This is a genomic window from Pseudonocardia sulfidoxydans NBRC 16205 (assembly GCF_007989085.1).
GTDB lineage: Bacteria > Actinomycetota > Actinomycetes > Mycobacteriales > Pseudonocardiaceae > Pseudonocardia > Pseudonocardia sulfidoxydans.
In genome coordinates this window covers 56,499-137,752 of sequence record NZ_BJVJ01000007.1, presented here as the reverse complement: position 1 = coordinate 137,752, position 81,254 = coordinate 56,499, and the positions used below count along the sequence as shown (strand labels likewise).

General features: G+C 72.9%; 62 protein-coding genes and 2 pseudogenes (1 of these 64 only partly in view). 40 read left to right on the top strand and 24 right to left on the bottom strand.

Going from position 1 to position 81,254, the window contains the following annotated elements:
- Nucleotides 1-11 precede the first annotated feature (11 nt).
- Both PSU4_RS06240 and PSU4_RS06235 read left to right on the top strand, forming a co-directional pair.
- Complete coding sequence (locus PSU4_RS06240) at nucleotides 12-12,389, top strand: non-ribosomal peptide synthetase (RefSeq protein WP_222596181.1); 12,378 nt, start codon at nucleotides 12-14, stop codon at nucleotides 12,387-12,389.
- Nucleotides 12,390-12,411: 22 nt separating this feature from the next.
- Nucleotides 12,412-12,705: a phosphopantetheine-binding protein gene (locus PSU4_RS06235; protein WP_222596180.1), complete on the top strand. Its 294-nt coding sequence runs from the start codon at nucleotides 12,412-12,414 to the stop codon at nucleotides 12,703-12,705.
- On the opposite strand, the gene PSU4_RS06230 is transcribed toward PSU4_RS06235, so the two are convergent.
- A complete protein-coding gene (locus PSU4_RS06230; RefSeq protein WP_246114969.1) occupies nucleotides 12,666-13,535 on the bottom strand; it encodes a sugar phosphate isomerase/epimerase family protein in 870 nt (289 codons plus the stop codon). The two genes, PSU4_RS06235 and PSU4_RS06230, sit on opposite strands and share 40 nt — an antisense overlap.
- Nucleotides 13,536-13,731: 196 nt before the next feature.
- Between PSU4_RS06230 and PSU4_RS06225 the strand changes: the two are divergent.
- The 4 genes and pseudogenes from PSU4_RS06225 to PSU4_RS06210 form a co-directional block, all read left to right on the top strand.
- Nucleotides 13,732-14,001 (top strand): annotated as a pseudogene (locus PSU4_RS06225) (transposase); the annotation flags it as partial.
- A 120-nt stretch (nucleotides 14,002-14,121) separates the two neighbouring features.
- A complete protein-coding gene (locus tag PSU4_RS06220; RefSeq protein WP_246114968.1) occupies nucleotides 14,122-14,685 on the top strand; it encodes a MarR family winged helix-turn-helix transcriptional regulator in 564 nt (187 codons plus the stop codon).
- Nucleotides 14,686-14,783: 98 nt separating this feature from the next.
- Nucleotides 14,784-15,743 (top strand): MBL fold metallo-hydrolase, encoded by a 960-nt coding sequence (locus PSU4_RS06215; RefSeq protein ID WP_147103306.1) that lies wholly within the window; start codon nucleotides 14,784-14,786, stop codon nucleotides 15,741-15,743.
- A gap of 27 nt (nucleotides 15,744-15,770) precedes the next feature.
- Nucleotides 15,771-17,504, top strand: a complete 1,734-nt coding sequence (locus PSU4_RS06210) for an FAD-dependent monooxygenase (protein WP_147103304.1) — start codon at nucleotides 15,771-15,773, stop codon at nucleotides 17,502-17,504.
- Here PSU4_RS06210 and PSU4_RS06205 read toward each other — a convergent pair.
- The 3 genes and pseudogenes from PSU4_RS06205 to PSU4_RS06195 form a co-directional block, all read right to left on the bottom strand.
- Nucleotides 17,473-18,453: pseudogene (locus tag PSU4_RS06205) on the bottom strand (substrate-binding domain-containing protein); the annotation flags it as partial. The gene PSU4_RS06210 and the pseudogene PSU4_RS06205 overlap by 32 nt on opposite strands.
- A 75-nt stretch (nucleotides 18,454-18,528) precedes the next feature.
- Nucleotides 18,529-19,842 carry an amidohydrolase family protein gene (locus tag PSU4_RS06200; protein WP_147103303.1) on the bottom strand — a complete coding sequence of 438 codons (1,314 nt, stop codon included), beginning with the start codon at nucleotides 19,840-19,842 and terminating at the stop codon, nucleotides 18,529-18,531.
- Complete coding sequence (locus PSU4_RS06195) at nucleotides 19,830-20,969, bottom strand: CoA transferase (RefSeq protein ID WP_147103301.1); 1,140 nt, start codon at nucleotides 20,967-20,969, stop codon at nucleotides 19,830-19,832. Before PSU4_RS06195 ends, PSU4_RS06200 begins: the two co-directional genes overlap by 13 nt.
- Before the next feature lie 26 nt (nucleotides 20,970-20,995).
- On the opposite strand from PSU4_RS06195, the gene PSU4_RS06190 reads away from it, so the two are divergent.
- The 5 genes from PSU4_RS06190 to PSU4_RS06170 all read left to right on the top strand — a co-directional run bounded on the left by PSU4_RS06190 (nucleotide 20,996) and on the right by PSU4_RS06170 (nucleotide 27,502).
- A complete protein-coding gene (locus PSU4_RS06190) occupies nucleotides 20,996-22,057 on the top strand; it encodes an enoyl-CoA hydratase/isomerase family protein (protein WP_147103299.1) in 1,062 nt (353 codons plus the stop codon).
- Between the two features lie 205 nt (nucleotides 22,058-22,262).
- The gene (locus PSU4_RS06185; RefSeq protein ID WP_147103297.1) at nucleotides 22,263-23,342 is read left to right on the top strand and encodes an ABC transporter substrate-binding protein; all 1,080 of its coding nucleotides are present in this window, start codon (nucleotides 22,263-22,265) and stop codon (nucleotides 23,340-23,342) included.
- Between the two features lie 17 nt (nucleotides 23,343-23,359).
- Nucleotides 23,360-25,087 (top strand): ABC transporter permease, encoded by a 1,728-nt coding sequence (locus PSU4_RS06180; RefSeq protein ID WP_147103295.1) that lies wholly within the window; start codon nucleotides 23,360-23,362, stop codon nucleotides 25,085-25,087.
- Between the two features lie 88 nt (nucleotides 25,088-25,175).
- A complete protein-coding gene (locus tag PSU4_RS06175; RefSeq protein ID WP_147103293.1) occupies nucleotides 25,176-26,318 on the top strand; it encodes an ABC transporter ATP-binding protein in 1,143 nt (380 codons plus the stop codon).
- Between the two features lie 2 nt (nucleotides 26,319-26,320).
- Nucleotides 26,321-27,502 (top strand): CaiB/BaiF CoA transferase family protein, encoded by a 1,182-nt coding sequence (locus PSU4_RS06170; protein WP_186816770.1) that lies wholly within the window; start codon nucleotides 26,321-26,323, stop codon nucleotides 27,500-27,502.
- Between the two features lies 1 nt (nucleotide 27,503).
- Here the strand turns inward: PSU4_RS06170 and PSU4_RS06165 are convergent, their stop codons facing one another.
- Entirely contained in the window at nucleotides 27,504-28,721 is a 1,218-nt protein-coding gene (locus tag PSU4_RS06165; protein ID WP_147103290.1) for a CaiB/BaiF CoA transferase family protein, read from the bottom strand.
- A 99-nt stretch (nucleotides 28,722-28,820) separates the two neighbouring features.
- On the opposite strand from PSU4_RS06165, the gene PSU4_RS06160 reads away from it, so the two are divergent.
- From PSU4_RS06160 to PSU4_RS06120, 9 genes are all read left to right on the top strand, one after another.
- The gene (locus PSU4_RS06160; protein ID WP_147103288.1) at nucleotides 28,821-29,987 is read left to right on the top strand and encodes a thiolase C-terminal domain-containing protein; all 1,167 of its coding nucleotides are present in this window, start codon (nucleotides 28,821-28,823) and stop codon (nucleotides 29,985-29,987) included.
- A complete protein-coding gene (locus PSU4_RS06155; RefSeq protein WP_147103286.1) occupies nucleotides 29,984-30,376 on the top strand; it encodes a Zn-ribbon domain-containing OB-fold protein in 393 nt (130 codons plus the stop codon). The genes PSU4_RS06160 and PSU4_RS06155 overlap by 4 nt, the downstream gene beginning before the upstream one ends.
- Complete coding sequence (locus tag PSU4_RS06150; protein ID WP_246114967.1) at nucleotides 30,373-31,557, top strand: CaiB/BaiF CoA transferase family protein; 1,185 nt, start codon at nucleotides 30,373-30,375, stop codon at nucleotides 31,555-31,557. Before PSU4_RS06155 ends, PSU4_RS06150 begins: the two co-directional genes overlap by 4 nt.
- Nucleotides 31,554-32,315: a crotonase/enoyl-CoA hydratase family protein gene (locus PSU4_RS06145; protein ID WP_147103284.1), complete on the top strand. Its 762-nt coding sequence runs from the start codon at nucleotides 31,554-31,556 to the stop codon at nucleotides 32,313-32,315. The genes PSU4_RS06150 and PSU4_RS06145 overlap by 4 nt, the downstream gene beginning before the upstream one ends.
- Before the next feature lie 115 nt (nucleotides 32,316-32,430).
- Nucleotides 32,431-34,152 (top strand): class I adenylate-forming enzyme family protein, encoded by a 1,722-nt coding sequence (locus PSU4_RS06140; protein ID WP_147103282.1) that lies wholly within the window; start codon nucleotides 32,431-32,433, stop codon nucleotides 34,150-34,152.
- Complete coding sequence (locus PSU4_RS06135) at nucleotides 34,149-35,063, top strand: enoyl-CoA hydratase-related protein (RefSeq protein WP_147103280.1); 915 nt, start codon at nucleotides 34,149-34,151, stop codon at nucleotides 35,061-35,063. The genes PSU4_RS06140 and PSU4_RS06135 overlap by 4 nt, the downstream gene beginning before the upstream one ends.
- The gene (locus PSU4_RS06130; RefSeq protein WP_186816769.1) at nucleotides 35,063-36,241 is read left to right on the top strand and encodes an acyl-CoA dehydrogenase family protein; all 1,179 of its coding nucleotides are present in this window, start codon (nucleotides 35,063-35,065) and stop codon (nucleotides 36,239-36,241) included. The genes PSU4_RS06135 and PSU4_RS06130 overlap by 1 nt, the downstream gene beginning before the upstream one ends.
- Before the next feature lie 15 nt (nucleotides 36,242-36,256).
- Nucleotides 36,257-37,366: an acyl-CoA dehydrogenase family protein gene (locus PSU4_RS06125; protein ID WP_147103276.1), complete on the top strand. Its 1,110-nt coding sequence runs from the start codon at nucleotides 36,257-36,259 to the stop codon at nucleotides 37,364-37,366.
- 1 nt (nucleotide 37,367) lies between these two features.
- Nucleotides 37,368-38,279, top strand: a complete 912-nt coding sequence (locus tag PSU4_RS06120; protein WP_147103274.1) for a cyclase family protein — start codon at nucleotides 37,368-37,370, stop codon at nucleotides 38,277-38,279.
- On the opposite strand, the gene PSU4_RS06115 is transcribed toward PSU4_RS06120, so the two are convergent.
- Together PSU4_RS06115 and PSU4_RS06110 are read right to left on the bottom strand one after the other, a co-directional pair.
- A complete protein-coding gene (locus tag PSU4_RS06115; RefSeq protein ID WP_147103272.1) occupies nucleotides 38,272-38,571 on the bottom strand; it encodes a DUF6841 family protein in 300 nt (99 codons plus the stop codon). The two genes, PSU4_RS06120 and PSU4_RS06115, sit on opposite strands and share 8 nt — an antisense overlap.
- A 52-nt stretch (nucleotides 38,572-38,623) precedes the next feature.
- A complete protein-coding gene (locus PSU4_RS06110) occupies nucleotides 38,624-39,505 on the bottom strand; it encodes an NmrA family NAD(P)-binding protein (RefSeq protein WP_147103270.1) in 882 nt (293 codons plus the stop codon).
- 120 nt (nucleotides 39,506-39,625) lie between these two features.
- Between PSU4_RS06110 and PSU4_RS06105 the strand changes: the two genes are divergently transcribed.
- The gene (locus tag PSU4_RS06105) at nucleotides 39,626-40,198 is read left to right on the top strand and encodes a TetR/AcrR family transcriptional regulator (RefSeq protein ID WP_147103268.1); all 573 of its coding nucleotides are present in this window, start codon (nucleotides 39,626-39,628) and stop codon (nucleotides 40,196-40,198) included.
- Nucleotides 40,199-40,244: 46 nt separating this feature from the next.
- Here PSU4_RS06105 and PSU4_RS06100 read toward each other — a convergent pair whose 3' ends face one another.
- Both PSU4_RS06100 and PSU4_RS06095 read right to left on the bottom strand, forming a co-directional pair.
- Entirely contained in the window at nucleotides 40,245-41,534 is a 1,290-nt protein-coding gene (locus PSU4_RS06100; protein ID WP_147103266.1) for an LLM class flavin-dependent oxidoreductase, read from the bottom strand.
- A 9-nt stretch (nucleotides 41,535-41,543) separates the two neighbouring features.
- The gene (locus PSU4_RS06095; protein WP_147103264.1) at nucleotides 41,544-42,422 is read right to left on the bottom strand and encodes an SMP-30/gluconolactonase/LRE family protein; all 879 of its coding nucleotides are present in this window, start codon (nucleotides 42,420-42,422) and stop codon (nucleotides 41,544-41,546) included.
- A 253-nt stretch (nucleotides 42,423-42,675) separates the two neighbouring features.
- Between PSU4_RS06095 and PSU4_RS06090 the strand changes: the two genes are divergently transcribed.
- The 9 genes from PSU4_RS06090 to fabG all read left to right on the top strand — a co-directional run bounded on the left by PSU4_RS06090 (nucleotide 42,676) and on the right by fabG (nucleotide 52,449).
- On the top strand, nucleotides 42,676-43,827 hold the full coding sequence (locus PSU4_RS06090) for an LLM class flavin-dependent oxidoreductase (RefSeq protein ID WP_147103262.1): 1,152 nt from the start codon (nucleotides 42,676-42,678) through the stop codon (nucleotides 43,825-43,827).
- Between the two features lie 288 nt (nucleotides 43,828-44,115).
- Nucleotides 44,116-45,069, top strand: a complete 954-nt coding sequence (locus PSU4_RS06085; protein WP_147103260.1) for a carboxylesterase family protein — start codon at nucleotides 44,116-44,118, stop codon at nucleotides 45,067-45,069.
- Nucleotides 45,066-45,959 carry an alpha/beta fold hydrolase gene (locus PSU4_RS06080; RefSeq protein ID WP_246114966.1) on the top strand — a complete coding sequence of 298 codons (894 nt, stop codon included), beginning with the start codon at nucleotides 45,066-45,068 and terminating at the stop codon, nucleotides 45,957-45,959. Before PSU4_RS06085 ends, PSU4_RS06080 begins: the two co-directional genes overlap by 4 nt.
- Nucleotides 45,960-46,073: 114 nt before the next feature.
- On the top strand, nucleotides 46,074-47,885 hold the full coding sequence (locus PSU4_RS06075; RefSeq protein WP_147103258.1) for a flavin-containing monooxygenase: 1,812 nt from the start codon (nucleotides 46,074-46,076) through the stop codon (nucleotides 47,883-47,885).
- A gap of 7 nt (nucleotides 47,886-47,892) precedes the next feature.
- Entirely contained in the window at nucleotides 47,893-49,131 is a 1,239-nt protein-coding gene (locus PSU4_RS06070; protein WP_147103256.1) for an amidohydrolase family protein, read from the top strand.
- Nucleotides 49,128-49,532 (top strand): Zn-ribbon domain-containing OB-fold protein, encoded by a 405-nt coding sequence (locus PSU4_RS06065; RefSeq protein WP_147103254.1) that lies wholly within the window; start codon nucleotides 49,128-49,130, stop codon nucleotides 49,530-49,532. Before PSU4_RS06070 ends, PSU4_RS06065 begins: the two co-directional genes overlap by 4 nt.
- On the top strand, nucleotides 49,529-50,653 hold the full coding sequence (locus PSU4_RS06060; RefSeq protein ID WP_147103252.1) for a thiolase family protein: 1,125 nt from the start codon (nucleotides 49,529-49,531) through the stop codon (nucleotides 50,651-50,653). Before PSU4_RS06065 ends, PSU4_RS06060 begins: the two co-directional genes overlap by 4 nt.
- A gap of 31 nt (nucleotides 50,654-50,684) precedes the next feature.
- The gene (locus tag PSU4_RS06055) at nucleotides 50,685-51,665 is read left to right on the top strand and encodes an alpha/beta hydrolase (protein ID WP_147103250.1); all 981 of its coding nucleotides are present in this window, start codon (nucleotides 50,685-50,687) and stop codon (nucleotides 51,663-51,665) included.
- A 28-nt stretch (nucleotides 51,666-51,693) separates the two neighbouring features.
- Nucleotides 51,694-52,449 (top strand): 3-oxoacyl-ACP reductase FabG, encoded by a 756-nt coding sequence (gene fabG / locus PSU4_RS06050; protein WP_147103248.1) that lies wholly within the window; start codon nucleotides 51,694-51,696, stop codon nucleotides 52,447-52,449.
- A 39-nt stretch (nucleotides 52,450-52,488) separates the two neighbouring features.
- On the opposite strand, the gene PSU4_RS06045 is transcribed toward fabG, so the two are convergent.
- The 9 genes from PSU4_RS06045 to PSU4_RS06005 all read right to left on the bottom strand — a co-directional run bounded on the left by PSU4_RS06045 (nucleotide 52,489) and on the right by PSU4_RS06005 (nucleotide 62,142).
- Complete coding sequence (locus tag PSU4_RS06045; protein WP_147103246.1) at nucleotides 52,489-54,675, bottom strand: molybdopterin-containing oxidoreductase family protein; 2,187 nt, start codon at nucleotides 54,673-54,675, stop codon at nucleotides 52,489-52,491.
- Entirely contained in the window at nucleotides 54,672-56,033 is a 1,362-nt protein-coding gene (locus tag PSU4_RS06040) for a hypothetical protein (RefSeq protein ID WP_147103244.1), read from the bottom strand. Before PSU4_RS06040 ends, PSU4_RS06045 begins: the two co-directional genes overlap by 4 nt.
- A complete protein-coding gene (locus PSU4_RS06035; RefSeq protein ID WP_147103242.1) occupies nucleotides 56,030-56,947 on the bottom strand; it encodes an SDR family NAD(P)-dependent oxidoreductase in 918 nt (305 codons plus the stop codon). The genes PSU4_RS06040 and PSU4_RS06035 overlap by 4 nt, the downstream gene beginning before the upstream one ends.
- A 24-nt stretch (nucleotides 56,948-56,971) precedes the next feature.
- A complete protein-coding gene (locus PSU4_RS06030) occupies nucleotides 56,972-57,886 on the bottom strand; it encodes an LLM class F420-dependent oxidoreductase (protein ID WP_147103240.1) in 915 nt (304 codons plus the stop codon).
- 18 nt (nucleotides 57,887-57,904) lie between these two features.
- A complete protein-coding gene (locus PSU4_RS06025) occupies nucleotides 57,905-59,386 on the bottom strand; it encodes an MFS transporter (protein WP_147103238.1) in 1,482 nt (493 codons plus the stop codon).
- Between the two features lie 281 nt (nucleotides 59,387-59,667).
- The gene (locus PSU4_RS06020) at nucleotides 59,668-60,288 is read right to left on the bottom strand and encodes a TetR/AcrR family transcriptional regulator (protein ID WP_147103236.1); all 621 of its coding nucleotides are present in this window, start codon (nucleotides 60,286-60,288) and stop codon (nucleotides 59,668-59,670) included.
- Nucleotides 60,289-60,377: 89 nt separating this feature from the next.
- Complete coding sequence (locus tag PSU4_RS06015) at nucleotides 60,378-60,974, bottom strand: TetR/AcrR family transcriptional regulator (protein ID WP_147103233.1); 597 nt, start codon at nucleotides 60,972-60,974, stop codon at nucleotides 60,378-60,380.
- 57 nt (nucleotides 60,975-61,031) lie between these two features.
- Nucleotides 61,032-61,337 carry a hypothetical protein gene (locus PSU4_RS06010; RefSeq protein WP_147103231.1) on the bottom strand — a complete coding sequence of 102 codons (306 nt, stop codon included), beginning with the start codon at nucleotides 61,335-61,337 and terminating at the stop codon, nucleotides 61,032-61,034.
- A gap of 40 nt (nucleotides 61,338-61,377) precedes the next feature.
- Nucleotides 61,378-62,142, bottom strand: a complete 765-nt coding sequence (locus PSU4_RS06005) for a GntR family transcriptional regulator (RefSeq protein ID WP_246114965.1) — start codon at nucleotides 62,140-62,142, stop codon at nucleotides 61,378-61,380.
- Between the two features lie 145 nt (nucleotides 62,143-62,287).
- Here PSU4_RS06005 and PSU4_RS06000 point away from each other — a divergent pair, with 145 nt between their 5' ends.
- The 10 genes from PSU4_RS06000 to PSU4_RS05955 are packed head-to-tail and all read left to right on the top strand — an operon-like array spanning nucleotide 62,288 to nucleotide 75,626.
- Entirely contained in the window at nucleotides 62,288-63,790 is a 1,503-nt protein-coding gene (locus PSU4_RS06000) for a class I adenylate-forming enzyme family protein (RefSeq protein ID WP_147103229.1), read from the top strand.
- Between the two features lie 60 nt (nucleotides 63,791-63,850).
- Nucleotides 63,851-65,341 carry a flavin-containing monooxygenase gene (locus PSU4_RS05995; RefSeq protein WP_147103226.1) on the top strand — a complete coding sequence of 497 codons (1,491 nt, stop codon included), beginning with the start codon at nucleotides 63,851-63,853 and terminating at the stop codon, nucleotides 65,339-65,341.
- Nucleotides 65,338-67,806 (top strand): CaiB/BaiF CoA transferase family protein, encoded by a 2,469-nt coding sequence (locus PSU4_RS05990; RefSeq protein ID WP_222596177.1) that lies wholly within the window; start codon nucleotides 65,338-65,340, stop codon nucleotides 67,804-67,806. The genes PSU4_RS05995 and PSU4_RS05990 overlap by 4 nt, the downstream gene beginning before the upstream one ends.
- A complete protein-coding gene (locus PSU4_RS05985) occupies nucleotides 67,799-68,341 on the top strand; it encodes a hypothetical protein (protein ID WP_147103224.1) in 543 nt (180 codons plus the stop codon). The genes PSU4_RS05990 and PSU4_RS05985 overlap by 8 nt, the downstream gene beginning before the upstream one ends.
- 10 nt (nucleotides 68,342-68,351) lie before the next feature.
- The gene (locus tag PSU4_RS05980; RefSeq protein ID WP_147103222.1) at nucleotides 68,352-68,780 is read left to right on the top strand and encodes a pyridoxamine 5'-phosphate oxidase family protein; all 429 of its coding nucleotides are present in this window, start codon (nucleotides 68,352-68,354) and stop codon (nucleotides 68,778-68,780) included.
- A complete protein-coding gene (locus PSU4_RS05975; protein ID WP_147103220.1) occupies nucleotides 68,767-69,111 on the top strand; it encodes a hypothetical protein in 345 nt (114 codons plus the stop codon). Before PSU4_RS05980 ends, PSU4_RS05975 begins: the two co-directional genes overlap by 14 nt.
- Complete coding sequence (locus PSU4_RS05970) at nucleotides 69,111-71,207, top strand: hydantoinase/oxoprolinase family protein (protein WP_147103218.1); 2,097 nt, start codon at nucleotides 69,111-69,113, stop codon at nucleotides 71,205-71,207. Before PSU4_RS05975 ends, PSU4_RS05970 begins: the two co-directional genes overlap by 1 nt.
- Nucleotides 71,204-72,967, top strand: coding sequence for a hydantoinase B/oxoprolinase family protein (locus tag PSU4_RS05965; RefSeq protein ID WP_147103216.1), 1,764 nt, complete (start codon nucleotides 71,204-71,206; stop codon nucleotides 72,965-72,967). The genes PSU4_RS05970 and PSU4_RS05965 overlap by 4 nt, the downstream gene beginning before the upstream one ends.
- The gene (locus PSU4_RS05960; protein ID WP_147103214.1) at nucleotides 72,964-73,887 is read left to right on the top strand and encodes a hypothetical protein; all 924 of its coding nucleotides are present in this window, start codon (nucleotides 72,964-72,966) and stop codon (nucleotides 73,885-73,887) included. Before PSU4_RS05965 ends, PSU4_RS05960 begins: the two co-directional genes overlap by 4 nt.
- Nucleotides 73,884-75,626 (top strand): dihydroxy-acid dehydratase, encoded by a 1,743-nt coding sequence (locus PSU4_RS05955; RefSeq protein ID WP_147103212.1) that lies wholly within the window; start codon nucleotides 73,884-73,886, stop codon nucleotides 75,624-75,626. The genes PSU4_RS05960 and PSU4_RS05955 overlap by 4 nt, the downstream gene beginning before the upstream one ends.
- Here the strand turns inward: PSU4_RS05955 and PSU4_RS05950 are convergent.
- From PSU4_RS05950 to PSU4_RS05925, 6 genes are all read right to left on the bottom strand, one after another.
- Entirely contained in the window at nucleotides 75,590-76,645 is a 1,056-nt protein-coding gene (locus PSU4_RS05950; protein ID WP_147103210.1) for an MsnO8 family LLM class oxidoreductase, read from the bottom strand. The two genes, PSU4_RS05955 and PSU4_RS05950, sit on opposite strands and share 37 nt — an antisense overlap.
- The gene (locus tag PSU4_RS05945; protein WP_147103208.1) at nucleotides 76,642-77,157 is read right to left on the bottom strand and encodes a hypothetical protein; all 516 of its coding nucleotides are present in this window, start codon (nucleotides 77,155-77,157) and stop codon (nucleotides 76,642-76,644) included. Before PSU4_RS05945 ends, PSU4_RS05950 begins: the two co-directional genes overlap by 4 nt.
- Nucleotides 77,154-78,761 (bottom strand): ABC transporter substrate-binding protein, encoded by a 1,608-nt coding sequence (locus tag PSU4_RS05940; protein ID WP_147103207.1) that lies wholly within the window; start codon nucleotides 78,759-78,761, stop codon nucleotides 77,154-77,156. The genes PSU4_RS05945 and PSU4_RS05940 overlap by 4 nt, the downstream gene beginning before the upstream one ends.
- A gap of 379 nt (nucleotides 78,762-79,140) precedes the next feature.
- Complete coding sequence (locus PSU4_RS05935) at nucleotides 79,141-79,983, bottom strand: alpha/beta fold hydrolase (protein WP_147103205.1); 843 nt, start codon at nucleotides 79,981-79,983, stop codon at nucleotides 79,141-79,143.
- 179 nt (nucleotides 79,984-80,162) lie between these two features.
- Nucleotides 80,163-81,011, bottom strand: coding sequence for a mycofactocin-coupled SDR family oxidoreductase (locus PSU4_RS05930; protein ID WP_147103203.1), 849 nt, complete (start codon nucleotides 81,009-81,011; stop codon nucleotides 80,163-80,165).
- 34 nt (nucleotides 81,012-81,045) lie between these two features.
- A protein-coding gene (locus PSU4_RS05925; protein ID WP_147103202.1) for a flavin-containing monooxygenase crosses the window boundary here: on the bottom strand, nucleotides 81,046-81,254 show its final stretch. It continues 1,435 nt past the right edge of the window; 209 of the gene's 1,644 nt are visible here — the last part of the coding sequence; the start codon falls outside the window, past its right edge; its stop codon occupies nucleotides 81,046-81,048.

Genomic DNA, 81,254 nt, shown 5'->3' with positions numbered 1-81,254 from the left:
CCGCGGCGGAGGTGTTCACCTCGCGGACGGTGGCGGCGCTGGCCGCCCTGGTCGACGGGCGCGCGGAGGCCGAGGGGCTCGCGCCGGGCGGGGTGTCGGGCCCGGCAGCGGCGTCGGAGTCGGGCCTGTGGCCGATCGCCGCGGCCGCGGCGGCCGAGCCCGGGTTCGGGTCGTTCACCCAGTGGTTCGTGTTCACCACACCGTCCGATGTGGACGAGGACAGGCTGCGCCGCGTGCTGGGCCGGGTGGCGGCGCATCACCCGGCGCTGTCCGGGCGGCTCGTGGGCGACCGGTTCGTGGTGGCGGAGAGCGCCGTCGCGGCCGGGGACCGGCTGGCGGTCGACCACTCCGGTGCCGGGCTGGGGCGGGTCGACGAGCTCGCGGCGGAGCTCTCGGGATCGCTGGATCTCGAGGCGGGCGTGCTGTGGCGGGCGGTGTTCTTCCCGAGGGAGAGCCGGCTGCTGTGGGTGATCCATCACCTCGTGGTGGACGGGGTGTCGTGGCGCATCCTCGGCGACGACCTGGCGGACGCCTGGGCGATCGAGGCGGGGGGCGGCACGGAGTCGTTGCTGCCGGTGGGCACGGGTCTGCCGGCCTGGTCGGCGGCGCTGGCCTCGCGGGCCGGCGACGACGATCTCGCGGCGCAGGCCGGTTACTGGGCCGCTGCGGTGTCCGGCGAGGAGCCGCTGCTGGGCGCGCGGGCGCTGGACCCCGCACGCGACACCTACGCGACGTCGCGGCGGTTCGAGGTCACGGTGCCCGCGGACGTCACGCGGGCGGTGCTGTCGGCCGTTCCGGGGGCACTGTCGGCCGAGGTGAACGACGTCCTGCTGGGAGCGTTGGCCGTCGCGGTGGGGGCGTGGCGGGGTGGGGCGCACCGTCGCGTCGTCGTGGGTCTGGAGGGCCACGGCCGTGAGGAGACCCTGGTCCCGGGCAGCGACCTGTCGCGGACCGTCGGGTGGTTCACGTCGTGGTTCCCGGTCGGGCTCGACACGGAGGACGTCGATCCGGTCGGCGCGGTGGAAAACCCCGCGGTCGCGGCGGACGCGGTGGTGCGGATCAAGGAGCAGCTGCGGGCGGTGCCGTCCCGGGGGATCGGGTACGGGCTGCTGCGCCACCTGGGGCCGGGCCCTGTGACGTCGGGCCCTGTGACGTCGGGCCCTGAGACGTCGAGCGCTGTGGAGCCGGCAGGCCACCGGCCGCAGATCGGGTTCAACTACCTCGGCCAGTTCGGCGGTGCCGAGCGTGGTGACTGGGTCGCCGCCCCCGAGCACCCGGGGCTGCGGGCGCACCTGCCCGCCGAGATGCCGCTCCCCGCGGTGATCGACATCAACGCCGCGGTCGTCGGCACCGGTGACGCCACACTCGTCGCCACCTTCGAGATCGCCGCCTCCGTGATCACCGAGGACGAGGCCCGTCGGATCGCGGACCTGTGGCTGCAGACCCTGGCCGCCCTGCGGGACTTCGCCGACGGTGCGCCGATCGTGCGGCGCTCGCCGTCCGACCTGACCGCGACCGGGGTGACGCAGGCTGATGTCGAGGGCTGGGAGGCCCGCTACGGCGCGCTCGCCGACGTGCAGCCGCTGACCCCGCTGCAGCAGGGCATCGCGTTCGAGTCCCTCGTCGGCGGTTCCGGCGGCGTCGACGTCTACCTCACGCAGACCGTCCTGCACCTCGACGGCGCCCTCGACGTGGATCGCCTGCGGCACGCGTTCGGCGCGGTTCTCGCCCGGCATCCGCACCTCGGGGCGGCGATCACGGTCACGGAGGCGGGGGAGCACGTCGCCGTGGTCCCCGCCGTCGTCGAGGTGCCGCTGACGGCCGTCGACGTGTCGGGCGACCCCGATCCGGCCGCGGCCCGGCAGGCGGTGCTGGAAGATCCCGCGCACGCCGCGCCGTTCGACCTCGCCTCCGCCCCCCTGCTGCGCGTCACGACCGTCACGTCGGGGCCGCAGGAGCACACGCTCCTGCTCACGATGCACCACGTCCTCGCCGACGGCTGGTCGATGCCACACGTGGTCCGGGCGCTGCTGGAAGCCTACGGATCGACTGCGTCTGCGCAGGTCAGGGGTGCCGACCCGGCCTACGCGGCGTTCCTGCGCCGGCTCGGCGGCCGCGACCGGGCGGCCACGACGGCGGAGTGGACGCGCGCTCTCGCCGCGGTCGAGGAGCCCACGCTCCTCGCACCGGGTGCCGCACCCCGGGCGGAGGCACTTCCCGAAGAGATCGCGTTCACCGTCGACCCCGCCACCACGGCGGCGCTCACCGCCGTCGCCCGGGATGCGGGCGTGACGCTGAACAGCGTCGTGCAGACGGCCTGGAGCGTGTTCCTCGGCACCGTCACCGGGCAGGAGACCGTGGTGTTCGGCTCGACCGTGTCGGGCCGACCCGCCGACGTCGATGGCATCGAGGACGCCATCGGGCTGTTCATCAACACGATCCCCACGCCCGTCGCGTTCGGTGCGAACCCCACGCTGGCCGAGCTGCTGCGGCAGGTCCAGGAGCAGAACACCCGCCTGCTCGACCACCATCACGCCCCGCTGCCGGAGCTGCACCGGCTGGCCGGGCACAGCCCGCTGTTCGACACGATCCTCGTGTACGAGAACTACCCCATCGACAGCGATGTCGGCCGGTCCTACGGCGGGCTGCGGCTCCGTGCGGTCGAGGGCAGCGACGCGGCCCACTACCCCCTCGCCCTCGCCGTCGTCCCCGGGCCGGACGGGATCGCGTTCCATCTCACCCACCGGGTCGACGTCGTCCCCGTGGCCACCGCACAGCGCTACGCGGCGGTCTTCCGGGGGATCCTGGAGACGATCGCGGCGACACCGGACCGGCGGATCGCCGACCTGCCCACCCTCCGGCCCGACGACGAGCGGTCCCTCGCGGCCTGGTCGCAAGGACCGGTTGCGGCGGAGCCTCCGACGACGCTCGACGCGCTGCTGCGCGCGCAGGCCGCGCGTACGCCGTCCGCCGTGGCCGTCGCGGGCGAGAGCGGAACGCTCACCTACGCCCAGCTCGACGCGCGGGTCAACGCCCTCGCGCACCTCCTCGTGGAGCACGGGGTCGCGGTCGGCGACCGGGTCGGAGTCCTCCTGCCCCGCGGCGCGGACCTCGTCGTCGCGGTGGCCGCCGCCGTCCGCGCGGGCGCCGCGTACGTGCCCGTCGACCCGGCGTACCCGGCGGAGCGGATCGCCATGATCCTCGACGACGCCACCCCGGCCGTCGTACTCACCGACGGGCGCACACCGCTCGCGACCCCCGTCGCGGTCATCGCGCTCGACGACCCGGCCACCGCCGGTGCGATCGCCGCCGGCCGGGACGAACCGCCCGCGCTCCCGCGGCCGCTGCTGCCCGCGGACGCCGCGTACGTGATCTTCACGTCCGGCACCACGGGCAGGCCGAAGGGCGTCACCGTGTCGCACCGGGCCATCACGAACCTGGTCGCCTGGCGGCAGGCGACGTTCCCGCTGGCCGTGGACGACCGAGTGCTGCAGAAGTCGTCCGCCGGGTTCGACGTGTCGGTCCCCGAGATCTTCTGGCCGCTGGCCGTGGGCGCTGTCGTGCGGCTGGTCCGCGACGGCGGCGAGAAGGACGCCGCCTACCTGGCGGACCTGTTGCGCGCCGAGCACTTCGGGTACGCGGACTTCCTGCCCTCGGTCGTCAGCGCGCTCACCGCTGACGGCGAGGACCTGTCCACGCTGCGCGTCGACCACGTCACGGTCGGCAGCGAGAGCGTCCCGCCGGAGGCGGCCCGCGCCCTGACCGCGCCGGACCGGGCGGTCTGGAACATGTACGGCCCCACGGAGGCCGCCGTCGAGATCGTCGGCTACGACGTGTCCGACGCCGCCGGGCTCCCGGCTGCCGCGACCACGACCCCGATCGGCCGTCCTCTCTCGAACTCGTCGGTCCGCGTGCTGGACCCGTGGCTCCGCCCGGCTGCCCCGGGCGCGCCCGGCGAGCTCTACCTCGGCGGGGCCCAGCTGGCCGAGGGATACCTCGGCCGCACCGGTCTCACGGCGGAGCGGTTCGTGGCCGACCCGTCCGGCGCCGCGGGGGAGCGGCTGTACCGCACCGGTGACGTGGTCCGCTGGAACGACGACGGACAGCTCGAGTACCTCGGCCGCGTCGACGAGCAGGTCAAGGTGCGCGGGTTCCGGATCGAGCTGGACGAGGTCCGCGGCGCCCTCGAGTCCCACCCCGGGGTGACGGGCACCATCGTGCTCGCCGTCGACCACCCGGCGGGTGGGAAGCAGCTGGCCGCGTACGTCACCGGCACCGCCCCGGAGGCGGAGATCCGTGCCCACCTCGCCGCCCGCCTACCCGAGTACATGGTGCCGACCGCGATCATCGGCGTGGATGCGTTCCCCACGCTTCCGAACGGCAAGATCGACCGGCGTGCGCTGCCCGCGCCCGACCTCGGCACCGCCGGCGGGCGCGCGGCCGAGTCGGAGACCGAGCGCGTCCTGGCGGAGGTGTTCCGCGAGGTGCTGCGGCTGCCGGCGCACGTGGAGCTCGGTGCGGACGACGACTTCTTCCGCCTCGGCGGGGACTCGATCCTGTCGATCCGGGTCGTGTCGCGGGCCCGGCGCGCGGGTGTGGTCGTCTCGGCCGCGGAGGTCTTCACCGTGCGCACGGTCGGCGGGCTGGCCGCGCTGGCCGACGGCCGGATCGCGACCGAGAACGCCGGCGCACCACTGCCGGAGGCGACCGAGTCGGTCCTGCTGCCCATCGCGGCGCAGCACGTCGGCGAGCCCGGCTTCGCGTCCTTCACCCAGTCCTTCGACTTCGTGACCCCCGCGGGGCTGGCCGCGGACGGGCTGGAGCGCATCCTCGCGCGGGTCGTCGACCATCACGGCGCCCTCCGGGGCCGGCTGGTCCGCGACGGCGAGGGATGGCGCTTCCGCGTCGAGCAGACCTCGACGGCCGGGCGGCTGGAGGTGGGCCCGTGGAACCTGCGCGCCACGGTCGACCGGCTCTCCCGGGCCCTCGACCCCGAGCAGGGCGTGCTCTGGCGCGCCGCCTGGTCCCCCGGCCCCGACGGTGGAGCCGGCCACCTGCTGCTCGTGATCCACCATCTCGTCGTCGACGGGGTGTCGTGGCGGATCCTCGGCGACGACCTGCGCCACGCGTGGGAGCTCGAGACCGGTGCCACCGCGGAGCCGCTGGCGCCGACCGGCACGAGTGCCACGACCTGGGCGGAGGCGCTCGCACACCGCGCCGCCGACACGGACATCGCCGCGCAGCACGCCTACTGGGCCGCGGCCCCCGGAGACCTTCCGCTCGGTGCCCGGCCCCTCGATCCCGCCGTCGACACCTACGCGACGGCGGGCGCGATCACCCTCGAGCTCCCGGCCGAGGTCACCACGTCGCTGCTGGTCGACCTGCCCCGGCTGCTGACGGCCGGTGTCGACGACATCCTGCTCGGCGCCCTCACCAGCGCCGTCGGGGCCTGGCGCGCCTCCCGCGGTGCCGAGCAGCGCACGCTGCGGGTGGGCCTGGAGGGCCACGGCCGCGAGGAGCCGCTGGTCCCGGGCAGCGACCTGACCCGCACCGTCGGGTGGTTCACCTCCTGGTACCCCGTGTCGCTGTCCACCGACGACGTCGATCCCGTCGCCGCGGTCACCGATCCCCGCGCCGGTGCGGACGCGGTGCTCCGCGTCAAGGAGTACCTGGCCCGCGTCCCCACGAAGGGCCTCGGGTACGGCCTGCTGCGCGACCGCCTCCCGGGAACGGGCGGCGCGGACATCGGCTTCAACTACCTCGGCCGCTTCGGCGCGGCCACGCAGGACGCGCAGCCCTGGGAGAGCGTGGCCGGTATCGACGGTCACACCCCCGGCGAGCTGCCGCTGCCCGCCGGTGTCGACGTCAACGTCGAGGCGGTCGACGCGGGATCCGGCACCGCCCTGCGCGGCACCCTCACCTACGCGGGCGAGCTGCTCACCGAGGCGGACGCCGCGGAGCTGGCAGCACTGTGGACACAGGCGCTGACGACGCTGCACACCTATGCCCGCAGCACCGACCTGGACCGCCGCTCGCCCTCCGACCTCATGGCCGGCGGCCTCGCCCCGGGCGACATCGCGGCGTGGGAGGACCGCTACGGCCCGCTCGGCGACGTCCTGCCGCTGACCCCGCTCCAGGAAGGCCTCGCGTTCCAGGCGGGCCTCGCCGACGCGGCCGCCGACAGCGGCGTCGACGTCTACGTCGTCCAGAGCGCCTTCCGGCTCGACGGCCCCGTCGACCCGGCGCGGATGGAGACCGCGCTGCGCCGCGTGCTGGAGCGCTACCCGAACCTGCGCGCCGCGATCGTGCCGCGGGCCGACGGCGCGCACGTCGCCGTCGTCCCCGAGACCGTCACGGTCCCGTTCCGGGTCGTCGACGTCGATTCCGAAGGGGCGCTTGCCGAACGGGCTCAGCAGGTCGCCGACGACGACCGCCTGCGCCCCTTCGATCTCACCGACCCTCCGCTCGTGCGGCTGGCGCTCGTCCGCGGGAGCGGGACGGAGTCGCATCTCGTGCTCACGCTGCACCACGTCCTCGTCGACGGGTGGTCCTCCCCGATCCTGATCACGGCGCTCTTCGAGGCGTACGCCGATCCGGAGAGACGGCGCGCGCCCGAGACCGTCCACCGGGACTTCCTGGCCTGGCTGGGTCGCCGCGACCGCGCCGAGTCCGAGGCCGCATGGGCCCGCGCGCTGGAGCCCGTGACCGGCGCGACCCTCGTGGCCGGGCCGGAGGGTATCGGTAACACCGACACCGACCTCGCTGTCGTCGACGGCGTCGTGGGGACCGAGGCGGTCGAGGAGCTGGCCGACCTCGGCGCCGGCGTCACGATCAACACCGTCGTGCAGGCCGCCTGGGGTGTCGCGCTGCGCGAGCTGCTCGGGCAGGAGTCCGTCGTGTTCGGCTCGATCGTCTCCGGGCGCCCGGCGGACGTCGACGGGATCGAGGACGCCGTCGGCCTGTTCATCAACACCATCGCCACCCCCATCGCGGTCCGCGACGGGCTCGGCTTCGCCGAACTGGTTGCGCGCCATCAGGAGCAGAGCACCGCGCTGCTCGACCACCATCAGGTGCCGCTGTCGGACCTGCACCGGATCGCTCGCCGGTCCCCGCTCTTCGACTCTCTCGTCGTCTACGAGAACTACCCCGAGGACGAGGAGGAGCGGGACCGTGTGGAGCGGGCCACGGGCTTCGCGGTGCGGGACGCGGCGGGCAGCGACGCGACCCACTACCCGGTCACCCTCATCGCCGAGCCCGGCGAGACGCTGAACCTGCGGATCGCCTACATGCCCTCCGTGGTCACGAGGGAGACGGCCGAGCTGCTGCTGGACACGACGCGGCTCGTGCTGGAGCACGGGGCCCACTCGCCCCGGCTGAGCGTCGCGCAGCTGCGCGAGCTGGTCCGGGTCGCGCGCGCGACCCGCCCCGCGAAGGGCACGTCCTACCGCATCGCGCCGACCACGTTCGACCTCGGCGACGCCGATCTCTGGCGTGCCGCCGTCACGCACGTCTCGTCCGCGCTGTCCGTGCCGGCCGCCGTCGCAGTCGACGAGGCGGGCCGCGGATGGATCGTCACCGGCGCGGCGCCGCACCCCGCGGCCCTCGACGTCGTCGCCGCGGTCGCACCGACCCTCGTGGCGGCCTACCGCGACGGCGCTGTCCTCGAGATCGTGCCCCCGGCCGCCGAGCTGGGTCGCGAGGCGACGGACGAGGAGCTGCAAGGCGTCCTCGACGACCCGTTCTGGGCCGACTGGCTCGACGGTTTTGCCGACGTCGCGCCGGTCGAGCTGCCGAGCGGCGCGGGCCAGGGCGGTGCCGGGATCGCGGAGTCCCGCGGCACCGTCACCGACGCCGCGACACCCGCCGCCGAGCGGGCGTCGGCGATCGGAGCGTTCCTGCGCGCGCTCTGCCTCGTCCACAGCCCCGACTTCGCCGACGGCACCGTGGTCGAGATCGAGGAGCCCGCCGGACCGTCCGCGGTCCGGCGCTTCCCGGTCGCGGGGCAGGAAAGCCTGTCGTGGGAGCCCCGGCACGCCGAGGAGCTCGCGATGCTGCGCGCGAGCCCGGTCTTCGGCGGCTACCTCGACGAGGTGCCCGATCCCGAGCTCCGAATCGGCGTGTTCCGCACCGCGGCCCGACCCCAGCCCGACGAGGTGCAGCCCGACGAGCACCCGGCCGGAATCGGGGTGAGCGTGCGGCTCCTGGTCGGTGACACGCTGACCGTCGAGGTCCGCGTCGCACCCGGCACCGACCTCGACGCGCAGGAGATCGCCGACGCTCTCGCCGCCGACCTCGACGCGCACGGCCTCGCCGTGCTGCCCACCGGAGACATCCTCCCGGCGCTGCGGCGCGTCGACCGGCTCCCCATGACGGCGGTCGAGGCGGCGCAGGTGCGGTCCCGCTACGGGGCCGACGCCGAGGTGCTCCCGCTCTCCCCGCTGCAGAGCGGGCTGCTCTACCACATGGTCCGCTCCCGCGAGAGCGACGACCACAACGCATACGTGTCCCAGGTGACGCGCGAGCTGGCGGGCTCCGTGGACCCCACCCGCATGTCCGACGCGATCGCGACCGTGCTGCGCCGCTACCCGAATCTCACGGCCGGGTTCGTCGCGCTCGGTGAGGGCGAGGTGCAGGTCCTGCCCGCCCACAGCCCGCTCCCGTTCCGCGCGGTGCAGCGGGAGGATGCGCCCGACGTGGAGGCGTTCCTCGCGGCCGAGCGCGCCGCACCGTTCGACCACGAGGAGCCGCCGCTGCTGCGGTTCGTGCTCGTGGAGCGCAGCCCGTCCGCCTGGACGCTCGCGATGACCTTCGAGCACATCCTCATGGACGGGTACTCGCTCAACCTGGTGCTGAGCGAGATCCTCGCCGTCTACGCCGATCCCGGGTACGCCGAGCGCACGCCCGCCGCGTCGTTCCGCACCTATCTCGACTGGCTCGCGGACCGTGACGGCGCGGCCGCCCGGTCCTCGTGGCGGGACTACCTCGCCGACCTGCCGGGCCCGTCGGTCGTCTGGGCGGAAGGGGGCGACCTCACCGGCGACCGGATCGAGACCGGGGAGCTCCACCAGGACCTCGACGACGCCGAGGCCGCGCGGGTGTACGCCGCCGCGCGGGAGGCCCGGGTCACGGTCGGCACCCTGCTGCAGGTCGCGTGGGGCGTCGCCCTGGGCAGGCTCACCGGCAGCACCGACGTGGTGTTCGGCAACACCGTCTCCGGACGCCCGCCCGAGCTCGACGACGCCGAGCGGATCGTCGGCCTGCTGTTCAACACGCTACCGATGCGGGTGCGGACCGACCCGTTCGAGAGCGTCGGCGCGCTGCTGGAACGGGTGCAGGGCGAGCAGCTGGAGGTCATCGACCACTTCCACACCTCGCTCAGCGACATCCAGGACGACGCCGGTGTCGGGGCCCTGTTCGACACGCTGTTCGTCGTCCAGAACTTCCCGTACCGCACCGACGGTGGCAGCGACGACGCCGAGACCCAGGTCACCGGCGGCGGCATCGACGACGCGACGCACTACCCCGTGACGTTCGCCGTCAACCCGTGGCTGGACGGGAACCGTGCCGCGGTGCACGTCCGCCTGTCGTTCCGTCGCGACGCGTTCGACGGCGCCGCCGCGCGGACCCTGCTGGAGCGGTACCTCCACGTCTTGCGCTTCCTCGTCGACCACCTCGACGAGCCGACAGGACAGGTCCCCGCGCTGCTGCCGGGTGAGGAGGTCCGCGGATCAGAAGCTCCCCGCGCCGTCGAGGAGATCACTGTCGGCGGCCTGCTGGAGCAGCGGGTGGCGGTGACGCCGGACCGGATCGCGCTCGTGGCCGGTGAGCGCCGCTTCACCTTCGCCGAGTTCGCGGCCGAGGTGCACCGCTACGCGCGGCTGCTGCTGGAACACGGCGTCCGCCCCGAACACCGGGTCGCGCTGCTGCTGCCGCGCGACGAGCGGATGGTGGTCGCGATGTTCGCCGTGTTCGCGGTCGGCGCGGCCTATGTGCCCGTCGACGCCGAGAACCCCGACGACCGCATCGCGCACATGCTGGCGGTCGCCGGGCCGACCGTCACGCTGGTCACCGACCGGGACGCCGCGCGCCTCGGACCCGAGGCCGGCCAGGCCGTGAACCTGGACGACGCCACCGTGACCGAGCGGATCGCCGGCCTGCCGGGGACCGCGATCACGGTGGCCGAGCGCGGCGGCGAGGTCCACCTCGACCATCTGGCCTACATCATCTTCACGTCCGGTTCGACGGGGCGCCCCAAGGGCGTCGCCGTCGGCTACCGGGGCCTGACGACCATGTACGCCAACCACGTCGAGAAGATCTTCGACCGGGTCGTCGCGCACCAGGGCGGCCGCAGCATGCGGATCGCGCACACCACGTCGTTCTCCTTCGACGCCTCGTGGGAGCAGCTGTTCTGGATGCTCAACGGCCACGAGGTGCACGTCATCGACGAGGAGATGCGGCGCGAGCCGGAACGCCTGCTGGCCCACTACGACGCCGAGCACATCGACGGCTTCGACGTGACCCCGTCGTACGGGCAGCTGCTCGTCGACCAGGGGATGCTGGAGCGCGAACGGCCCGCGGGCCGTTCGGTGGCGGCGGACGGCGAGGGCGTCGTGTTCGTGTCCCTCGGCGGCGAGGCCGTGCCCGAGCGGCTCTGGCAGCAGCTTCGCGACGCACCGGGCGTGGAGGCCTACAACCTCTACGGCCCCACGGAGTTCACGATCAACGCGCTGGGGGCCGACCTGGCCGACAGCCCGACGTCGAGCGTGGGTACGCCGATCCTGAACACCCGCGCGTACATCCTCGACGCGACGCTGCAGCCCGTGCCGGACGGCGTGGCGGGCGAGCTCTACCTGGCGGGCGACGGCATCGCTCGCGGGTACTGGGCGCAGCCCGCGGCGACCGCCGAGCGCTTCCCGGCCTGCCCGTGGGAGCCCGGCGCGCGGATGTACCGCACGGGTGACCTGGCGCGCTGGACGGCGCGCGGCGACATCGAGTACCTCGGCCGTGCCGACGACCAGGTGAAGATCCGCGGCTACCGCATCGAGCCGGGGGAGGTCGCCGATGTCCTGGCGGCCGATCCGCAGGTGGCGCGCGCCGCCGTCGTCCCCCGCAAGGACGCGTCAGGGGCGACCCAGCTGCACGGGTTCCTGGTGCCCGCCATCGGGATCTCTGGATCCGGCACCGTGGATCTCGACGCCGTCCGCACCCGTGCGCGCGGCATCCTGCCCGACTACATGCTCCCCGCGGGGCTGGCCGTCGTCGCCGAGATTCCGCTGACGATCAACGGAAAGGTCGACGCCCGGGCCCTGCCCGTGATCGACGTCGCCGGCGCGGAGCACGTCGAGCCGCAGGGTGCGACGGAGCAGCTGCTCGCCGGCACGATCGCCGAGCTGCTCGGGCTCGACCGCTACTCCGCGGCCGCGAACTTCTTCGACAGCGGCGGCAACTCGCTGCTCGCGATGCGGCTCGTGGCGAGGGTGAACGCGACAGCGGACCACGGCCTACTGGTCCGGGACGTCTTCGCGCACCAGACCGTCGCCGCGCTGGCGGCGCACCTGGAAGCGGGCGCCGCGGGCCGGACGGTGAGCGAGGCCATGCTGCTCCCGCTGCGCGAGGGCCCGGGCTCCACCACTGTGTTCTGTTTCCACGAGTACACCGGCGTGGCCACCATGTATTCCCACCTCGTGCCGCTGCTCCCGACCGACTGGTCGGTGTACGGCATCCAGGACCCGGTGCACGGCGGCGTCGACGTCGACTTCGCGGACTTCGCCGAGGCGTGCCGCGCGTACGCCGACGCGGTGGTCGAGTGTCGCCCGCAGGGCCCGTACGACCTGCTCGGCTGGTCCTACGGCGGGCACCTCGCCCACGGCGTCGCGCGGGAGCTGGTCCGGCGGGGCCACACGGTGCGCGCGCTGGGGATCGTCGACGCGATCCCCATCGCCGACGGGCCGCTGCAGGAGGACGTCGAGCCGGTCACCGTGACGATGGCCGACCTGCGGGGCGACCCCGACCTGCAGGACCGGATCGCCGCGACGTTGGAGCGCGAGGCGGGACCCGAGCTGGGGGAGCGCATGTTCGGCGGCCTCGACGCCACCCAGCGCCGCGCGATCGCCGTCGCGGCCACCCGTGTCGATCTGCTGCTGACAGCGCCGACGGAAGGCCTCGTCGACGTGCCGGCACTGCTGGTCGCGGCGGCGGGGGAGGATGGCCGCGCTGGAGAGGACGCCGCGGCCTACGCCGCACAGCTGACGGGCATGTGGTCGGCGTTCCTGCCCCGGCTCACCACCGTGCGGGTGGACACCCCGCACTCCGAGATCGTCCTCGGCGCCGGTCAGGCGGAGCGCTGGATGCCGGCGTTCCTCGAGCTGATCACCCGCGACCCGTCCTGAGAGAAGGAGAACCGACACACCCATGAACGAGCGCGTGAGCGAACCGGTGTCACTGCGCGTGAGCGCCGAACAGGCCGAAGCCGACATCGCCGATGTCCTGTTCGCGGAGGTGGCCGACCTGGACGGTCAGGCCGACCTCCGCGACCAGGGCATGGACTCGGTGCGGGTCATGGAGCTGGTGGAGCGGTGGCGCAGCGCCGGGGTCGAGAACCTCGACTACCCGGCGCTGGCCGAGGACCAGCGGCTCACCCGCTGGCTCGCGGTGTTGGCCGAGCTTCAGAGCCCGACCGACGGCGCCGACGTGCCCACGGGGTGAGCGGTCGCCGCGCCCTGGAGCCGCTCGGCGAAGCGCTCCAGGGCCGCCGCGCCCTGGAGCGCGACCTCGTGGGGCGGGCGCTCCCGGAAGCCGGGGTTGAAGATCTCCAGGGAGAGCGGGCCCGCGTAGCCGGCGGCCAGGACCGAGGAGACCGGGGTCAGCAGGTCCATCTCGCCCTCGTCGGGGAAGCACCGGTGCCCGCGGCTCCACGAGAGGACGTCCAGGTCGAGCCAGGGAGCGTCGGCGAGCTGGAGGAACCCCACCGCACCATCCGGCAGCCGCTCCAGGTCGGCGGTGTCCTCACCACCGGCGAGAAGGTGGAACGTGTCGACGACCAGGTACAGGCTCGGGTGCGCCGCGCGGCGCACCGCGTCCCACGCGTCGGTGACCCGGCTGATGTGGGTTCCCCATGCCAGAGCCTCGAACGCGACCGTCATCCCGTGCTCGGTTGCGACGTCCGCCAGGGCGGCGAGCTGGGTGACCGAGAGGTCGCGGCTCGGGTCGGCGTCGTCGTCGGTGTTGGAGACGACGAGGATCGAGCTCGCTCCGAGCGCGTCCATCAGCCCGAGGTGGTGCCTGAACCGCGTCAGCACGGCCCCGAACTCGTCGGTCGGTACACCCTCGGCGCGCCGGAAGGGCTGGTACAGATCGATGGTCAGGCCGAGGTCCGCGCAGCGCTTCGCGCATTCCGCCGGGGTGATTCCCGATCTGTTCAGGTCGTCGTCCAACAACTCGATGCCGTCGAAACCCGCGGCGGCGATGGCGTCCAGTTTCTGATCGAGGCTTCCGCCCAGGGACACCGTGGCCATGCACGTCTTGAGAACTGCCATGCCGGTACTCATCTCCAGTGCAAGTTAGGTTAGTCTACCCTATCGTCCCTCGTCGGGCCTGCAAGAGTGATTCGTCCCGGTGCGTGGGTCATCGATGCTGGAGTCCCAGGTCTGTCGAGCAGGGGCCGCTGTCCTCGCCGTCGCCGACCACCGCCGTCGCTCACCATGACGGAGACGACGGGTGATCGACACCATTGGCGCCCGCTCACACGAGCGTTGCGAGACCCGCAGAACCAGCGCAACGGCCACCGCGGCCGCACGCTGCCACCACCGCCAGGGACCTAAAGCTGCTGATCCCGAAGCTGCGCACCGGTTCGTTCTTCCCCGGCGTGCTCGAGCGCCGCCGCTGAGTCGACCACGCCCTGTTCGCGGTGGTGATGGAGACCTACCAGCACGGCGTGTCCACCTGCAAGTCGATGACCTCGTGAAGGCGTCGAGTGCTGACGCCGGCATCTCCACGTCCGAGGCCCGCGCGCACCGGGCCGACGCCGACCGTGCGCGTCGCGCTGCCGAGGCGGACCGTCACAGGGCCGACGCGGAGTAGCGTCCGGCGGGGGCCGTTCCCGTCGGCGTCTAGTCTCCGTCCGTGTCACCGTCGCCTGATGCCGAGAGCGCTGCCGGTCCGGGCGAGGCGCCCGTGGGGTTCCTCGGTTTCGCCCAGGTCGCGCTGGACCGGACGCAGGAGCGGCTGCCCGACACCGACCGCGACGCCATGGCGCTGGTGCTGCTGCTGCACCGCGTCGCGAACAGCCTCGTCTACGACCTCGAGTCGGCCGTGCACCGGCCGGCGGGGTGGAGCTGGTCGGCGTTCCGCCTGTTGTTCACGCTGTGGGTCTCGGGCGGGCAGGACCCCAGCCGGGCCGCGGAGCTCACGGGGATGAGCAGGGCCGCGGTGTCGAGTCTCGCGAAGACGCTCGGCGTCGCGGGCCTGCTGGAGCGGACCCCGGACCCGAACGACCGCCGGTCGGTGAGGCTGAGTCTCTCGGACGTCGGTGTGCGCAGGCTGGAGGAGACGTTCGCGGTCCACAACCGGCGCGAGGCCGAGTGGGCCGGGTTGCTGACGGCCGACGAGCTGACCGTCCTGATCGGGCTGCTGGGCAAGCTGTCCGACGCCGCGCAGGACCAGGCCTGGGTGAACCGGCGCTTCTGACCGTCGCTCCGAGATGATCAAAGGTTTGATTATCGCCTCGGGTGCGCTACCGTCCGGTCGTCGAAGCTTCGACGGCGTCCGACGGAAGGACCTCCGCCATGAGCAAGCCCTTCGCCTCGTCGGCCGACACCGACGCCAAGGAGCAGACGCTCGACGTCTTGGCCGACGGCGTCTACGCCCTCACCGCCGAGGGTGACCCGAACATCGGCGCGATCGAGGGCGAGGACTTCCTCGTGTGCTTCGAGGCGCTCGCCACGCCGGTCGTCGCGCAGAAGTGGCTGGCCACGCTGCGGACCCACACCGACAAGCCGATCCGGTACCTGGTGCTGTCGCACTACCACGCGGTCCGCGTGCTGGGCGCGAGCGCGTTCGGCGCCGCGACGATCGTGTCCCACGAGATCACCCGCGAGCTGGTCGCCGAGCGCGGCAAGCAGGACTGGGAGTCGGAGTTCGCGCGGATGCCGCGGCTGGCCGAGGGCGCGGAGTCGGTGCCGGGCCTGACCTGGCCGACGCTGACGTTCGCCGACCGGCTGACCATCGACCTCGGCGGCGATCGCGGCGACCTCGTCCTGCAGTACCACGGCCGCGGGCACACCGAGGGCGACATCACCGCCTGGCTGCCCCGGCAGCGGATCCTGTTCGCGGGCGACCTCGTCGAGGCGCAGGCGGCCCTGTACACCGGCGACGCGTTCCACCGCGACTGGGCCGGTGCCACGCTCGACCGCCTGCAGGCGCTGGGCGCCGAGCAGCTCGTCGGCGGCCGCGGCGCGGTGAGCCGCGGCCGGGCGGAGGTCGACGCCGCGATCGCGCAGACCCGCCACTTCCTGCGCGTCATGCTCGCCGAGGTCGGCGCGGTCCGGCAGCGCGGCGGGACGCTCAAGGAGGCCTTCGAGACGACCCACGCCGCGCTCGTCGACGACTACGGCCACTGGCCGATCTTCGAGCACTGCCTGCCCTTCGACGTGTCCCGGGTGTGGGACGAGCTGTCGGGCATCGAGCGTCCCGTCATCTGGACCGCGGAGCGCGACCAGGAGGTCTGGGCCCAGCTGCAGGGCTGAGCCACGGCGACGGACGGGGGACCCGTGATGCCGACGACCTGGCCCCACGCACCGGTCGCCGTCCTCGGCGCCGGCCCGGTGGGGCAGACGACCGCCCTGTTGCTGGCCCGCTGGGGTGTGCCGACCATCGTGCTCGACCAGCGGCGCGAACGCGACCGTGTCGGTTCCAAGGCGATCTGCCAGCAGCGCGACGTCCTCGACATCTGGGACGCCGTCGGGGCCGGGGCGCAGATCGCCGCCGAGGGCGTCACCTGGACCACGGCCCGCACCTTCCACCGCGACACGGAGCTGTTCGCGATCGAGTTCGCCGAGGCGGGCCGCCCGGCGTTCCCGCCGTTCGTCAACATCTCCCAGGCGCGCACCGAGGAGATCCTCGACGGGCGCATCGCCGCCGAACCCCTCGTCGAGGTCCGCTGGGGCAGCCGGGTCGTGCACGTCGACCACGACCGGTCCGGGGTCGAGGTCCGGATCGAGGACGGCGGCGTGGTCCGCGCGCCCTACCTCGTGGTCTGCGGCGGCGCCCGCTGCGACGACCTCCGGGACCTCCTCGGGATCGGTTTCGACGGGCACAGCTTCGACGACAGGTTCTTGATCTGCGACATCCGGGCGGACCTGCCCGGTTGGGCGACGGAGCGGCGCTTCTACTTCGACCCCGGGTGGAACCCGGGTCGCCAGGTGCTGATCCATCCGTGCCCGGACTCCACCTTCCGCGTCGACTGGCAGGTCCCGGCCGGTTACGACCTCGCCGCCGAGGTCGCCTCCGGGGCACTCGACGCCCGGATCCGGCGGATCGTCGGCGACCGGGACTACGAGATCGTGTGGAAGTCGGTGTACCGCTTCCAGTCCCGGGTGGCCGACCGGATGCGGATCGGGCGGGTGCTCGTCGCGGGCGACGCCGCCCACCTCGTGGCGCCGTTCGGTGCGCGCGGGCTGAACTCCGGTGTCGCCGACGCCGAGAACGCGGCCTGGAAGATCGCCTGGGTCGGGTACGGCTGGTCACCCGACGCCCTGCTGCAGACCTACCACGACGAGCGGCACGCGGCGGCCGTCGAGAACGTCGCGGTCACCACCGCGACGATGGACTTTCTCGTCCCGCAGGACGAGACCCGGGCCCGCTACCGCGCCGACGTCCTGGCCGCGGCCGCCCACGAGCCCGACAGCCGCGCCCGCGTCGACTCCGGCCGGTTGGCCGAGCCGTTCTGGTACGTCGAGTCCCGCCTGACCACCGAGGCCGGCCACCGCCCGTTCCCCGGCCGGCCGCCGCGCGGGCAGCTCCCGCCCGCGGGTCCCGGCGTGCTGTTGCCCGACGCCCCTGTCACCCGGCCCGACGGGACGACCGGGCCGGTGCGGACGCTGGCCAGGGACGGGTTCCTGCTGCTCACCGCGCAGGGGACGGACCTCGACGCCGTGCGGGCCGCGGCGACGGGAGCGCTGCCCGGCCCGGTTCGGGTCCTCGCGCTCGCCGACCTCGATCCGGACGGCACCCTCGCCGGGGCGCTCGACGCCCGGCGCGGCGAGGTGTGGGTCGTGCGGCCCGACGCCCACGTCGCCGCCGCGTTGGTCGACCCGACCGCGCACGACATCGTCGCGGCGCTGCAGCGCGCCGCCGCGCACGCGTCGCCTGCGGACTCCCCGGTCACAGGGAGTCGAGAACGTCGAACCCCGTCCGGTCCGCAGACGCCATGTAGACCCGTTGACGGGTCGGCGTGCTCGTCTCGGACGCGTCGACGCGCAGCAGGCCACGGGGGCCCGCCACCGTGACCCTGTCGACCCGGGCCAGGCGGTCACCCTCGGTGGAGCCGGTGCGGCGCACCAGCTCTGCGAGTGTGAGCAGGCCGGTGTAGCAGGACTCGCCCGGGCCGGACAGCGGTGGCGCCCCGGCCCCGAACCGTCGCGAGTACCGCCCGCCGAACTCCAGGCTCTCCACCGTCGGGAGGGACTCGAAGTATCCGGACGCGGTGAACACGTCCTGCGACGCCCCGGGGCCGATCTCGGCGAGCATGCTCTCGTCCATCAGCGGGGAGAACCGGGCGCACTTGTCCTCCAGCCCGAGTGCGGCGAACTGGCGGTGGAAGCTCACCGCGTCGCGGCCGACGAGGAGCATCAGCACGCCTGTCGCGCCGCTGCGCCCGATCCGGTCGAGCACGGGACGGAACTCCGACGTCCCGAGCGGGGCGAAGCGCACGTCGACGATGCCGGTGTCGTCGCGCCCACCGAGGAACTCGACGGCCGACTCGGCCGAACGGCGCGGCCAGACGTAGTCGTTGCCGATCACGAACCAGTTCCGCACGCCGACCTCGTCGGCGAGCCAGCACAGGCCCGGCCGCAGCTGGTTGTCGGGCGTCTCGCCGATGGCGATCACGCCCGGCGTCGTCTCGCCACCCTCGAACAGGGCCGTGTAGATGTACGGAACCCGCCGCCGGACCACCGGCGTCACGTGACGGCGCACCGCGGAGATGTGCCACCCGACGATGGCGTCGGCGTCACCTCGCGACACGAGCCGGTCCACCTCGTCGCCGACCCGCGCGGGGTCCCCGGAACCGTCGACGATCCTGATCGTCAGCGGGCGGCCCTGCAGACCGCCGGCTCCGTTGATCTCCTCCGCGGCGAGCTGCGCGCACAGGACGCACGACGGCGCGTAGATCGACGCCGAGCCCGTCAGCGGGACGACGAGTGCGACGACGAACGGCTGCACGCTCGTGCCGATCATCGGGGGCCTCCAGAGTGACGTGTGCTCGAATGCACAACCCCTGACCCCCGGAGCGAATTCCGGCGCACGGGACAGTCAGCCCAGCCTCCGCCCGCCGACGACCGTCGTCCGGACCAGCGCACGATCGGGCGCGCGGAGCGCGTCGTCGAGGGGGACGTGCAGCAGTACGAGATCGGCGGCGTCACCCGGTCGCAGCGTCGGCGGCGCCGCGCCGGGGCTCGGCGCGTGGAGGGCCGCCAGTGCCTCTCGCGGGTTGAGCGTCTCGGCGGGGCCCAGCGGCTCGCCGTCGGGGGTGCGGCGGGTGGTCGCGGCGCGGAGCACCACCCAGGGATCGACGGGTCCGTAGGGGGCGTCGGAGGACAGGGCGACGGGAACGCCGGCGGCGCGCAGGGTGCGGCAACGGTAGAGGTCGGGGTGGTCGGCGACCGGGACGTCGCGACGGAACAGGTCGCCGCGGTCGGCCAGGAACCCGGGTTGGGTCACCACCGCCAGACCTGCCAGCCAGGCGATGAGCTCCTCGGGCACGAGGGCGGCGTGTTCGACGCGGTCGCCGGGCATCCGGCCGGCGGCGTCGAGCGCCACCAGCAGCAGGACCAACGACTCCCTGGTGACGGAGTGCACGGCGACGGGCCGGCCGGCCGCGTGCGCCTCACGGATCCGGTCGGCGAGGGCGTCGGGGGTGGGCAGGTCGTGGTCGGCGAGCACGATCTTGTAGGGCCCGGCTTCCGTCCCGGGGGGCGGGGCGGAGCCGAGGGGGACGCCGAGCAACGTCACGCGCTGGGGGAGGGTGGCGAGTGACGTGGCGGCGTGCTCGTCGAGATCGGGTGTGGCGTCGGTGACCGCGGTGATGCCGTAGGTCGCGAGCTCGCGGCCGAGTTCGTGCAGGTCGGGCGGTCCGACGTGCGGCAGCCTGTCGCGCAGCCACCCGTCGGCGCGGTGGAGCCTGCCGGTGGGGTTGCCGGTGGGGTCGAGCTCGACGCCCGGGTGGTCCCACGGGGCGATGCGGGCCAGGGCAGCGGTGTTGAGCGACCACATCGCCCCGCTGCGGTGCTGCACGCGCAGGGGCACCTCGGGGCGGATCCGGTCGAGTGTGGTGGCGTCGAGGGCGTCGTCGTCGCTGCCGACGACGCGGACCCAGCCGGTCGGGTCGGGCGTGGCGCGGCGGACCGCGGCGGCGAGGTCGTCGCGGCTGCGGCCCGCGTGCACGGAGCGGCGCGCGGTCGCGAGGGCGTGCAGGTGCAGGTGGTGGTCGACGAAACCGGGCAGGAGTGCCCCGCCCCGGGCGTCGATCACGTCGGTCGCGGTGCCCGAGTGGACGATCGTGTCGCCGTCCACCCACAGGTCGCGGCGCCGGCCGCCGATCTCGGCGTCGGTGATCAGGAGGGCCACGGCACTCCCAGCTCGGCCATGACCGCCGCGGTGTCGGCGCCCGGCGCGGGGCCCGGTCCGGGGACGGGCCGGGCGCGGGGCGGGGCGACCGGTCCGACCGCCGGGCCGCCGGCGGACCCGTCGAGGGTCGCGCGCACGACGTGGGTCATCGCCACGTCGTGCAGCTTGCCGGGTGCGGTCACGGCGAGGGCGGCAGCGGTGAGGCCGGTCAGCGGGTCGGCGATCGCGTCGCCGACGAACACAGGTCGCCCGGTCGCGTCGAGCGCGACGAGTCCGGCCGAGGCGGCGACGTCGTCCCCGAAGCCCACCCTGTTCGAGGACCGTCCGGCGGCCGTGATGGAGATCCAGGTCGCTCCGCGGGCGACCTCGGTGCCGGCGTCGAGACCCCACGCCCGCAGCGCCCGCGGCCGGGACGCCTCGATGACGACGTCGGCGGCGCGGACGAGCGCGTGGAGGCCATCGCGGTCGGTGTCGGGGTCGAGCCGGACCGCGCGGTCGTGTGCGTGCAGCAGAGCGTGGAATCGTGGCTCGCCGCGGCGCGCGCCGTCGGGTCGCCCGGGGGTCTCGACGGTCACGACCCTGGCGCCCAGCCCGGCGAGCAGCTGCGCGCAGAGCGGTGCCGCCCACAGCGCGCCGAAGGACACGACGAGCCGGCCGGTGACGTCGTGGGGGCGGGTCGCGACGACCGGCGCGGCGGCCCGGCCGGGACGGACCGCCGCTGCGGGCAACCCGAGCAGCGCAGCTCGTTCGTCGAAGGTGTCGGGTTCCATCGCGGCGGCGGCGGCGGTGAAGCGGGGCCACGGGTCGGCGACGGGCAGGGACTCCTCGACGAGCGCCCCGAGCAGCGCGGTGTCGTCGGCACGCGCGCAGGACACCGCGGCCCAGCCGGACGCGAGCGGGAGCAGCCGGCAGGCACCGCCGACCGACACGCGCCCGGCGCGGCCCCGCCCGGTGAGCGCGGCACGCTCGCCGAGCAGTGCGGCGCCGTCGACGTCGAACATCTCGCCGAGTTCGCGCGCCACCGACGCTGCGCGCCCGGGCGGGACGAGTGGTGGTGCGTCGGGGTGGCCGGTGAGCGCGACCACCCCGGACGCCGTCCAGTCGGCGGCGGCGTCACGTTCCTGCACGCCGCGGAGGATAGGTTACGGCGACCATGACCCGTGTCCCGATCGTGCGTCCGGCAGATCTCGGTGTGCTCCCCGAACCGCGCGGCGGCGACCTGTTGGCCGTCGACGACCCTGTGGTCGGGGTCGACCTGCGCGGTCCGGTGACCGCCGTCGGAGGGGTCGGAGCGACCGGTGGGCGTCGCGGCGATCGGATCCTGGTCGGTATCGGACCGGTGGCGCCCGGGTGGGAAGGGCTCGTCGACGACCTCGACCTGACGCTGGCCCCGAGCGCGGCCGGTGTGGCGACCGTGGCGGTCCCCGACCCGGTGGCCGCGCTCGACGCGCTCGGCGCGGCGGTCGCGGTCGCGCCGCGAGCTGCCGGTGCGCTGGCGGGCCTGCTCCGCTGGTCCGGCGGCCTGTCGGTCCACGACGGGCTCGACGCGGAGTCCTTCGCCTACTCGACCCTGCTCGGTGGCGTCGAGTTCCGGGAGTGGCTCGACCGCCGGGGCGCACGACCGGCTCCGCCGGAGGTCGACGACCCGGTCCTCGTGGAGCGTGTCGGGGGTGAGCTCCGGTTGACGTTGAACCGTCCGGAGCGCCGCAACGCCTACGGCCGCCTGCTGCGTGACGCGCTCGTGGACGCGCTGGATCTCGCGTTGCTGGACGCGTCGGTGGAGCGGGTCGTCCTCGCGGGGGCGGGGCCCGCGTTCTGTGCCGGTGGTGACCTGGCCGAGTTCGGGACGACCCCGGACCTCGTCACCGCGCATCTCGTCCGGACCCGCGGCGGCGCCGCCCGCCCGCTGCACGCCCTGGCCGGCCGGGTGGAGGTGCGGCTGCACGGGGCCTGCGTCGGCGCGGGGATCGAGCTCCCGGCGTTCGCGGGTCGGGTGGTCGCCGCGCCGGGCACGACGATCCGGCTCCCGGAGGTCGCGATGGGGCTGATTCCGGGTGCGGGGGGCACCGTGTCGATTCCGCGTCGGATCGGTCGTCATCGGACGCTGTACCTCGCGCTGTCCGGTGTGTCGTTGTCGGCGGAGGTGGCCCGGGACTGGGGTCTCGTCGACGCGATCGGCACCGTCGTCGGCGGCGGTGGCTCGGCCGAGGGCTGATCGTTTCCGGTCGCCGTGGACACGCTCCGTGAGTAGGATCCAATATTGACACGACCGTATCCCGTGCATACGCTCCTGGCCACCACAGGGGCCCGATACGCAACGAGGCGTGTCGCCGTCGAGCGATGAGGACCGCTCCGCGGACGTGCCCGACTCAGGAGGAGAAGACGCGATGAGGTTCTTTTCCCGCACGTGCAGATCCGTTGTGACGGCGGTACTGGCCGCCGGTGCGCTGGCGCTCACCGCCGCGTGTGGCTCGGCCGCTGCGCCGGCCGCCGCGGGTGGGTCCGTCGCCGATCCGAACGAGGGTGGCGGACCGGCCTGGCAGGCCGTGGTCGACGCGGCCAACAAGGAGGGCCAGGTCGTCCTCTACAGCAACTCCGACGGGGTCAACGCCGAGTTCGAGGCCGCCTGGGCGAAGGCGTACCCGGGGATCGAGCTCGTCGTCTCCAAGTACGCCTCGGGTGAGCTCACCACCAAGCTCGACGCCGAGAAGGGCGGCGGCGTCGCCGGTGCCGACGTCATCACCGTCTCCACGAAGCCCTGGCTCGAGGCGAACCTGAACGTCCTGGTCGCATCGACCGGTCCCGCACTGGGCAAGTACTGGGGCGACAGCAGCTACGTCTACGGCGACGGGAAGTACGTCCTCGCCGCCGCGACCCCGCTGGGGGCCGGGATCAACACCGAGCAGCTCGCGAAGCTCGGCAACCCGCCCGTGACGACCTACAAGGACCTGCTGGCACCGCAGCTCAAGGGCGCGCTCGGAATCGTCCCCGGAACCGGGGCGCCCGCCGCCGAGCAGTGGTGGTTCTACGCGGCCAAGGAGATGGGTGGCGACCCCGCGGTCGGACAGCTCGCCGATCTCCAGCCCCGCCTCTACACCGTGCCCGCCACCCTCGCCACCGACCTGGCCTCCGGCGAGGTCGCGGTCGGGGCCTACAACATCAAGGGGACGATCGACGCGCTCGCGGCGAAGGGCGCCCCCGTCGAGTTCGTGACCCTCGAACCCGTGATCTCGACGCCGGTGACCGCGGCGGTCGTCGGTTGGGCGAAGAACCCCAATGCCGCCCAGGTCTTCCAGAACTGGTTGCTCTCGCCCGCCGGGCAGATCGCCCTGAACGGCAGCGGATCCCTGCTGACCCCGCTCGACCTCGCGGCGCTGGGCGAGGTGCCCACGACCATGCGGTCGATCCCGGCAGGCGCCACCGTCGTCGACGGGGTCCTGACTCCGGAACAGAAGACCTGGGTGACCGACCTCTGGAACGCGAAGATGCGGCTCGGCTGAGTCCCCGGGACCCGATCATGACATCGACGCAGGAACAGACCCGCACCCCCGACGCGACGACGCCGACGGCCCGGCCGACGGGCCGCCGGTCACCGACGGCCGCCGGCTGGCACTGGGCGCTGCTCGCCCTGGTCATGGCAGCACTGATCCTGTGGCCGCTGGTCGCACTCGAGGCGCGCATGGTCGACGACCTGCCGGGCGCCCTCGGCAGGCTGGCCGAAGTCCCGGACCTCGGCCGGACCTACCTCGACACGCTGATCATCGCGGTCGGCTCCACCGCCGTCGCCGTCGTGGCCGGGACCGGCCTCGCATGGTGCCTCACCCGCGTGCCGAAGCGGCTGTACAAGGCGATGTCGTTGTTGCCGATCGTGCCGCTGCTGATGCCCTCGGTCGCGAGCGTCCAGGGCTGGTCGTACCTGCTCTCGCCGCGGACGGGGATTCTCAACCAGTATCTGCGCGGGTGGGGCATCGGGTCCGGCGACAGCGGCCCGCTGGACGTCTACTCCATGACGGGCATCATCCTCATGGCCGGGACGATCCTGACCTCGTTCGTCTTCATGTTCGTGAGCGCGAGCCTTCGGCAGCGCGGCGCGGAGCTGGAGGCGGCGGCCGCGGCGTGCGGTGCGTCGCCGGGGCGCACGTTCCTGACCGTCACGCTCCCGATGATGCGGCCCGCGCTGGTCTACTCCACGGCCATCGTCGCGTTGCTGGCGCTCGGCCAGTTCACCGTGCCGCTGCTGCTGGGCACGCCGGACCGCATCGACGTCGTCAGCACCGCGGTCTACAAGGTGTCGGCGGACTACCCGGTGGACTACGCCCTCGGCGGCGCGCTCGCGCTACCGCTGCTGGTCGTCGGCATCGCGGTGATCCTCGTCCAGCGGCGGGCGCTGCGCGACGAGCGACGCTACGTCTCGGTGTCGGCCCGCAGCCGCCAGGTCGGGCTCACCACGTCCCGCTGGGCGCTCGTGCCGATCCTCGGCTACCTGGTCGTCGCCGTGGTCCTGCCGCTGGGCGCGCTCGTGTCGGTCTCGTTGTCGCCCTTCTGGTCCGGGCGCATCGACCCGTCGACGTTCACCCTGGACAACTGGACGTCCGTGTGGAGCAACAGCAACACCGTCGACGCCATCGTCACGACCTTGTTCGCCCTGTTGCTGACGCTGGTGGTCGTGCTGCCGCTGAGCTACCTCGTGTCGGTCGCGCTGCTGCAGCGCACCCGGGTCCCGGGCGTCGTCCGGCTCCCCATCGACATCCTCGGCAGCATCGCCCTCTGCATGCCGGTGTCGCTGCTCGGGTTCGCCTTCCTGTTCACCTACTCGGAGCCGCCCTTCCAGCTCTACGGCACCACGGCGATGGTGGTCGTCGCGTACGTGACGCTGACGATCCCCTTCGCGGTCCGGCCCCAGCTCTCCGCCCTGACGGCGATCGGTCCCGAGTACTCGGAGGCCTCACGTGTGTCGGGCGCGGGTTCGCTGGGAACGGCCCTGCGGGTCACGTTCCCCCTGATCCGCAGCGGTCTGGGGGTGGCCGCGGCCCTCGTCACGATCATCGTCGCCCACGAGTTCACCGTCTCCCTGATGGTGACCTCGCCGACGCGGCGTGTGATCGGCTCCCTGCTCTACGACGAGACGGTCAACGGCTCCGCGCCGAACGTGGCCGTCCTCTCCCTGCTCATGCTCGCGGTGACCCTCGTCGGCATCGCCATCTCCTGGGTCATCGCCGGTGGCAACACCGTCGACAAGATCTAGGAGCGCACTGAACAACTCGGACCTACTGCGCGACGGCCGGAGTTGTTCAGCACCCTCCTAGTCGCCCTCACAACGTTGGAGCACCGAAGTGAGCGAAGTACGGATCGACCGGCTGGCCAAGTTGTTCGACTCGGGCGGGGTGCGGGCGGTGGACGACCTGAGCCTGACCCTCGCCGAGGGCCAGCTCGTCGTGCTGCTCGGACCCAGCGGCTGCGGAAAGACGACGTTGCTGCGCTGCGTCGCGGGGCTCGAGACGCCGAACAGCGGGACGATCGAGATCGGCGGCGCGCTGATGTTCGGCCGCGGCGGCCGGACCCAGGTCCCGACGCATCGGCGCGGGATCGGGATGGTCTTCCAGAACTACGCGCTGTGGCCGCACATGACGGTCGAGCAGAACGTCGCCTACCCGTTGCGGGTGCGCGGGACGGCGCGCCACGAGCGGAGCCGGCAGGCCCGGGAGGCCTTGGCCCTGGTGGAGTGCGAGGCGTTGGCGGACCGGGTCCCGTCGGCCATCAGCGGCGGGCAGCAGCAGCGCGTCGCGCTCGCCCGCGCGCTCGTCGCCCGGCCGGGGCTCATGCTGTTCGACGAGCCGCTGTCCAACCTGGACTACCGGCTGCGGGCGCAGCTGCGCCAACAGCTGCGCGAGCTGCACCGCACCCTGGGGTTCACCGGCCTCTACGTCACCCACGACCAGACGGAGGCGATGCAGCTCGGCACCGTCGTCGCGGTCCTGAAGGACGGCAAGGTGGAGCAGCTGGCCGAGCCGGCGAGCCTGTTCTCACGTCCGGCCAGCGCCTACGTCGCCCGGTTCCTCGGGATCGGCAACCGTCTCGAGCTCGCCCGGGACCCGGGCGGGCTCTGGGCGGTCGGCGGCGGTGACGTCCGGATCGGGCTGCCCGCGGCGGGCGATCTGCCCGGCGACCGGTTCGACCTGTACCTGCGCTCGACCGACGTGTCCCTGGCCGTTCCCGGGTCCGGTCCCGACGACGCCGACGTCGGCAGGGTTCCCGGCGTCGTCACCGACGTCGTCTACAGCGGTGAGAGCAGTGAATGGGTGGTGCAGGTCGGGGAGGCACGGATCGTGGCCGCCGCCCGGACCGGCGTCTGGCCGTTCGGCTCCGGGGACCGGGTGGAGGCCGTGTTCCGGCACTCGACGGCCCTGCTCTACGAGTCCGGCGAGCAGGGACGGCTCGTGGAGTCCTACGGCGTCCGCCCCTCGTTGGTGTCCTGACCGTGGCGGAGGGGGCCGGCCCGCTCGCCGGCGTCCGGGTGCTCGACCTGTCCTGGATCGGCGTCGGGTGCATCACGACGTGGCTGCTGGCCGAACTGGGCGCCGACGTCTGGAAGGTCGAGCCGGTCGACGGCACCGACAACGCCCGCACCATGGAGCCGCTCGTGCGGGGGGTCGGCGTCAACCATCTCGTGTTCGACCGGGGCAAGAGGAGCCTCCCGGTGAACCTGCGCCTGCCGGCGGGCCGCGACGTCTTCCTGGCGGTGGCGGGGACGGTCGACGTGGTCGTCGAGGGGATGCGGCCCGGGGTGGCCGACAGGCTCGGGATCGGGGCCGGCGCGCTGCGGGAGCGGCGGCCGGCGCTGAGCTATGTCACGCTGCCCGGCTACGGGTCGGGCGGACCGCTGTCGGGTGCGGCGGGCCACGATCTCAACTACGCCGCCATGGCCGGTGTGTTGTCGATGGCCCGCCAGGAGACCACCGCGCCCGCACCGGTGCAGGTCGCGGACTGGCTGGCCGCGACGCTGGCCGCGCTGGCCGCCGTCAGCGGGGTGCTGCAGGCGGGCCGGACCCGCGACGGTGTCGTCGCCGAGTCGTCGCTGTTCGACGGCGCGATGTTCTCGCTGGTCGTCGCCCAGGCGCAGGCGTTGATGCTCGGCGTCGACGTCGGGGCGCGCACGAGCATGCTCAGCGGCGAGCTCGCCTGTTATTCGGTGTATCGCTGCGCCGACGGCGAACTGCTCGCGGTCGCGGCGCTCGAGGAACGGTTCTGGCAGCGCTTCTGTGCGCTCACCGGGATCGACGACGGCGGGGCCCAGCACGACCGCGGCCGGCAGGACCTGTTGCGCGCCACCGTCGCCGAGGTGCTGGCGACCCGTAGCCGGGCGGAGTGGCTCGCGGTCTTCGGTGACGAGGACGTCTGTGTGTCGCCGGTGCTCACGGTCGCGGAGGGCCTGCGGCTGCCGCACGTGCGGGAACGCGCGGGCGTGGGGTGGTTGCGGCACCCGGACGGCTCGGTCGTCGAGGCTCCCGCGATGCCGCTGCACCTCGGCCCGCCGGACGCGACCCGGGTCGCCCGCACACCCGCGCTGGGGGAGGGCGCCCGTGAGCTGCTCGGATCGGCGGGCCTCGCGACCGAGGAGATCGAGCGGCTGCACGCCGCGGGCGTCGTCCACGCCCCCTGAGCTACTCGGCCGCGACCGGCTCGGCGGACGAGGACACGACTCCCGCGTCCAGGAGCGAGGAGATCTCCTCCGCCGAGTATCCGTGGTCGGCGAGGATCGCCGCGGTGTCGGCACCGGCGAGCGGTGCGACCGCGCGTGCGGTGCCCTCCCTGATGGGCAGGCCGGCCAGCGCGGGGATCGGTACGGGTGAGTCGAGGCCGGGCTGCGTCAGCCGGTCGAACAGCCCGAGCTGTTCGACGTGCGGCTCCTGCAGGAACGCCAGCGAGTCGTTGACCGGGGCGCACATGACCCGGTGCGCGTTGAAGGTCTCGACCCAGTGCGCGGTGGTCCCGCCGAGGAGCAGCTCGGCCACGAGGGCACGCAGCTCGGCCGAGGCGCCGGTGTGCGGCTCGGGGGCGCGCAGCGCGCCGTAGGGGCGGAACCGGTCGGCGACGAGGCGCTCGTCGTCGCCGAGTGCGGTGCGCAGCCGTGCCCACTCGGTCTCGTTGAGCGCGGCGACGAAGATCTCGCCGTCGGCGGTGCGGTAGTTGCCGTAGATCGTGGGCTGGGGGGCGAGCCGGCCGTCGTGCAGCAGCCGCTCGTGCAGGGCGTGCAGGTCCAGCCACGCGGCAGCCTGCAGCAGGGTGAGGTCGAGGTGGGTGCCGTTGCCGTGGATCCGCTTGCCGTACAACGCGGCCGAGAGCGCGGAGAAGGTGAAGAGGGCCGCGGTGAGGTCGACCGGGATCGTGATCAGCCGGTGCGGCCCGTCGAGGAACGTCCCGTGCTCGGCCATCAGCCCCGCGTACGCCTGGAGGACGGGGTCCATCGCCGGGCGCTGCGCGTGCGGCCCGGACTGCCCGAAGCCGGACACGGACGCGTAGACGATGTCGGGGTTCAGCGCGGCCACCGCGTCGTAGGAGAAGCCGAGCCGTCCGACGACACCCGGGCGGTAGGACTCGACGAACACGTCCGCGCCGGCGACGAGCCGCCTCAGGACCTCCGCGCCCCGATCCGACTTGAGATCGAGGCAGATGCTGCGCTTGCCCATGTTGCCGGAGACGGTGACGCCGGTGTTCCCGCCGGGGATGCGCGCGGGGGCGCGCAGCCAGTCGCCGCCCGGTGGCTCCACCTTGATCACGGTGGCGCCGTACTGGGCGAGCATCATCGTGGCCATGGGGCCGGCGATGCCCTGGCTCAGGTCGACGACCACCACCCCGGCGAACGGCAGGTCCTGCGTCATGTGGTCTCCCGGTGGATCGTGAGTAGCCAGGCTATCGAAGGGATTCAGAATCGTCTAGATTGGATGCAATTACGCCGCAGAGAGACGGGAGGTCGTCGGATGGACGCCGCGATCGTCGGCCTCGGGATCACCGAGGTCGGCCGGGTGTACGGCCGCAGCGCACCGGACTTCGCCGCGGACGCCGTCCGCCGTGCGGTCACCGACGCCGGGCTGACCCTCGCCGACGTCGACGGGCTTTTGGTCAGCTCGGGCACGACCCAGGACGTCGACGTCTCCCTGCAGCGCCGGCTCGGGCTGCGCGACCTCCGGCTGCTCAGCGCGATGCAGGCGTTCGGCGCCACCGCGGGTGCGATGCTCGCGCACGCCGCCGCGGCCGTCACCCACGGCCTCGCCGACGTCGTCGCCTGCGTCTTCGCCGACGCGCCGCGCCGGGCGGGGGAGTCCTCGGGAGCCGCCTACGCGGGACGCCGCCGCTACGCGCTCACCGGTGCACCCGCGCTGCGCACCGTCGCGGGCGGCAACCCGACCGTGCAGTACGCCCTCGCCGCCCGGCGGCACATGCAGACCTACGGCACCACGAGCGAGCAGCTCGGTGCGGTCGCCGTCGCGCAACGGCGGTGGGCCGCGCTCAACCCCCTCGCCGAGATGCGCCGACCGCTCACCCTGGACGAGCACCAGGCCTCGCGGTGGATCGCGGAACCGCTGCACCTGCTCGACTGCTGCCTGGTGTCCAACGGCGGTGCCGCCGTCGTCGTCACCCGGGCCGACCGGGCCGCGGACCTGGCCCGGCCCCCGGTGCACGTCCTCGGTCTCGGCCAGGGCCACCCCGGGTACCCGGCCGCCCGCGGCTCCGGCTTCGGCCTCACGACCGGCGCCGCGCGGTCCGGCGCGGACGCGCTGGGAATGGCCGGCGTCCGGACCGGCGACGTCGACGTCCTCGAGCTCTACGACTGCTACACCTACACCGTCGTCGTCACGCTCGAGGACTACGGCTTCTGCCCCAAGGGGGAGGGCGGTCCGTTCGTCGCCGCCGGGCACACCGCACCGGGCGGCTCGCTGCCGGTCAACACCGGGGGCGGGCAGCTGTCGGGCTACTACCTGTGGGGCATGACGCCGCTGACCGAGGCCGTGCTGCAGGCCCGCGGGCACGCGGGCGAGCGGCAGGTCCCGAGGCACGACGTGGTCATGGTCAGCGGCAACGGCGGAATCCTGGACCACCACTCGACCGTGGTCCTGTCCCCCCACCGCCGGGAGCGTGTGCGATGACGACGCCGGGACCACCGATCGAGGCCGACGCCGCGACCGCGCCGTTCTTCGCCGCGGCCGCCCGCGACGAGCTGCTGCTCCTGCGCTGCAAGGGATGTGGGGCCTGGCACCCGCCGGAGGTCACGACCTGCTGCGGGCCGCTGGAGTGGGTGGCCGCGGCGGGCCGCGGGATCGTCGTGACGTGGGCGCTCGTGCACACCGCGCCACATCCGGACTTCGCCGACGCCGTGCCGTTCCGAACCGCGATCGTCGAGCTGACCGAAGGGCCGTGGCTGCAGGTCCGGCTCACCGCGGCGGGGGAGCCCGCCGCCGGGTCGCCCGTCCGCATCACCTTCGCGCACCCGGCCGAGGGCGCGTCGTACCCCGTGGGTGTCCTGGAGGGACCGTGACCGCAGCTGTGACCGCAGATGTGACCGACCGGCGGCCGATGGAGGGGATGCGGGTCCTCGACCTGACGTCCAACGTCGCCGGGCCGCTGGCCTGCCAGGTACTGGTCGACCTCGGGGCGGAAGTCGTCAAGATCGAGCCGCCCACCGGCGAGGCGGGTCGCAACATCCGCTCGACGATCCCCGGCCAGGAGGACCTGCGGCCGTACTTCCTGCCGCACCACCGGGGCAAGAAGTCGGTCGTCCTCGACCTGCACGACGACGGGGACGTCACCCGGCTGCTCGCGCTGGCCGACACCGCGGACGTCTTCGTGCAGGGCTTCCGGCCCGGTGTCCTCGACCGGCTCGGGCTGGGCGCGGACGTGCTGCGCCGGCGCAACCCGCGGCTCGTGCACGCCTCCCTGTCCGCGTTCTCCGGCGACGGTGACCAGCACCTCCGGCCCGGGATCGACGCGCTGATCCAGGCCGAGTCAGGCCTGCTCACCGGCCTGACGAGGGCGGACGGGGCACCGCTGCTGCCCGCCCCGACGGTCGTCGACGCGTGCAGCGGGCACGTCCTCGCGCAGGCGATCCTCGCCGCGCTGCTGGCCCGGGAGCGGCACGGGCAGGGCGACGCCGTGGAGGTCGCCCTCTACGACGTCGCGGTGAGCATGCAGGCTCCCCACATCACCCGCCAGCTGCACACCGTGCCGGAACACGCCCACCTCACCGAGACCGGGCGCTCGTCGATGGCGGTCGCCCCGTCCGGCCCGTTCCGCGCGGCCGACGGCTGGCTGATGCTCTTCGCCTACGTGCCGAAGCACTGGAACCTGCTCACCGAGGTGCTGGGGCGGCCCGATCTGCGCGCCGACCCGCGGTTCGCCGACCAGCTGGAGCGGGCCCGGCATCCCGTCGAGCTGGCCGCGACCCTCGAGACGGCGCTGGCCGCCCACACCGTGGCCGAGTGGGTGGAGCTGCTGACGGCGGCGGGGGTGATGGCATCGCCTGTCCGCGGCTGGAGCTCGGTGATCGGCTCGGCGGCCTTCGCCGAGGCGGAGCTCGCGGTCACGGTGGAGGCGGGCGGTCGCACTGAGCTGGCCGTCCGCACACCGGCCCGCTACCGGGGTTTCACGCCGGGCGGTGTCACCCCGACCCCGCTGCTGGGCGAGCACACCGACGACGTGCTGGGCGCGGTGCGGACGTGAACGACGCGGTGCTGGTGGACGTGGCCGACGGCGTACTGGTGGCGACGATCAACCGTCCGCGGGTGCGCAACGCCGTGAACCGGGCGGTCGCCGAGGGGCTGGCCGCGGCGATGGACCGGCTCGACGCCGACCCGCGGCTGCGGGCCGGGATCATCACCGGCGCGGGTGGCTTCTTCTGTGCCGGGATGGACCTGACGGCGTTCGGTGCGGGGGAGCGACCGACCGTCGAGGGCCGCGGGTTCGCCGGGTTGGTGGAGCGGCCGCCGGCCACCCCGCTGATCGCGGCCGTCGAGGGCCCGGCGCTCGGCGGCGGTACCGAGATCGTGCTGACGTGCGACCTCGTGGTCGCAGCCGGGTCCGCGGTGTTCGGGCTGCCGGAGGTGAAGCGCGGCCTGATCGCGGCCGGCGGGGGCCTGCTGCGGCTCCCGGGCCGGGTCCCGTACCACCGGGCGATGGAGATCGCGCTGCTCGGTGAGCGGTTCACCGCGGCCGACGCGCACGGCTTCGGCATGGTGAACCGGCTGGTCGCGGACGGGGCGGCGCTGGCGACCGCGCGCGAGCTCGCGGCCCGGATCGCCGCCAACGGCCCGCTCGCCGTGGCGGCGACGAAGCAGGTGCTGACGGCGGGCTGGGCGGCCGATGCCGAGGGGTTCGCCGGCCAGGCGGGCCCGGCGCAGCGGGTGCGTGAGTCCGCGGACGCCGCCGAGGGTGCTCGTGCCTTCGTCGAGAAGCGGGCGCCGAGGTGGGTCGGCCGATAGCATCAATAGGATCCAGTATTGACGCTTTGGTATCCCGCACGTAGCGTCGGTGGGGAACGAAGGTGGGCCGCGTGCGCATCGATGCGCCCGCGGCCGCCTGTGAAGGAGTCGGCGAGTGAACGAGACCCAACGCCGCGCTGCGATCATCGCCCGGCTGACCGACGGGGACGGCGAGTTCGCGCTCCGCCGCGTCCGCATCGGTCGCGACGAGCATCCCGTCTACGTCAACGCTCCGGCGAGTCTGCGCGAGGTCATGGCCGGGGGCGGCCACTGGGGCGACCGGCTCGCCGTCACCTACGAGGACGAGCGCCACACCTGGGCGCAGCACCAGGAGGCCGTGGACCGGTTCGCCACGCTCCTGGTCCACCGGTACGGGATCGGCAAGGGCGACCGAGTCGCCATCGCCATGCGCAACCATCCCGAGTGGATCGTCTCGTTCGCGGCGGCGGTGAGTGTCGGAGCAGTCTGTGTCCCGCTCAACGCCTGGTGGACCGGGCCGGAGCTGGCCGCGGCGCTCGCCGACTGCGAGGCCCGGCTGCTCGTCGCGGACCGGGAGCGCACCGAGGCCGTCCAGGCCCGGCGGGCGCAGCTCCCGGCGCTGCGGGCCGTCGTCGAGGTCCGCCCCGGTGACACCGTGCGCGGCGACGACGAGTGGACCGCCGTCCTGGCGCGGGAGCATCGCCGGTTCGACCCCGCCACCGTGCCCCTGCACCCGGACGACGACGCCACGATCCTCTACACCTCCGGCACCAGCGGCCGGCCGAAGGGCGCCGTCGCCACCCACCGTGCGCACCTCACGACCTCGATGAACATGCGCGTGCACGCCATGGTCGAGGCCGAGCTCGCCCGGGACCGCGGGGACGACGTGGCGCCGGCACCGCAGCGACCGACGATGCTCGTCACCGGGCCGCTGTTCCACGTCGCCTACCTGCCCCGCGTCGTCTCGGCGGCGATCACCGGGCTGCACCTGGTCCTGATGTACCGGTGGGACGCGCGCCGCGCCGTCGAGCTGATGGTGCGGGAGCAGGTCGACTCCCTCACCGCGGTGCCGCCCGTCGCCCGCCAGCTCATGGACGAGATCGAGCGCACCGGCACCCGGCTGCCGTCGCTGCGCACGCTGGCCACCGGCGGCGCCCAGTCGACCGCTGTGCTGATCGACCGGATCGGCACCCTGTTCGAGGGCCGGACCGGCACCGCGACCGGGTACGGGCTCACCGAGACCACGGGCGCCATGATGATGATCGGATCGCACGACTACTTCCGCCGCCCCCTGTCCGTCGGCCGGGCCTTCCCGACCTCGCAGGTCAGGGTCGTCGCCGCGGACGGTACGGACGTCGGCCCCGACGAGGTCGGCGAGGCCTGGTTCCGCGGGCCGAACGTCGCCCGCGGCTACTGGAACCAGGACACCGGGGCGTTCACCCCCGACGGCTGGTTCCGCACCGGGGACCTGGTCCGCCGCGACGCCGACGGTTTCGTGTCCATCGTCGACCGCATCAAGGACGTCGTGATCCGGGGTGGTGAGAACGTGTACTGCGCCGAGGTCGAGGAACGGCTCGGCGACCACCCCGGGGTCGAGGACGTCGCGGTCGTCGGCGTCCCGGACCGCCGGCTCGGTGAGGAGGTCGCGGCCGTGGTGCAGGTGCGACCCGGAGCGGTCGTGACCGCGGAGGACCTGCGCGCGCACGCCGCACCGATGCTCGCCCCCTTCAAGGTTCCCACCAGGTTCCTCATCGGCCCGGACCCGTTGCCGCGCAACGCCGCCGGGAAGGTGCTCAAGCGCGAGCTCCGCGCACTCGTCGACACGCCCAACCCCCCGACCAGATCGGACCGCTCGTGACCACGACAGAGACCACGACAGAGCCCCGGGCCGGCTACGAGGAGATTCTCTACGCGGTCGCGGACCGGGTGGCGACGATCACCCTGAACGTCCCGGACAAGCGCAACCGGCTCAGCTACCTGATGCGCCGCGAGATCATCCATGCCCTGCGCGTCGCCGAGGCCGACGACGACGTGTCGGTCGTGCTCGTCCGCGCGGCCGGACCGTCGTTCTGCGCCGGGTACGACCTCTCCACCGGGCCGAAGACCAGCGGGAAGCAGAGTTCGGGCTACTACCGCGACGACGGCGTCCGGCCCGAACGCTGGGTCGACGCCGCGGAGTTCGACGGCTGGACCGACCAGTGGGCGCGCAGCTGCGTTCGGGACTGGTACACGATCTGGGACCTGCTCAAGCCCGTCGTCGCCATGGTGCACGGGCACTGCGTGGCCGGCGGCACGGAGCTCATGTCGATGTGCGACATCGCCTTCGTCGCCGACGACGCCCGGATCGGCTACCCGCCCATGCGCGGGATGACCAGCCCCGACGTGCCGTTCTTCCCCTGGAAGATGACCATGGCGCAGGCCAAGTACCTCCAGCTGACCGGGAACTCGGTGACCGGCGCCGAGGCGGCCCGGATGGGCTGGGTGGTGAAGTCCTTCCCGGCCGCCGAGCTGGAGGCGCAGACGCAGCGCGAGCTGCGGGCCATCTCGTCGATCGCCCCGGGGTTGCTGGCCGCGAACAAGCACTCGGTCAACCAGGCCTACGAGATCCAGGGCATGAAGACGCACTTCGACCAGTCCTGGGCGTGGCACTCCTTCAGCGGCAACTTCCGCCCCGGTGCCCGGGCGTTCCGTGAACGGCTCGACGAGGGCGGGCTGCAGGCCGCCCTCGACTGGCGTGACGGTGCCTTCCGGTCCGAGGGGTTCGTCTGATGTCCGAGATCGACCTGGTGCGAGCCGGTATCGAGGGACTCCTGCGCGACCACCCGCCGGCGACGACCGCCCGACGCGAGTTCCTGGCGGCGCAGTACGACGCGGGGTTGGCGTGGGTGCACTTCCCCGTCGGGCTCGGCGGGCTGGGCGTCGCGCCACAGCTGCAGCGGGAGGTGGTGGTGCGCCTGGCGGAGGCCGGTGCACCCGACGGCGCCGCGACCAACCGGCTCGGCTACGCGATGGGCGCCCCGACGCTGGTCGCCTGGGGGGAGCGCGTGCAGCAGGAGCGCTACCTGCGGCCGTTGTTCGTCGGCGACGAACGCTGGTGCCAGCTCTTCTCCGAGCCCGGCGCCGGTTCGGACCTGGCGGGCCTGACGACGCGCGCCGTCCGCGACGGCGACGACTGGATCGTCGACGGGCAGAAGGTGTGGAGCTCGATGGCGACCATCTCCGACGTCGGGATGCTGGTGGTCCGCACCGATCCGGAGCTGCCCAAGCACCAGGGGCTCACGTACTTCCTGCTCGACATGCGCTCACCGGGCGTCGACGTCCGGCCGTTGCGGCAGATGACGGGGGAGGCCGAGTTCAACGAGGTCTACCTGACCGGCGTCCGGGTTCCCGACGCAGCGCGGATCGGCGCGCCCGGGGCGGGCTGGAAGGTCGCCATGACGACGCTCATGGAGGAGCGCGTCCTGTTCAACCGGCAGCGCGACGAGAAGGGCCCGGCCGAGCTCGCGCTGGAGCTCTACCACCGCCGCGAGCGCGACGCCGAGCTGCGCACCCGGATGATCGAGCTGTGGGTCCGGGCGCGGGTCCAGCGGCTGAACACCGTGCGGGCCGCCGCCAACCGGACGGCCGGCATCCCCGGCCCCGAGGGCTCGATCGGCAAGCTCGTCTACGCCGAGCTCAACCAGGACGCCCTGGAGCTCTGCCTGGACCTGCTCGGTGACGAGAGCCTGCTCTACGACTCCTACGAGCCGGTCGCCTACACCGAGGCGGCCCTGGCCGCCCAGGGGGAGTCCGACCTGCGCCGCCGGTTCCTGCGCTCGCGGGCCCAGACGATCGAGGGCGGCACGTCGGAGATCATGCGCACGATCCTGGCCGACCGGGTGCTCGGCCTGCCGCCCGAGCCGCGCGGCGACAAGCACCTCCCGTTCTCCCGGATCCCGCGGGGCTGAGCCATGGACGACACGATGAGCAGCAACGAAGCCAGGGACGACCTCCGCCGGGTGGTCCGCGGCCTCCTCGAGCGGCGCTCGACGGAGGCCGACGTCCGTCGGCTGTCGGAGGACCCCGCCGGGTACGACCGCGACCTGTGGTCGGTGATGGCCGACCAGCTCGGGTTGCAGGCGATGGCGATCCCCGAGGCCCACGGCGGCGCCGGGTTCGGCTACGAGGACCTGTGCGTCGTGTTCGAGGAGATGGGCCGGGCGCTGCTGCCGTCGCCCTTCTTCGCCACCGTCGCGCTGGCGGCCAACGTCCTGCAGCACAGCGGCGACGAGGTCGCCTGCACGCGGTACCTGCCGGAGATCGCGACAGGCGGGCTGGTCGCGACGCTCGCCCTGGGTGAGCAGGACGGTGGCTGGGACGCGTCCGCCGTCCGGATGCGGGCCGAACCGGCCGGAGCCGGTTGGACCCTGAGCGGGGTGAAGCGCTTCGTGCCCGCGGCGCACGTCGCGGACCTGCTGCTGGTCGTCGCGCACACCGCGGACGGGCTCTCGCTCTTCGCGGTCGAGCCGGGGGCCGCGGGCTGCACTGTCGAGGTCGAGCTGACCCTGGACCTGACGCGCCCGCTCTCGCGCGTCGTCCTCGACCGGGTACCCGCGGTGCTCATCGGGCGCAGCGGGCAGGCGTGGGACGGGGTCCGGCGCGCGCTGCGCCTCGCGGCGGTGGCGCTGGCCGCGGAGCAGGTCGGTGGGGCGCAACGGGTTCTCGAGATGACCGTCGCGTACGCGAAGGTGCGGCACCAGTTCGGCCGCCCGATCGGGTCCTTCCAGGCGGTGAAGCACAAGCTCGCCGACATGCTCGTCGCCATCGAGTCGGCCCGGTCCGCCGCGCAGGACGCCGCGCGCGCAGCGGCCGAGGACGACCCGGAGTTCGAACTGGCGGCGTCCGTCGCGAAGGCGGTCTGCTCGGACACCTGCACCCGCGCGGCCGCGACGGCGATCCAGCTGCACGGCGGCATCGGCTTCACCTGGGAGCATCCGGTGCAGCTCTACTACAAGCGGGCCAAGAGCAGCGAGTTCCTGCTCGGCACCCCGGGTCACCACCGTGGCCTGGTCGGCCGGGCGATCGGGATCTGACGTGGAACGCTTCCGCGACGTGGGCCGCCGGCTGAGCAACTGGCACCGCTGGGGCCCCGACGACGAGCTGGGCACGCTCAACCTCATCACGCCGGAGGCCGTCGTCGCGGCCGCGGGGCTGGTGCGGACGGGCCGGATCTTCGACCTCGGCATCCCCTTCGCCTCCGACGGGCCGCAGCCCGGGGGCGGGCGGATCAACCCGGTGCACCTCATGCGCGACACCGGCGCCGGGCAGGTCTACCCGGGCGGGATGCACTTCGCCGACGACTACATCTTCATGCCGCTGCAGGCCGCCTCCCAGTGGGACGGGCTGTCCCACGTCTTCTACGACGACCTGCTCTACAACGGCTATCCGGCCGCCGAGGTGGGGCCGCGCGGGGCCGGGAAGCTCGCGATCGACAAGTTCGGCAAGGGCATCGCCGGGCGCGGCGTGCTGCTCGACATCGCCCGGCTCAAGGGGGTGGACCACCTCGAGCGCGGCTACTCGATCACCCCCGCGGACCTCGACGAGGCCGCCCGGACCCAGGGGGTCACCGTGGGAGCGGGGGACATCCTGTTGATCCGGACGGGGTGGCGGCGCGTGTTCACCACGACCGGCGACCCCGCGGCGTTCATGAACGGGGAGCCCGGCATCGGGCTGGCCTGCGCGCAGTGGCTCGCCGATCGTGACGTCGCGGCACTGTGCTCGGACAACTGGGCGATCGAGGTGCTGCCGGGCGAGGGCGACGAGAAGTTCGCGGTGCACTGCGTGCTGATCCGGGACATGGGCATGCCGCTCGGTGAGATCCTCGACTTCGAGGAGCTCGCCGCGGACTGCGCGAACGACGGGGTCTACGAGTTCCTGTTCACCGGCCCGCCGATCAAGTTCGTGGGCGCGGTCGGGTCGCCGGTGAACCCGCTCGCCATCAAGTGATGCCTGTGGGATCGACCGGGGTGACGACCGCGATCCGCCACGGGTCGTCGCACCCGGTGCGGACCAGCACGTAGCGGACGTCGACGTCCTCGAGCGGGGCATCCGACACGTCGTGCCGGGTGCCCCGCGCACGGAGCAGCACCGTGCGCGGGGCGAGCACCGTCACCGTGCGGGAGGTCGTGGTGGCGCCCCCGTAGCGCCGCGCGGCCATGCCCTCCCAGGTCGTGACCAGCCACCGCCGGATCGCGTCCCGGTCGGGAAGGATGTCGGGGACCCCTTCGACACGCGGCACAGCGAGCCGGCGGCGGTGGAACCCATCGAACCCTCCTCGTCGGGACGCGTCGTCAGGCGACGCCGCGGGCCCATTCCTCCAGGGTGGTGACGGGCAGGCCGAACGCGCGCAGGTACTCCGGGAACGCCGGCGCGGGGTGCGCGCTCAGGTAGCCCTGCGACTGCTGGAACACCTCGGGCAGCCCGTCGGCGATCGCGGCGTCGCGGCTCGCCGGCAGTGTGATCGGCCGGCCCCACACCCGCGACAGGGTGGCCGCCGCCTGGCGAAGGCTGATCCGCTCGCCCGCCAGCTCCAGCTCGACCGCGTCGAACCGCTGCGGGTCGGCGAACGCGGCGGCTGCCGCGGAGGCGATGTCGGCGACCGCGATGAACGCCTGCGGCACGTCGAGGTCGTAGCCGACGAGGATCTTCTCCGTGGAGCCCGGCGCGTAGAAGTAGGAGGGCGTGAGGAAGTTCTCCATGAAGGCGGACGGCCGCAGGATCGTCGTCGACCCCGCGCCGGCCTCGCGCAGCGCGTCCTCGGTCAACGTCTTGACCCGGAAGGCGTGCCCGACGAAGGGGCCCCAGCGCTCCTCGTCGATGATCCGGGTGGCCCCCGAGGCCGAGGTGTGCACGATCTGTGGCACGCCGGCCGCAGCGGCTGCGGTGGCGAGGGTGCGGGCGCGCTCGATCTCGGTGTCCGCGCCCAGGTTCGCGAAGTCGGGGGTCTGGACGGAGAACAGACCGCGGGCCCCGTCGAGGGCCGGCTTGAGGGTCGCCGGCTCGTCCAGGTCGCCGTGGACGAGCCGGACCCCGAGCGTCTCCAGTGCGCGGGCCTTCTCGCTGCGGGTGTCGCGCACGAGCGCGTGGACGGGGGTACCGGCCGCGACGAGGGCCCGGGCGACGGCGCCGCCCTGCTGGCCCGTCGCGCCGGTGACCAGGACGAATTCACTCATGACAGTTCTCCTCGGTTCGAGTCCTGACTAAACGGGGTACCACCCCGTTTATCTCTGCGCTACGATATCGAGGGCCACCCCGGTTGTCGAGGAGGTCCGGTTGTCGAGGAGAGGAGTGCCGTGCCTGCAGTGAAGACGTTGCGCGCGGACGGACGGCGCAACCGGGCGCGGCTGCTCGCAGCCGCCGCAGAGCTCATCCGCCAGGAGGGCGCTCAGGCGTCGTTGGAGGAGATCGCGCGCCGGGCGGGCCTCGGCTCGGCGACCCTGCACCGACACTTCCCGTCGCGGCACGCCCTGCTCGAAGCCGTGTACCGGGAGGGCGTCGAGCAGCTGTGCGAGCACGCCGCGGCGCAGCCGGGCCTCGACCCGGCCGCCGAGCTGGACACGTGGGTCGAGGACACCACGGCCTACATCGCCGACAACCGTGGTCTCGGGATCGCCCTGCTGGGCAGCTCCGACACGGTCGGGGGCGACGGCCTCACGGCCGACGAGATCTGCGTGACGGACCGGCTGACCGACGAGCTGCAGGTCCTGGTGGACCGGGCCGCGCACGCCGGTGTGCTGCGCGCCGGCGTGACCGGGAGCGACCTGATGACCCTGATGAACGCGATCGGAACGGCGACCGAGAAGGACTCCGCGACCGCGCGGCGCCTGGTGCGTCTCGCGCTCACCGGAATCCACCCCTGCCCCTGACGGCCCTGCCCCTGACCGCCCTGCCCCTGACCGCCGCGATGCGGCGTCAGGAGTCGAGTCGCCTCGCCACGGCGGCCATCCGAGCCAGCTCCGCGAGCAGGTCCCTGACATGCGGGGGATGGGCATCGGGGTCCTCCAGGGGTGGCCGGCTCAGCCCGTAGGCGTCGACGAGCGGCGACGTCGCCGCGGCGGCTCGCTCCTTCCGGGCCAGCGCGGCCGCGACGTACGGGGCGAGCTCCGCGTCGCGGCGCGCCCTGATCTGCGCGTGCTGCGCGGCGAACCCGGGCAGCACCTCGGTGGCGAACAGCTCGAGCGACGCCCGGACCTCGGCGTAGGGCAACCGCCCGAACTGGTGGAGCAGGATCGTCTGGTCGAGCCCCGCCTCCTGGTACGCCTGCAGCCTCTCGGTCAGCTCGGCGGGAGAGCCGATGGCGTGCTCGCCGCGATGGGGGATGGCGCCGCCCAGCTCCTCGCGGACCACCTCCGAACGCTCCCACAGGTTCGTCGACCCGGGCCGGTGCCGGCCGAACACGTGGTAGTGCCGGACGGCGTAGGTGAAGAAGCTGCCGGCCCGCTCCCCACGGTCGCGCGCGACGTCGGCGTCGGGATGGCAGTGGAAGGGGACCATCGTCGCGACCCGCGGGTTCACCGTGTGCCCGATCGGCACGCACTCGCGTCTGAACGTCTCGTGGTACTCGTCGACGACCGCCTTCGCCTCGGCCGGGTCGAAGAAGGAATGGGCGAGAGCCCCGATCCCGAGCCGCGCGGCGAGTCGCACGGTCTCGTCGTCCGAGCAGGCGATCCACAGTGGAGGGTGAGGCCGTTGCACGGGTTTGGGCACGACGTTGCGCGCGGGCATCGAGACGTACCTGCCGACGTGGCCGGGGTAGGGCTCGCGGGCCATCATCTCGGTGACCTGGCCCAGCGCCTCGAGCGACATCTCGTGCCGCGCTTGCGGATCGACGCCGAAGCCCTCCAGCTCCATGCGCGTCTTCGAGTGCCCGATGCCGAACTCGGCGCGCCCGCGCGAGAGCACGTCGAGCGTCGAGATCCGTTCGGCGACGCGTGCGGGCTCGTTGTAGCCGGGGGGCATCAGGACGACGGCGTGCCCCAGCCTGATGGTGCTGGTCCGCTGGCTCGCGGCCGCCAGGAACAGCTCTGGTGCGGACGAGTGCGAGTACTCCTCGAGGAAGTGCTGCTCGGGCGCCCAGGCGTAGTCGAACCCGAGCCGGTCGGCCAGCTCGACCTGGTCGAGGCTCTCCTGGAACAGGTCGAGCTCGGCGTCGGGTCCCCACGGCCGGGGCAGCTGCTGGGCGAAGAAGAGCCCGAACTCCACCGTCGTCCCCTACGCGGCGGGGACGGTCACGCGGACCGTCTCGACGACGGACTCGGTCGTGCCCGCCGTGATCGCCTCGACCCCGCCGAGCAGGCAGAGCACGAACAGCGTCCGGCCGTCGACGCCGCCGAGGGCGCAGGCCAGGGGCATCTTGCGGGCGATGTCGTCGGAGATCGGGACGACGTCGGTGATCTCGCCGCCCTCCCGCACCCGCCGGAGCACACCTTGCAGGGGTGACGCCGTCCAGATGGCCCCCTCGCTGTCGGCGGCGATGCCGTCGGCGCTGCCGGGGGCCAGATCGGCCCACACCCGGCGGTTCGTGAAGGTTCCGTCGGCACCGCGGTCGAAGCCGATGAGCTGGGCCGACGGGAAGGATGCGACCACGTAGGTCCCGTCGGGCAGCAGGACGGGACCGTTGGGGTCGTCGACCTCGGTGGCGACGAGGCGTGCCGAGCCGTCCGGCTCGACCAGGATCACCCGGCCGTCGGGGTCGACCGGACGCGGCGCGGCGGGGTCGTGCGTGCCCATCGATCCCGCGTAGGCGCGGCCCTGCGCGTCGACGACCATGTCGTTGAGGGCGCCGACGGCCAACTCCGCCAGGTCGGCATGGACGGCGATCTTTCCGGGCGCATCGAGGCGCAGGATCTCCGGGCGGGCCATGTTGACGATCAGGAGCCGGTCGTCGGGGAGGAAGCCGAGGCCGCAGGGGTGCTCGCCGTCGGTGAACTCGTGGACGATCTCCTGGTTCCCGGACTCGTCGACGCGGAGCACGCGGTGGGCGAAGATGTCGGAGAACCAGAGCCACCCCGCGTGCCAGCGGGGCGCCTCGGCGAACCGCAGGCCGCCGATCAGCGGTGCGGCCGGGGGCGACAGGGTGGGGTCGGGCACCGGGCTTCCTCCGCGGACGTCGATGTCGGTGTGCTGTTTTCGAACCGGAGTAGGTTCGAAGTCGAGTCGGAATCACACACCCCCGGCGACGGACTCGTCAAGTGGGGGGTCCTTCCGGTACAGCCTTGACGTCGATGGGGCTGCCTGCGATCCTAACCCTGCCAGATTCGAATCTTATTCGAGTTGCTGCGTGGCCAGAGCCCCGGCAACGCCCGCCCACGGCCGCCGTCGTCGGACTCCCGAGGAAGTGATCATGAAGATCGGTGTCCATCTCTACTTCCAGAACTACACGGACTGGGACCGTTTCAAGTCGAGGCAGCCGGGTCCGCCGGCGATCACCGACCAGCAGATCTACGAGGAGGACCTTCACCTCGCCGGCCTCGTCGAGCCGCTCGGCTTCGACTCCTACTGGGCGGTGGACCACCACTTCACCCCCTACGCGATGACCGGTGGCGCGCTCCAGCACCTCACCTACATGGCCGGCAAGACCACGAAGCTGGACTTCGGCTCGATCGTCGTCGTCCTGCCCTGGTACGACCCGCTCGCCGTGGTCGACCAGATCAGCGTGCTCGACAACATGCTGCAGGGTCGGCAGCTCACGATCGGCCTCGGCCGTGGCGCCGCGAAGCAGGAGTTCGACCGGTTCCGCGTCCCGATGCCGCATGCCCGCGGCCGGTTCGCCGAGTCGGTCGAGATCCTGCGCCGGGCGCTGAAGAACGAGTGGTTCTCGTTCGAGGGCGAGCACTTCCAGATCCCGGAGACCTCGATCCGTCCCGGTTTCCGTAACCCGGAGCGACTGCTGGAGCGGATGCGGATCGCGTGGCAGAGCCCGGACACGCTGCCGATCGTGGCCAACTCCGGCCACGGTGTGATCATGACCAACACCAAGAGCTGGGACGAGTACGCCGAGGACATCCAGCAGGTCAACAAGATCCGCCGCAGCATCGGGCTCGGGCCGACGCAGCCGACCGTCCAGGTCATGCTGTCCTGCTTCGACAGCGAGGCCGAGGCGTGGGGGGTCATGTCGACCCACATGCTCGAGAGCTACAACAGCAGCGCGAAGCAGTACGGCCTCGACGACCCGTCCCAGTTCATCGGCGTCAAGGGTTACGAGCACTACGCGAAGGTCCCGCCCTACCTCGGACCGGGGACCGACCCGGCCAAGGACGAGCAGATGCTGGAGTACGCCGCGCGCCCGCAGGCCTGGGGCACACCGGACCAGGTGTTCGAGAAGCTGCAGTTCATCCAGCAGAAGACGGGTGCGGTCGAGTTCATCGTCAACCCGCGCTTCGGGGGGATGTCCGCCGAGACCGCGGAGCGGTCGATGCGTCTGTTCGCGGCCGAGGTGCTGCCGCGGCTGCAGGCGATCGACCCCCCGCTCCCGGAGTCGCTGAACGGGGAGTGACGGCAGGCGCAGCGCCGGTGGTGGCCGAGGAGGCCACCACCGGCGCTTCGTCGTGTCCGGGGGACGAACGTGGTCTCGACAAGTGGGGGGCCACTCCCTATGATGGCTCGTCAACCGGGGGCATACCCCGTTTCAACGGCGTGGTCGGTCCGGACGGGTGTGATGCCAAAGCTGGGATCCAATATTGACCGGAGTGAATCCTGAAGTTACCGTCGTGGAGACACCGACGCACCGTCGCGAGGTCCGCGTACCACCGGTGAGCCGTTCGGCCAGGAAGGGGAGAGCGCGATGTCACACCTGACCGTCACCCTGCCCGATGGGCCCGTCCAGGGAGGCTGGGCCCAGCAGTTCCCGCAGGTCCGCGCCTTCCTCGGGCTCCCGTACGCCGCACCGCCCGTCGGCCTGCTGCGCTTCGCGCCACCGGCGCCGTGCCCCCGGCCCGACACCTGGTCCCCGCTCGGGGGCGCCGTGCCCGACGCGCTCGGCGCCGCGTTCGCCGAAGCCACGCAACTGACCCTCGACATCTGGACGCCGGCCGACGCCGTGGGCCGGCCGGTGCTCGTCTGGTTCGACGACGAGACGGGCGCCGCCTCCGGGCGGCGGTTCTGCGCCCGCCTCGCGGCCGAGCACGGCATCGTCGTCGTCGCGCCCCGGCACCGCCGCGGAGCACTGGGCTATCTCGACCTGACCGCGGTGCGCGACGGGTTGGGCAACGGCAACTTCGGGCTCCTCGACCAGATGGAGGCCCTGACGTGGGTCGCGACCCACGGCCGCGCCTTCGGCGGCGACCCCGCGACCATCACCGTCTCCGGTCGGGGGCAGGGCGCGCACGCGGCCGCGCTGCTGGCGGGCCTTCCCCGCACGGGTCCGCTGGTGCGCCGCCTGGTCCTCCCGGCCGACGTTCCCGAGGGACACGTCCAGACGCCGGTTCGGGCCGCCCGTGCCGCAGCCGCGTTCCTCACCCTCCTCGACGCCGACCCCGACGGCAGCGACGACCTGCGCGAGGTCGACGCGACCGTGATCGCCCGGGTGGAGACCACCCTGCGCCACGAGCAGGGCCGGACCCCGTTCGGGCTGGTGGCCCACGACGATCTCCCCTTCGGCGACGTGGCCGAGCTGCTGCGCACGGCCGAGTCCCCGGTCGAGGTCGTGGCCGCCGGGGCCTGTGCCGGGTGCGCTGTGGAGCCGGCCGTGCACGCCGGCGCAGGCAGGGAACTGCTCCACCTCGGTGCCGCCCGGTGACGCGGGCGCCGAGCAGACCCGCCTCGGGAACGGTCCGGGCGAACGGGATCGACCTGCGATACGAGACCCACGGCGACCCGCGGGACCCGGCACTGTTGCTGGTCATGGGGCACGGGATGCAGCTCGACGCGTGGGACCTGGAGCTCTGCGCACTGTTCGTCGACCGCGGGTACTTCCTGATCCGGTTCGACAACCGCGACGTCGGGCACTCCACGAAGCTCACGGGCGTCCCGGACATCGAGGCAGCCCGGCGCGGTGATCGCGACGCCGCCGTGTACGGCCTGCAGGACATGGCGGACGACGCCGTCGGCCTCCTCGACGCGCTGGGCGTCGGCACGGCGCACGTGCTGGGCGCCTCGATGGGCGGGATGATCGCCCAGGTGCTGGCCGTCCGGTACCCGGACCGGGTCGACTCGCTCTGCTCGATCATGTCGACGACCGGGGACCGCACCGTCGGGAAGGCCCGGCCTGAGGTGCTCGCCGTGATCCGCTCAGGTGCCCCACGCACCCGGGCCGAGGTCGTCGAGGCCCAGGTCGACATGGCCAGGGCGCTGGCGGGCGGCGGGTTCGCGTTCGACGCCGACCACGTCCGCGCGCGGGCCGCCCACGCCTACGACCGCTGCCACCACCCGGAGGGGAAGCTGCGCCAGCAGGCGGCGATCCTCACGGCGCCGGACCGCACGCCCGCGCTGCGGGAGCTGCGGCTCCCGGCCGTCGTCATCCACGGAGCCGACGACCCGCTGGTCGGTGTGGACGGGGGAGTGGCGACCGCCGCGGCGATCCCGGACGCGCGGCTCGTCGTGATCCCCGGCCTCGGCCACGAGCTCCCGGTGGGGGTGCACGCGACCGTCGTCGAGCAGTTCGCCACCAACGCGCGGCGCCGGCTCTGACGTCGTGACCGCACCGACCGCGGCCCCGGCCGTCCGCACCGTCCGAGAAAGCTGTGAGGCAGGCCGTCGGCCGCCCGCGAAAGGCACGCCGCCCGGCGGCGAAGGGACACATCCGTGACCGAGCACCCCCGTACCGCGCCCACCCTCGACACCGCTGCGCTCCGGGAGAAGTACCGCCAGGAGCGCGAGAAGAGGCTGCGGTCCGACGGGTCCGCCCAGTACCGCCAGATCACCGAGGACCTCGAGCGCTACCTCGTCGACCCCTACCTCCCGGTGGCCGACCGCGAACCCGTGACCGACGACGTCGAGGTCGCGGTGATCGGGGGCGGGTTCGGGGGGCTGCTGGTCGGGGCCCGGCTGCGCGCGGCCGGTGTCGAGCGGGTGCGGCTGATCGAGCAGGGCGGGGACGTCGGCGGGACCTGGTACTGGAACCGCTACCCGGGAGCCGCCTGCGACACCGAGTCCTACATCTACCTGCCGCTGCTGGAGGAGACGGGCTACATCCCCACCGAGCGCTACACCAAGGGCCCCGAGATCCACGAGCACTGCCGGCGGATCGCGCGGCACTTCGACCTCTACCGCGACGCGCTGCTGCACACCAGGGTCCAGGACGTCCGCTGGGACGACGACGGGCAGCGATACACGATCACGACGAACCGCGGCGACAGGTTCCGCGCACGGTTCGTGGCGATGACCGCCGGATCGATGGACCTGCCGAAGCTGCCGGGCATCCCCGGGATCGAGGGCTTCGCCGGACACGCGTTCCACACCACCCGCTGGGACTACGCGTACACGGGTGGGGACGCGTACGGCAACCTCACCGGGCTGGCGGACAAGAAGGTCGCGATCATCGGAACCGGGGCCACCGCGATCCAGGCGGTCCCGCACCTCGGCGCCGGCGCCGAACACCTCTACGTCTTCCAACGCACCCCGTCGGCGGTCAACGTCCGGGACAACCGGCCGACCGATCCTGCGTGGGCCGCGGCGCTGGAGCCGGGCTGGCAGCACGAGCGCGTACGCAACTTCTCCGGGTTCATCGCCGGTGAGGACGTCGGCGTGGACCTCGTGAACGACGGCTGGACCAAGATCTTCCGCAACCGGGCGCTGCACGGCGGCGTGCTCGACGAGGACGTCGACTTCGAGGTGATGGAAGGGGTGCGCGGCCGGGTCGACGAGATCGTCACCGATCCGGCGGTCGCCGCGGCGCTCAAACCGTACTACCGCGCGCTCTGCAAGCGCCCGACCTTCCACGACGAGTACCTCCCCACCTTCAACCGGCCCAACGTCACCCTCGTGGACACCGACGGCCAGGGCGTCGAGAAGATCACCGAGACCGCCGTCGTCGCGAACGGGTTCGAGTACGAGGTCGACTGCATCGTCTTCGCCAGCGGGTTCCAGGTCGGTGCACCGTTCTCGCGCCGGCTCGGCTACGACGTCACCGGCCGCGGCGGCGCCACGCTCAGCGCGAAGTTCGCGACCGGGATCGCCACGCTCTACGGGATGCAGACCCGCGGCTTCCCGAACTTCTTCATCGTCTCCATCAACCAGGCCGGGATCTCGTCGAACCAGACCCATCTCCTCGACGTCCAGGCCCGCCACATCGCCGACGTCGTCACCGCCACCCGCGCCGCCGGCGCCGGGTCCGTCGACGTGGAGCAGGAGGCCGAGGACTCCTGGGTGCGCACGGTGATCGAGTCCGCCCGCCGCAACGGCGAGTTCCTCGCGACCTGCACGCCCGGCTACTACAACAACGAGGGCAACCCGAACATCGAGGCCTTCCGCCGCAACGGTCCCTTCGCGCCCGGTGTGTGGCGCTTCGAACGGATCGTGGAGCAGTGGCGGGCCGACGGCCGCTACCAGGGCCTGCTCTTCGACGGGTCACCGCTTCCCGACGGCGCCGCCCACACCACCACAACCCGAGGGTGAGGAACAGATGACCGCAACCGACCTTCCCAGGATCATCTCCGTCGACGACCACCTGGTCGAGCCCGCGCACCTGTTCGAGCAATGGCTGCCGCGGAAGTTCCAGTACGGGGCCCCGCGCGTCGAGCGGCGGATGGTCAGCCTGGACACCGACCTGTTCGGGTTCGAGGAGGACGAGAACGGCATGCCCAGCGACGTCTGGGTGTTCGGGAAGTCCGTCTACGTGCCGCGGCGCGCGGTCGTCGTGCTCGACGGCGTCCACACCTCCGCCGAGATGCGGGACAAGGAGCCGGTGACCTTCGACGAGATGGACCCCGCGTGCTACGACCCGAAGGCGCGGCTCGCGGCGATGGACGAGCAGGGCGTCGAGGCGTCCATCGGCTTCCCGTCGTTCCCGCGGTTCTGCGGGCAGGCGTTCAGCGAGGAGACCGAGAACGACCGTGATCTCGGGGTCGCGCTCATCCGTGCCTACAACGACTGGCAGGTCGAGGAGTGGGCGGGCGACTCGGGCGGGCGGCTGGTGCCGGCCCCGGTCGTGCCGCTGTGGGACGCGCACCTCGCGGCGGCCGAGGTGCGGCGCAACGCCGCCCGCGGGGTGCACGCGGTGGCGTTCAGCGAGATCGTCGGGCACCTGGGCTACCCGAGCATCCACGACGGCAACTGGGACCCGTTCTTCGCCGCGTGCGAGGAGACCGACACGGTGGTGTGCATGCACATCGGCTCGTCGTCGCTGCTGATGACGCTGCCGCCGGAGGCGCCGCTGCTGCTGCTGCCCGTCCTCCAGTTCGCGAACTCGTATGCCTCCATGGCCGACTTCGTGTTCTCCGGTGTGCTCGACCGGTTCCCGCGGCTCAAGCTCGCCTACTCCGAGGGTCAGGCCGGCTGGATCCCCTACGCGATGGAGCGGATGGACCACGCCTACGCCCACCACACGTGGGCGCTGGGCGAGGAGAAGCTCAAGGAGAAGCCGTCGACCTACGTGCGGCGCAACATGTGGGGCTGCATCTTCGCCGACAAGCACGCGATCGCGAGCGCCGAGCACATCGGCGTCGACAACCTGATGTTCGAGGTCGACTTCCCGCACAGTGACGGGCCGTTCCCGCACACCCGCAGCCATCTCGCCGACCAGTTCGCGGGAGTCGACCCCGCCATCACCTACCGGATCGTGCGCGGCAACGCGATCAGGCTCTACCAGCTGCCCTTCGACCAGCACCTCGACGCCGACGGTCGGCCACTGGACCAGGAGTGACCGCGCCGGACAGACCGGTTCCGCACCCGTCGCCGCTCACGCAGCCCTTCTGGGCCGCGTGCCGGGACGGCCGGCTGCTCGTCCAGCGCTGCGACAAGTGCGGAACCCACGTGTTCACCCCGCAGGAGTTCTGCCGCGAGTGCCACGCGGACGCCCTGACCTGGGTGGAGTCGGCGGGCGCCGGCCACGTCGTGACCTTCACGGTGGTCTGGCGCCCGCAGACACCGGCGTTCGGCGTGCCGTACGTCGTCGCGGTCGTCCGGCTCGACGAGGGATACGAGATGGTCACCAACATCGTCGGGTCGTCGCCCGACGCGGTCACGATCGGCGCCGCCGTGCGCGTGCGCTTCACCCCGGTGACCGACGCGATCACCCTGCCCTGCTTCGAGCTCGTCGCATGAGGCGCCGCGAGGTCGTCGTCGTCGGTGCCCACAACACACCGCAGGCGCGGGTGCTCGAGGGCCAGACCTCGGACTCGGTCACGCTCGCCGCGATCACCGGGGCGCTCGACGACGCCGGGCTCACCACGGCCGACGTCGACGGGCTGACCGTGCTGCCCGGCCTGCAGTACCGGGGCGGTGCCGACGCGTTCGGGTACGCGCTCGGGATCCCCTGGTTCTGGACCGGCGCGCAGGTGCCCGGGCCGGCCGCCGTCGTCGAGGCGGCGGCCGCGATCGAGGCCGGCGCCTGCGAGACCGTGGTGCTCGCCGGTGGGCAGGCGGGCGTGTACACCGACCGGGCCGCGGTCGCCCCGTGGGCGCGGCCCGCGCACGAGTTCATCGAGTGCTGGGGCCTGATGACCCCGGCGGAGTGGGCGATGGCGGCGCAGCAGTACCTGCACCGCTTCTCCGTGCCGCGGGAGAAGATCGCGCACGTCGCCGCGGTCATCCGCAACAACGGCTCCCGCAACCCGGAGGCCGTCTACTTCGGCCGGGGCCCGTACACGGCCGAGGACGTCCTCGCCTCGCGGATGATCGCCGACCCCTACCACCTGCTGGACTGTGCCACCACCAGCGAGGGCGGGTCGGCGCTGGTGCTGACCACCGCCGAGCGGGCCGCCGACCTCGACGCCCGACCGGTGCGGGTGCTGGGCGGCGCCTGGGACAGCTGGGGGCCGACCTACACCCACCCGCCGACCTACGACCGCGTCGCGATGTGGGGCCGCAAGGCCGGCGACGCGGCGTTCGCGCAGGCCGGCATCTCCCGCGACGACGTGGACGTCTTCGAGTTCTACGACAACTTCTCGTGGGAGATCGTGCGGTACTTCGAGGCCCTGCGCTACTGCGACGTCGGGGAGGGCGCCGACCTCGTCGCCGGAGACGCTATCGAGGCGACCGGGCGCTACCCGATCGTCACCGACGGCGGCACCATGTCGCACTCGCACACCGGCGAGTCGCAACGGCTGCAACGGGTCGTGCAGGCCGTGCGCCAGCTGCGCGGCGAGAGCGCGGCGAACCAGGTCGCCGGAGCCGAGATCGCGCTCGTCGCGGTCATCGGCGAGGTACTGCTGCTCGGCACCTGACCCTGCCGACCGACCGAGCACGGAGAACGACATGACCAGTACGGACCTCTCACCGGTCCACCCTCCGTTCGACCCGGAGCTCGCCGCCGCCCTCGCGGTCGCCGAGGACGTCCCGACGACGGTCACACCGGACATGCTGGCCGCGCTGCGTTCCGGGGCGGCCGCGTCGGCGCCGTCGCTCACCGCCATCGCCGGCGAGTACGGCGTGGACGTCCGGACCGTCACCGTCGCCCGCGCGGACGCCCCCGACCTGCGGCTCCTCGTGGCGTGCCCCCCGGACACCCGTCCCGGCTCGCCCGCGCTGTACTGGATCCACGGTGGCGGGGTCGTCCTCGGTGACTTCCGGTTCGGCATCGACCTGGTACTCCCGTGGGCGGTCGAGCTCGGCGTACCGGTCGTGTCGGTCGACTACCGGCTCGCACCCGCGCATCCCGACCCGGCCGCCGTCGAGGACTGCTACGCCGGGCTGGTCTGGGTCGCCGGGCACGCCGCGGAGCTCGGCGTCGACCCGTCCCGGCTGGTCCTGGCCGGGCACAGCGCCGGTGCCGGGCTCGCGGCCGGGACCGCGCTGCTCGCGCGGGACCGCAGCGGCCCGCGCGCCGTCGGGCAGCTCCTGTTGTGCCCCATGCTCGACGACCGCGAGCAGACCCCCGCGAGCCGCCAGCTCGACGGCGTGGGCGTGTGGGACCGCACCGCCAACCGCACGGCCTGGGAGGCCCGGCTCGGCGCCCGCCGCGGCGGACCGGCCGTGGAGCCGTACTCCGCCCCCGCGCGCGCGACGGACCTGAGCGGTCTGCCGCCCACGTTCGTCGACGTCGGCTCCGTCGACACGTTCCGCGACGAGGCCGTCGGCTACGCCACCCGGATCTGGGAGGCCGGGGGAGTGGCGGAGCTGCACGTGTGGCCCGGCGCCTACCACTGCTTCGAGATCCTCGCCCCCACCGCCGCCGTCTCGGTCGCCGCGGTGGAGCGCCGCACCCACTGGCTGCGCCGGGTCCTCCGGCCGGCCTGACCATCCCCACCCCGAGGAGTGTTCCCCGATGTCCGAGTCACGCGTCGCGATCGTCACCGGCGCCGCCCGCGGGATCGGCGCGGCCACCGCGCGCCGTCTCGCCCGTGACGGGTTCGCCGTCGCCGTCCTCGACCTGGAGGAGAGCGCCGCGAAGGCCGCCGCCGACGCCGTGGTCGCCGAGGGCGGGACCGCGGTCGCGGTGGCCGCCGACGTCGCCGACGCCGATGCCGTGCAGGTCGCCGTCGACCGCGTCGAGGCCGAGCTGGGCCCGCCCACGGTGCTGGTCAACAACGCCGGCATCACCCGGGACAACCTGTTGTTCCGGATGACCGAGGCCGACTGGGACGCGGTCATGGGTGTGCACCTGCGAGGGTCGTTCCTCGTCACCCGGGCGGTGCAGCGATACATGGTCGAGGCGGGGTGGGGCCGGATCGTGAACCTGTCCTCGACCTCGGCGCTGGGCAAGCGCGGTCAGGCCAACTACGCCGCGGCGAAGGCGGGACTGCAGGGCTTCACCAAGACGCTCGCCTTCGAGCTGGGCCGCTTCGGGATCACGGCCAACTGCATCGCGCCCGGCTTCGTCGTCAGCGACATGACGCGCGCGACCGCGGACCGGATCGGGGTGCCGTGGGACGACTACCTGGCCCAGCGCGTGGCGGAGATCCCCGTCGGGCGTGCGGGTGGGCCGGACGACATCGCGCAGGCCGTGTCCTTCTTCGTCGACGAGCGCTCCGGCTTCGTGTCCGGGCAGGTCCTGTACGTGGCGGGCGGCCCCCGGACCTGAGCCCTACCGGGCCCGCCCGGTGGTCGGGCCCGGTACCGCTCAGCGCCGGTCGACGGGCGCGGGCCCGATCCGGACGGGGACGTTGCTCATCCGCGGTTGGCCGGAGAACCGGTCGTGGACACCGTCGTCCGCGACGAGCCGGCCCGGGTTGGAACCGGCCCGCCGCACGTCGGCGTCGTCCTCGCCCGGCAGGCCGCCGAAGGCGTGGCTGATCGACACCGTGCCGGGCCGGACGGTGTCGTCGGCCTCGGCCACCGCCAGGATGGCCGTCCGGTCCGACCGGATCTCGACGACGTCGCCGGCCTCGACGCCGAGTCCGGCGAGATCGGCGGGATGCAGGTACGCGGGGTTGTGGCGGGGCCGGGTCTGCGGCGCGGCGAAGGTGGGCGCGTTCATGACGTGCATCAGGCGCCGCGAGATCAGCCGGAACGGGTACCCCTCGGGTTCCGGTGCGGTCAGCTCGTCGCCCAGGTCGGTCAGCATGATCGCGTTGCCGACGTCGAGCCGGCCCTCCCAACCCGGGTCGCGGGGCCTCACGTGCACGGGAGGGTCCGGGAACAGGGCGCCGCGCGGGTGCTGCTTGATCTCCGTGAACGGGATGCGGGAGCCGGTGTGGATGTGCTCGAGCAGGTCGTCGGTGTCCGGGTCCTGGGTCATGTCCAGCTGCAGCGGCTCGCTGCCCTCGATGTGGATCACCTCGCCGAGCGCGGGGTACAGGCCCAGCTGCAGGCCCATCCGGCCCGCGAGCCGGTGCAGGAACCGCCACTGCTCGATCACGTCCGACCCGTCGGGCGGGTCGACGACGGCGGGTGTGTAGTGCGCCCAGGACTCGGGCAGGCCGACGCCGTTGGCGTACAGGGGCAGGAAGTCCACCATGAGGTTCGTGCCCGGCATCTCGAAGGGCAGGGTGGACGCGATGACGTAGTCGGCGAGGGCGGCCGTCGGCGACATCTGGATGTCGACCTGCACCAGCAGGTCGAGCGAGCGCAGGGCCTCGACCATCTTCAGCTGGTCCGGCACGCACGCGGCCGGGTTGCCGCCCACGCTGACGACCGCGCGGACCTGGCCCTCGCCCGGCAGCAGGATCTCGTCCGCCATCGCGGCGGTGGGCAGGCCCGCGGCCGTCATGGTCAGGCCGCGGACCCGCAGCTGCTCGCCGTATCCGTAGGCGGGGAACGGCGGGAGCGCCTGGGCCTTGTCCGGCTGGATGGCCGCGGGAACGAGCGAGAGCGCGTTGCGCACGCGGTCGCCCGCCCGCATCCAGTGCCCGCAGAGGGTGTCGAGGCACAGCAGGAGGTACTCGACGAGGGTGCCCTTGGCCGTCATGTTCGGCCCAGTCCCCGCAGCGGCGTAGCCCTTGGCCGCGGTGCCGAACATCCGGGCGGCCGCCACCACGTCCTCGGCCGGGACGTCCGCACGCGCCGCCACGACGTCAGGGGTGAAGGGCGCCACCACGGCGCGCAGCGCGTCGACCCCGGTGACGTTCTCGGCCACGAACTCCGTGTCGTGGAGTGCTTCGGCGAGGATCACCCGGATCATCCCGGCGAGAAGGGCGGCGTCCTCGCCCGGGCGGGGTTGCAGGTGCAGGGTGGCTCGCTTCGCGGTCTCGGTCCGGCGGGGGTCGATCACGATCAGCCGGCCCCCGCGGGCGGCGAGCCCGCGGAAGAAGTCGGCGGGGGCGCCGTTGCGCCCCTGGTGGCTCACGAACGGGTTGTTGCCGACGAGCAGGGCCACGTCCGGGTCGTCGAAGGCCTGGCTGGGTGCCATCCATGCCCCGTGGAACCCCTTGGCCAGCGGTTTGCCCGGCTGGTCGATCGTGCTGGTGGTGAATGTCAGCGGGGAGCCGACGGCCGTCATGAACGCGTCGACCATCGAGAGGTTGAGGGGGCTGTCCATGGCCATGTAGGTGCCGCCGAACAGCGCCACGGACCGCGGGCCGAACCGGTCGACGATGCCGGTGAGCTTCTCGGCGATCGCACCGATGGCCTCGTCCGTCGGGATCGGCGCGTAGGTGCCGTCCGGACGACGGACGAGGGTGTGCAGCAGCCGCGACGGGTCGGTGTACCGGGCGGCCTGGGTGCGCCCCTTCACGCACGTGTAGCCGCGGTAGATCGGGTTGGTGCGGTCCCCGGACACCCGCTGCACGACGCCGTCGACGATCTCGACGTCGACCGGGCAGAAGTTCATGCAGACCCGGCAGATCGACGGGCTGGTCCGGGAGGTCATGCCGTGACCGTCCGTCCGCGGACCAGCGGCCGGAACACACTGAACGCCAACGGGTACAGGTTGGCGGCGTACTCGGGACGCCCGCGCCACCGGCAGATCCCGGGTGTCCGCTCGATCGGCTCGAAGGGCACGCCGCCGCCGATCTCGGCCGCCGGGTAGACGAACCCGACGAGGTCGAAGAAGCGGGCGGCACGGTTGAGCTCGGGGTAGGAGTGCAGGACGGCGCCACCCTCCTGCAGGTTCGCCCCCACCTCGTCGGACGCCAGGGCCGCGCGGGCGTCGTCGGGCGACGTCGGGCCCTCGAACCGCTGCCCCCACCGGGTGAACCACGCCGTGTAGGGCGCGTCCCGGTGGGCGGAGTCCGGGTGCCACGGCACGGCCTCGGGGAACAACGCCATGAACGGGGAGACGCGGATCCCGAGCAGCTCGTACTGGCGTTCCCACCCGATCCGGGTCTCGACGACGACCGGCGCGTCGAGCCGGCCCCGGTACTCCGGTGGCTGCGGCGCGAAGCGAGGCAGCGACGCCGCGTACTCCTCGGCGCCCATCCCGAGCTCGGCGGCGAAGCCGGCCACCACGAGCCCGCCGACCTGGCGTCGCCACTCCGCGTCGAGGTCCACCTCGCCTTCCTGGCAGGGGTGGACACCTCGTTGCGGCGCAGGGGGTTCCGGCTCGACCTCGACCAGGCGCTCGCTGTGGGAGACGCCGGCGGAGCGTCCGCCGGTGTAGGGCGCGCGGAAGTCCGGGTGCAGGTCGTAGCCGGTCAACAGCGAGCCCGGGACCGGTGGTTCGTCGCCCAGCCCCTCGGCCATCTCGTCGCCGTCGAAGCGCGCGCACACGATGCGTCCGCTGACGCGGATCCCGATGCGGGGCCAGGTGCGGCGTTCGTCGAGGTAGTGGCCGGTGAACAGCCTGTTGTCCTGCGCGGCGACGATGTACTGGTTCATGCTCACCAGGTCGCGACCCGCGGCCCGCACCTGTTCGCGCAGCTCGGCCTCGTCCGTCCCCGCGTACGGGGCATCGATCGCGGTCTCGTAGTCGAACCAGCCCGCGCGGCTCACGAGGTTCTCCACCTCGTTGTCCGGCTGCAGGCTGTAGCAGCCCATCGCCGGGAAGATCGTGCCGAGGACGTGGCGGGTGGCGCGGGTCGCCGCCTCCGGCGGGAGGTAGCCGACCCGGCGCCCCGACTGCTCCAGCGCCGCCAGCTCGGACGCCGTGTACGGGCAGGGCGGGACCACGAGGCGCAGGCCCGCCACCGAGCCGCGCCCGTCCCAGATCCGCTGGTGCACCGCCGTGACGTGGTCCGGGGTCAGCTCCGCGCCCCGCGGCTCGTCGAGGGTCTGCCCCGGCAGGGTCACAGCGACATCCCGCCCCCGACGTCGACGGTCGTCCCCACGATGGAGCTCGCCGCGTCCGAGGCCAGGAACGCCACCATGTTGGCGACCTCCTCGGGCAGCTGGTAGCGCTGGATCGCCGTGCGTCCGTGGTCGTAGAGGGTCTGCCAGGTGTCGGGGAGCAGCTCCCGGCCCGGGCCCCACATGCTGCCCGCGTTGACCCCGTTGACGAACACGCCGTGCCTGGCCACCTCCTTGCCGAGGTGGCGGGTGAACTCGGCGACCCCGGCCTTGAGCGTGCCGTAGAGCCCGAGGTCCGGGAGGACGGTCCGGGAAGCCTCCGAACCGATGTTGACGATGCGGCCGTAGCCCTGGGGGATCATGTGGTCCAGGACCGCGCGGCACGAGTGGATCGGTGCGGCCAGGGTGCCCGCGATCGCGGCGTCGATCTGCTCGGGGGTCGCGGTCGCCAGCTCACCGACGTAGGTCGCCACCGCGCTGTTGACCAGGATGTCGATCCGGCCCAGGCGTTCGTTCGCCTCGGCCAGGATCGTGCGGATGCCCGCGGGGTCGAGCGCGTCGCCGTAGATCCCCACCGCCTCGACGTCCCACCGGTCGGCGACGATCTTGGCCAGCTCCTCGGCCGACGGGCCGGGCTTGCGGCCCCACGACTCCTGCAGGGCGGCGGCCTTCGCAGGCTCCATGTCGACGATCGCGACGTCGGCCCCCAGCCCGGCCAGCCGGTGGACGATCGCCTGTCCCAGGTTGATCCCGGCGCCGCCGGTCACGACGGCCGTGCGCCCCTTCAGGCTCATCACGTCGGTCACGCGCTGGTCGATCGTGTGGAGCGGGATGCGCTCCTCGTCCCACCAGATCGTGTTGTCCGAGCCTTCCGCGATGTGCTTCTCCAGCACGTCCTTCAGAAAGTCCTTCGTCATCGTGGCGTCCTCTCGTCGTGCTGGTCAGAGCTGCGCGCGGGTGCGGATGAGGTCGAGCGCGCGCAGGGTCTCGTCGGTGGTGGGCGCGGGGGAGGTCGCGGCGACGGCGCTGACCTCCAGCCACTCGTCCGGGGTCACGGCACGGCCGGGGTGGTTGTAGAGCATCACCACGAGGCGGTCGGCGCCCGCGTCGGCGTAGGCCTCCTGCAGGGCAGGGTCGGCCTCGTGGGTGAGCACCGAGATCTCGATCTCGGCCGGGTCGCGTCCGATGGCCTCGCACTCGGCGGTGATGGCCTTGCGCCCCTCGGCGATCTGCTCGGGGGAGGGGAGCGTGGCCAGCCAACCGTCACCCCAGCGCGCGATCCGCCGGTAGGTGTACTCGGTGTTCATGCCGCCGATGACGATCGGCGGTCCCGGCCGCTGCACCGGGAGCGGATCGACGATCACCTCGGGGTAGCTCAGGATCTTGCCGTCGTAGGCGGCCTGGCCGTCCTTCCAGAGCCGGCGGCAGAAGTCGATCGTCTCGCGGGTGTAGGCCCATCGCGTGTCGAAGTCGACGCCGAACAGCTCGATCTCCTCACGCATGTACCCGACGCCGATGCCGAGCAGCAGCCGACCGTCGGAGAAGTTGTCGACGGTGCTCGCCGCCTTGGCGAGGTTGAGCGGGTGCCGGCCGGGCACCACGCACACGCCTGTCGCGACCTTGAGGGTGGTCGTGGCGGCGGCGAGGAAGCCCATGGTCACGAACGGATCGGCCATCTCGCCGTAGAGCCGGGGGAAGTCGCCGCCCGTCATCGGGAACGGCAGCTCCGTCTTCACCGGCAGCGCCGGGTGGTCGGGCAGCCAGACGGAGTCGAACCCGGCCGCCTCGACCGCCTGGCCGAGCGTCACCGGGTCGATGGTGTACCCGGTGACGTAGAACAGCACTCCGACCTGCACAGCAGGGTCCTTTCGAGGTCAGGCCCGGGCCGGCGTCAGCGCGGCCGTGGCGGTCGCAGCCGAGCGCCCCGCCAGCAGGTAGCTCAGGCCCACGCTCACCACACCCAGGGCGACGATGAGCAGGATGTTGGCGAGGATCGCGCCCCAGGACGGTGCGCCCGCGGCGGTCAGGCCGATGGAGAAGATCGCCGCCGCGATCTGGCCGCCCAGCACACCGCCGACTGACCGGACCAGGTACACCGCACCGCTGGCGCTGGCGACCCGCTCCGCGGGCACCACGCGCACGATCGTGTTGAGCGACTGGGTGAAGCCGATCCCCAGCCCGAGGCCCATCAGCGCCGAGCACAGGTACGGCGTCCAGGGCGCGCTGCCGATCGGGAGCAGGACCAGGCCGGCGGCGACGATGAGGACCGCGGCGAGAATCATGTTGCCGCGCCGGCCCAGGATGGGCTCGAGACGCTGTGCGGTCGGTCCGGCGACCACGACGAGCAGGGCGTAGGGCAGCAGGACGAGGCCGGCGGTCGAGGCGTCGCCACCCATTCCGTAGCCGATCGCGATCGGCAGCAGGGCGACGGTCGGCAGGATCACGTACATCACGAAGGTGACGATCGAGTGGGCGAAGTTGATCGACACGACGCCGAAGACCTCGCGCTCGGCCAACCCGCGCAGGTCGACCAGGGGCGACGGGTGCCGGCGCTCGACGGCCACGAACACCGCGAGCAGCAGGACCGTCAGGGCGAGCAGGCCCAGCACGAGCGGGGAACCCCAGCCCAGGGTGGTGGGGAAGGTCAGCCCGAGCAGGAGCGCGACCAGTGCTGCACCGAGGATCACCGCACCGGTCCAGTCGACCTTGCCACCGGCGATCGGCGGGCATGCGGGGAGGGCGCGCAGACCGATCAGCACCACCGCGGCGATCACGACCGTCGGGAACCAGTAGATGTAGGAGTAGTGCAGGTGGGTGACGATCGGGCCGACGGCGACGTAGGCGACCGCCGCGCCGAGACCACCGCTGACGACGAAGATCGTGTTCGCGGTGCGGGCCCGGTCGAGCGGCTGGCTGTCGCGCATGATGCCGATGGCGATCGGCACCACGGCCACACCGACGCCCTGCAGCATCTGGCCGGCGATCAGCAACGGGGCGGTCGTGGCAACGGCGGCGAGGATCGCGCCGACGCCCGACAGCCCGAGGACGACGAGGAACACCTTCTTCTTGTCGGCGATGTCGGCGTACCGGGTCGCCAGTGGGAGACAGACCGCACCGACGACCAGCAGCCCGGTGAGCATCCACGCGCTCTGCGACGCGGAGATGCCGAGTTCCTGCTGCACGAACGGGACGATCGGGGCGACCATCATCTCCATCGTGAGGTAGGAGAAGACACCCATGACGAGCAGCGCGAGCGTGGTGAACGAGCCCTGGCGCTCCGTGTCGTCGACCGCCGGGGCGGCGTCGTCCGGTTCGGCCTGTGGATCGTTCGAGGTGGGGAGACCGTGGCTGGACATGCTGATCCTCTCGACGGATGACGCCTGGCCTGCGTGCTACGTGCGGGACGAGGGACTCGGCGCGCGTCTGCCACGAGGGCGGCGGCGGCGTGTCTGCTCGGGGCAGTACCGAACGGGTGTCGGACGGGTCGGCGGACCTGTCGCGAGAGGTTGCCCTACCACCCAGAATTTCGAATCGCCTTCGAAATATGGCACGCGACACGTTCGTGGTCAAGCATCGCGGAGGGCCCTCTCCGGGCGCACTCCCGCAGCGCTCCCGTCAGGCGCGGAGCGCAGCCGCGTCAGGCGGGACCGGGCTGCTCCGGGCCCGTGGCGCCCTCCGTGCGCGCGAGCCCCGACCACACGATGTCGAGCTGGAGCGCGGCCATGGTGGTGGGAGAGCGGCCGGGACCCGGCGGGGGCCAGGCGGCGGGGGAGATGCACATGCCGAGCAGGGTCAGCACGGTGACGGTCGGGTCGATCGCCGACGAGATGTCGCCCGCGGCGACGCCCTCCTCGAGGATCGACTTCCACGCCGCGCGGTAACGGGCGAGCAGCCTCGCGTCCTCGTCGGCCTCGATCTCGGTGCGCCGCGGGTCATGGGCGTCGGTGAACCAGCGTGGCGAGGACGTCCGGTGCCGGTCCACGTAGCGTTGCTGTGCGCGGACGGCCTTCCCGAGCTTGTCGCGGGGCGACTCGCGGCCGGCGACGAGCTTCTCCAGCTTCACCACGACCTCGGTGAACTGTTCGCGGGTCACGAGCCGCAGCAGTGCGGCCTTGCTGCTGACGTGGTAGTACAGGCTGCCCTGCAGGACGCCGAGCTCCTTGGCGATGTCCTCGATGCGGGCGTTGTCGTAGCCCTTCTCGGCGAACACCTTGGCGGCGGCGTCGACGACCTGCTGCCGGCTGCGGATCTTGGTCATGTCCCGTTCAGCCCCCGCCCCGACTCGGTGTCGACCGGGCAAGCATAGCCGCAGAACCGAACCGTCCTCGAAAGAATCGGTGATCGGCGTCAGATCGCGCGAGGAGCGGCGATGCCGGACCACACGATCTCGTGCTGCAGCGCGGCGATCTCCTCGATCCGCTTGCCGCCGTCGCGGCGGAACCAGTACGACACGTAGTCGCACATGCTGATCAGCGAGATCGCGACGGCCGTCGCGTCCGTGTCCGCGGCGACCTCGCGACGGGCGACGGCCTCCTCGACGATCCGGGCCCAGCCCGCGCGGTAGCGCAGCACCAGGTCGCGGTGCCGGGCCGTCTCCTCGTCGGTGATGTCCGCCGCGGTCGTGGGGTCGCTGAACCAGTCCGGGGCCTCCCGCAGGTGCTGTTCCACGTGCGTGAGGTGGCCGAGAATGGCCAGCCGCAGCTTCTCGGCCGGCTCCGCGGGACCGTCGACGATCGCGGTGAGCCTGGCCAGCAGCAGCTGCAGGTGGTGTTGCACCACGAGCCGGTGCAGCGCCGCCTTGCTGCCCACGTGGTAGTAGAGGCTGCCCTGCATGACGCCCAGCTCGGCCGCGATGTCCTCGATCCGCGTGGCGGCGTAGCCCTTCTCGGTGAAGACCCTGGCCGCGGCCTCGACGAGCTGCTCCTTGTTGCGGATCTTCGTCATCGGTCGTCCCCCGGCTGGTGTCGCGGAACACCGATCGTAGTGCGACGGGCTCCCGGATCAGTCCGATGCCGGCAACGTCTTGGCCGCCTTGACGGTCAGCGCGACCCCGTCGAGGCTCAGCGGTCCGGTGCCGGCCTTGGTGGCCAGCACCTCGAGCGTGCGGGACTCGTCGGTGTAGCGCTTGCCGAGCAGCACGCCGGGCCCGTCGGCCGCCCCCGCCGGAGCGTCGACGTCGTCGGAGGTCATCGGCTCGCCGCCGCACTCGAGCACGCCGGTGCCGGGCCCGGGGCGGACGACGACGACCTCGGCGGTGCAGGTCCGGCTGCGGAGCCGGAGGCCGGGGCGCAGGGGGGATGTGGTCATGACTCGCCTCTCCGAGGAGGGCGGCGGCGACCACCAGCGGTCACCTCCGCCGTGGGGGACTGTCCTGTCCGATCTCGTCCACGGTGCGGACGAGCAGGTCGCTGGCCCTCTTGACGTGCTCGGTCAGCAGGGCACGGGTGGCGGCGGGGTCGCCGCGGCCGATCGCGTCGAGGATTCCGGCGTGCTCCGCGGCGTCCTTCTCGAGCCGGCGCACGTCGTTGCCCAGGGCGATCCAGGTGAGGTTGCGCGGGACCTTGTGGTGCAGGTTGTCGTACATCTCCGCGAGGTGCTTGTTGCCACCGGCCTCGATGATCACCGTGTGGAACTCGGTGTTCGCCTCGTGCCAGTGGCGCTGTGCCGTCGTGGTGTCGTCGTCGGCCGCCCGAAGGTCCTCGACCGACTGCCGGAACAGCTCCTCCGCCGCCGCCAGCCGGTCGAGCTGCTGCGAGGTGATCAGCTCGGCGGCAGCCTCCCCGGCGTGGCCCTGCAGGAGCCCGTGGAGCTCGTAGACCTCGATGATGTCCCGGGTCGAGGGCAGCCGTACCCGGGCGCCGCGGTTGGCGATCAGCTCGACGCTGCCCCGGGCCTGGAGCTCGCGCAGCGCCTCCCGTACGGGCATGCGGCTGACGCCGAGCTCCTTCGCGAGTGCCTCCTGCCGCAGCCACGACCCGGCGGGGATCTCGCCCGCGTTGATCCGCTCCTGCAGCACCGTGACCAGTGAGTCGACGAGGTCGCGGTCGTTGGCCCGGCGTGGTGTCGTGACGCGGGCGGGCGTGCTTCCGGTGGCTGTCGCCTCGGCCATCATGGATCCAGTCTACGTCGTGTCGGATCGCAGTCATGCCGCCGACACTCTGTTCGATCGGCACGGTGACTCCTTGCAACTGCTCGACTTGGCGTTGATGGGATCCTAAACTTGTCGATATGGATACAGCAACCGCCTGCAGTGCGCCATGAACATCACGATGCTCTCGACGATGGCCGCCGACGGGATGGGGGACCGGATCGCGGCGGGCGGGCTCGCGGACGGACTCAGCTTCTCGGAGCTGGACCTGCGGGCGCGGCGCGTCGGCGCCCTGCTCGTGGCCGGGTCCGTCGAGCGGCTGGGCATGATCGACCTCAACTCCGACGCCGTGCCGCTGGCACTGCTCGGCGCGGCGTACGCGGGCGTCCCGTTCGCCCCGCTCAACTACCGGTTGGCCGACGACCGGCTACGGGCGGTCGTCGAGCGGCTGGCACCGGCCACCGTCGTGGTGGCGGACGGGTCCGTCGCCGAACGGATCGGGACGATCGCGGGCATCACCCTGTTGCCCCGCCACGAGCTCCTCGCGGCCGCCGCCGACGCGGCGGTGCCGCCCATCGCGGAGGCTCCGTCGGACCCGGACGCCGTTGCCGTGCTGCTGTTCACCAGCGGGACCTCCGGTGAGCCGAAAGCCGCCATCCTGCGTCACCACAACCTGGTTTCCTACATCCTCTCCACGGTCGAGTACGGGGGCGCCGGGCCGGACGAGGCCGCCCTCGTCGGGGTCCCGCCGTACCACGTCGCAGGTGTCTCCGCGGTGCTGTCGAACCTGTTCGCGGGCCGGCGCGTGGTTCGTCTGGAGTCCTTCGACGCCCGCGTGTGGACCGACCTCGCCCGGCGCGAGCAGATCACGCACGCGATGGTCGTGCCCACCATGCTCGGCCGCATCCTCGACGATCTCGACGGCGCCGGCCTGCCCGCCCTGCGGTCGCTGTCCTACGGCGGCGGGCCCATGCCGCTCCCCGTGATCCAGCGGGCCCTCGAGGCCTTCCCCGGCGTCGGGTTCGTCAACGCCTACGGGCTCACCGAGACCTCGAGCACCGTCGCCGTGCTGGGCCCGGACGACCATCGCGAGGCGTTCGCGTCGTCGGACCCGCAGGTCCGGGCCCGGCTGGGTTCCGTCGGTCGGCCGGTGCCCGGTCTCGACGTGAGCATCCGCGGCCCGGAGGGCGAGGAGCTGGCGGCGGGGGAGCGTGGCGAGATCTGGGTGCGCGGTGAGCAGGTGTCCGGCGAGTACGTCGGGCACCGCGCCACCCGGGCCGACGGCTGGTTCCCCACCCGGGACGCGGGGATGCTCGACGACAGCGGCTTCCTCTACGTGTTCGGCCGCCTCGACGACGTGATCGTCCGGGGTGGGGAGAACCTGTCGCCGGGCGAGATCGAGGCGGCGGTGCTGGAGCACCCGGCCGTCGCGGACGTCGCCGTCTTCGGTGTCCCGGACCCGGAGTGGGGCGAGGCCGTCGCGGCTGCCGTCGTGCTCGAACCCGGGGCCGCGGTGGCGGCCGACGACCTGCGTGCTCACGTCCGCGCACTCCTGCGGTCGACGTGCGCGCCGGCTGTCGTCGCCTTCCGCGAGGAACTCCCCTACACGGACACCGGCAAGCTGCTGCGCCGCGTCGTCCGGGACGACGTCGTGAGTGGGATCCAATCTTGACGATGCTGCATCCGAAAAGGTAGCGTCGCGACACGATCCGGAGATACGGGAGGCACCCTCGTGGGAGCGGACAACGGCGAGACCGGCGAGGCCGCCGCGGACGTGATCGTCATCGGCGCCGGTCCCGGTGGGATCTGTACGGCCATCCAGCTCCGCCAGGCGGGGATCGACGACGTACTGGTCCTCGAGAAGTCGGCGGGCGTCGGTGGGACCTGGTTCAACAACCGGTATCCCGGGCTGGCCTGCGACGTCTCGACCGACCTCTACTCCTTCAGCTTCTTCCTCGACCACGAGTGGGTGCGCCCCTTCGCCACCCGCGCGGAGATCGTCGAGTACATGGAGATCGCGGTCGATCGGTTCGGTGTGCGGGACACGATCCGGCTCGGCGTCCACGTGGTGTCCGCGCGCTGGGACGACGAGGCCGGTCGCTGGACCCTCCTCGACGCGAACGGCCGCCGGTGGACGGCCCGGGTCCTCGTCGGCGCCGTGGGGATGTTCAACGAGTTCGTCCCACCCGCCGTCCCCGGTCTCGACACCTTCGCCGGACCGGTCACGCACACCGCCGAGTGGGCCGACGGGGACCTCGATCTCCTCGCCGGGCGTCGGGTGTCGGTCATCGGTACCGCGGCGAGCGCGACCCAGGTCGTGCCGACCATCGCCCCGCACACCGGTCACCTGTCGGTCTTCCAGCGCACGTCGAACTGGGTGTTCCCCAAGGAGCACGGCCTCTACACCGAGGAGCAGCGACGCGCCCGCCGCCACGACCGGTCCGTGGTCGAGGCCGGGCGCGCGAAGGCCGCCCGCGAGCTCGACGAGCTGTTCGCCGACCTGGACAGCGAGGCCAAGATCGCCGAGCAGACGGCGATCGCACTGGCCAACCTCGACACGGTCGGCGATCCCACGATCCGGGAGGCCCTGCGCCCGACCGCCCGGCTCGGTGCGCAGCGGCCGCTGCTGTCCTCGGAGTTCTACGAGGCCTTCAACCGGCCCGACGTCACCCTCGTGACCAGCCCGATCGCCGAGATCACGCCGGCCGCCATCCGCACCGCGGACGGCACCGACCATCCGACCGACCACATCGTGCTCGCGACGGGCTACCTGGCCCACAAGTTCCTGTCGGTCGTCGACGTCGTCGGCCGCGACGGCGTCGCGCTGCGCGACAAGTGGGCCGACGGCGCATACGCCTACCTGGGCATGACCGTGGAGGACTTCCCGAACCTGTTCATGCTCTACGGGCCCAACACCAACGGCGGGTCGATCATCGACAAGCTGGAGACCCAGACCCGCTACATCGTCGGCAAGACCGTGTACCTGCTCAAGAACGGTGTGCACGCGCTGGAGGTCCGGCCCGAGGTCGTGACCGCCTACAACGCGCAGCTGCAGGCGGACATCGGGGCGGTACGCGCCTGGCAGGTCGAGGGCAGCCGGTACTACCGGGCACCCTCGGGCCGGGTCGTCACCCAGTGCCCGTACACCGTCGTCGAGTACGACCGGATGACGCGCGTGGACGACCTCGAGGCCTTCGCCGTCACGCTCGGGGAGCGCACGTGACCACGGCCCCGGCGCCGGCGGACATGGCCCCCCTGGACGACTACACCGTCGCCGACCTGTCGAGCGGGATCGCCGGCGCCTACTGCACCCGGCTGCTCGCCGGGGCGGGCGCCGTCGTCGTCAAGGTGGAGCCGCCCGAAGGGGACGGGCTGCGCCGCCGGTCGGCCGCAGGCACCGTGTCCCCGCCGGGCGAGGACGGCGCGCTGTTCCAGTTCCTGGCCTGCGGCAAGCAGAGCGTCGTGGCCGATCCCGAGCGGCCTGCCGACCTCGCGTTCGTGTCGGACCTGCTCGCCGTCGCGGACGCCGTCGTCTGGTCGCCGGGTTCCCGGCTGGCTGCGCTGCCCGAGCTGCACCCCACCGCCCTGCACGCGCGCTTCCCCGCCCTCGACGTGGTGGCCCTGACCCATTTCGGTCTCGACGGGCCGTGGGCCGACCGGGCTGCGACGGAGTTCACGCTGCAGGCCTGGGCCGGTGCCATCGGCTGGCGGGGACTGCCGGGGAAACCGCCCGTGAGCGTCGGCGGCAGGGTGGGGGAATGGGCCGCAGGCACGTTCGCCGCGACCGGGTTGCTCGCCTCACGCCGCCGACAGCGGATCGACCCCGGGGGACAGATCCTCGACACGTCCGTGCTCGACGCGGTCGCGCTCAGCCTCACCAACATGCACCCCGTCACCTACTTCGCCGAGGCCGGCCGACCCCGGGACCCGCACCCGGTGTCGCTGCTGCCCGGTATCCACGCCACCGCCGACGGCTGGGTCGGTTTCATGACCGTGACCGGCCAGCAGTGGCTCGACTTCTGCGCGCTCGTCGAGCGGGTCGACTGGATGGACGACGCGTCCCTGGGCTCGGCCGAGGAGCGCGAGCGGCGCCGCGACGAGCTCACCGCCCACATCGACGCGTGGGCGGCGTCCCGCACGACCGCGGAGATCCTCGAACTGGCCGCCGCCCTGCGGGTGCCGGCCGCGCCGGTGGGGACGGGCGCCACGGTGCCCACCATCGACCACTTCGCCGACCAGGGGATGTTCGTCGAGACCCCGCGCGGCGGGTTCGTGCAGCCCGCGACGCCCTACCGGCTGCACGGCAAGGTCGGTCTGCCCCCGCTCGGCCCGCCCCCGGCGCTCGGTGAGCACACCGCGGACTGGGTGCACCGAGCCGCGCAGCCCCGCCCCGCCCCGCCGCGCCCCGCCGCGCCCGCACCGCCGCAGCGGGCACCGTCGGGCCGGCTCCCCTTCGACGACCTGCGCGTCATCGAGCTGACCGCCTTCTGGGCGGGACCCTCGGCGGCCCAGTTCCTCGGGATGCACGGCGCCGAGGTCGTCAAGATCGAGTCGCCCGCTCGGCCGGACGGGATGCGGACACTGAGCACCCGGCGCCTCGACGAGGACCAGTGGTGGGAGTACGCGCCGCTGTTCCACGCGACGAACACCAACAAGCTCGGGCTCGGCCTGCGCCTGGACCGCCCCCGCGGCCCCGACCTGCTGGTCGACCTGCTCGACCGCAGCGACGTGCTCGTCGAGAACTTCAGCCCCCGCGTCCTGGACTCGTGGGGTCTCGGGTACGACGTGCTGCGCCAGACCAACCCGGGGCTGATCGTCGTGCGGATGCCCGCGTTCGGGCTGGCCGGGCCGTGGCGCGACCGCACCGGATTCGCCCAGACCATGGAGCAGGCCTCCGGGATGGCCTGGGTGACCGGCTTCCCGGACGAGGCCCCTCAGGTCCCGAGCGGTGTCTGCGACCCGCTCGCCGGCGCCCACGCCGCGTTCGCGCTGCAGGTCGCGCTGGCGGTCCGGGACCGGACCGGCGAGGGAATGCTCGTGGAGGTCCCCATGGTGGCGAGCGCGCTCAACGTGGCCGCCGAGCAGGTCGTCGAGTACGCGGCCTACGGCGTGCTGGCCCACCGGACCGGGAACCGGTCACCCGTCGCGGCACCGCAGAACCTCTACCGGACGGCGGACCCGCCCGACGGCCTCGGCGGCCCGCGGGTCGCGATCTCGGTCGAGACCGACGCGCAGTGGTCCGTGCTGGTCGAGGCCCTCGGCCGGCCGGACTGGGCGCTCGGGGAGCCGCTCGCGAGCGCCGCCGGGCGCAAGGCGCGCGAGGACGAGATCGACACCCGGCTCGCGGCGTGGTGTGCCGGGCACACCGTCGCCGAGATCCTCGACCTGTTGTGGAGCGCCGGCGTCCCGGTCGGCCGGGTCGCGATGCCGCACGAGCCGGAGCTCACGCAGTTCACGTCGCGCCGGTTCTACGAGCAGGTCCCGCACCCGCGGGAGGGCACGACGCTCGTCGCCGGGTGGCCCGTCCGGTTCTCCCGCGACCGCTACGACATCCACCGGCGCAGGGCACCGATGCTCGGTGAGCACAACCGCTACGTCGTCACGGAGCTCCTCGGCATGACGGCAGACGAGTACGCCGGCCTGGAGTCCGCCCAGGTGATCGGGGAGGGGCTGCAGGACGATGGATGACCCTCGAGGTATCGACGGGGCGCGCTCCCCGGTGGTGTCGGTGCTCGTCCCGGACCCGGAGGACGTCCCGGCCGGGGCGGGCACCGGCACGGCGGGGGCCGCCGTCGGGGTCGCGCTGACCTCCGCTCTCCCGTCCGCTGACCGGCGGGTCCTGGTCGCGCAGGGTGGCGCCGACCCACACGCGCTCCGGTGCGCGGTCGCCGCGTCCGACGTGCTGGTGGTCGCGATCCCCGCCGCGTTCCCGGGGTGGCGGCGTAGCGCCGGCCGGCTGCTCGACGCAGCCGGGCCGCTCACCGGACGCGTGGTCTTCGGTGTCGTGACCGGCGGCTGGCCGAACTCGGCGCAGCGCGCCCCGGCGTGGCTGGAGGCCGAGCTGCGCCGCCGCGGCGCGTGCTGCCTGGCGCCCACCCTGCACCTGACCGCCGACGGGGCCGCCGGCCTCGCCGCGATCACCGCATACTGCACGCACTGGCGTCCCCTGGTGCCGAGCCTGGTCGGGCTCGCACGCCGGGAGCCGGTGCCCGCCGCCGGCTGAGAGGACCCCGATGACCGATCGTGCGCACGCGATCCTGGAGGCCGGCACCCGCGGCTTCGTCGCCACGCGGACCGCGGCCGGGCAGGCCGTCGTCCACCCGATCTCGGTGTTCCACCGCGAGGACGGGCTCTGGATGAACACGTACCTGAAGTCCGCGAAGGCGCGCAACATGATCCGGCACCCGGCGGTCGCCGTCGTGGTGGTGGAGTCCGGGGACGGTGCTCCGCGCCCACCCGGCGTGCTGGTCCGCGGTCGCGCCGAGCTGCTCCCGGAGGACGCCGAGCCGCCACCGGCCCGGGTCGAGCCCACCTACCTGCTCCCCGGGGTGACCGCACCCGTCCCCGGCGACCCCCGCTGGTCCCTCGACGGGCGGCGACGCTGGTTCCGGGTCCCGCTCACCGACGTGACGCTGCTGGAGGCTCCCGATGCCCAGGCATGACGTCGCGATGACCCCGGCCGAGGTGGTGGCCTTCGTCCGCGACGAGGACGGCGGCGTCCTCGCCCACCTCGACGAGAACGGCGACCCGGTCGCCGGTCTCGTCAGCAGCCGGGGCGCCGGGACCGGTCTCGTGCTCGCGGCGGCCGACACCCGCCGGCTCCCGCCGGACGGCACGCAGGTCTGCGTGGCCTACGAACGCGAGCCCTCCTACTCGGGTGTCCGGGCGGCGCTCGTCCTCGGCGTCGTCGTCGACGGCCGGCTCGAGCCGGACCGCACGATCAGCTTCGACTTCGCCAAGATCCCCGCCCCCGTTCAGGAGGACGACCACTGATGGCCCGGCACCGGTACACCATCGCCACCGACATGGGCGGGACGTTCACCGACCTCGTCCTCGAGGACCGGACCACCGGCCGCGTCCACATCGTCAAGAGCCCCACCGTGCTCGACGACCCGATCCGCGGCATCCTCGACACCGTCGACCTCGCCGCCGCCGAGATCGGGGTGGACCGGCGTGAGCTGCTCGCGGGCACGGAGACGTTCGTGCACGGCACCACCCGCGCGCTCAACGCGATCCTCACCGGCACGACCGCCCGCACGGCCTTCCTGACCACCCGGGGCCACCCGGACGTCCTGCTGTTCCGCGAGGGCGGTCGCGTCGACCCCTTCGACTTCACCCGCCGCTATCCCGACCCGTTGGTGCCGCGCGCCCTGACCTGGGAGGTCGTCGAGCGCGTCGGCGCCGACGGCGCGGTCGTCACCCCCCTCGACGAGGCAGCCCTGGTGACGCAGCTGCAGGAGGTCGTCGCCGCGGGGGGAGAGGCGATCGCGGTCTGTCTGCTGTGGTCGATCGCGAACCCGGTCCACGAGCTGCGGATCGGCGAGCTGATCGAACAGCACGCACCCGGCATCCCCTACACGCTCTCGCACCGGCTCAACCCGATCGTGCGCGAGTACCGGCGGGCCTGCTCCACCGTTCTCGACGCGTCGCTCAAACCGCTGATGACGCAGTACCTGGACGCGATGACGCGCCGGCTCTCCGAGGAGGGGCTGGCCGGGCGGCTGCTCATCGTCACCTCCGGCGGCGGGGTCATGGACTCGGCCGCGGTCGCCGCGGCACCGGTCCACGTGATCGGGTCCGGACCTGCGATGGCACCGATCGCCGGACGCGACGTCGTCGACCGGACGACCGGCCACCAGACCGTCCTCGTCGCGGACACCGGCGGGACCAGCTACGACGTCGGCGTGGTCCGCGACGGCGACGTGTCCTCGACCCGGGAGGCGTGGCTCGGCGCACCCCACCTCAGCCACATGACCGGCCTGCCGGCCATCGACATCAAGAGCGTCGGCGCGGGCGGCGGGAGCATCGCCGCCGTCGGCGCCGGGGGGCTGCTCACCGTGGGCCCGCGCAGCGCGGGCGCCCGCCCCGGGCCCGTCTGCTACGGCCAGGGCGGCACCGAGCCGACCGTGACCGACGCCGCGGTGGTACTCGGCTACCTCGATCCGGAGTACTTCCTCGGCGGCAGGGTCACGCTCGACGTCGCCGGGGCCGAACGCGCGATCGAGGAGAAGATCGCGACACCCCTGGGCTTCACGACGCTGCAGGCCGCCGCGGCGATCATGGCGCTCGCCACCGAGCACATGGTTCGCGCGATCGAGGACACCACGGTGGCCCAGGGCATCGACCCGGCCGAGGCCGTGCTCGTCGCCGGTGGCGGCGCGGGCGGCTTCAACGCGACCGACATCGCGTCCCGGTTGCGCTGCTCCGCGGCCGTCATCCCGGACACCGGCAGCGTGCTGAGCGCCGCGGGCGCCGCGATCTCCGACCTGTCGTCGGACTTCGCCGCCGCCTGCCCGGCGACGACCCAGGACTTCGACTTCGCGCGGGTCTCGGCGGTGACCGACGGGCTCGTCGAGCGCGCCCGCCGGTTCGTCGCCTCGACCGGGGTCGCGACGGAGCTCGCGGACGTGCGGCTGTTCGCCGACGCCCGCTACCCGCACCAGGTCTGGGAGGTGGAGGTACCGCTGACCACCCTGCGCATCGCCTCGGACGCCGACGTCGACGCGCTCGCGGACGCGTTCCACAAGATGCACGAGAAGCTGTTCGCGATCAGCGACCCCGCCTCCGACGTCGAGGTCGTCGGCTGGCGGGTCCGGGCCTCCTGCCGGACGCGGACCACGCCGCTCGGCCAGGTCGAGGGCGGTCCCGCGCGCCCGCGGACCCACCGCACCCGGCGCGTCTACTTCACCGGACACGGACTCGTCGACGCCACGGTGCGGGCCCAGGACGACATCGCACCGGGCGAGGTCGTCGAGGGTCCGGCGATCGTCGAGACGCCGGTCACGGTCGTCGTCGTCGACCCGGCCGCGACGGCCACGCGGGCCTCGACCGGAGCGCTCGTCCTGCGACGGAACGGAGACCACCGGTGACACTCGACGGTCTGCAGCTGGCGGTCCTCTCCAGCCGGATGGAGCAGGTGGTCCGCGCGATGGCGAACACGCTCGCGCGCACCGCGCGGTCCGGGGTGATCAACACCGCGAGGGACTTCTCCTGCTGCGTCCTCACCGGGGACGCGGAGCTGGTGGCGACGGCCGAGTCGCTGCCCGTGCACGTCATGCGGGGGCCCGACATCATGGCCGCCTACACCGCGCGCATGCACCCCGACCTGCGCCGCGGCGACGCCTACCTGCACAACTCGCCCTACCACGGCAACTCGCACGCGGCCGACCACTGCATCCTCGTGCCCGTCGTGGACCCCGACGGGACGCACCGCTTCACCGTGCTGGTGAAGGCACACCAGGCGGACTGCGGCAACGGGACGCCGACGACGTACTCGACGTCGGCCGCCGACGTCTACGAGGAGGGTGCGCTGATCTTCCCCGCCGTGCGCGTCCAGCGCGACTTCACCGACGTCGACGACGTGATCCGCATGTGCCGCATGCGGATCCGGGTCCCGGACCAGTGGTGGGGCGACTACCTCGCGATGGTCGGGGCGGCGCGGATCGGCGAGCGGGAGGTCGAGAGGCTCGCCGCCGACGTCGGCTGGGACGCGCTGGAGCAGTACGCGGGTGAGTGGTTCGACTTCTCCGAGCAGCGGGTGGCCGAGGCCATCGCGGAGCTGCCGGCCGGGCGCGTCACGCTCGACGGCGCCCACGACCCCTTCCCGGGCGTGCCCGGTGGGGTGCCGGTCTCGGTCACCGTCGACGTCGACCCGGTCGGCGGCCGCGTCGTCGTGGACCTGCGGGACAACCCGGACTGCCAGCCCTGCGGGCTGAACCTGACCGAGAGCACGTCCGCGAGCTCCGCGCTCGTCGGCGTCTTCAACTCGCTGCCCGCGTCGGTGCCGGCGAACGCGGGCAGCCTGCGCCGTGTCGAGGTGCTGCTGCGGGAGAACTGTGTCGTCGGCATCCCGCGCCACCCGGCGAGCTGCTCGGTGGCGACCACGAACGTCGCGGACCGGGTGACCAACCTGGTGCAGCGCGCGATCGCGGAGCTGGGCCCCGGCGTCGGCATGGCCGAGGCCGGGCTGGTGCAGCCACCGGCCTGGGCCGTGATCTCGGGGGCCGACCCGCGGACCGGCGTGCCGTTCGTCAACCAGATCCTGTTCCCGGGAGTGACCGGCGGTCCGGGAACCCCGTGGACCGACGGCTGGCTGACCTTCGGCCACGCCGGAAACGCCGGGATGATGTTGCGCGACAGCGTGGAGATCGACGAGATCCACCACCCGATCCGGGTCACCCAGCAACGGATCCTCCCCGACACCGAGGGCGCCGGCGAGTTCCGCGGGGCACCCGGCGCCCTCGTGGAGTACGGCCCCACGACCGCGCCGCTCACCCTGAGCTACGGCAGCGACGGCGCGGTCCACCCGGCCCGCGGCGCCGGCGGTGGGACAGCCGGAGCCCCGGCGCGGCAACAGCTCCGGCGCGTCGACGGGTCGCTCGTCGACCTGCCGCCGAGCGGGCTCGTGCAGCTGCTGCCGGGCGAGACCGTCGTCTCGGAGAGCTGCGGAGGCGGTGGCTACGGCGCCCCGCACCGGCGCGACCCCGCGACGGTCGCCCACGACGTCGCCGAGGGGTGGATCACGCCCGCCAGGGCGCGGGAGGTCTACGCGGTGGCCGTCGTGGCCGGCCGCATCGACGAGGCGGAGACCGACAGGCTCCGCGATGACGTCCAGCGAGGAGACAGATGAGCACGACTGCGACCCCCGAGTCCATCCTGGCCGCCCAGGGGCTGCCGACCGGGGACAACTACGACCTTCCGACGTCGAGCCGGACCTTCGCCGACGGCGGCCGGTTCCGCCTCGAGGTGTCCGGCGTCGAACGCCTGTCCAACCTGGAGGCGCTGCTGGTCGAGGCGAAACGCCACGACGTGTTCGTCCACCGGATCATCTCCTTCGGCGGCGGCGCGACGCTGCTCGACAAGGGGGAGCTGCGGGCGTTCGGGCAGCTCGCGGCGGAGAACGGGATCGAGGTCGTGGCCTGCCCCGGGCCGCGTGCCGGCTGGGACTCCGGCCGCCAGCTGACCAGCCGGGAGGGCATCAGCGCGGGCAAACGGATCCGCGGGGTCGACAACATCCGCTACCTGCTGCACGACGTGCTGCGCATCTTCGACGCGGGCCTGCGCGGTCTCCTCGTGATCGACGAGGGCGTCCTCGACGTGCTCAACACCGCCCGCACGCGCGGGGACATCCCCGAGGACGCGTTCTTCAAGGTCTCCGTCTACGCGGGCCATGCCAACCCGGCGTCGGTGCGGCTGCTGGAGAACCTCGGTGCGGACAGCGTCAACCCGGTCGGCGACCTGAGCAGGCCGATGCTCAGCGCCATCCGGTCCGCCGTGTCCGTCCCGCTCGACGTCTGGGCCATCACCTTCGACTCGTTCGGGGGGATGACGCGGCTGTGGGAGGCGGCCGACATCGCCCGGGTCGCGGCCCCGGTCTACTTCAAGATCGAACCGGGGGAGTCCGAGGAGGTCATGTACAACGGCTGGACCGACGCCGAGTTCCACGACCGGCTCATCCGGCACAAGGTGCGGCACGCGGCGATCCTGCGGGAGCTCGCGTCCACCGTGGACCCGGACGTCCGGCTCTCGCCGGCGCCGTCGGCGAGGTGAACGCGCCGCTGCGCAGCGAACGGTGGTTCTCCGGCGAGCACGTTCCCGGGTTCGTGCACCGCACGGCGATGCGCGCATCCGGCTTCGCCCGCGCGAGCTTCGAGGGCCGCCCCGTCGTCGGGATCTGCAACTCGTGGTCGGAGCTGATCAGCTGCAACCTGCACCTGAGGGCGCTCGCCGACAGCGTGCGCCGCGGCATCCTGCAGGCCGGTGGTGTCCCGCTGGAGTTCCCCACGATCTCGCTGGGCGAGCAGCTGATGAAGCCCACGACCATGCTGTTCCGCAACCTGATGTCCATGGACGTCGAGGAGTCGCTGCGCGCCTACCCGTTCGACGCCGTGGTGATGCTCGGCGGCTGCGACAAGACGATGCCGGCGCAGCTGATGGGGGCCGCGAGCGCCGACGTCCCCACGATCGTCGTCCCCGGTGGGCCGGCGAACCCCGCGACCTTCCGTGGCAGACAGATCGGCGTCGGCACGGACCTGTGGGGCTACGTCGACGACGTGCGGGCGGGCCGCATGTCCGTGTCCGAGTACGAGGCCCTCGAGGCCTCGGCCGGGCCGTCGGCGGGGCACTGCCCGGAGATGGGCACGGCCTCCACCGTCGCGGCCGTGGTCGAGGCCCTGGGCATGACGCTGCCCGGGGCGAGCGCGATCCCCGCGACGGACGCCCGCCGCAGCCAGGTCGCCGAGGACTGCGGCCGGGCGGCGGTGAGGCTCGCGCAGGACGGGGTGCGGCCGTCGCAGATCCTGACGGCCGACGCCTTCCACAACGCGATCACCGTGCTGGTCGCCCTCGGCGGCTCGACGAACGTGGTCCTGCACCTGCTGGCCCTCGCGGGGCGGGCCGAGGTCGCCGTGGGGCTGCAGGACTTCCACGAGATCGCGGCGCACGTACCGTTGATCGCGAACGTCCGCCCGGCGGGGGAGCACCTCGTCGAGCAGCTGTTCGAGATCGGCGGGCTGCCCGTGGTGCTCAAGGAGCTGGCGCCGCTGCTGCGGCGCGACGCGTTGACGGTGAACGGCCGGACCGTGGGGGAGAACCTCGCCGACGCCCCACCCGTCGACGGTGACGTGGTCCGTCCGCTCGCCGACCCCGTCCAGGGGCCGGGCGGGCTCGCCGTCGTGCGCGGCAACCTCGCGCCCGGCGGAGCCGTGGTCAAGTGCAGTGCCGCCAGCGAGAACCTGTTGCGGCACACCGGTCCTGCGGTGGTGTTCGAGGACATGGACGACCTGCGCAAGCGGATCGACGACCCCGATCTCCCGGTGACCGCGGACTCGGTGCTGGTGCTGCGCAACGCCGGGCCCGTCGGCGGACCGGGCATGCCCGAGTGGGGGGCCCTCCCGATCCCGCAGAAGCTGCTCCGGGAGGGCGTCACGGACATGGTGCGCATCTCCGACGCGCGGATGAGCGGCACCGCGTACGGCACGACGGTGCTCCACGTCAGCCCGGAGGCCGCCGTCGGGGGTCCGCTCGCGCTCGTCGAGGACGGCGACCTGATCCGGCTCGACGCCCGCGCCGGCGTGCTCGAGCTCGAGGTGGACGACGCGACCCTCGCCGAGCGGGGCCGGGTGGCCCCCCGGACCCGCTCGGCGTACCGGCGGGGCTACGGAGCCCTGTACGCCGAGCGGGTCACCCAGGCGGACACCGGCTGCGACTTCGACTTCCTGCGAGGCCGGTCCGACGACCCGGCCGCCGAGCCCTACGGGATCTTCGACGGGTGGATCGGCGGCTGGTGAGTCCCCACGGCGCCGGCCCCGATGGGGGCCAACGCCTGGGCGACCAGCTCGCGGGACCGGCGTCGCAGCGCCGGGTCGGTCAGCATGTCCTGCACCATGATCTCGGTGGCCCCGGTGTCACGGACCAGCGGTTCCAGCTGCGCCCGCAACGACTCCGGGGTCCCCGAGATCTGCGGCGGGACCACCCCGTCCCGGACGACGCTCGGCTCGGCCTTCGTCGTCGCGTCGAGCTCGGCGGTGGCCTGGGCCAGGGTGGGGACGGGCCGCTCGCGCCCCAGCGTCCGCAGGGCCCGGGCGGGCCACGTCAGCCGGTGGGCGAGCTCCTCGTCGTCGGCCGCGACGATGTTGAGCGTGAGAACGACCGTCGGCTCCTGCGGGCCGAACCGCGTCGTGGTGAAGCTCTGCCGGTACCGCTCGATCGCCGGGCCGGTCATCGCCGGGTTGATGTGGCTGCCGAACGCGTAGCCCAGCCCCAGCCCACCCGCGAGTGCGGCGCTCCCACCCGACGAACCGAGGACCCACACCTCGGGAACGCCGTCGATGCCGTGGGTGAGGTCGACGGACTCGTAGGGGTGGCCGGGGCCGAACGCGTGATGGAGGTAGCCGACGACCTCCTCGACCTGGGAGAAGAAGTCCTCCACCGGTGCGCCCTGGCGGTCGCGGCGCAGCGCGTGGTCGACCAGCGGGCCGGCCGAGGACCGGCCGAGCCCGAGATCGATCCGCCCCGGCGCGAGGGCCTGCAGCATGAGGTACCGCTCGGCCACGCTGTACGGGCTGTAGTGGTTGAGCAGGACGGCTCCCGAGCCGAGCCGGATCCGGGAGGTGCGCCGGGAGGCGATCGCGATCAGCGGTGCCGGGTCCTGCGCCGCGTATCCGGTGGTGTGGTGGTGCTCGGCGAACCAGAACCGGTGATACCCCAACCGTTCCGCGTCCTCGGCCGCCCCGAGTGCCTGCTCGAGGGCGGCGGTCTTGCCGGCGCCCGGCGTGACGGGGGCCAGCTCGACGAGCGAGTACCTCATCGGACGGTCTCCTCGCGCACCTCGGCCGTCTCCACGCCTCTGCCGGCGTACGGGTTCCCGAGGGCGGTGACGAAGCGCTGGAACTCGTCCGGATCGTTCTTGACGACGTACCGCGTCACCAGCCCCTCCTCGACCTCGCACCGGAACTCGGTGTGCAGGTGCAGCGCCCAGCCGTCCGGGAGCGTGCCCGTCAGGGTGAAGTCCCCGACGATCACGTCGCCCGGCCGCTCCGTGGCCGTACCGGCGATCCGCAGGTCCGGGATCAGCCGGGACGCGATGGTCGGCACGCGGGGCCCGCCGCCGGCCGCCCCGCGCTCGAGCCGGACGAACGCCGGGTCGGCGGGGGTCGGCCCGAGCGGGAGCATGCACGTCTCGAAGCTCGCGGCGAACATCGTCGCCTCGACGCTCGCGTACATCAGGAAACCGGCCGCGATGCCGTCGCGCAGGCGCCCGGCCAGCTCCGCCGTGGTCTCGGGCAGGCTCAGCGCCTCCCCGCGGTCGAGCGCGGTCACTGCGACTTCCAGGCACCGTGGAGCTGCACGCGCGACCCGGAGTCGAAGGCGATGCCGTGGACGTTCGCCCCCACCCCGAGCACCGTCGTCAGCTCGACGACCGGCAGGTAGTACTTCTCCCGGACCATGATCTCCTGCACCTGCGCCACGATCGCCGCCCGCTTCACCGGGTCCGCCTCGCCCGCCTGCGCCGTCAGCGCCGCGTCGAGCGGGCCCTGCGGGAACCGGTAGGTGTTGACCCCCGAGCTCGAGAACGAGCTGCGCAGGATGTCGGGATCGGCCCGCGTGAGGTTCGCCCAGTTGGCGACGAAGTCGCCGGACTGCATCTGCGCGGCGACCGTGGACACCGGCACCTCGCGCAGCTGAACGTCGATGCCGGCAGCCTTCGCCTGCTGCTGGACGAGCTCGAGGGCGGGCTTGTTCGTGCTGAAGTTGCTGACGAAGGACACCGGCACCGTCAACCGTTCCCCGTTCCTGGCGCGGACGCCGTCCGGGCCGGGAACCCAGCCGGCCGCGTCGAGGAGGGAGGCCGCCTCGGCGGTGTCGAACCCGAGCAACGCGGACTGATCGGCGAACGACGGAGTCGTGGAGGCGAGAACGCTGGTCGCGGGCCGGGTCTGCGACGGATAGATCGCATCGACGATCTGCTGCCGGTCGATCGCCAGCGAGAGAGCCTCGCGGACGACGGGGTCGGCCACGACGGGCGTCGACAGGTTGAGGCCCAGACCGAGCACCAGACCGGGGTTCGGGCGCGCGAGGAGCTGCGCTCCGGCGTCGGTGAGCGGTGCCTCGTCCTGCTCGCCGATCGTGCTGATCGCATCGACCTCGCCCGACACCAGGGACCCGGTCCGCACCCCGGACTCCGGCACGATCCGGAACTCCAGCGCGTCGAGGTGGGCCTCCCCCTGGTGGGTCGACAAGGCGGACGGCCAGGCGTAGCCGGAGCGCTTGGCGAGCGTGATCGAGGAGTTCCTGACGTAGTCCCGGACGGTGAACGGCCCCGACCCGACCACGGTGGTGCAGCGCTCGTCCTCCGAGGTCGCAACGGTTCCCGGCGACAGGATGCCGAGGCTGTGCGTCGAGGTTCCCTGGAGGAACTGCACGTTGGGCTGCGTGAACGACACCGTGAACTGCGTGGGACTCTGGACCGTCGTCCCCGCGTATCCCGCGAGGTAGGCCTTCGGCAGCTGGGCGCGCAGCCCGAGCTGGGGGATCCGGTCGAAGTTCGCCTTGACGGCATCGGCGTCCACCGGCGTGCCGTCGGAGAAGGTGACGTTCTCGCGGAGGGTGAAGGTGTAGCTCTTCGCGTCGGGGGAGGTCTGCCAGGCGGTGGCGAGCCACGGGACGAGCGCACCCGAACTCGGGTCCTGATCGGTCAGCGAATCGACGATCTGCCGCGCGGAGTAGATCGAGTCGGTGCTGGCGACCTGCTGCGGGTCCAGGCAGCCCTGGTCGCTCGACACCGCGAAACGCAGCGTCCCACCGGACTGGGGAGCCCCGCCCGGCGCGGTGGCCGGTGCGGTTGCGGACCCGCACCCGACGACGACGAGCGTCGCGGCGGCGAGAACCGAGGCGATCAGGGGATGTCGGGATCTGGCGGTCATCTGTCGGTACGTCCTTCCGAGGGGGTGCCGGGCTGCTGCGGAGCCACGTCGGCCCACGCCGCCGAGGCATGGGAGCGGGGTCCCGGATCGCGTATGCGAACACGCGGGCGCGTGCCGCCGAGCGACACCGGTGACCGGGGGAGCCGGTGCCGGACATCGGCGACGGGCTGGAGGGCTCGGTTACGGACGACAGCGAGCGCTGCAGGTCCGGTGCAGGTCCACGTGGAGCCGACGTACGCCGACGAACATCGCGCCCTCGCCTCCTGGCTGTGTGCTCACCGCCGCGCCCGTATCCGGGGTGACCCCCCACATAGTTGCGGGCGTGCGCGGTCCAGGTCAAGCAGGAGAGGGGGACTGTGACTCAGCCCTGTCTGCCGACTCACATGTCCACTGCATCCTGGATCGTGGAGGCGAACTCGTGCGGGGCTTCGACTGGCACGAAGTGGCCGGCACCGTCGAGGAGGCGCAGCGTGGCATTGCTGAACCATTCGTCCACGCGGTCGGACCACGCCCGCGGGAAGATCGGGTCGAACTCCGGCCACAGGACCGTGGTCGGCACGTCGATGCGGCGCTGCGGAGGCGACTCGGCCAGCGAGCGAGCCACGGTGGCAGCGCCTGCCCGGTACCAGGCGATGGACGCGGTGAAGGCCCCGGGCGCACCGTAGTACCGGGCGAGGCGATCGAGCAGGTCGTCGTGGGGCGTGAAGTCCGGCCCTGACCAGTGTGTCCAGAAGTGACGCAGATAGGCGCGCACGATCTCGGGCCGGCCGTCGATGATCTCGTGCGCGATGGGGAGCCGGTGAAACGTCTGGTACCAGAACTCCCGCTGCGCGTCCTCGTCGAGGATTCGCCGGCCGATCCCAGGCAGCGGTGGTGCCAGTACCAGCGCGGAGACCCTGTCGGGATACTCCGTGGCGACGACCTGCGCAATGCGCGACCCGATGTCGTACCCGGCCAGCACAGCCCGGTCGACGCCGAGCTCGTCCATCAGCCCGACAACGCTTCGGGCCTGACCCGCTGCCGTGTAGTCGCCGTCGGCGTGCTTGTCCGAGTCGCCGAAACCGCGCAGGTCCGGGCAGATGACATCGGCGTCGAGCAGTCCTGCGACGTCGGCGAAGTCCCCGCGGTAACCGGGCCAGCCGTGGAGCAGAACGGCGGGCGCGCCGGACCCGCTGCGGTCGTGGGCGAGATGGAATCCGTCGACGGAGTGGTGGGAGATCATGACCTCGGACGCTACGGACCTCCCTGCCGGCCGTGGTGTCTCGTCGGGGGACACCGTCAGCCCCCGGCGTGGACGGGCGCGGTGCATCCCGCGGCCCCGGACCCGATGACGACCACGTCGGGGTGCCTCTGCCGGTTGCTCGCGGCGGGCCGTCGACCGCACGGCCCGCCGCGGGCGGATCAGCTCGGGGTGTGGTTGAAACCGGGCAGGATCAAGTGTCCCGCGTCGATGGGCAGGGCCACGCCGGTGACGTCCCTGGCGTCGTCGGAGACGAGGAACAGGACGCCGTTCGAGAGGGTCTGCGGGTCGAGCAGGCGGCGGTCCTTCAATGCCGTCCAGTTCTTCGTGGCGTCGTAGAGATCGGAATGGCCTGCGCCGGGGAAGATCAGGTTGTCGTAGAGACCCTTCCAGTCGACGATCTTCGTGTCGGCCGCACCGGGGCAGATCGCGTTGCAGCGGATCCCGTATCCGCCCAGCTCGAGAGCGATGTTCTTCATCAGCATGACGACGCCGGCCTTGGACACGTTGTAGTGCGTGTAGCCGGGGCCGGTCTCGATGGCGTTGATGGAAGCGGTCATGCAGATGGCGCCCTTGCCCCGCTCGATCATGTGCGGCGCAACGGCCTTGGCCGCCCGCCACATGCCCGTGAGGTTGATGTCGATCATCTGGTTCCAGCGCTCTTCGCTCATCTCCCAGAACTTGTCGATGCTGAGCACCCCGTGGTTGGCCACCAGGATGTCGATCTGACCGAACTCGGACAGGCCCGCGGCGACGGCACCGTCGAGCGACTCCTGCGAGCGGGCATCGCCCTCGATGGCGATGATGCGGCGGTCGAGCTCTTCGACGCCCTTGACGGTCTCGGCGAGATCGTCGCTGCTCGCGAGGTCGTACTCGATGCTCTCCACGTGACCGGGCACGTCGATGGCGACGATGTCGGCACCCTCGCGGGCGAGGGTGAGGGCATGCGAGCGGCCCTGTCCGCGGCCTGCGCCGGTGATCAGTGCGACCTTGCCGTCGAGCTTTCCCATGTGACGGTCCTCTTCGTTGGGGATGTGGGGTGGGTCAGGCGGGGGTGCGGTCGGCCGCGGCGAACCGGAAGCCCGGGTAGTCGTCGTCGCGGGCCCGGCGCAGCTGTTCGGCATAGGAGCCGAGGCCGGCCATGTAGAACATGATCGTGACCGGTTTGCCGGGCACGTTCGCGCCGTTGATCCAGGAGTCGACCTTGGGGAACAGCGTCGAGTGCCCGATCTCGTCGCAGGTCGCGACCCAGG

Coding starts and splice junctions, on each gene's coding strand:
- PSU4_RS06180 (WP_147103295.1), top strand. CDS start 23,360: ATGACATCGACGCAGGAACAGACCCGCACCCCCGACGCGACGACGCCG.
- PSU4_RS06085 (WP_147103260.1), top strand. CDS start 44,116: ATGTCACACCTGACCGTCACCCTGCCCGATGGGCCCGTCCAGGGAGGC.
- PSU4_RS06045 (WP_147103246.1), bottom strand. CDS start 54,675: ATGACCTCCCGGACCAGCCCGTCGATCTGCCGGGTCTGCATGAACTTC.
- PSU4_RS06070 (WP_147103256.1), top strand. CDS start 47,893: ATGACCGCAACCGACCTTCCCAGGATCATCTCCGTCGACGACCACCTG.
- PSU4_RS06155 (WP_147103286.1), top strand. CDS start 29,984: ATGACGACGCCGGGACCACCGATCGAGGCCGACGCCGCGACCGCGCCG.
- PSU4_RS06230 (WP_246114969.1), bottom strand. CDS start 13,535: ATGGCAGTTCTCAAGACGTGCATGGCCACGGTGTCCCTGGGCGGAAGC.
- PSU4_RS06060 (WP_147103252.1), top strand. CDS start 49,529: ATGAGGCGCCGCGAGGTCGTCGTCGTCGGTGCCCACAACACACCGCAG.
- PSU4_RS06035 (WP_147103242.1), bottom strand. CDS start 56,947: ATGACGAAGGACTTTCTGAAGGACGTGCTGGAGAAGCACATCGCGGAA.
- PSU4_RS06000 (WP_147103229.1), top strand. CDS start 62,288: ATGAACATCACGATGCTCTCGACGATGGCCGCCGACGGGATGGGGGAC.
- PSU4_RS05960 (WP_147103214.1), top strand. CDS start 72,964: ATGAGCACGACTGCGACCCCCGAGTCCATCCTGGCCGCCCAGGGGCTG.
- PSU4_RS06235 (WP_222596180.1), top strand. CDS start 12,412: ATGAACGAGCGCGTGAGCGAACCGGTGTCACTGCGCGTGAGCGCCGAA.
- PSU4_RS05985 (WP_147103224.1), top strand. CDS start 67,799: ATGGATGACCCTCGAGGTATCGACGGGGCGCGCTCCCCGGTGGTGTCG.
- PSU4_RS05980 (WP_147103222.1), top strand. CDS start 68,352: ATGACCGATCGTGCGCACGCGATCCTGGAGGCCGGCACCCGCGGCTTC.
- PSU4_RS06190 (WP_147103299.1), top strand. CDS start 20,996: ATGACCCGTGTCCCGATCGTGCGTCCGGCAGATCTCGGTGTGCTCCCC.
- PSU4_RS05950 (WP_147103210.1), bottom strand. CDS start 76,645: ATGAGGTACTCGCTCGTCGAGCTGGCCCCCGTCACGCCGGGCGCCGGC.
- PSU4_RS05970 (WP_147103218.1), top strand. CDS start 69,111: ATGGCCCGGCACCGGTACACCATCGCCACCGACATGGGCGGGACGTTC.
- PSU4_RS06125 (WP_147103276.1), top strand. CDS start 36,257: ATGAGCAGCAACGAAGCCAGGGACGACCTCCGCCGGGTGGTCCGCGGC.
- PSU4_RS06110 (WP_147103270.1), bottom strand. CDS start 39,505: ATGAGTGAATTCGTCCTGGTCACCGGCGCGACGGGCCAGCAGGGCGGC.
- PSU4_RS06020 (WP_147103236.1), bottom strand. CDS start 60,288: ATGACCAAGATCCGCAGCCGGCAGCAGGTCGTCGACGCCGCCGCCAAG.
- PSU4_RS06005 (WP_246114965.1), bottom strand. CDS start 62,142: ATGATGGCCGAGGCGACAGCCACCGGAAGCACGCCCGCCCGCGTCACG.
- PSU4_RS05930 (WP_147103203.1), bottom strand. CDS start 81,011: ATGGGAAAGCTCGACGGCAAGGTCGCACTGATCACCGGCGCAGGCCGC.
- PSU4_RS05935 (WP_147103205.1), bottom strand. CDS start 79,983: ATGATCTCCCACCACTCCGTCGACGGATTCCATCTCGCCCACGACCGC.
- PSU4_RS06055 (WP_147103250.1), top strand. CDS start 50,685: ATGACCAGTACGGACCTCTCACCGGTCCACCCTCCGTTCGACCCGGAG.
- PSU4_RS06010 (WP_147103231.1), bottom strand. CDS start 61,337: ATGACCACATCCCCCCTGCGCCCCGGCCTCCGGCTCCGCAGCCGGACC.
- PSU4_RS06090 (WP_147103262.1), top strand. CDS start 42,676: ATGAAGATCGGTGTCCATCTCTACTTCCAGAACTACACGGACTGGGAC.
- PSU4_RS06025 (WP_147103238.1), bottom strand. CDS start 59,386: ATGTCCAGCCACGGTCTCCCCACCTCGAACGATCCACAGGCCGAACCG.
- PSU4_RS06130 (WP_186816769.1), top strand. CDS start 35,063: ATGTCCGAGATCGACCTGGTGCGAGCCGGTATCGAGGGACTCCTGCGC.
- PSU4_RS06210 (WP_147103304.1), top strand. CDS start 15,771: ATGCCGACGACCTGGCCCCACGCACCGGTCGCCGTCCTCGGCGCCGGC.
- PSU4_RS06215 (WP_147103306.1), top strand. CDS start 14,784: ATGAGCAAGCCCTTCGCCTCGTCGGCCGACACCGACGCCAAGGAGCAG.
- PSU4_RS05940 (WP_147103207.1), bottom strand. CDS start 78,761: ATGACCGCCAGATCCCGACATCCCCTGATCGCCTCGGTTCTCGCCGCC.
- PSU4_RS06015 (WP_147103233.1), bottom strand. CDS start 60,974: ATGACGAAGATCCGCAACAAGGAGCAGCTCGTCGAGGCCGCGGCCAGG.
- PSU4_RS05975 (WP_147103220.1), top strand. CDS start 68,767: ATGCCCAGGCATGACGTCGCGATGACCCCGGCCGAGGTGGTGGCCTTC.
- fabG (WP_147103248.1), top strand. CDS start 51,694: ATGTCCGAGTCACGCGTCGCGATCGTCACCGGCGCCGCCCGCGGGATC.
- PSU4_RS06165 (WP_147103290.1), bottom strand. CDS start 28,721: ATGACGCAGGACCTGCCGTTCGCCGGGGTGGTGGTCGTCGACCTGAGC.
- PSU4_RS06160 (WP_147103288.1), top strand. CDS start 28,821: ATGGACGCCGCGATCGTCGGCCTCGGGATCACCGAGGTCGGCCGGGTG.